Annotated in this window: 115 protein-coding genes, 17 tRNA genes and 2 riboswitches (2 of these 134 only partly in view); of the genes, 98 read left to right on the forward strand and 34 right to left on the reverse strand. The window is 46.3% G+C overall.

Features of this window, described 5'->3' with window-relative positions; translation table 11 throughout:
* The 16 genes from M1D67_RS04755 to M1D67_RS04830 all read left to right on the forward strand — a co-directional run.
* A tRNA-Asn gene (locus tag M1D67_RS04755) sits at positions 1 to 45 on the forward strand; it begins 30 nt to the left of the window's first position.
* A 6-nt stretch (positions 46 to 51) separates the two neighbouring features.
* Positions 52 to 143: transfer RNA gene (locus tag M1D67_RS04760), tRNA-Ser, on the forward strand.
* Positions 144 to 157: 14 nt separating this feature from the next.
* Positions 158 to 232 (forward strand) — tRNA-Glu (locus M1D67_RS04765).
* Positions 233 to 349: 117 nt separating this feature from the next.
* Positions 350 to 425: transfer RNA gene (locus M1D67_RS04770), tRNA-Val, on the forward strand.
* 21 nt (positions 426 to 446) lie between these two features.
* Positions 447 to 523, forward strand: a tRNA-Met gene (locus M1D67_RS04775).
* Between the two features lie 44 nt (positions 524 to 567).
* A tRNA-Asp gene (locus M1D67_RS04780) sits at positions 568 to 644 on the forward strand.
* A 10-nt stretch (positions 645 to 654) separates the two neighbouring features.
* Positions 655 to 730, forward strand: a tRNA-Phe gene (locus M1D67_RS04785).
* A 3-nt stretch (positions 731 to 733) separates the two neighbouring features.
* Positions 734 to 806 (forward strand) — tRNA-Thr (locus M1D67_RS04790).
* A gap of 7 nt (positions 807 to 813) precedes the next feature.
* Positions 814 to 898 (forward strand) — tRNA-Tyr (locus M1D67_RS04795).
* Between the two features lie 7 nt (positions 899 to 905).
* Positions 906 to 979: transfer RNA gene (locus tag M1D67_RS04800), tRNA-Trp, on the forward strand.
* A gap of 20 nt (positions 980 to 999) precedes the next feature.
* Positions 1,000 to 1,072, forward strand: a tRNA-His gene (locus M1D67_RS04805).
* A gap of 8 nt (positions 1,073 to 1,080) precedes the next feature.
* Positions 1,081 to 1,152 (forward strand) — tRNA-Gln (locus tag M1D67_RS04810).
* 53 nt (positions 1,153 to 1,205) lie between these two features.
* Positions 1,206 to 1,280, forward strand: a tRNA-Gly gene (locus M1D67_RS04815).
* A gap of 14 nt (positions 1,281 to 1,294) precedes the next feature.
* A tRNA-Cys gene (locus tag M1D67_RS04820) sits at positions 1,295 to 1,365 on the forward strand.
* Between the two features lie 12 nt (positions 1,366 to 1,377).
* Positions 1,378 to 1,466 (forward strand) — tRNA-Leu (locus tag M1D67_RS04825).
* 15 nt (positions 1,467 to 1,481) lie between these two features.
* Positions 1,482 to 1,563: transfer RNA gene (locus M1D67_RS04830), tRNA-Leu, on the forward strand.
* Between the two features lie 711 nt (positions 1,564 to 2,274).
* Here M1D67_RS04830 and M1D67_RS04835 read toward each other — a convergent pair.
* Entirely contained in the window at positions 2,275 to 2,937 is a 663-nt protein-coding gene (locus M1D67_RS04835; RefSeq protein WP_105979146.1) for a hypothetical protein, read from the reverse strand.
* Positions 2,938 to 3,748: 811 nt separating this feature from the next.
* Here M1D67_RS04835 and M1D67_RS04840 point away from each other — a divergent pair.
* Together M1D67_RS04840 and M1D67_RS04845 are read left to right on the forward strand one after the other, a co-directional pair.
* Positions 3,749 to 5,074 (forward strand): TGS domain-containing protein, encoded by a 1,326-nt coding sequence (locus M1D67_RS04840; RefSeq protein WP_025811885.1) that lies wholly within the window; start codon positions 3,749 to 3,751, stop codon positions 5,072 to 5,074.
* A gap of 222 nt (positions 5,075 to 5,296) precedes the next feature.
* Positions 5,297 to 8,104 (forward strand): M14 family metallopeptidase, encoded by a 2,808-nt coding sequence (locus M1D67_RS04845; protein ID WP_479831637.1) that lies wholly within the window; start codon positions 5,297 to 5,299, stop codon positions 8,102 to 8,104.
* A gap of 224 nt (positions 8,105 to 8,328) precedes the next feature.
* Here M1D67_RS04845 and M1D67_RS04850 read toward each other — a convergent pair whose 3' ends face one another.
* The gene (locus M1D67_RS04850; RefSeq protein WP_271725600.1) at positions 8,329 to 8,844 is read right to left on the reverse strand and encodes an HXXEE domain-containing protein; all 516 of its coding nucleotides are present in this window, start codon (positions 8,842 to 8,844) and stop codon (positions 8,329 to 8,331) included.
* A 109-nt stretch (positions 8,845 to 8,953) separates the two neighbouring features.
* Between M1D67_RS04850 and M1D67_RS04855 the strand changes: the two genes are divergently transcribed.
* From M1D67_RS04855 to ssuD, 7 genes are all read left to right on the forward strand, one after another.
* On the forward strand, positions 8,954 to 9,523 hold the full coding sequence (locus M1D67_RS04855; RefSeq protein WP_035339157.1) for a TetR/AcrR family transcriptional regulator: 570 nt from the start codon (positions 8,954 to 8,956) through the stop codon (positions 9,521 to 9,523).
* Between the two features lie 126 nt (positions 9,524 to 9,649).
* Positions 9,650 to 10,414 carry a type I 3-dehydroquinate dehydratase gene (aroD, locus tag M1D67_RS04860; protein ID WP_031305076.1) on the forward strand — a complete coding sequence of 255 codons (765 nt, stop codon included), beginning with the start codon at positions 9,650 to 9,652 and terminating at the stop codon, positions 10,412 to 10,414.
* 106 nt (positions 10,415 to 10,520) lie between these two features.
* Positions 10,521 to 10,629, forward strand: a riboswitch (TPP riboswitch).
* 148 nt (positions 10,630 to 10,777) lie between these two features.
* Complete coding sequence (gene thiC, locus M1D67_RS04865) at positions 10,778 to 12,553, forward strand: phosphomethylpyrimidine synthase ThiC (protein WP_429726145.1); 1,776 nt, start codon at positions 10,778 to 10,780, stop codon at positions 12,551 to 12,553.
* 201 nt (positions 12,554 to 12,754) lie between these two features.
* Positions 12,755 to 13,522: an ABC transporter ATP-binding protein gene (locus tag M1D67_RS04870; protein WP_020450655.1), complete on the forward strand. Its 768-nt coding sequence runs from the start codon at positions 12,755 to 12,757 to the stop codon at positions 13,520 to 13,522.
* Positions 13,523 to 13,563: 41 nt separating this feature from the next.
* Complete coding sequence (locus tag M1D67_RS04875; protein WP_199792127.1) at positions 13,564 to 14,532, forward strand: aliphatic sulfonate ABC transporter substrate-binding protein; 969 nt, start codon at positions 13,564 to 13,566, stop codon at positions 14,530 to 14,532.
* Complete coding sequence (locus M1D67_RS04880) at positions 14,529 to 15,365, forward strand: ABC transporter permease (RefSeq protein ID WP_020450657.1); 837 nt, start codon at positions 14,529 to 14,531, stop codon at positions 15,363 to 15,365. The genes M1D67_RS04875 and M1D67_RS04880 overlap by 4 nt, the downstream gene beginning before the upstream one ends.
* A 13-nt stretch (positions 15,366 to 15,378) precedes the next feature.
* Positions 15,379 to 16,509 (forward strand): FMNH2-dependent alkanesulfonate monooxygenase, encoded by a 1,131-nt coding sequence (gene ssuD, locus M1D67_RS04885; RefSeq protein WP_479831638.1) that lies wholly within the window; start codon positions 15,379 to 15,381, stop codon positions 16,507 to 16,509.
* 30 nt (positions 16,510 to 16,539) lie between these two features.
* Here ssuD and M1D67_RS04890 read toward each other — a convergent pair whose 3' ends face one another.
* Both M1D67_RS04890 and M1D67_RS04895 read right to left on the reverse strand, forming a co-directional pair.
* Complete coding sequence (locus M1D67_RS04890) at positions 16,540 to 16,998, reverse strand: hypothetical protein (RefSeq protein WP_025811868.1); 459 nt, start codon at positions 16,996 to 16,998, stop codon at positions 16,540 to 16,542.
* Positions 16,995 to 17,201, reverse strand: a complete 207-nt coding sequence (locus M1D67_RS04895) for a helix-turn-helix transcriptional regulator (protein ID WP_020450660.1) — start codon at positions 17,199 to 17,201, stop codon at positions 16,995 to 16,997. The genes M1D67_RS04890 and M1D67_RS04895 overlap by 4 nt, the downstream gene beginning before the upstream one ends.
* 549 nt (positions 17,202 to 17,750) lie before the next feature.
* Here M1D67_RS04895 and M1D67_RS04900 point away from each other — a divergent pair.
* From M1D67_RS04900 to M1D67_RS04930, 7 genes are all read left to right on the forward strand, one after another.
* Positions 17,751 to 17,963, forward strand: a complete 213-nt coding sequence (locus M1D67_RS04900) for a hypothetical protein (protein ID WP_020450662.1) — start codon at positions 17,751 to 17,753, stop codon at positions 17,961 to 17,963.
* 106 nt (positions 17,964 to 18,069) lie between these two features.
* Entirely contained in the window at positions 18,070 to 18,816 is a 747-nt protein-coding gene (locus tag M1D67_RS04905) for an ABC transporter ATP-binding protein (RefSeq protein ID WP_020450663.1), read from the forward strand.
* On the forward strand, positions 18,782 to 20,251 hold the full coding sequence (locus tag M1D67_RS04910; protein WP_031305077.1) for a hypothetical protein: 1,470 nt from the start codon (positions 18,782 to 18,784) through the stop codon (positions 20,249 to 20,251). Before M1D67_RS04905 ends, M1D67_RS04910 begins: the two co-directional genes overlap by 35 nt.
* Complete coding sequence (locus M1D67_RS04915; protein WP_020450665.1) at positions 20,241 to 21,149, forward strand: PqqD family protein; 909 nt, start codon at positions 20,241 to 20,243, stop codon at positions 21,147 to 21,149. Before M1D67_RS04910 ends, M1D67_RS04915 begins: the two co-directional genes overlap by 11 nt.
* Positions 21,146 to 21,430 (forward strand): hypothetical protein, encoded by a 285-nt coding sequence (locus M1D67_RS04920; protein ID WP_011197680.1) that lies wholly within the window; start codon positions 21,146 to 21,148, stop codon positions 21,428 to 21,430. Before M1D67_RS04915 ends, M1D67_RS04920 begins: the two co-directional genes overlap by 4 nt.
* Before the next feature lie 106 nt (positions 21,431 to 21,536).
* Entirely contained in the window at positions 21,537 to 21,806 is a 270-nt protein-coding gene (gene rpsN / locus M1D67_RS04925; protein ID WP_023856470.1) for a 30S ribosomal protein S14, read from the forward strand.
* Positions 21,807 to 21,949: 143 nt separating this feature from the next.
* Positions 21,950 to 22,023, forward strand: a tRNA-Gly gene (locus M1D67_RS04930).
* 108 nt (positions 22,024 to 22,131) lie between these two features.
* Here the strand turns inward: M1D67_RS04930 and M1D67_RS04935 are convergent.
* On the reverse strand, positions 22,132 to 22,761 hold the full coding sequence (locus M1D67_RS04935) for a hypothetical protein (RefSeq protein WP_023856471.1): 630 nt from the start codon (positions 22,759 to 22,761) through the stop codon (positions 22,132 to 22,134).
* Positions 22,762 to 22,841: 80 nt separating this feature from the next.
* Here M1D67_RS04935 and queG point away from each other — a divergent pair, with 80 nt between their 5' ends.
* The 17 genes from queG to M1D67_RS05020 all read left to right on the forward strand — a co-directional run bounded on the left by queG (position 22,842) and on the right by M1D67_RS05020 (position 38,574).
* Complete coding sequence (queG, locus tag M1D67_RS04940; RefSeq protein WP_026580012.1) at positions 22,842 to 23,990, forward strand: tRNA epoxyqueuosine(34) reductase QueG; 1,149 nt, start codon at positions 22,842 to 22,844, stop codon at positions 23,988 to 23,990.
* A gap of 63 nt (positions 23,991 to 24,053) precedes the next feature.
* Positions 24,054 to 24,956: an amidase domain-containing protein gene (locus M1D67_RS04945; RefSeq protein WP_023856472.1), complete on the forward strand. Its 903-nt coding sequence runs from the start codon at positions 24,054 to 24,056 to the stop codon at positions 24,954 to 24,956.
* 37 nt (positions 24,957 to 24,993) lie between these two features.
* Positions 24,994 to 25,476 (forward strand): tRNA (uridine(34)/cytosine(34)/5-carboxymethylaminomethyluridine(34)-2'-O)-methyltransferase TrmL, encoded by a 483-nt coding sequence (gene trmL, locus M1D67_RS04950; RefSeq protein WP_101560627.1) that lies wholly within the window; start codon positions 24,994 to 24,996, stop codon positions 25,474 to 25,476.
* A gap of 98 nt (positions 25,477 to 25,574) precedes the next feature.
* Positions 25,575 to 26,189, forward strand: a complete 615-nt coding sequence (locus M1D67_RS04955) for a YhbD family protein (RefSeq protein ID WP_326455385.1) — start codon at positions 25,575 to 25,577, stop codon at positions 26,187 to 26,189.
* A gap of 15 nt (positions 26,190 to 26,204) precedes the next feature.
* Positions 26,205 to 26,915, forward strand: a complete 711-nt coding sequence (locus M1D67_RS04960; protein ID WP_025811860.1) for a polymer-forming cytoskeletal protein — start codon at positions 26,205 to 26,207, stop codon at positions 26,913 to 26,915.
* Between the two features lie 14 nt (positions 26,916 to 26,929).
* Entirely contained in the window at positions 26,930 to 27,631 is a 702-nt protein-coding gene (locus M1D67_RS04965; protein WP_149169339.1) for a hypothetical protein, read from the forward strand.
* Positions 27,632 to 28,027: 396 nt separating this feature from the next.
* Positions 28,028 to 29,923 carry a serine/threonine protein kinase PrkA gene (prkA, locus tag M1D67_RS04970; protein ID WP_020450674.1) on the forward strand — a complete coding sequence of 632 codons (1,896 nt, stop codon included), beginning with the start codon at positions 28,028 to 28,030 and terminating at the stop codon, positions 29,921 to 29,923.
* Positions 29,924 to 30,089: 166 nt separating this feature from the next.
* Complete coding sequence (gene yhbH, locus M1D67_RS04975) at positions 30,090 to 31,256, forward strand: sporulation protein YhbH (RefSeq protein ID WP_020450675.1); 1,167 nt, start codon at positions 30,090 to 30,092, stop codon at positions 31,254 to 31,256.
* Positions 31,257 to 31,563: 307 nt separating this feature from the next.
* Positions 31,564 to 32,196, forward strand: a complete 633-nt coding sequence (locus tag M1D67_RS04980) for an HlyD family secretion protein (protein ID WP_020450676.1) — start codon at positions 31,564 to 31,566, stop codon at positions 32,194 to 32,196.
* Between the two features lie 63 nt (positions 32,197 to 32,259).
* The gene (locus M1D67_RS04985; RefSeq protein ID WP_217626294.1) at positions 32,260 to 33,825 is read left to right on the forward strand and encodes a DHA2 family efflux MFS transporter permease subunit; all 1,566 of its coding nucleotides are present in this window, start codon (positions 32,260 to 32,262) and stop codon (positions 33,823 to 33,825) included.
* A gap of 17 nt (positions 33,826 to 33,842) precedes the next feature.
* Entirely contained in the window at positions 33,843 to 34,373 is a 531-nt protein-coding gene (locus M1D67_RS04990; protein WP_020450678.1) for an NAD(P)H-dependent oxidoreductase, read from the forward strand.
* Between the two features lie 13 nt (positions 34,374 to 34,386).
* Entirely contained in the window at positions 34,387 to 34,719 is a 333-nt protein-coding gene (locus M1D67_RS04995; RefSeq protein WP_479831639.1) for a hypothetical protein, read from the forward strand.
* Positions 34,720 to 34,852: 133 nt separating this feature from the next.
* Positions 34,853 to 35,620 (forward strand): hypothetical protein, encoded by a 768-nt coding sequence (locus M1D67_RS05000; RefSeq protein WP_051303785.1) that lies wholly within the window; start codon positions 34,853 to 34,855, stop codon positions 35,618 to 35,620.
* Between the two features lie 4 nt (positions 35,621 to 35,624).
* The gene (locus tag M1D67_RS05005; protein WP_039072545.1) at positions 35,625 to 35,999 is read left to right on the forward strand and encodes a GntR family transcriptional regulator; all 375 of its coding nucleotides are present in this window, start codon (positions 35,625 to 35,627) and stop codon (positions 35,997 to 35,999) included.
* The gene (locus tag M1D67_RS05010) at positions 35,996 to 36,697 is read left to right on the forward strand and encodes an ABC transporter ATP-binding protein (RefSeq protein WP_023856480.1); all 702 of its coding nucleotides are present in this window, start codon (positions 35,996 to 35,998) and stop codon (positions 36,695 to 36,697) included. Before M1D67_RS05005 ends, M1D67_RS05010 begins: the two co-directional genes overlap by 4 nt.
* Positions 36,698 to 36,716: 19 nt before the next feature.
* A complete protein-coding gene (locus tag M1D67_RS05015) occupies positions 36,717 to 37,640 on the forward strand; it encodes an ABC transporter ATP-binding protein (RefSeq protein ID WP_479831640.1) in 924 nt (307 codons plus the stop codon).
* Positions 37,633 to 38,574, forward strand: a complete 942-nt coding sequence (locus M1D67_RS05020) for an ABC transporter permease (RefSeq protein WP_025811847.1) — start codon at positions 37,633 to 37,635, stop codon at positions 38,572 to 38,574. The genes M1D67_RS05015 and M1D67_RS05020 overlap by 8 nt, the downstream gene beginning before the upstream one ends.
* Before the next feature lie 116 nt (positions 38,575 to 38,690).
* On the opposite strand, the gene cspB is transcribed toward M1D67_RS05020, so the two are convergent.
* On the reverse strand, positions 38,691 to 38,891 hold the full coding sequence (gene cspB, locus M1D67_RS05025) for a cold shock-like protein CspB (protein ID WP_003155376.1): 201 nt from the start codon (positions 38,889 to 38,891) through the stop codon (positions 38,691 to 38,693).
* Positions 38,892 to 39,194: 303 nt separating this feature from the next.
* A riboswitch (SAM riboswitch) is annotated at positions 39,195 to 39,308 on the forward strand.
* A gap of 99 nt (positions 39,309 to 39,407) precedes the next feature.
* Between cspB and M1D67_RS05030 the strand changes: the two genes are divergently transcribed.
* From M1D67_RS05030 to M1D67_RS05045, 4 genes are all read left to right on the forward strand, one after another.
* Complete coding sequence (locus tag M1D67_RS05030) at positions 39,408 to 40,409, forward strand: methionine ABC transporter ATP-binding protein (protein ID WP_023856483.1); 1,002 nt, start codon at positions 39,408 to 39,410, stop codon at positions 40,407 to 40,409.
* 2 nt (positions 40,410 to 40,411) lie between these two features.
* On the forward strand, positions 40,412 to 41,062 hold the full coding sequence (locus M1D67_RS05035; RefSeq protein ID WP_020450685.1) for a methionine ABC transporter permease: 651 nt from the start codon (positions 40,412 to 40,414) through the stop codon (positions 41,060 to 41,062).
* 21 nt (positions 41,063 to 41,083) lie between these two features.
* Complete coding sequence (locus M1D67_RS05040; protein ID WP_101560630.1) at positions 41,084 to 41,902, forward strand: MetQ/NlpA family ABC transporter substrate-binding protein; 819 nt, start codon at positions 41,084 to 41,086, stop codon at positions 41,900 to 41,902.
* 126 nt (positions 41,903 to 42,028) lie between these two features.
* Entirely contained in the window at positions 42,029 to 43,414 is a 1,386-nt protein-coding gene (locus tag M1D67_RS05045; protein ID WP_020450687.1) for an L-cystine transporter, read from the forward strand.
* A 45-nt stretch (positions 43,415 to 43,459) separates the two neighbouring features.
* Here the strand turns inward: M1D67_RS05045 and M1D67_RS05050 are convergent, their stop codons facing one another.
* From M1D67_RS05050 to M1D67_RS05065, 4 genes are all read right to left on the reverse strand, one after another.
* Positions 43,460 to 43,801: a hypothetical protein gene (locus M1D67_RS05050; protein WP_020450688.1), complete on the reverse strand. Its 342-nt coding sequence runs from the start codon at positions 43,799 to 43,801 to the stop codon at positions 43,460 to 43,462.
* Positions 43,802 to 43,848: 47 nt separating this feature from the next.
* Positions 43,849 to 44,517: an alpha/beta hydrolase family protein gene (locus tag M1D67_RS05055; RefSeq protein ID WP_230368360.1), complete on the reverse strand. Its 669-nt coding sequence runs from the start codon at positions 44,515 to 44,517 to the stop codon at positions 43,849 to 43,851.
* Positions 44,444 to 45,103: an alpha/beta hydrolase family protein gene (locus M1D67_RS05060; RefSeq protein ID WP_230368362.1), complete on the reverse strand. Its 660-nt coding sequence runs from the start codon at positions 45,101 to 45,103 to the stop codon at positions 44,444 to 44,446. The genes M1D67_RS05055 and M1D67_RS05060 overlap by 74 nt, the downstream gene beginning before the upstream one ends.
* 378 nt (positions 45,104 to 45,481) lie before the next feature.
* Positions 45,482 to 45,646 carry a hypothetical protein gene (locus tag M1D67_RS05065; protein ID WP_479831641.1) on the reverse strand — a complete coding sequence of 55 codons (165 nt, stop codon included), beginning with the start codon at positions 45,644 to 45,646 and terminating at the stop codon, positions 45,482 to 45,484.
* A gap of 144 nt (positions 45,647 to 45,790) precedes the next feature.
* Between M1D67_RS05065 and M1D67_RS05070 the strand changes: the two genes are divergently transcribed.
* Positions 45,791 to 46,351: a YhcN/YlaJ family sporulation lipoprotein gene (locus M1D67_RS05070; protein WP_025811842.1), complete on the forward strand. Its 561-nt coding sequence runs from the start codon at positions 45,791 to 45,793 to the stop codon at positions 46,349 to 46,351.
* A gap of 116 nt (positions 46,352 to 46,467) precedes the next feature.
* Positions 46,468 to 47,361, forward strand: coding sequence for a hypothetical protein (locus M1D67_RS05075; RefSeq protein WP_479831642.1), 894 nt, complete (start codon positions 46,468 to 46,470; stop codon positions 47,359 to 47,361).
* On the opposite strand, the gene M1D67_RS05080 is transcribed toward M1D67_RS05075, so the two are convergent.
* Positions 47,355 to 48,002, reverse strand: coding sequence for a spore coat protein (locus M1D67_RS05080; protein ID WP_020450692.1), 648 nt, complete (start codon positions 48,000 to 48,002; stop codon positions 47,355 to 47,357). The genes M1D67_RS05075 and M1D67_RS05080 overlap by 7 nt on opposite strands.
* Positions 48,003 to 48,693: 691 nt before the next feature.
* Here M1D67_RS05080 and M1D67_RS05085 point away from each other — a divergent pair.
* From M1D67_RS05085 to M1D67_RS05095, 3 genes are all read left to right on the forward strand, one after another.
* The gene (locus M1D67_RS05085) at positions 48,694 to 50,715 is read left to right on the forward strand and encodes an ATP-binding protein (protein ID WP_026580003.1); all 2,022 of its coding nucleotides are present in this window, start codon (positions 48,694 to 48,696) and stop codon (positions 50,713 to 50,715) included.
* Between the two features lie 112 nt (positions 50,716 to 50,827).
* Positions 50,828 to 54,391, forward strand: coding sequence for a 5'-nucleotidase C-terminal domain-containing protein (locus M1D67_RS05090; protein ID WP_479831643.1), 3,564 nt, complete (start codon positions 50,828 to 50,830; stop codon positions 54,389 to 54,391).
* Entirely contained in the window at positions 54,388 to 54,972 is a 585-nt protein-coding gene (locus tag M1D67_RS05095) for a class D sortase (protein WP_023856493.1), read from the forward strand. The genes M1D67_RS05090 and M1D67_RS05095 overlap by 4 nt, the downstream gene beginning before the upstream one ends.
* 31 nt (positions 54,973 to 55,003) lie before the next feature.
* Here the strand turns inward: M1D67_RS05095 and M1D67_RS05100 are convergent, their stop codons facing one another.
* Complete coding sequence (locus M1D67_RS05100) at positions 55,004 to 55,921, reverse strand: RluA family pseudouridine synthase (protein ID WP_457983379.1); 918 nt, start codon at positions 55,919 to 55,921, stop codon at positions 55,004 to 55,006.
* 112 nt (positions 55,922 to 56,033) lie between these two features.
* Between M1D67_RS05100 and M1D67_RS05105 the strand changes: the two genes are divergently transcribed.
* From M1D67_RS05105 to M1D67_RS05140, 8 genes are all read left to right on the forward strand, one after another.
* Positions 56,034 to 56,402, forward strand: coding sequence for a DUF5365 family protein (locus tag M1D67_RS05105; RefSeq protein ID WP_026579999.1), 369 nt, complete (start codon positions 56,034 to 56,036; stop codon positions 56,400 to 56,402).
* Positions 56,403 to 56,592: 190 nt separating this feature from the next.
* Positions 56,593 to 56,997: a CBS domain-containing protein gene (locus tag M1D67_RS05110; protein ID WP_373367315.1), complete on the forward strand. Its 405-nt coding sequence runs from the start codon at positions 56,593 to 56,595 to the stop codon at positions 56,995 to 56,997.
* A 138-nt stretch (positions 56,998 to 57,135) separates the two neighbouring features.
* Positions 57,136 to 57,798 carry an HAD family hydrolase gene (locus tag M1D67_RS05115; RefSeq protein ID WP_105980838.1) on the forward strand — a complete coding sequence of 221 codons (663 nt, stop codon included), beginning with the start codon at positions 57,136 to 57,138 and terminating at the stop codon, positions 57,796 to 57,798.
* A 23-nt stretch (positions 57,799 to 57,821) separates the two neighbouring features.
* On the forward strand, positions 57,822 to 59,360 hold the full coding sequence (locus M1D67_RS05120; RefSeq protein ID WP_020450701.1) for a bifunctional GNAT family N-acetyltransferase/carbon-nitrogen hydrolase family protein: 1,539 nt from the start codon (positions 57,822 to 57,824) through the stop codon (positions 59,358 to 59,360).
* 335 nt (positions 59,361 to 59,695) lie between these two features.
* On the forward strand, positions 59,696 to 61,324 hold the full coding sequence (gene abc-f / locus M1D67_RS05125) for a ribosomal protection-like ABC-F family protein (protein ID WP_216920907.1): 1,629 nt from the start codon (positions 59,696 to 59,698) through the stop codon (positions 61,322 to 61,324).
* Positions 61,325 to 61,568: 244 nt separating this feature from the next.
* Positions 61,569 to 62,369: a formate/nitrite transporter family protein gene (locus M1D67_RS05130; RefSeq protein ID WP_105979130.1), complete on the forward strand. Its 801-nt coding sequence runs from the start codon at positions 61,569 to 61,571 to the stop codon at positions 62,367 to 62,369.
* 513 nt (positions 62,370 to 62,882) lie between these two features.
* Entirely contained in the window at positions 62,883 to 63,062 is a 180-nt protein-coding gene (locus M1D67_RS05135) for a hypothetical protein (protein WP_026579997.1), read from the forward strand.
* A 14-nt stretch (positions 63,063 to 63,076) separates the two neighbouring features.
* Complete coding sequence (locus M1D67_RS05140) at positions 63,077 to 63,988, forward strand: AEC family transporter (RefSeq protein ID WP_020450706.1); 912 nt, start codon at positions 63,077 to 63,079, stop codon at positions 63,986 to 63,988.
* A gap of 65 nt (positions 63,989 to 64,053) precedes the next feature.
* Here the strand turns inward: M1D67_RS05140 and M1D67_RS05145 are convergent, their stop codons facing one another.
* Positions 64,054 to 65,046: a quinone oxidoreductase family protein gene (locus M1D67_RS05145; protein WP_479831644.1), complete on the reverse strand. Its 993-nt coding sequence runs from the start codon at positions 65,044 to 65,046 to the stop codon at positions 64,054 to 64,056.
* A 172-nt stretch (positions 65,047 to 65,218) separates the two neighbouring features.
* On the opposite strand from M1D67_RS05145, the gene M1D67_RS05150 reads away from it, so the two are divergent.
* The 10 genes from M1D67_RS05150 (at position 65,219) to M1D67_RS05195 (ending at position 75,335) form a co-directional block, all read left to right on the forward strand.
* The gene (locus tag M1D67_RS05150; RefSeq protein WP_026579996.1) at positions 65,219 to 65,776 is read left to right on the forward strand and encodes a glycerol-3-phosphate responsive antiterminator; all 558 of its coding nucleotides are present in this window, start codon (positions 65,219 to 65,221) and stop codon (positions 65,774 to 65,776) included.
* A 227-nt stretch (positions 65,777 to 66,003) separates the two neighbouring features.
* Complete coding sequence (locus M1D67_RS05155; protein ID WP_224145871.1) at positions 66,004 to 66,819, forward strand: MIP/aquaporin family protein; 816 nt, start codon at positions 66,004 to 66,006, stop codon at positions 66,817 to 66,819.
* Positions 66,820 to 66,864: 45 nt separating this feature from the next.
* A complete protein-coding gene (gene glpK, locus M1D67_RS05160; protein WP_025811824.1) occupies positions 66,865 to 68,355 on the forward strand; it encodes a glycerol kinase GlpK in 1,491 nt (496 codons plus the stop codon).
* 146 nt (positions 68,356 to 68,501) lie between these two features.
* On the forward strand, positions 68,502 to 70,169 hold the full coding sequence (glpD, locus tag M1D67_RS05165) for a glycerol-3-phosphate dehydrogenase (protein ID WP_479831645.1): 1,668 nt from the start codon (positions 68,502 to 68,504) through the stop codon (positions 70,167 to 70,169).
* Between the two features lie 184 nt (positions 70,170 to 70,353).
* Positions 70,354 to 72,099, forward strand: a complete 1,746-nt coding sequence (locus M1D67_RS05170) for a phospho-sugar mutase (protein WP_059230663.1) — start codon at positions 70,354 to 70,356, stop codon at positions 72,097 to 72,099.
* 130 nt (positions 72,100 to 72,229) lie between these two features.
* Positions 72,230 to 72,688: a DUF6773 family protein gene (locus M1D67_RS05175; RefSeq protein ID WP_025811820.1), complete on the forward strand. Its 459-nt coding sequence runs from the start codon at positions 72,230 to 72,232 to the stop codon at positions 72,686 to 72,688.
* 21 nt (positions 72,689 to 72,709) lie between these two features.
* Positions 72,710 to 72,907 (forward strand): helix-turn-helix transcriptional regulator, encoded by a 198-nt coding sequence (locus M1D67_RS05180; RefSeq protein ID WP_026579993.1) that lies wholly within the window; start codon positions 72,710 to 72,712, stop codon positions 72,905 to 72,907.
* A 118-nt stretch (positions 72,908 to 73,025) separates the two neighbouring features.
* Positions 73,026 to 74,174 (forward strand): GAF domain-containing sensor histidine kinase, encoded by a 1,149-nt coding sequence (locus M1D67_RS05185; protein ID WP_411202428.1) that lies wholly within the window; start codon positions 73,026 to 73,028, stop codon positions 74,172 to 74,174.
* Entirely contained in the window at positions 74,162 to 74,812 is a 651-nt protein-coding gene (locus M1D67_RS05190) for a response regulator (RefSeq protein WP_033155147.1), read from the forward strand. Before M1D67_RS05185 ends, M1D67_RS05190 begins: the two co-directional genes overlap by 13 nt.
* A gap of 4 nt (positions 74,813 to 74,816) precedes the next feature.
* Positions 74,817 to 75,335, forward strand: coding sequence for an NADPH-dependent FMN reductase (locus M1D67_RS05195; protein ID WP_059230658.1), 519 nt, complete (start codon positions 74,817 to 74,819; stop codon positions 75,333 to 75,335).
* Positions 75,336 to 75,365: 30 nt separating this feature from the next.
* Here M1D67_RS05195 and M1D67_RS05200 read toward each other — a convergent pair whose 3' ends face one another.
* Positions 75,366 to 75,614, reverse strand: a complete 249-nt coding sequence (locus tag M1D67_RS05200) for a YhdB family protein (RefSeq protein WP_023856510.1) — start codon at positions 75,612 to 75,614, stop codon at positions 75,366 to 75,368.
* 198 nt (positions 75,615 to 75,812) lie between these two features.
* On the opposite strand from M1D67_RS05200, the gene M1D67_RS05205 reads away from it, so the two are divergent.
* The gene (locus M1D67_RS05205; RefSeq protein WP_306453675.1) at positions 75,813 to 76,139 is read left to right on the forward strand and encodes a YqzG/YhdC family protein; all 327 of its coding nucleotides are present in this window, start codon (positions 75,813 to 75,815) and stop codon (positions 76,137 to 76,139) included.
* Between the two features lie 31 nt (positions 76,140 to 76,170).
* On the opposite strand, the gene nsrR is transcribed toward M1D67_RS05205, so the two are convergent.
* Positions 76,171 to 76,602 carry a nitric oxide-sensing transcriptional repressor NsrR gene (gene nsrR / locus M1D67_RS05210; protein ID WP_023856512.1) on the reverse strand — a complete coding sequence of 144 codons (432 nt, stop codon included), beginning with the start codon at positions 76,600 to 76,602 and terminating at the stop codon, positions 76,171 to 76,173.
* Between the two features lie 258 nt (positions 76,603 to 76,860).
* Here nsrR and hmpA point away from each other — a divergent pair, with 258 nt between their 5' ends.
* The 3 genes from hmpA (at position 76,861) to M1D67_RS05225 (ending at position 80,802) form a co-directional block, all read left to right on the forward strand.
* Entirely contained in the window at positions 76,861 to 78,075 is a 1,215-nt protein-coding gene (hmpA, locus tag M1D67_RS05215; RefSeq protein WP_025811809.1) for an NO-inducible flavohemoprotein, read from the forward strand.
* A gap of 95 nt (positions 78,076 to 78,170) precedes the next feature.
* Complete coding sequence (locus tag M1D67_RS05220) at positions 78,171 to 79,580, forward strand: SpoVR family protein (protein WP_025811808.1); 1,410 nt, start codon at positions 78,171 to 78,173, stop codon at positions 79,578 to 79,580.
* 385 nt (positions 79,581 to 79,965) lie between these two features.
* Entirely contained in the window at positions 79,966 to 80,802 is an 837-nt protein-coding gene (locus M1D67_RS05225; RefSeq protein WP_105979124.1) for a C40 family peptidase, read from the forward strand.
* A 47-nt stretch (positions 80,803 to 80,849) separates the two neighbouring features.
* Here M1D67_RS05225 and M1D67_RS05230 read toward each other — a convergent pair whose 3' ends face one another.
* A complete protein-coding gene (locus M1D67_RS05230) occupies positions 80,850 to 81,728 on the reverse strand; it encodes a LysR family transcriptional regulator (protein ID WP_025811806.1) in 879 nt (292 codons plus the stop codon).
* Between the two features lie 110 nt (positions 81,729 to 81,838).
* Here M1D67_RS05230 and M1D67_RS05235 point away from each other — a divergent pair, with 110 nt between their 5' ends.
* The 5 genes from M1D67_RS05235 (at position 81,839) to M1D67_RS05255 (ending at position 88,215) form a co-directional block, all read left to right on the forward strand.
* Positions 81,839 to 82,930: a citrate synthase/methylcitrate synthase gene (locus tag M1D67_RS05235; protein WP_105979123.1), complete on the forward strand. Its 1,092-nt coding sequence runs from the start codon at positions 81,839 to 81,841 to the stop codon at positions 82,928 to 82,930.
* A 121-nt stretch (positions 82,931 to 83,051) separates the two neighbouring features.
* The gene (locus M1D67_RS05240; RefSeq protein WP_479831646.1) at positions 83,052 to 84,116 is read left to right on the forward strand and encodes a PQQ-dependent sugar dehydrogenase; all 1,065 of its coding nucleotides are present in this window, start codon (positions 83,052 to 83,054) and stop codon (positions 84,114 to 84,116) included.
* An 82-nt stretch (positions 84,117 to 84,198) separates the two neighbouring features.
* Entirely contained in the window at positions 84,199 to 85,068 is an 870-nt protein-coding gene (locus M1D67_RS05245; protein ID WP_145929881.1) for an SDR family oxidoreductase, read from the forward strand.
* Positions 85,069 to 85,206: 138 nt separating this feature from the next.
* The gene (locus M1D67_RS05250; RefSeq protein WP_039072556.1) at positions 85,207 to 86,565 is read left to right on the forward strand and encodes a sodium-dependent transporter; all 1,359 of its coding nucleotides are present in this window, start codon (positions 85,207 to 85,209) and stop codon (positions 86,563 to 86,565) included.
* Positions 86,566 to 86,586: 21 nt separating this feature from the next.
* Positions 86,587 to 88,215 (forward strand): pyridoxal phosphate-dependent decarboxylase family protein, encoded by a 1,629-nt coding sequence (locus M1D67_RS05255; RefSeq protein ID WP_095289888.1) that lies wholly within the window; start codon positions 86,587 to 86,589, stop codon positions 88,213 to 88,215.
* A gap of 36 nt (positions 88,216 to 88,251) precedes the next feature.
* Here the strand turns inward: M1D67_RS05255 and M1D67_RS05260 are convergent, their stop codons facing one another.
* Both M1D67_RS05260 and pdxR read right to left on the reverse strand, forming a co-directional pair.
* A complete protein-coding gene (locus M1D67_RS05260) occupies positions 88,252 to 89,139 on the reverse strand; it encodes an AraC family transcriptional regulator (protein ID WP_479831647.1) in 888 nt (295 codons plus the stop codon).
* A 77-nt stretch (positions 89,140 to 89,216) separates the two neighbouring features.
* Positions 89,217 to 90,629: a MocR-like pyridoxine biosynthesis transcription factor PdxR gene (gene pdxR, locus M1D67_RS05265; protein ID WP_411202430.1), complete on the reverse strand. Its 1,413-nt coding sequence runs from the start codon at positions 90,627 to 90,629 to the stop codon at positions 89,217 to 89,219.
* Between the two features lie 112 nt (positions 90,630 to 90,741).
* On the opposite strand from pdxR, the gene M1D67_RS05270 reads away from it, so the two are divergent.
* Entirely contained in the window at positions 90,742 to 91,176 is a 435-nt protein-coding gene (locus M1D67_RS05270) for a GNAT family N-acetyltransferase (RefSeq protein ID WP_025808232.1), read from the forward strand.
* Positions 91,177 to 91,204: 28 nt separating this feature from the next.
* Here the strand turns inward: M1D67_RS05270 and M1D67_RS05275 are convergent, their stop codons facing one another.
* The 4 genes from M1D67_RS05275 to M1D67_RS05290 all read right to left on the reverse strand — a co-directional run bounded on the left by M1D67_RS05275 (position 91,205) and on the right by M1D67_RS05290 (position 93,868).
* Positions 91,205 to 91,495: a hypothetical protein gene (locus M1D67_RS05275; RefSeq protein WP_003180123.1), complete on the reverse strand. Its 291-nt coding sequence runs from the start codon at positions 91,493 to 91,495 to the stop codon at positions 91,205 to 91,207.
* Positions 91,483 to 92,553 (reverse strand): anti-sigma factor, encoded by a 1,071-nt coding sequence (locus M1D67_RS05280; RefSeq protein ID WP_011197691.1) that lies wholly within the window; start codon positions 92,551 to 92,553, stop codon positions 91,483 to 91,485. Before M1D67_RS05280 ends, M1D67_RS05275 begins: the two co-directional genes overlap by 13 nt.
* A complete protein-coding gene (gene sigM, locus M1D67_RS05285) occupies positions 92,546 to 93,037 on the reverse strand; it encodes an RNA polymerase sigma factor SigM (protein WP_011197692.1) in 492 nt (163 codons plus the stop codon). The genes M1D67_RS05280 and sigM overlap by 8 nt, the downstream gene beginning before the upstream one ends.
* Before the next feature lie 288 nt (positions 93,038 to 93,325).
* Positions 93,326 to 93,868, reverse strand: a complete 543-nt coding sequence (locus tag M1D67_RS05290; RefSeq protein WP_026579984.1) for a cupin domain-containing protein — start codon at positions 93,866 to 93,868, stop codon at positions 93,326 to 93,328.
* 155 nt (positions 93,869 to 94,023) lie between these two features.
* On the opposite strand from M1D67_RS05290, the gene M1D67_RS05295 reads away from it, so the two are divergent.
* The 3 genes from M1D67_RS05295 to M1D67_RS05305 all read left to right on the forward strand — a co-directional run bounded on the left by M1D67_RS05295 (position 94,024) and on the right by M1D67_RS05305 (position 96,212).
* Positions 94,024 to 95,019 (forward strand): aldo/keto reductase, encoded by a 996-nt coding sequence (locus M1D67_RS05295; RefSeq protein WP_479831648.1) that lies wholly within the window; start codon positions 94,024 to 94,026, stop codon positions 95,017 to 95,019.
* Between the two features lie 125 nt (positions 95,020 to 95,144).
* On the forward strand, positions 95,145 to 95,744 hold the full coding sequence (locus M1D67_RS05300; protein WP_026579982.1) for a lysophospholipid acyltransferase family protein: 600 nt from the start codon (positions 95,145 to 95,147) through the stop codon (positions 95,742 to 95,744).
* Positions 95,745 to 95,846: 102 nt separating this feature from the next.
* Positions 95,847 to 96,212, forward strand: coding sequence for a DUF805 domain-containing protein (locus M1D67_RS05305; protein WP_020450741.1), 366 nt, complete (start codon positions 95,847 to 95,849; stop codon positions 96,210 to 96,212).
* 29 nt (positions 96,213 to 96,241) lie between these two features.
* On the opposite strand, the gene M1D67_RS05310 is transcribed toward M1D67_RS05305, so the two are convergent.
* The 4 genes from M1D67_RS05310 to M1D67_RS05325 form a co-directional block, all read right to left on the reverse strand.
* On the reverse strand, positions 96,242 to 97,519 hold the full coding sequence (locus M1D67_RS05310) for an acyl-CoA thioesterase/bile acid-CoA:amino acid N-acyltransferase family protein (protein WP_095289900.1): 1,278 nt from the start codon (positions 97,517 to 97,519) through the stop codon (positions 96,242 to 96,244).
* Positions 97,516 to 98,112: a TetR/AcrR family transcriptional regulator gene (locus M1D67_RS05315; protein ID WP_458117856.1), complete on the reverse strand. Its 597-nt coding sequence runs from the start codon at positions 98,110 to 98,112 to the stop codon at positions 97,516 to 97,518. Before M1D67_RS05315 ends, M1D67_RS05310 begins: the two co-directional genes overlap by 4 nt.
* Before the next feature lie 131 nt (positions 98,113 to 98,243).
* On the reverse strand, positions 98,244 to 99,566 hold the full coding sequence (locus M1D67_RS05320) for a hemolysin family protein (protein WP_020450744.1): 1,323 nt from the start codon (positions 99,564 to 99,566) through the stop codon (positions 98,244 to 98,246).
* Between the two features lie 60 nt (positions 99,567 to 99,626).
* A complete protein-coding gene (locus tag M1D67_RS05325; protein WP_020450745.1) occupies positions 99,627 to 100,052 on the reverse strand; it encodes a MerR family transcriptional regulator in 426 nt (141 codons plus the stop codon).
* 314 nt (positions 100,053 to 100,366) lie between these two features.
* Here M1D67_RS05325 and M1D67_RS05330 point away from each other — a divergent pair, with 314 nt between their 5' ends.
* The 4 genes from M1D67_RS05330 (at position 100,367) to M1D67_RS05345 (ending at position 103,375) form a co-directional block, all read left to right on the forward strand.
* Positions 100,367 to 101,740 (forward strand): hemolysin family protein, encoded by a 1,374-nt coding sequence (locus M1D67_RS05330; RefSeq protein WP_003180145.1) that lies wholly within the window; start codon positions 100,367 to 100,369, stop codon positions 101,738 to 101,740.
* Between the two features lie 97 nt (positions 101,741 to 101,837).
* On the forward strand, positions 101,838 to 102,239 hold the full coding sequence (locus M1D67_RS05335) for a hypothetical protein (protein WP_003180147.1): 402 nt from the start codon (positions 101,838 to 101,840) through the stop codon (positions 102,237 to 102,239).
* A 208-nt stretch (positions 102,240 to 102,447) separates the two neighbouring features.
* Positions 102,448 to 102,735, forward strand: coding sequence for a hypothetical protein (locus M1D67_RS05340; RefSeq protein WP_003180149.1), 288 nt, complete (start codon positions 102,448 to 102,450; stop codon positions 102,733 to 102,735).
* Entirely contained in the window at positions 102,698 to 103,375 is a 678-nt protein-coding gene (locus M1D67_RS05345) for an N-acetylmuramoyl-L-alanine amidase family protein (protein ID WP_009328972.1), read from the forward strand. Before M1D67_RS05340 ends, M1D67_RS05345 begins: the two co-directional genes overlap by 38 nt.
* Before the next feature lie 206 nt (positions 103,376 to 103,581).
* On the opposite strand, the gene crcB is transcribed toward M1D67_RS05345, so the two are convergent.
* From crcB to M1D67_RS05360, 3 genes are read right to left on the reverse strand one after another with little or no spacing between them, the layout of a single operon-like run.
* The gene (gene crcB, locus M1D67_RS05350; protein ID WP_039072566.1) at positions 103,582 to 103,938 is read right to left on the reverse strand and encodes a fluoride efflux transporter CrcB; all 357 of its coding nucleotides are present in this window, start codon (positions 103,936 to 103,938) and stop codon (positions 103,582 to 103,584) included.
* Positions 103,935 to 104,336, reverse strand: a complete 402-nt coding sequence (locus M1D67_RS05355; RefSeq protein WP_023856526.1) for a fluoride efflux transporter FluC — start codon at positions 104,334 to 104,336, stop codon at positions 103,935 to 103,937. Before M1D67_RS05355 ends, crcB begins: the two co-directional genes overlap by 4 nt.
* A 15-nt stretch (positions 104,337 to 104,351) precedes the next feature.
* Positions 104,352 to 105,056: a glycerophosphodiester phosphodiesterase gene (locus tag M1D67_RS05360; protein WP_326251201.1), complete on the reverse strand. Its 705-nt coding sequence runs from the start codon at positions 105,054 to 105,056 to the stop codon at positions 104,352 to 104,354.
* Between the two features lie 191 nt (positions 105,057 to 105,247).
* Here M1D67_RS05360 and M1D67_RS05365 point away from each other — a divergent pair, with 191 nt between their 5' ends.
* The 3 genes from M1D67_RS05365 (at position 105,248) to M1D67_RS05375 (ending at position 107,393) form a co-directional block, all read left to right on the forward strand.
* The gene (locus M1D67_RS05365; protein ID WP_003180159.1) at positions 105,248 to 105,355 is read left to right on the forward strand and encodes a YhdX family protein; all 108 of its coding nucleotides are present in this window, start codon (positions 105,248 to 105,250) and stop codon (positions 105,353 to 105,355) included.
* Positions 105,356 to 105,537: 182 nt separating this feature from the next.
* Positions 105,538 to 106,614 (forward strand): mechanosensitive ion channel family protein, encoded by a 1,077-nt coding sequence (locus M1D67_RS05370; protein WP_106070786.1) that lies wholly within the window; start codon positions 105,538 to 105,540, stop codon positions 106,612 to 106,614.
* A 29-nt stretch (positions 106,615 to 106,643) separates the two neighbouring features.
* Entirely contained in the window at positions 106,644 to 107,393 is a 750-nt protein-coding gene (locus tag M1D67_RS05375) for an NAD-dependent protein deacylase (RefSeq protein WP_025811794.1), read from the forward strand.
* 39 nt (positions 107,394 to 107,432) lie between these two features.
* Here the strand turns inward: M1D67_RS05375 and M1D67_RS05380 are convergent, their stop codons facing one another.
* Together M1D67_RS05380 and M1D67_RS05385 are read right to left on the reverse strand one after the other, a co-directional pair.
* Positions 107,433 to 107,927 carry a GNAT family N-acetyltransferase gene (locus tag M1D67_RS05380; protein ID WP_025811792.1) on the reverse strand — a complete coding sequence of 165 codons (495 nt, stop codon included), beginning with the start codon at positions 107,925 to 107,927 and terminating at the stop codon, positions 107,433 to 107,435.
* A gap of 135 nt (positions 107,928 to 108,062) precedes the next feature.
* Positions 108,063 to 108,974 carry a polysaccharide deacetylase family protein gene (locus M1D67_RS05385; RefSeq protein ID WP_023856532.1) on the reverse strand — a complete coding sequence of 304 codons (912 nt, stop codon included), beginning with the start codon at positions 108,972 to 108,974 and terminating at the stop codon, positions 108,063 to 108,065.
* Positions 108,975 to 109,267: 293 nt separating this feature from the next.
* Here M1D67_RS05385 and dat point away from each other — a divergent pair, with 293 nt between their 5' ends.
* A complete protein-coding gene (gene dat / locus M1D67_RS05390) occupies positions 109,268 to 110,119 on the forward strand; it encodes a D-amino-acid transaminase (protein ID WP_095290007.1) in 852 nt (283 codons plus the stop codon).
* Positions 110,120 to 110,159: 40 nt separating this feature from the next.
* Here the strand turns inward: dat and nhaC are convergent, their stop codons facing one another.
* On the reverse strand, positions 110,160 to 111,518 hold the full coding sequence (gene nhaC, locus M1D67_RS05395) for a Na+/H+ antiporter NhaC (protein ID WP_035339086.1): 1,359 nt from the start codon (positions 111,516 to 111,518) through the stop codon (positions 110,160 to 110,162).
* A 237-nt stretch (positions 111,519 to 111,755) separates the two neighbouring features.
* Between nhaC and M1D67_RS05400 the strand changes: the two genes are divergently transcribed.
* Complete coding sequence (locus M1D67_RS05400) at positions 111,756 to 112,736, forward strand: aldose 1-epimerase (RefSeq protein WP_023856535.1); 981 nt, start codon at positions 111,756 to 111,758, stop codon at positions 112,734 to 112,736.
* A 15-nt stretch (positions 112,737 to 112,751) separates the two neighbouring features.
* Here M1D67_RS05400 and M1D67_RS05405 read toward each other — a convergent pair whose 3' ends face one another.
* Complete coding sequence (locus M1D67_RS05405; protein ID WP_463315655.1) at positions 112,752 to 113,228, reverse strand: DUF4944 domain-containing protein; 477 nt, start codon at positions 113,226 to 113,228, stop codon at positions 112,752 to 112,754.
* A gap of 77 nt (positions 113,229 to 113,305) precedes the next feature.
* On the reverse strand, positions 113,306 to 113,717 hold the 3' end of the coding sequence (locus M1D67_RS05410; RefSeq protein ID WP_105980847.1) for a TOMM precursor leader peptide-binding protein. It continues 1,523 nt past the right edge of the window; the window shows 412 of its 1,935 coding nt (coding positions 1,524-1,935); its start codon lies beyond the right edge, outside the window — the gene reads right to left on this strand; the stop codon is at positions 113,306 to 113,308.

Here is a 113,717-nt window from a genome sequence, read left to right on the forward strand (position 1 = left end):
CTGTTAACCGATCGGTCGCAGGTTCGAATCCTGCCTGCGGAGCCATTTATTGGAGAGCTGTCCGAGTGGTCGAAGGAGCACGATTGGAAATCGTGTAGGCGGCCAACGCCGTCTCAAGGGTTCGAATCCCTTGCTCTCCGCCACTTTAAATACATCTGGCCCGTTGGTCAAGTGGTTAAGACACCGCCCTTTCACGGCGGTAACACGGGTTCGAATCCCGTACGGGTCACCATTCTTTTTTGGACAGCACGTTAAAAAGCAAAAGGCGAATGCCAGAGCTTTTTAAAGGAAGGTATGCTAAGATCGCAACATCCTGTTGCAACGCATACACTTGTACGTCCTGTACTGCGGAGGATTAGCTCAGCTGGGAGAGCATCTGCCTTACAAGCAGAGGGTCGGCGGTTCGATCCCGTCATCCTCCACCATTTCTATGAAAATCATATTATCGCGGGGTGGAGCAGTTCGGTAGCTCGTCGGGCTCATAACCCGAAGGTCGCAGGTTCAAATCCTGCCCCCGCAACCAAATTACTCATTAAATGAGGAGTACCCGAAGGGTGCAACCAAAATGGTCCGGTAGTTCAGTTGGTTAGAATGCCTGCCTGTCACGCAGGAGGTCGCGGGTTCGAGTCCCGTCCGGACCGCCATTTAAATAAAGGCTCGGTAGCTCAGTTGGTAGAGCAACGGACTGAAAATCCGTGTGTCGGCGGTTCGATTCCGTCCCGAGCCACCATTTGCCGGTCTAGCTCAATTGGTAGAGCAACTGACTTGTAATCAGTAGGTTGGGGGTTCAAGTCCTCTGGCCGGCACTGTTTTGGAGGGGTAGCGAAGTGGCTAAACGCGGCGGACTGTAAATCCGCTCCCTCAGGGTTCGGCGGTTCGAATCCGTCCCCCTCCACCATGTTTTTAGGGGCATAGTTTAACGGTAGAACAGAGGTCTCCAAAACCTCCGGTGTGGGTTCGATTCCTACTGCCCCTGCCAATTTTAATTCACAATTTATGGCGGTTGTGGCGAAGTGGTTAACGCACCAGATTGTGGCTCTGGCACTCGTGGGTTCGATTCCCATCAATCGCCCTTCATATTGGGCTATAGCCAAGCGGTAAGGCAACGGACTTTGACTCCGTCATGCGCTGGTTCGAATCCAGCTAGCCCAGTTTTCATCTTTCTTTATCATCCTGCATATGATAAGATGAATATTAGTTAAAATGCGGAAGTAGTTCAGTGGTAGAACACCACCTTGCCAAGGTGGGGGTCGCGGGTTCGAATCCCGTCTTCCGCTCCAATTCTTAAAATGATGGCGGCATAGCCAAGTGGTAAGGCAGAGGTCTGCAAAACCTTTATCCCCGGTTCGAATCCGGGTGTCGCCTTATTTGCCTCGTGCCGGGGTGGTGGAATTGGCAGACACACAGGACTTAAAATCCTGCGGTAGGTGACTACCGTGCCGGTTCAAGTCCGGCCCTCGGCACCATTGAATCACACACATGCCGGTGTGGCGGAATTGGCAGACGCGCACGACTCAAAATCGTGTTCCTTCGGGAGTGTCGGTTCGACCCCGACCACCGGTATCACTAAACATCGTATTGCCAAACGATGAAAGAGCGTTCCTTACAAAGGAACGCTCTTTTTATTTATTCTTTATCTTGGAACAAGTCCGTAAGAATTTTTTTTAAAGGACTGCGAGCTCCGGAAGCTGCGCTGCTGGCGGCTGTCTACTATGATCTCGGCTTTTTAAAAATTCAAAAGGATAAACACGAAGAAGCACTCGAGTATTTCGGCCTCTCATTTAAAACGGATGATATCGAAAAAATGCGCCTATTATGTACATGCAATGCATATACGAGTCAGCTAGGTCAACTTATAAGATAGGTGAGGTTGATAAGGCGCTTAAGTGGGTTCATTTTGTTTTTGAGTTTGCTCAGAAAACGAATAATATCAACTTTTCGCTCAAATTCTCGATTCTAAATATATGCTATAGCGCTCCTTTTCGCTGGTTAAAACGAGTCCAAGCGATGTAGTAAGGAAAGCAGTTACAATAAGTTTATTAAGAAGCCGTAGATGAACGAAAAAGGGCGCCGTAATTGGCGCCTTCTCATTTTATTGTTGTTTTCGGTTTAAAAGATTCATAATGACTATACACATCAAAATGAGGCCAATAAATGTTCCGCTACTATCTGGTTCTATGTTAAAAAAAGTTGGAAAAGCGAAATAGTTTATGACGAAAATTAGGATCGCCATTTTTAATAAAACTCTATATAACACTTAATTTTCCTCCCGCTCTATTGTCGCCAAGGCACACCGATGCCCTCGATAACCTCTCCGGTGAATGGATTCCTCGCGAAGTGGAAACCTATTCCATATTTTCCGTCCCCGGAAATCGCCCTAAAACCAGCACCTACTGCCCAAAGCGCTCCGGAAATCGCGCTTACGTAAGGTACAAATTTAGCGACTTTGATCAAGACTGCTCCAATTCCTGCTATAGCGGATGTTGCATCTTTAGTTTCGTTTATTACATTAACTATTTTTTTGGTTATACAAGAGCTGAGATAAAGGCTGTACCTAGTGCCAGCCCAACTCACTTTAGACCCCGTTACACCATGACAGCCAGCCAGCGCATTCGCACTGCTCTCTTTGTGAGCAGAAGCGGTTGAGCTTTCTAAAAGTGTTTTCTTTCCGTCCTTAGATACAGAATATTTCTTTGCCCGGACCTTCATATCCTTAGTATTTGCATTTAAGGTTTCTACTACGTATTCGTATATTTTACCGCCTTCTTCTATTCTGAATGATGATGCGTTTTCGGATATTTTGGTGAATTTAATCCCTTCTAAAGGATTCGGATCTTCAAATGTTTCTTTAGCGAAAACATTTGATGGAAAAGTGGCGACTAGTAAGATAATCGAACAAAGAGCCATAGTGAATAAAAATAATTTCCTTTTTAGCATGCTTATTCCTCCCTTGGTTTACAATTCTACCAGAGGGAGGATATTCAGTTAATGACTAGTTTTAATTTGGTGAATTTATCCTAGAGAGGGGGTGAAAAACGCCCAGTCTCTGACTAATTAGAATACGTTAATTGTCCGGTGTTTAAATGGAAGAACGAAGACGCCGTGGCTGGCGTCATTGAAACAGTTTGCCCAGGCTTTTCCGGTCTGCTTTCCGGCTGTTCCTTTCTTAATCGCGTTCACATCGCCAAGCAGTCGAGATAGTCCGTAGAGAAAGCTGCGTATTTTATCTTGGACGACCTGTACAGAACGATTGTGTTGATACTCATTTTTCTTCGCCTATGCAGCTGTACGTATTATTAGCAATTTAAAATTTTTGCGCCAAATTTTGTACAAAGGCAGACAAAAACCTTGATATATCAATGGTTCTCTGGATATATTCACCCTGACCACCGATATCGCTGAAAACCGTATTGCCAAACGACGAAAGAGCGTTCCATATAAAAGGAACGCTCTTTTTGTTTATTCCTCATCAAAAAGGAGAGCCGCCAACATAAACGCAATGACCAACTGTTGTCCGCACTCTTCATTTATCGCACCGTGAAATAAGGCACCTTGTCATCAGCAAGGTGCTTTTCTTTATGCAATGATATGTTCTGATCCTCCGATCCACCTTTTTACGTTTTGTTTACAAGTTGATCAAACTTTAGCGACATCTGCCCGCTATATTGAATACAGCCAGATCTCATCTAGATATAGACAAAGGAACAATGGAACACGTAAAGGATTAATTTTTTGAGGAGGAATACAGTTGTCAATTCGCATTAAATTGCCTGACGGGTCCGTCAGAGAATTTGAGGAGGAAGCAAGCATTGAAGATGTCGCTGCTTCTATTAGCTGTGGCCTGGAAAATGCGGTTGCAGGTAAATTAAACGGAAAGCTTGTAGATTTATCAACTCCGCTTCAGGACGGTGCGCTCGTTGAAATTGTCACCCGGGACTCGGCTGAAGGTCAGAAGTTCAAGCGTGAAAAAGCGCGGGGGACAGGGCGTATTGTGGCACTTGATGCAGCTCGGGGGCTGGCGGTCATCGGGATGTATTTGCAGCACTTCGCCTTGAACGAAACGAACGGTTCAATCGTTTCCGGGAATACGACGCTTCTATTTGTGCTTTGCGGCGGCATCTCCTATTCGATCATGGCCGGGCGCATGTTGGATCGAGGAATGGAGCCGGCCGCATTTCGGACGCGGATGCTTGCCCGCGCGGTATTTATCGATATTATAGGATACCTTCTCATCATGCTGAATACTCCGTTCGGGGTGATTTTGCCAGCTTATGCGGCACTGTTTGTGCTGGCGTTGGTGCTGATTCGTCGTTCGACACGTGTGTTAGTTACAACAGCAGCTGTTTTGCTTGCAGTGAGCCCGCCGCTGATGATTCTCGGAGGCAGCGTCCTGTCGAAAGCATACTTACTTGGTGATATGGCAGGCGGCCCGATGTCGGCGCTCGCACTTGCACCCGCTTTTGTCGCCGGTATGGCAATCGGGCGCTTCGATTTGACCAGGATGCGGACCGCACTCTCGCTAGTGGGCAGCGGCACAATCATGGTTATCGTCTCTAAAGTTTTGGGCACTTTCGTTCTTCCGGGGCTGAGCCGTTCATTCGAAGAGTGGCTCGTAAGTGTTCAAGGCACCGCCGGCGCTGAGCCGGATCAGTATGCAATCTGGCCGCACAACGTGGCACCGCCGTTGTGGCACAATCTTCTTTCGATCGCTCCGCACAGTGCGTCAACTTTCCAGACGATGCTGGGGCTTGGGGTTGCCTTTCTGGTGCTTGGATTGGTATGTCTCGTGCCGCAGAAAAACTCTGCCGTGTTAAAGCCGTTCGCGGGAGTCGGACGTGTGGCGTTGACGATGTATGCAGCTCAGTTTGTTGTTATATGGACTCTTGAAATCTCGGGGGCCAAGTATGATATCGGGGCCATTCCATTCAGTGATCTGTTCGTCGCGGCCATGGTGACGGTGACAGGGTGGCTGATTGCACGGCTTCCTGCCGGTCCGCTTGAGACAGCGATGCGCCGCTTTGACCGGGCCTTCAGCACCTTGGGACCCGTCACGGGAACGACAACATCCAGGTAGGCGGTCTTTTAACATTTTACCTGAAGAAACCGTCTAAGGAGGCAGTTCCTTCAGGCTGTTAGCCTGTCGGGAGCTCCGGAAGATATTGGAGGAGGAGGGCATGCTGAATCAGAGTGTGAGGCAGGCAAATGAAATGCAGCCAGAACTCCTCACTCTTGTAATGGTTTTCTCTTATCAAGTTTGCAATTTGAAAATATCACGAAATGGGGATGGCATTTTTCTATGTTTAAGAATTCGTTCACAAAGTGTTATCTGATCTTGGTTTTGTCGCTTATGATGCTGCTTGGAGCGATAACCCCCGGTGTTGCTATGGCGCAGACTGGCAAGGGGACGGCGTCCGGTCAGCAGACAAAAGTAAAGACTAAAAAATCTCAGAAGCTAAAACTGGACAACAATGTTGCTTCGATGACAGAGAAACGAACGCTTCATGCTGCGTTTAAGCTTCCGCAAGGTGTTGATGTGAAGAGCTTAAGCTGGACGTATGACGGCAAACCGCTGTCTCAATGGAAAAAATATAAGGTCCGTGATTACAGCGGTGCACCTTTCATTACTGTTAGCCATGTAAAAGTGACCAACGGCAAGGTTCATGCTAACATCAATTTCGATCTTCCATACGATACAGACAACCTGTCAGAGCCGCGATTGCAACGTCCGCTATACGCATCGCTGATGGGCACATATGATTTGGCGGCAACAGTGAACGGACGAGTGGTTGCCCATGCTCCCGTAAAATTGACGCCATATGACAGCTTCCGCACTTACGATGAGCTGAAACCGGAGATCGATGCCGTTACAGCAAAAGCTGCGCAAAAAAACAACAGATATATCAAAACGACTTCTATTGGAAAATCGGTCGAAGGCCGTGATATCTATTTGACAGTGCTTGCCAAAGATAAAGCCGCTGTCGATAAGTATCAGAAGGTGACTCACCCTGCCATGCTCAATGACCCGAAGAAATTGCAGGCCGACATTAAATCCGGCGCATTTGGCGACTATCAGGTGCCGATCTGGTTGAACAATATTCATCCGAATGAAGCGCCTGGCGTCGATGCGATCATGAATTACTTTAAGTCAATGGCATTGGATAAGAGCATGACGTACGATACAGTTCTGCCGAATGGCAAGAAAAGCAAGACAACGTTGAATATAGACGATGCATTGGAACATGTTTTTTTCCTGTTCGTTTATACGGACAACCCGGATGGCCGGGTTCATACAACACGTTCCAATGCTGAGGATTTCGATTTGAACCGGGATAATTCTTATCAAACCCAGCCTGAAACGCGCAGCGTAACGGAACAAATCGCGAAGTGGTCGCCGCTGTCTTTTCTGGATATGCACGGGTTCGATGCCAATTTCCTGATTGAGCCTTCTACTCCGCCTCATAACCCGAATGTTGAGTATGACCTTTTGATTGACCACATGGTGGAACAGGCAAAGGCTATGGGTGAGGCCGGGATTGCTAATACGAAGTATGACTACTATCACATCCCTTATGAAGAACATCGGAAAACTGCGAAAGATCCAAATTATGTGTCAAAAGGCACGGCTTCGGGATGGGATGATGCATCTGCAGCATATACCGCTGCATTCGCCATGTATCACGGTGCGATGGGTCACACGCTGGAAACGCCCGAGTCGAATGAAGAGTCTACCAAAGCTCTGTATTACAGTTCTGCGGCAGCCACAAAATATGTAGCGGGAAAAAAAGAAGAGCTGTTCCTGAACCAATTAAAAATATTCGAGCGCGGCGTGGACAATATCGATGATCGTGCTGTCGATCATTACTTGGTCAACGCCAAAAACGAAGAGATCGGCCGTCCGCGGCAGGGCAATCAAAACTTCTTCCCGGAATATTACGTACTGCCGGTCGATAAAAATATTCAAAAGAATGTGTTGGAAACCTATAAGATGGTTGAGTACTTCCTTCGCAACGGCGTAAAGATTGAACGATCAACAAAAGCGGTAACCGTTAATGGAAAAACATATCCGGCAGGATCATTTATTGTAAACATGCACCAGGCAAACCGCGGCCTCGCGAACTTGGTCTTGTATGATGGAATAGATGTATCTGATTATGAAATGATAGCCGGTGAGATGATTCAAAATTTCCATGATATGCGAGGTTTTGACCGTTATGTAATTCGAGATGCCGGGGTGTTCAAAGGCAAGACTTCTGCCATCACCTCCGTGTCGTTTCCGGGGACTAAAATGCCAAAACGCTCAGCTTATGTGCTAATCCAGAACACAAACAATGATGCGATAAAGGCAGTCAACGAGTTACTGGCAGCCGGCAAGACCGTTACAATGCTCACCAAGAGCGGATCAGGCTATCAAGCGGGCGACTTCGCGGTTGCCTACAAGGACCTGGCCCCATTGGCTTCCAAGTACTATCTTGACGTGAGCGCATCCGGCCATAAGAAACCAAGCGGCAAAGTCCTCAAGGCTTCTACTGTAGGAGCACTGGGTGAAGCGGCATATGTACTGAAAAATCTGGGCTTTAACGTCACCTCAGAACAGGCGGGCGCAGATGTGCTTGTCAATACGTTCGACTCTTCTAAATATGTTAATAAAGGAAAGCCTTACATTGCATTTGGAAACATGGGGATGACGAATGTTCAGAAGTGGATACCCGGATTTTCTTTTAAAGGACCTGAATGGGAGAGATACGAAGGCGTCTTCTTGGCAAATGTCATGCAAGATCATGCTATTACAGCTCCTTACAATAAACAGGAATACTTCTACACAGTCACTGGTTCTTATATTACCGCTGTTCCTAAAACGGCAAAAGTGCTTGCGGTGATTGCTGATGAAGATCACTTCTTCAAGGCAGGCTGGTGGCCTGGACATGATGCTGCCAAAGGAAAGATTATGGCTTTCACGTATAAAGATAACAACAAGAACTTAACTGTTTTCGCTAACGATCTAACCAATGACGATCATCCGCAGCATCAATATCGGTTGCTGGCGAATTCGATTTTCAATGCCGGTCCCGGAAAAACCGAAAATGCTCCATCATCAAAACGATGAGAGGCTGGACAGCTGAAGTGCAAGCGGCTCCCGCAGTGGAGGTGTCTCGTCTAAACAGCTGGATAGACAAGCTTTGGAACGAACATTGAACCATCGTTAGCAGTGCCATGATTTTAGATCATGCTGCCTTTCTTTTGAAGGGCAGTTTTTTCGTGTCTGACGGGTCTTCATCGTTTGCTTTGCTTCTAGTCAAAGGGCCGGAAGCTTCCGTAAGTGCCTGCTTTTCATATGCGGCCATATGCTTCCAGCCTTTCTTGAATCCTCCCCATTTTTTTATGCAGAAACTTAAGGTTAAAAAAGACGATAAGTGTTCCGGATAGGGCTGATAAGATCATTGCAGGAAAACTGAATTTTTCTATCTCTGCGGCAGCGGTCAGCAGATAGCAACAAAATGGCAGCATAAAGATCGACGTTAATATGCCGGGTACATAATGTTTAAATGTGAACCATAGGACGATATGAACAAGGAAATGAACAGTAAAAGCAAAAAAGAAACCAAACCAGATAATATATTGATTAAAATAAATACTGAGAACAGTTACACCAACAGCTAGTATAAATTCTTCGAGCACAGCGCAAACAAAAGAAGCGGTTTTGGCATGTCCAAATGGAGCTTTTTTCAGTTGTTTCAGTTTGCTTCGATATCTTTTGCCCCATGCCTCGACCATCACCATCTCTTCAAAATCATGCAGTATAAATAATATCGGCAGCATCCAAGCTATAAATTGCATGTTTTCCATTTACATTCCCCCTCTTATGTGCCACAATTGTGACATTTCATAGAGAACAAAGTCAATGAGCCAACGAAAAGTGCTACATTGCCATAAAAAGTGCGACAGGAGAGAGAATATGAAGCAAATGCCCTCAAAAACAGCTCAGCAATCTAAAAGCTGGCTGACGCTATCATTGTTGGAGCTTATGAAGGAAAAAAGCTTTTCAGACATCACCATTACAGAGATAGCGGAAAAAGCGCAGCTTGACAGAAGAACATTTTATCGGCATTTCCATTCAAAAAAAGATATATTAGACCGCTATTTTGAGCAGCTTTGCAGTGAGTATTCCAATTACATTGTTCAGGAAAAACATATTGACTTATCCAGTCTTGGACATGCATACTTCAACTTTTGGAGCCGACATGCCGATTTTTTACAAGCCCTTCATCAGAACCATTTGTTTTATTTGATTGTTGAGAAATATAATGAACTTCTACCGGATCTTCATAAAAAATTTAAAGAAGAAACCTTTCATTTTAAAAGCAAAATCGACTTGGAGTACGGGCTTTCATTCAGCGCAGGGGGCTTTTGGAACATCCTTTCAAAATGGTTTGAGAGAGGCCGGAAGGAAACTCCTGAAGAAATGAGTCATATTCTGCAAGGAATAGTAGATTCATTTTTAAACAAGCAAGCTATCGAAAGGTGATCTCTGTTGGTATATGAGTGCTTTAAGCGTTTAGCCTTCTTTCTTAATTTCTGCTTGTGCTTACGGCCAATCTTCGGTACCGTTAATGCAAAGACCCTTGTAATATAGAGAACAGGAGTGAGGCCGTTGTTGAATACGGTGAAGATCAGAGGGGTGGCTATCGGAGAAGGAGCCCCGAAAATTTGCGTGCCGCTCATCGGAAAAACGCATGAACAATTGAAAGAAGAAGCTGCTTTTCTTCTATCGATTAATCCGGATCTTGCCGAATGGCGGGCGGATTTTTTTGAGGATGTCGAAGACGTTGACAAAGTGAAAAAGGTATTGGCTGACATCCGGGAGATCTTAAAGGATATCCCGTTGATATTTACATTTCGTAGCGCGGAGGAAGGCGGCGAAAAAGAAGTCAGTAAGGAATTTTACTTTTCCTTGAATCATGCCGTAGTCAAAACAGGGCTGGCAGATGTGATTGATGTCGAGCTGTTCAATGAAGAGCATCATGTGGAAAAACTGGTTCAAGCGGCTCATATGCAGCATGTCTTTGTCATTATATCCAACCACGATTTCGGGAAGACGCCGAGAGCGGAAGAGATCGTTTCCCGTCTCCGAAAAGCCCAGGATCTTGGCGCCGATTTCCCTAAGATCGCGGTGATGCCTGAAACACCGGCAGATGTGCTGGTGTTGCTTGAGGCGACTCATATGATGCATGAGCGGTATGCGAAGCGGCCGATTATCACGATGTCGATGGCCGGAAAAGGCTTGATCAGCCGGCTCGCCGGAGAGGTATTTGGCTCGGCCGTGACGTTCGGCGCAGCGAAAAAAGCATCCGCACCTGGCCAAATTGAGGCGACGGATTTGAAACATATACTTGATGTGCTTCATCGCAATTTATAATCATTGGGTGCGCCGCTCTGATCCCTTTTATAGTGAAAAAGATTCATATATTTTTCCATCCTTTTCACTTGCCAAATCGGTGTGTTACGATAAAAAATGAATTGAATAGCTTTACTAGGGGTGCCCGACTGCGGGCTGAGAGAGAAACATGTGTTTCTTAACCCTTTGGACCTGATCTGGTTCGTACCAGCGTGGGGAAGTAAAAAGGATTCGGGAGAAGATGGGGAATGGGTATGGTCCGTCTGTCTTCCAGTGATTTTACTGACTGTAAAACCAGGTTCATCATATGAGCCTGGTTTTTTTGTGCTGGTGCTGTTCCGGAGTTTCGTCCTGATCAATTTTTTAGAGGGGAAGGATTTTTACATGAAACAGGAGTCAGTACAGCAAAAAAACATCTCGATTATGTCAAGTTTTTCAGGGAGCCGCAAAGTGTATGTCGAAGGGGCGCGACCTGACATTCAAGTGCCGATGAGAGAAATTTCGCTAAGTCCGACGACGGGTTCATTTGGCGCCGAAGAAAATCAGCCTGTCCGCGTCTACGACACGAGCGGTCCCTATACGGACGCGAATGCAGAGGTTGATATTCTTAAGGGGCTGAAACCTTTGCGGGCGACCTGGATCAGGGAGCGCGGCGATACCGAAGAATATGAAGGCAGAGAAATCAGACCGGAGGATAACGGCTATAAAAGCAAAGAGAAAGCGAGCAACAGCTATCCAGGGTTGAAACGAAAACCGCTGCGCGCGAAAAAAAGTCAAAATGTCACCCAGCTGCATTACGCAAGAAAGGGGATCATTACGCCCGAGATGGAATTTATCGCGATCCGAGAGCATGTATCTCCCGAATTTGTTCGTGATGAAGTGGCAAGCGGACGGGCGATTATTCCGTCAAATATCAACCATCCGGAAAGCGAACCGATGATTATCGGCCGCAACTTCCACGTGAAAATCAATGCCAACATCGGCAATTCCGCTGTCACCTCTTCGATTGAAGAAGAAGTAGAAAAAATGACATGGGCCATCCGCTGGGGCGCTGATACGATGATGGACTTGTCCACAGGTAAAGATATTCATACAACGAGGGAGTGGATCATCCGCAATTGTCCAGTTCCTGTAGGGACTGTGCCAATTTATCAGGCGCTTGAAAAAGTAAACGGCGTCGCGGAAGATCTCACTTGGGAGATTTACCGCGATACATTAATCGAGCAGGCTGAGCAAGGCGTTGATTATTTTACGATTCATGCCGGCGTCCTTCTTCGGTATGTGCCGCTGACGGCAAAGCGCGTCACTGGAATCGTATCCCGCGGCGGGGCAATTATGGCGCAATGGTGTTTGGCTCATCATGAGGAAAGCTTTCTGTACACGCATTTTGAAGAGATTTGCGAGATTATGAAAACATACGATATCGCATTTTCGCTCGGGGACGGCCTTCGGCCCGGCTCGATTGCGGATGCGAATGATGAGGCCCAATTTGCCGAATTGGAGACGCTCGGCGAGCTGACGGAAATCGCCTGGAAGCATGATGTTCAAGTGATGATCGAAGGACCGGGACACGTGCCGATGCATAAAATTAAAGAGAATGTCGACAAGCAGATGGAAATTTGCAAAGAGGCGCCGTTTTACACGCTCGGCCCGCTGACGACCGATATTGCACCGGGCTACGATCATATTACATCGGCAATCGGAGCGGCGATGATCGGCTGGTACGGCACGGCCATGCTTTGCTATGTGACGCCGAAGGAGCATTTGGGACTGCCGAACAAAGACGATGTCCGCGAAGGCGTCATAACATACAAAATCGCGGCCCATGCGGCTGACCTTGCCAAAGGGCACCCCGGCGCGCAAATCCGCGATGACGCGCTTTCCAAGGCGCGCTTTGAATTCCGCTGGCGGGACCAGTTCAATTTGTCGCTCGATCCGGAAAGAGCGCTTGAATACCATGATGAAACCCTTCCGGCGGAAGGCGCCAAAACGGCACACTTTTGTTCAATGTGCGGGCCTAAATTTTGCAGTATGAGAATTTCCCAGGATATTCGCGACTATGCCAAGGAAAACGGCCTTGATGAACAAAAGGCTATTCAAAAAGGATTGGAAGAGAAGGCGAAGGAATTTAAAAAAGCAGGCGGCAGCATTTACAGTTAAAAACGGGCAATACTGCAGATGAAAGGGGAACCTTTCATCTGTTTTTTTATAATATGGGGTTGACAGGTCGGAATAATATGAATTAGTATGTTGTTTAATATTTCGGAAAATTCCATCAGCGCTGATCGGTCAACCGAAGGCTCTTATCTCAATTGGGATAAGAGTTTTTTATTTTCAGTTTAGAAAAGAAAGGGGAACAAGATGTCTTTATCAATTCGTGTAAATGAAAAAGCATTTGGAAACGGCAGCCTTAAAACAAGCGTGCTTCAAGACGTGAAACTGACGGTCGAAAACGGCGAATTTCTGACTGTCATCGGTCCAAGCGGATGCGGGAAAAGCACGCTCTTAAAAATCGCTGCCGGTCTTGACGGGAATTATGAAGGGCGAATCAGCATGAACGGAAGAGAAATCAAGGGCCCGGGGATTCAGCAAGGTTTCATCTTTCAGGAGCATCGGCTTTTTCCATGGCTGACGGTCGAGCAAAATATCGCCGCTGATTTAAGCCTGAAAGAACCGGCGGTGCGAAAAAAAGTCGATGAATTGATTGAAACGGTGCGGCTGAAAGGCGCGGAGAAACAGTATCCACGCGAGCTGTCCGGAGGTATGTCGCAGCGGGTCGCGATTGCCAGGGCTTTGCTCAGGGAGCCTGAGATTTTGCTGCTTGATGAACCCTTCGGCGCCTTGGACGCCTTTACGAGAAAGCATCTCCAGGATGTTCTGACAGACATTTGGCGAGAAAAGAAGATGACGATGATCCTCGTGACGCACGATATTGACGAATCGGTTTATTTAGCCAACCGGGTCGCGATTCTTACCGCAAAGCCGGGGAGAATCCACAAGCTGATTCCGGTCGATCTGCCATTTCCGCGCAGCAGAACATCGCCCGTTTTTCAATCAATCAGACAAAAAGTGCTGAAAGAATTCGAGACAACGGAAACATTCAGCTTTCAGGAAGGTTCAGGGATTTGAGCAGAAAGGAGCGGAAAAACGTGAAAAAGTGGCCGTTGTATATGCTGGGCTGCCTGATGCTTCTTGCGGGCTGTTCAGCAGCCCAATCAAGCGGAGGGGGCGGAGATTTAAAAGAGATCAACATCGGAGTGCAGCAAAGCTTAAGCCCGTTGCTCCTTGCGAAAGAAAAAGGCTGGTTTGAAAAAGAGTTCGCAAAAGAAGGGATTCAAGTGAAATGGACAGAGTTTCAAAGCGGTCCGCCGCAGTTTGAAGGTCTTGCCGCAGGTAAACTTGATTTTTCCCAGGTCGGAAATTCACCGGTGATCGCAGGGCAGGCGGCTGGCATTGATTTTAAAGAAATCGGTCTTTCGCAAGACGGTTTAAAGGCGAACGGCATTCTTGTGAAAAAAGGGAGCGGCATCGATGACATAAAAGATTTGAAAGGAAAGAAGGTGGCGGTGGCAAAAGGCAGCAGCGGGTTCGATTTTCTGTATAAAGTGATCGATAAAGCAGGTCTGGAGCCAACAGACGTCAACATCATTCAGCTTCAGCCTGACGAAGCCATGCCGGCATTTGACAGCGGCGCGATTGATGCATGGTCGATTTGGGAGCCGTTTTTGTCCCTTAAAACGATCAAAAGTGACGCGGCAATATTGGTTGACGGGGAACAAATCGACAAGTATTCCCCTGGTTTTACGCTTGTACGAAGCGAATTTGCCGAGAAGTATCCTGATGAGGTGATCCGTTTTCTGAAGGTGTATGACAAGGCCGTGAAATGGCATAAAAACCATAAGAAAGAAGCGGTTGAAGCGTATGCGAAAATTAAAAATCTCGACAAAAAGGTCGTTGAAAACGTGCTGAATAACACCGAACCGTTAAATGAGCCGATCACAGACCGCATTATTGAAACGCAGCAGGAGACTGCCGATTTTCAATTCAAATTAAAAGCGATTAACAAAGAGATTGATGTAAAAGAAGTGGTTGACAATTCATTTATTAAAAAAGCGCTGAAAGGAGGAGATGACAAATGAGGGCTGTTTCATCAAGCACCCCCTCGATCCAGCCGAAAGCAGGCGCAAAACTGAGACCGGCCGCTTTTCGGCTGGCATGGGGGAAGGGAATTGTATTACCTGTGATATTGATTTTATTATGGCAGCTTGTCGGGTCATTTGAGCTCATATCAAAAACCGTGCTTCCGGCTCCTTTAGATATATTGCTTACATTTCGGGATCTCATCGTATCAGGAGAGCTTTTCACTCATTTAGGCATCAGCATTCAGCGCGCCGCGCTCGGCTTTTTCCTGGGAGCCGGACTCGGGCTCCTGCTGGGGCTTGTAATCGGCTTTTCAAAAATCGCCGAGGATTATCTCGATCCCTCTCTGCAAATGCTGAGAACCGTTCCGCATCTCGCCGTCACGCCGCTGTTTATCTTATGGTTCGGTTTCGACGAACTGTCAAAGGTGCTCTTGATCGCGCTCGGCGCCTTCTTCCCGGTATATATCAACACATTTTCAGGAATCAGGGGTGTCGATTCGAAACTGTTCGATGTGGCGAGAGTATTGGAGTTCCATTGGCTGAAGCAGGTGACTAAGCTGATTCTTCCCGCATCGCTTCCGAACATCCTCTTAGGCATCCGCCTGTCGCTCGGTGTTTCGTGGCTGGGCCTTGTTGTTGCCGAACTGATGGGATCAAGCGCGGGAGTCGGCTATATGATTATGGATGCCAGACAGTTTTCACAAACCGATAAGGTGTTTGTCGGAATTTTGATTTTCGCAGCCGTCGGCAAGCTGACGGATTCATTCGTCAGAATTCTGGAGAAAAAGTGCCTTGGCTGGAGAAACAGCTATCAAGGTAATCAAAAGTAAAGGGGAGATCTTTTTGGACATTTTATGGTTTATTCCTACTCATGGGGACGGACGTTATCTCGGCACAGACACGGGAGGCAGAGCCGCAGATCACACCTATTTTCAGCAGGTAGCGCAAGCGGCTGACCGGCTTGGGTATACAGGGGTTCTTTTGCCGACGGGAAGATCGTGCGAAGATCCGTGGATTACCGCCGCCGCTCTGGCGTCAGTCACGAAAAATCTGAAGTTTTTAGTCGCTGTAAGACCCGGTTTGATGCAGCCGTCGGTTGCGGCGCGGATGGCTTCCACATTCGACCGGCTTGCAGAGGGCAGACTCCTCATCAATGTGGTCGCCGGCGGGGATCCGTATGAATTAGCCGGCGACGGCCTGTTTATCAGCCATGATGAACGGTATGAAGCGACAAATGAGTTTCTCGACATATGGCGGTCGCTTTTAAAAGGCGAGACTGTCAGCTATTCGGGGAAACACTTGAAGACCGAAAACGGCCGCTTACTCTTTCCGCCCGCCCAACACCCTCATCCGCCGATCTATTTTGGTGGCTCGTCAAAGGCCGGGCAGGAGACTGCCGCCAAACACGCGGATGTCTATTTAACATGGGGAGAGCCGCCCCATCTCGTTAAAGAAAAAATCCAATCTGTCAAAAGACAGGCTGAAAAAGAAGGGAGGAACGTCCGTTTTGGAATTAGACTGCACGTACTCGTCAGAGAAACGGAACAAGAGGCGTGGCAGGCGGCAAATAGACTGATCAGCCACTTGGATGATGAAACGATTGCCGCAGCCCAAAACGCGATGAAACGGACGGATTCATCAGGGCAAAAGAGGATGGTTCAGCTTCATCAGGGAAACAGAACCAATCTTGAGATCAGCCCGAATCTTTGGGCGGGCATCGGACTGGTCAGAGGCGGAGCGGGGACAGCGCTCGTCGGTGATCCGGAAACGGTTGCCTGCCGGATAAAAGAATATGCTGATCTCGGCATCGAATCCTTTATCTTCTCAGGTTATCCTCATCTTGAAGAAGCGTACCATTTTGCCGAAAAGGTCTTTCCGCTCCTTCCGTTTCGCCCGAAACTTCAAAGAAAAGCGTCTGGCGAAGTCATCGGAAATGACCATTTTCCGACGAGGCAAAAGGAAAAAACGATTTAAATAAAAAAACTCCAGACATTCTGGAGTTTTTTATCTGTTTTTATAAAATGAAAACATATACGAAAGATGCTGAATAATGATCAGCACAAAGATGACGATGATCGGGAAATACGGGATCCTGGCTTGGAAAAACGGGTAAAAGATCAATAGAAGCGCTGCGACTGGCATCGCCACATACAGCACGATATAAGATGTTCTGCATGCTTTTGCGGTAATCATCTGTTCTCTTTCATCCTGTTCTTTAAATTCGTCAGGGACGAGCATAAAGCGCTGCTTGCGTGAACCGCTTTTTTTCTCCAAGTATGTGTAAATCGAAAGCGCGAGCCCAAAGAGAAGGATGGGAATCAGGTTAAAAACAAAATGGAGCTCTGAAGCGTTTGTTTTCAAGCTTTTGGCGATTTGTTCCGATGTGTGAAAAAAGGTTATAAACGTCCAGCATGCGAGTCCGAACAGAAGGATGTGAAAGAAAGTCCGTGTGATCATATTCATTCGTGTTTGCCTCCCTCTAACCAAAATACGTCTTCCATTTTTAATTGAAATTCCTCGCAAATTTTCAAAGCCAAAAGAAGCGACGGGATGTAATTGCCTTTTTCAATGGCCGCAACTGTCTGCCTTGTAACTCCGATCGCGTTTGCAAGGGCTTCCTGTGAATACCCGTACCTTGCTCTCAATTCTCTAACCCTGTTGTTCATCCTACCACCTGCAATTCTTCGTTTATATAGTATATTTGACATATTGTTAAATGGGTTTGACATAATGTTAACTTGATTTTACAATGTAATCAACATCTTTTGATCTAGGATCGGCAGGTTATTAACTGTAACATTTAAATTTATACATAAAATTAACAGAAATGGAATAGAGAAAATAGAATTATCTCACTTTTTGAAAAAAGGGACTTTGAGGGTATTTTGGGGTTCGGATTTCAGGAGAAGGAGGGTCTTATTAGCTGGTTCTTTTTCCTTAACATCCTTGAAAGACACGAGATTTATAAAAAGAAAAAATGAGAGAGAAAGAAGGAGGAGAAATAAGACAAAAAGATTATAAAGACATCATAAAGTGGAAACGGGGCTTTCATCTTCTCTTCCAAGCCGAAAAGCGTGGGCCATTAGATTGAAAAACCGCGAGATCCTTAAATAAATAGTTGGAACGTAGTGTTTATGAAATAGGAAATTTCATAGATTTCAGTATGATTTTGGATATGTTACTCTTTGGTTACTTGATAGAAAGGAGGGGGAAAAATGACATACGCAGCACCTCAGGTTGACTATTCTGTCAATCCGTCGATCGAAGATCAGGCTTGGTTCTTGGTGTTTGTTGCAGTGCTTTTGGCACTTGGCGCAACTGTTGTTCTTGGCGCCGCTGTATGGTGTGTAGTTAACGGAAACGGCAGCTTCACAGGATCCGTCCAATGGGTCAGCGGTTTGAAAGTCAACATTGAATGTAGGAAATAGCCATACTTAAAGTATCTGTTCACAACAAGAGACATATTTGATGAGGCTTAACCGTCTGTGGGGGGCGGTTAAGTCTTCCTGATATTAATCATACCCTGGAGGCATTATGTTTATTATAGATAACCTATCTAAAACATATAAAAACAATGTGACTGCCGTTAGCGGGTTTCATATAAAGATTGAAAAAAACCAGATTGTCGCGATAGCGGGTCCAAACGGTTCAGGAAAGACGTCGATTATTAATTCCATTTTAGGAATCATTACGCCTAGTGAAGGAACCATTCTTTTGGATGACCTGCAGAACACGACGGCGGAATTCAAGCAAAAGCTGGCGTATGTTCCCGATGAACTGCTTTTGCCGGATGCCCTTTCAGCTGCCGAATATTTGGATTTTGTTTCTTCTATGTATAATTGTACATCAAATGAAAAGCGGAGACAATTAATTGAGCTTTTCGATATGAAAGAGGCTTTGCAGGAGCCGATTGAAACGTACTCACACGGAATGAAAAAAAAGACGCAGCTGATCGCTGCTTTTATGCTGGAGAGCGAATTTGTCATCATGGATGAGCCGTTTCGCGGGCTTGATATTGAAGCGGTCATCAATACGAAAAAGCTGATGAAGCGCTATGCGGCCACACAAGGGTCGATACTGCTTGCGACTCATGACATGCTTTCTGCGGAAGAATTGTGCGATAAGATTGCGATTATTTCCAAAGGCGTCAAGATGGATGAAGGAAAAGTCAAAGAATTAAAGGTTAAATACAGCTGTAATTCGCTTGAAGAAGTGTTCTTGAAAGCTTCGATGCTGAGTGATAGGGGTGCGCATTTTGATCAAATCATTCGAAATTTCTAAAATGATGCTGAAAATGTGGCAGAAGGAAATGGGCAAGCTCTTAAATACCGGCACCAAAAAAATGATCGCCGCCCTTTTTTTAATTTTGGCGGTTGCGATGGGGAGCATCATTGGCTACAGCTTTACGGGGATGTTTTTAAGCGCTTTTCTGAATGGAGAAATTCGCTCACTCGGGTTGTTCGTGATTTCAATGTTCATGAACGTCTCGATTTTTACGTTTGTTTTCTTCATTTTATTTAAAGTAAGGACGCCTGAACAGAACAGCTTCTCCATGCAGCTGAGCTGGTTCCCGCTGACGGCTTTCGAGAGGAGTCTCGGATATTTTATTCCGTTTGCCGGCGCGGTTTCATTCCTTGTCCTGTTTATCATGTCTATTCTGCTGATTCCGAATTTTGTCGCCAGCGGTGTAGGCTTTTGGTTCGCTTTTACGTTTTTTGCCCTGCTTTTTGTGCAGATCATTTTTTTCTTTTCGCTTCTCAACCTTGTTTATAACCTGGTGTATATGGTGATCTTGAAATTCGGTTTTCCGCTGCAAAAATTTTTTTCAATGTTTGTTCTTGTCGTATTAGCTGTTATTTACGGATTCACCTCTTTTGATCTGGGGAAGATTCAGAACGCTTATTCAACCTTTGATTATAATCTGACATATTTTGCAGCGCCGCTGTTTCTCGTGCTGAACGGTCAGTCGGCAGGCGCCGGAATCATACTGGTGGTGCTGATCTTGGCAGCCGCAGTAACTGCTTCGTTTATGTCGCTGAATGTTGTGCCGATCCTCACTGAAAAAAAATCATCCAAACTGTTTTCATTTATTAAAATCCCGTCGTCAAAACCGCTGTCTTTGGCGGTGAAAGAAATAAAATCACAGGCCAGAAATGAAGAAAATATTTTAAACTTCATTTTTTTACTTTTGGCTCTATGCTTTTTAAAATACAAATTTCAGTTCGGATTTACCGGGGAGAGCTATTTGGTGCTTGGAGGCGTGACGGGCATCATCGCCTTCAATTCATATGGGAATGATCTGCGGATGATGCAGGTGTACAAGGCGATGCACTTGAAAATAACAACGGTTTTGTGGTCAAAGTATCTCGGGCTGTGTGTGCTTGGCCTCATTCAACTCTGCTTGTTTTCCGTGTTGACGTGGACTTTTCCTGAGAGCTTTGCGGTCTTTGTAAAGACGATTGCCGTGCTGTTAAACGCAATTGCGATGTTCTATTTAGCGGGCATTATTTTTCCGCTTGACCGCAACAACCCTTATATGGGGATCTTCTCTTTCGGAATGCTCCTCATCTTTATGATTCCGCTGTTTTTCATCGTGAATTATGCGGTCGATAAAGTCACGGGCGAAGCGCTGCTGTTTCTCATACCGTGTCTCGAATTACTGCTGATCCTGCTGTTATACGGAGGGTTTAAATGGAGGTACCATTATGATCATTAGGATGTTGAAAGCATTGGTCGGAATCAAAAAAATTCCCTATTTTCCAGAGCATGTGAAGCTGGATCGGAAGCATATTTCAGATCGTGATCTCGATGCGGATTTTCCCATCAACCCGACAGCCTATCAAATGCTGAAAGAAGTCGACGGAAAAAAAGACGAACTGGAGATAGCCGGGGATCTGGCCGGCGTCTTTCGCGTCAGTGAAGAGGTGTTGCTAAAGGATTTGCACCAATTGCTGACAGGGCTCAACCGCAACTATTTAATCAATTGGAAGTACGGTGAACGCCCGTCTTTCCTCGGTTTTCTCTATCAGTTTTTCGGCCAGTACCATATTCGCTACAAGGAAAGGTTTTCAAGCGATTCTGATTCATTTCTGTTTTTGTACATGAAATTTCTTCATGTGATTTCTAAGAAAATTATTGTTTTCTGGCTCGTCTTTTTGATGCTGTCGCTTTCGGCTTACATTTTCGTTCCGGACGGTTCAATCATCAGCATTGCCGCTTATTTTTCCGTCATCTATTTCGGGTTGATCACCGGCACAGCACTTCATGAAGTGGTGCACGGCATCGCGCACCGGAAATTTGTCGGAAAAAACGGGCCTCAAGGGTTTTTAGCGGCTGATATGATGTCCGTCAAATTTATCAGGCCTGTCATATCGCCGTATGATAAAAAGTCGATTTGGATTACGGCGTTGGGGCCGCTTATACCAGGGGCGCTCGGAATAGCCGGCGTGCTGTTTACGATCTTTTTTCTTCAGGAAAACGCGGTCTCGGTCGGCATGCTTCTGTTCTTTTCCACTTATGCTCTGCATATGATGTATCTGCTTCCGTTTATGGGTGACGGAAAGTCGATTATGAAACAGCTGATGATCAGAGGAATTGGAGGTAAATCATCATGAATACAAACTCTTTAAAGCAGGGACTAATCTTTGCCAGTTTCTCAAGCTTTCTCGCATTTCCGATGCTTGCGGCTGCGCTTTTGTTTTATCATCTTTTTTCAAATCAAACGAGCAACGATATCCTGTTTAACAGTTTGTCGTTTGTCATGGAGAGCGAATCGGCTTTTTCATTCCAGGTGAAGCCCAACTTTTTCTTCATTATGATCGGGCTGTTTATCGGCATTTTTATTATAACGGCCGCGATTTCATCAATTTATCAGAAAAAAAAGGGTGAATCTTAAAAGAGCTTGCTACTTGAGGCAGGCTTTTTTTATTTGCATCGGAAGACGGGTTGTGATAAATTTAAATCGTAATCATTACGCTTTATTGAGAAGGAGGATACTCAGAGTGGCCAAGAAATCAAAAATTGCTAAAGAAAAAAAGCGCCAAAAGCTTGTTGAACAATATGCGGAACTCAGAAAAGAACTAAAAGAAAAAGGCGATTACAGAGCTTTGAGCAAGCTTCCGCGCGACTCGGCGCCATCAAGGCTGCATAACCGCTGCGAAGTGACCGGAAGGCCGAGAGGATATATGAGAAAGTTTAAAATGTCGCGGATCGCGTTCAGAGAGTTAGCATATAAAGGCCAGGTACCAGGTGTGAAGAAATCCAGCTGGTAATCTGTCAATGTCCGGAAAAAAGCTGCCGATGTTCATATCGGCGGCTTTTTTTCGACAAATTTTTAATATACCCTTGACGAAATTTTAATAAACGTGTAACATAATAAAAGTCAAAACGATGATGTTGTTTTTAGAGATCATATGCGGGTGTAGTTTAGTGGTAAAACCTCAGCCTTCCAAGCTGATGTCGTGGGTTCGATTCCCATCACCCGCTCCATACATACTGTTTATAACGCAGTGTTTCGTTTCTCAGATTAAACGAAGCATTGCGTTTTTTCATGTATGAAATCATCGTAAAAAACCTGCTCTCTTTAAGAACAGGTTTTTAAGGAAAGACGGTTGAGATATGTTCGCCGCCGTGAATTTGTTCGAACATTTTTGTTAAAGACTCGAGCAGGCGGCGGGATTCTTCTATAGATAATGAGGGCCTGAAAAAGACGAGCTGCAAGGCATCTTTTGTATCCGTTCCTGCATGATGAAGGCTGAGGTTTCCGGTGATCGTGCCGAATGCTCCAGCATCATCGGAGAACGTGATGATCTCGCCGGGACTGCCGGGTTCGATTTTGATCGGACCGTTTAATTTCCGGGCATCATATATATGAACCGGTATCAAATATTTGAGGGAGAAAAAACGGCTCAGATCAATCGCTGAATTTTCCGGCTCAACAAAGCGTTGTTCTTTGATATCTTTCAGCATCCGTTCGAGTCCGCTTTCCCGTCCTGAATAAGACGGGTTCAGCTCACGGAAGGCATCATGCCATTCTTTAACGGCCGATTCATCTTCGGGACTGCGATCGGCATAGTCAAAAAACAGCGATTCCTGAAAAAGGCGGAGCCGGCCTTTGAGCATTTGCGGGGAGCCGGTGATCTCAATATCTTGATATAACACAGCGCCAACCTTAAATGAAGGAATGCGGTTTAAAATAGCAGGCGCGATTTGCAAACGAAGTTCCAATTTAAATTCATCTCCCGTGTCATGGTACACTCTATTATACAGAGAGCGAAAACGAAAACAAAGAAAGGAGGCTCTGCACGATGGATGTGAAAAAACTGAAACAGGATGTCATCGAATTCGCACAGGAAATCGGCATCGATAAAATCCGATTCGCCAGTGCAGATACTTTTGAAACATTAAAAGAACGATTGATTGAGAACCGGACCCTCGGCTATGAATCAGGCTTTGAAGAACCCGATCTTGAAAAGCGGACGAACCCGGATCTGCTTTTGCCGAAGGCGAAATCGATTATCGCCATCGCCCTTGCTTACCCTTCAAAAATGAAAGATGCGCCGAGAAGCAAGAAAGGCGAACGGAGGGGCATCTTTTGCAGAGCTTCCTGGGGAAAGGATTATCATCATGTTCTGCGGGAAAAGCTTGATCAGTTGGAAGAATTTTTGAAAGCGCAGCGCAGCGATGTCAGAACGAAATCGATGGTTGACACCGGTGAGCTGTCGGACAGAGCTGTCGCAGAGCGCGCGGGCATCGGCTGGAGCGGAAAGAACTGCATGATCATTACGCCTGAATTCGGGTCTTACGTTTACTTGGCGGAAATGATTACGAATATTCCGTTCGAGCCTGATGAGAGAATCGAAGATCAATGCGGCTCATGCAATAAATGTATCGAGGCATGCCCGACCGGTGCGCTCGTCAACCCCGGGCAGCTCAACTCCCAGCGCTGCATCGCTTTTCAGACGCAGACAAAAGGTTTTCTGCCCGACGAGTTCCGTACGAAAATCGGGAACAGGATCTACGGCTGTGATACGTGCCAGATGGTATGCCCGAAAAATAAAGGGGTCGATTTTCATCTGCATCCTGAAATGGAGCCGGACCCTGAGATTGCCAAGCCGCTTTTAAAACCGCTTCTGACAATGTCGAATCGCGAATTTAAAGAAAAGTTCGGCCACGTGGCCGGCTCATGGAGAGGCAAAAAGCCGATTCAGAGAAATGCGATTATCGCACTTGCCCATTTTAAAGAAACGGACGCTCTCCCTGAACTGATTGAGCTGATGCACAAAGATCCGCGGCCGGTCATCAGGGGAACCGCCGCATGGGCGGTCGGAAAGATCGGCGGAGCGGATGTGATGGGTGAATTGGAGCGCGCGCTCGCGCACGAGCAGGATGAAGAAGCAAAAGTTGAAATCCAAAAAGGCATCGGCCTTTTAAAAGAAACGAGTGCGACTAATTGAGGGCTGTCCTGACATATGTTTAATGATGAGAAATGAATTAACAAACATATGGTGGTGTAGCCCTTGAAACAGATCATCGAGCAGCTCCTGAAAGCCAGACTTCATTACTTAATCAACGGCAATGATGAAACAAACTGGCAGGATGCCGGGGGTTTTGAAGTCATTGAACGGAAGCGGAGGCTTTTTCAAAACCGCGGCGTGCAGATCGTGAAGGCCAATATGAAAGCAGCTGTAAAAGAGCACTGGCTTGATGAAGACGGCGCGTCGCATGTGAACTATCAAACCCATACCGCATACTTGTGCAAAGACGGGGATGATATGTATATGGAAGAACATATTGAAGACAGAAGCGCCATTTTGTATGATCAGATGGTCATCAAAGACTCCAAGGCCCCGCGTCCGGCCGCACAGTCTTATCCTGACCCTGAAAGCGGCGATGATGAGATGCGCGAATTGCTGGGAAGGGCGTTCCGCTATGACCGGCTGGCCGCGGTGCGCTATGCGGAAACGTATTGGAATAAACGAAATCCCGCTTACAAAAACTTTGAAGACAATTGCACAAACTTTATTTCCCAGTGCATAAGGGCCGGAGATGCGCCGATGCGCGGCTATCCGAACAGAGGCAAAGGCTGGTGGATGCAAAACCATTCCTGGAGTTACAGCTGGACTGTCGCTCATTCGCTCAGAACCTTTTTGAAGCAGTCAAAAGCCGGCCTCCGAGCGGTTCAAAAGCGGGCCGCGAAAGAGCTGATCGAAGGCGATGTCATTTGCTATGATTTTAACGGAGACGGAAGATTTGACCACGTGGCTCTTGTGACGGCAAAGGATAAAAGCAATATGCCGCTGGTGAACGCGCAAACGCACGACTGCCGGATGAGGTACTGGTCTTACGAGGATTCGCCTGCTTATACTTCATCGATTCGATATGCGTTTTTTCATATATCAGATGATACGACAAAATCGTAATGAGTGGTATAATAAACAGCGGATCAGAAAAACAGAGGTGAATACTTTGGCATTGCATGTCGTACTATATCAACCAGAAATTCCTGCAAACACAGGAAATATCGCACGGACTTGTGCAGCAACAGATACAACGCTTCATTTAATCAGACCGCTCGGCTTTTCAACCGACGATAAAATGCTCAAGCGGGCAGGTCTTGATTATTGGGAATTCGTCAATGTCGTCTACCACGACTCATTGGACGAATTGTTTAATGCCCATCCTGACGGCCGTTTTTTCTTCATTACAAAATTCGGTCAAAAACCGCACACTTCATTTGATTATTCAGATCAAAACGAAGATCACTTCTTTGTCTTCGGACGAGAGACGAACGGCTTGCCGAAAGAGCTGATCGAACAAAACATGGATCGCTGTCTGCGCCTGCCGATGACAGAGCATGTCAGATCACTGAACTTATCAAATACTGCAGCAATCCTCGTGTACGAGGCGCTTCGCCAGCAGAATTACAGAGATTTGACTTAAGCTTTATCAGGAAAAGAGCCCTTTTAAACAGAGGGTCTTTTTTTCACTTTCTAATGTAACAGTGTTATGTTACAATGTGTGTAAAGGAGCTGAAACAGATGGTTCAGGATGATTTAATTTCAAAAAAAGAGCTGCTGGATTTGACTTCGATCTCATACGGGCAGCTCTATAGATGGAAACGGAAAAATTTAATACCGGAAGAGTGGTTTATCCGGAAATCGACGTTCACCGGACAAGAAACGTTTTTTCCGAAGGAAGACATTTTAAAAAGAATCGAAACCATTCAAAGCATGAAAGAAAATCTTTCCCTTGATGAAATGGCGGAAATGTTCTCGCCCGGTCTGAACGAACTAAACGCGAGCCGCGGGGAACTGCTTGAAAAAGGCATCGTTTCACAAGCGGTCATGACGTTTTTTGAAGAATGCACCGGAAAGCGCGATGATCCATTTCATCTGACAGAAGCGCTTGCGGCTTATGTGCTGGAAGGCCTGCTCCAATCCGGCGACATCAGCCTGGATGAAGGAAAAATGGTGCTGGATGTCATCATGTCACACGAGGCGGAGAACAAAGGGAGGCTGATTGTGCTTCGGAAGCTCGGCATTGCAACATGTCTGATCACCGAGGGCAGCATCGTGTTGGAAAAAGGAGTCAAGGTCGCCGCTGACATCAATCTGGCAGCGAGCAGCGAAGAATTGAAAACAAAATTCATGTAAATGGAGGATCAAAAGATGGAGAATTTATTGATAAACGGATTTGGCAGTTCAGGTGGAGGCACGTATCAAACGGTTGAATTAAACGGCAAAGGAACGATTAACGGCGATATTGACTGCGAAAGGTTCAGCTGCAGCGGCACCGGGACTGTAAACGGAGACGTGAAAGCGGGGGAGCTGAGAATCAGCGGCCACGCCAAACTAAACGGCGCAATCGCAGCTTCCAAGGTCAGAATCGACGGTTCTGCAAAGGTGGATGGCGATGTCGAAGCAGAACAGCTTAAAGTCTTAGGCTATGCCGGCATTAGCGGACATGTGAAAGGCGACGAAGCAATCGTTCGCGGAAAAACGTCAATCGGCAAAGACTGCGAAGTGGAACATTTTACTGCGGAAGGCTATTTTACAATCGACGGGCTTTTAAACGCGGAACAAATTGAGATTAAGGTTCACGGCGGTGAAAGTAAAGTGAAAGAAATCGGGTGCCGGCGGATCGTCTGCACTGCACATCAATCGAAGCTGTTCTCGTTTTTAACGCCGCTTATTTCTCCTCCGAGACTGTCTGCCGAGCTGATTGAAGGGGATCAAATTGAACTCGCCAATACGGCCGCGAAAGTTGTCCGGGGCAATTCGGTTATCATCGGCGAAAATTGCGACATCGACCTGATTGAGTATAAGGAAGATATCCGGGTGGCGGAAACGGCAAAAGTCGGAGAGAAGAGGAAAATATAGCGGAGGGATAGGACATGAAGAAACACGACTTGAAAATACACGGCTCCGGAAATGCCGGAGGCGGATCATTCCATCATGTTCTCATCAGAGGTGAAGGAACGATCACAGGAAACATTGAATGTGAAAAATTCAGTACACACGGCACAAGCGAATTGTCAGGCGATGCGACAATCAAAAACTTTAGTGTACACGGGGAAACAGAGATCCGGGGGAGGCTGAAAGCTGACAAAGCCAGAGTGTACGGGACGGCGGATGTTTCTGAGGACGCCGACATCAGCGATGCAGCCGTAAAAGGCATTATCAATATCGGGGGTAATATGGCGGCTGAAACGTGCGATGTCAAAGGCGCACTGAACGTAAGAGGCGATTGTGAGGCAGAGGATTTTACACTGACGGGCAGCTTGGACGTAAAGGGTCTGCTGAACGCCGGCGCGATTGACATCGGCTTAAAGTTCGGAAACAGTTCGATTGGCGATATCGGCGGCACGCATATTAAGATTGTCAAAAAACGCGGGCTCTTGTTTAATAGAAACGGAGGTTTTCTCTCAGCAGGGACAATCGAAGGAGATGATATTTACCTGGAAAACACGGAGGCCCGCATGGTCAGGGGAAACCGCGTGCATATAGGGCCCGGATGCAAGATTGAGAAAGTTGAATACAAAAGCAGCTGCCGGGTATCTCCTAAGTCTGAAGTGAATGAAGATCAACAGGAATAAAACAGTGTTATGTTACGAAAAAAGGATGGCTTCAAAAGTGAGCCATCCTTTTTCCTTTGAATTTTATTTGCCGGGTTTACTTTCGTATCCGGCAGTAAAAATGGATACGAGGAACGCGAGGATGACCCCCATCATGATCAACGTTCTCATTAAAATCCCTCCTCATCCTTATTCCCTTGTTGTCATCTGCACCGATGCCGTCAGCCGTACCGCAGGAGCACTTGCGGACGGAACTTTTCTGCTCTTATTATGAATGGTTTGCTCCATCCTTGTCAATTCGAGGAAAGTACATTTCATTTTTTATATGAAAAGCATCTAAAGGGACATCTCCGCATAGATTGAATGTAACAGTGATTCACTTGGCACCTTGCATTTATCATCATATAGGAGGTTCTTATGGATATATTAAAAAAGATTGAACAGTATAGAGAGGAAGAGCAGCGTCTGAAATGGGAAGGAACCTTCGCTGAATATTTAGAAATCGTAAAGGAAAATCCGACTGTCGCGCAATCTGCTCATTCCCGCGTTTACAATATGATTAAAGACAGCGGCATTGAAGAGAAAGACGGGAAAAAAGTATACAGCTTCTTTGATAAAGAGCTGTTTGGTCTTGAAGAGCCTTTGGAACGCCTAGTTGAAGAATACTTTCATCCGGCCGCGAAGCGCCTTGATGTCAGAAAAAGAATCCTGCTTTTGATGGGGCCTGTCAGCGGGGGAAAGTCGACTTTGGTCACCATGCTGAAAAGGGGGCTTGAAGCATACTCTCTTACAGATGAAGGGGCTGTCTACGCGATTCAGGGCTGTCCAATGCACGAAGATCCGCTTCATCTAATTCCTCAGCATCTGCGGGACGATTTTTACAATGAATACGGCATCCGCATTCAAGGCAACCTGTCCCCGTTGAACATGATGAGGCTGGAACAGGAATACGGCGGAAGAATAGAAGACGTGAAGGTTGAAAGAATCTTTTTTTCAGAGGATAAACGGACGGGGATCGGCACGTTCAGTCCGTCGGACCCTAAATCGCAGGATATCGCTGATCTGACGGGAAGCATTGATTTTTCGACGATTGCCGAATACGGATCGGAATCCGATCCGCGCGCATACCGGTTCGACGGAGAATTAAACAAAGCGAACAGAGGAATGATGGAATTTCAGGAGATGCTGAAATGCGATGAAAAATTCCTCTGGCATCTTTTATCGCTTACACAGGAAGGGAATTTCAAAGCGGGCCGGTTCGCGCTCATCTCAGCGGATGAATTGATCGTAGCCCACACGAATGAAACCGAATACCGTTCATTTATATCCAATAAGAAAAACGAAGCGCTCCATTCGCGGATTATCGTCATGCCGATTCCATATAATTTAAAAGTATCAGAAGAAGAAAGAATTTATGAAAAAATGATCGCTGAAAGCGATGTGTCTGATGTTCATATTGCGCCGCACACGCTAAAAGTGGCTGCGATGTTTTCGATTTTGACGAGACTGAAAGAGCCGAAGCGGTCAGACATTGATCTTGTCAAAAAAATGAGGCTGTATGACGGAGAGAGTGTTGAAGGCTACAATTCTGTCGATGTCGAGGATTTGAAAAAAGAATACACTGACGAAGGAATGAGCGGAATCGATCCGCGCTATGTCATCAACCGGATCTCATCGACGATCATCCGCAAAAACATGGAATCGATCAATGCGCTTGATGTCCTCCGTTCTTTAAAAGAAGGGCTTAGCCAGCATCCATCGATTTCGGCAGAAGACCGCGAGCGTTATTTGAACTTTATTTCCGCCGCCAGAAAAGAATACGACGAAATGGCGAAGAAAGAAGTCCAAAAAGCGTTTGTGTACTCTTATGAGGAATCTGCGAAAACGCTGATGGACAATTATCTTGATAATGTCGAAGCGTACTGCAATAAAATTAAGCTTCGCGATCCGCTGACGGGAGAAGAAATGAATCCTGATGAAAAGCTGATGAGGTCAATAGAAGAACAAATCGGCATTTCCGAAAATGCGAAAAAGGCATTCCGCGAAGAAATTCTCATTCGCATTTCTGCCTATGCAAGAAAAGGGAAACGGTTTGACTATAATTCGCATGAGCGGCTCAGAGAAGCCATTCAGAAAAAGCTGTTCGCAGACTTGAAAGATGTCGTCAAAATCACGACATCGACAAAAACGCCGGACGAACAGCAGCTCAAGAAAATCAACGAGGTCGTCGCCCGTCTCATTGATGAGCACGGCTACAACTCGACTAGCGCAAACGAACTCTTAAAATATGTAGGAAGCTTATTAAACCGGTAACTTGAAGACCCGTCCGGAGAAGGGCGGGTCCTTTTGTCCCATTTTCAAAATTGTTTGTCAAAAGTTATTTGCACCTGCATAAGATAACAATAAACATTTTAGACTTGCATCCGCAGGGCTATAAACCGAAGCCATTTAAGGGGATTATCAATAAGGAGGGGAATTCATGTCCCATAAAGACAATGGCCATTTTATTATTTCTCAGGAAGACTGGTCCCTCCACCGAAAAGGGTATGATGACCAACAGCGTCACCAGAAAAAGGTGCAGGACGCGATCAAAAACAATCTGCCTGACCTGATTACAGAAGAAAGCATTATTATGTCCAACGGCAAAGATGTTGTCAAAATTCCGATTCGATCGTTAGATGAGTATAAAATCCGCTATAACTATGATAAAAATAAACATGCCGGCCAAGGAGACGGCGACAGCGAGGTAGGAGATATCGTCGCAAGGGACGGTTCGGATAAACGGGGCGCCGGCAAAGGCCAGGGAGCGGGCGATCAGGCCGGTGAAGATTATTATGAAGCTGAAGTTTCGTTAATCGATTTGGAAGAGGCGCTCTTCAGCGAAATGGAACTGCCGAATTTAGAACAAAAAGAACGGGATGATATCGTTGTCGAAGATATTGAGTTCAACGATATCCGCAAAACGGGTTTGACCGGTAATATCGATAAGAAAAGAACGATGCTCAGCGCTTTTAAGCGAAATGCAATGACGGGAAAACCTTCATTTTATCCGATCTACCCCGAAGACTTAAAATTTAAAACGTGGAATGACTCCGTAAAGCCGGAATCAAAAGCCGTTGTGCTCGCAATGATGGATACGAGCGGATCGATGGGCGTTTGGGAAAAATATATGGCGCGAAGCTTTTTCTTTTGGATGACACGTTTTTTACGGACAAAGTATGAAACGGTCGATATTGAGTTTATCGCCCATCACACTGAAGCCAAAGTGGTATCAGAAGAAGATTTCTTTTCGAAAGGGGAAAGCGGGGGCACGATTTGTTCATCTGTATACCGCAAATCCCTCGAACTGATTGAAGACAAATACCATCCGACACGCTATAACATTTATCCGTTTCATTTTTCGGACGGCGATAATTTGACATCCGACAATGCGCGTTGCGTTAAGCTTGTCGGAGAGATTATGGAGAAAGCGAATATCTTTTGCTATGGCGAAGTCAACCAGTACAACAGACATTCAACGTTAATGTCAGCCTACAAAAATATTAAAAACGAAAAATTCAAGTATTATGTGCTGAAACAGAAAGCCGATGTTTTTCAGGCTCTGAAGAGCTTCTTCAGCAATGAAGAACGGCATCAATATACATGAAAAAACGCGATTGAAACCTCCGGCAGCGGAGGTTTTTTGTTTGGAAAATATTTAAATCAAAATTTTAAGTGCAAGGTTATTGACATTCTTTATTACTTTAACTAATATTTAATCTTGTTAACTATTTATTTTGTTGTGCAGAGGTAAAAACAAATTTACCGCTTCCGATCTTTCTTGCTCAGTTTTGAACAACTTTTTCAGTACACGTCCCGCAAGTTGCTGGGCAGGAAATAGGAAAACGCAAAACCGCGGAAGCCGATCAAACCGGCTTCATCCAAAATATAAGGATATGAAAGGAGAAATAAACATGAGCAAAGGACGTTTAATTGCGACGAACATTATCGGACTCATCATCGTGCTTGCCATCTTAGCAGGAGGTGCGTATTTCTATTATGACAGCATCAGCTATGTGAAAACCGACGAAGCACACGTGACAGGCGAGATGGCCGACATTACGGCGCCTGCATCAGGGAAGCTCTCAGATTGGGATTTGAAAGAAGGATCAAAAGTTTCAAAAGACGAAAAAGCAGCGAAAATCAAAGGGGAACAAACGGTTGACGTGAAGTCGATCATGGACGGAACGATTGTCAAAAACGAAGCGAAAGAAGGCCAGATCGTACAAGCCGGTCAAACGCTTGCGAAAACCATCGACATGGATCATCTGTACATTACAGCTAACATTGAAGAAAACGACCTGAAAGACATCGAAAAAGGGGACAAAGTCGATATCGTCGTTGACGGTGATTCAGGCACTACATTTGAAGGAAATGTCGAAGAAATCGGCTATGCGACAAACTCAACATTTGACTTGCTTTCTCAAAGCAATTCAAGCGGAAACTACACGAAAGTGACGCAGAAAGTACCTGTGAAAATTTCAATTAAAAACCCGTCTGACAAAGTGCTGCCGGGAATGAACGCATCCGTGAAAATTTCAAAATAACCGGGGGAAATAAAAACGAGCGAAAGGAGGATGTCATAAGTGGCTTCTCAGAAAAAAGGAAATATGTCACTGCTCATCATTTTAATGGGCGGCTTGTTTCTGGCCATTTTAAACCAAACGCTACTGAATGTGGCGATGCCTCATCTCATGACAGAGTTCAATGTGAGCGCCACAACGATTCAATGGCTGACAACCGGATATATGCTTGTCAACGGCGTTTTGATTCCTTTATCAGCCTTCCTGATTATGCGGTTCGGCGGACGGAGCTTGTTTTTAACGGCGATGTTGCTGTTTACGGTCGGAACGCTGATATGCGGAATTGCGCCTAACTTCTCGACGATGTTAACCGGACGCCTCATTCAGGCAGTCGGCGGAGGCATACTTCAGCCTTTGGTCATGACCACGATTCTCTTTATCTTTCCTCCGGAAAGCCGCGGGAAAGGAATGGGAATCTTCGGGCTTGCGATGATGTTTGCTCCTGCTGTCGGTCCGACGCTATCCGGCTGGGTCATTGAAAACTACAGCTGGCGGATCATGTTTTACGGCCTTGTGCCGGTTGGTTTGATCGTCATCATTTTCGGTTTTTTCCTATTTAAAAATATGACGGAACCTAAAAAAATCAAATTGGACACAGCAGGCGCGATTCTTTCAATTGTCGGATTTGCGGCGTTGCTGTATGGTGTGAGCGAAGCCGGCTCAGACGGCTGGGATGATCCGCTCGTACTTTCCACAGTTGTGATCGGTGTGATCGGCATTGCCGCTTTTATCATCCAGCAGTTGAAATCGAAAGAGCCGATGCTTGACTTCAGAGTGTTCAAATACGATATGTTTTCACTGTCAAGCGTGATCAACGCCATCATTACAGTTGCTTTGTATGCAGGAATGTTCCTGATTCCGATTTATTTGCAAAACCTGGTCGGCTTTACAGCGCTTCAGTCGGGGCTTCTGATGCTGCCGGGCGCACTCGTCATGCTTGTGATGTCGCCGATCTCAGGAATTTTATTTGATAAAGTCGGCCCAAGGCCGCTAGCGATTGTCGGATTATTGATCACTGTTGTGACGACCTACGAATTTACGACGCTTACGATCGATACACCGTATATGCACATCGTGTTGATCTATGCGATTCGGGCGTTTGGGATGTCCATGTTGATGATGCCGATCATGACTGCCGGCATGAACCAGCTTCCGCAGCATTTAAACAGCCACGGAACGGCGATGTCGAATACGCTTCGCCAAATCAGCGGTTCGATCGGAACGAGCTTGATCACGACGATTTATACAAATCGCACGACATTCCACTATGCATCAATGGCCGATCAGACAAATACGGCTGATCCGTCATTTATGAGCACATTGCAGTCAACCATTCAGTCAACAGCGCAATCGATGCATATATCTCTTGAACAAGCACAACAATATGTCGTGAAATATTTGACCGGACAGGCTCAGCTCAACTCGAATGTCATGGGCATCAATGACGCATTTATGTGGGCGGCCGGGTTCTGTGTCATCGGCCTCGTTCTCAGCCTGTTTTTGAGGGATGTCAGAAAAGACAAGCTGCGCAGGAAGAACAAGGCGGAGGAGCTGACATTGCTTCCGGCTCCTAAAGAAGCGAAAGAATCTTAAAATGAGGAGGTTCTGACATGAAAATTTATGTTGTTTACGACAGTGAAGGCGAGCATACGAAAAAGCTGGCTGAAGCCATTGCGGAAGGCGCAGGGGAACATGAGGCTGCAGACGTGCTGATCGATCATGTCAGCCAGGCGGATATTAGAAAGCTCGAAGAAATGGATGCTATCATCTGGGGCTGCCCAGGTCATTTCGGTACAATCAGCTCCGGATTAAAAACTTGGATCGACAGGCTGGGCTACCTTTGGGCGGAAGGGAAGCTGATCAATAAGATCGGCGCAGTCTTCTGCACAACAGCGACAACTCACGGCGGTCTTGAGGCGACAATGCTCAACTTAATAACACCGATGCTTCATCAAGGCATGATGGTCGTCGGCTTGCCTGGAAATGTACCTGAAAATGCTTTATACGGGTCTTATTACGGTGCAGGCATCACGTGTCCTGTCGACAGTGACGAACTGATCGGCGAAGAAGGCCTGGAGCTGGGCCGGGCTTTAGGCAGACGCGTCGCCCAAGTGACAGACCGCTTTACAGCAGGACAGTGAGGAGCGATTTGACATGACCATTATATTGACCATCATCGCTGCTGTCCTCGTCATTATCGGTCTGGTGGTATTTAATGTGCGGTCGGCGTCTTCACAGGATAAACTCGAACATGAGGATCACGCGGCAGCTGAAGCTGGCATTCCTCATGTTCAGGAAGAAGAAGCGCCTGAGCAAGTTGAAGCCGATCAGCAAGATCCGTTCGAAATGAATGATCAAACCTATCGGGCGATTCTGCAAAAACTTCAACATCCAAAAGAGGAAAAAAACCATTCCGAGAAAACGGAAATGGACGATATGGATTACCGAAAAGCATTAAAATCCATGAAAAAGCGGGAACAGGATTAAAGGCAAATTCGCTGGGAACCAGCGGGTTTGCTTTTTTTTTTTGCATTTTTTTGTAATATTTGATTGCGATTTTTACTGTATCGGTGTACTATTGATGTAGTACACCGATACAGTGACTAGAGGAGGATATGTTTTGCGGTCTTTCAGCGGTTTATTTAAAAAAGATTTTCTCATGGCAAGGTTTTGGTTTTTGGTTTGGATGCTGTGCATGATTTGTGCGATTATTGCAAGCTTTTGGTTTGCTCATTATACAGGCGAATCAATGGCTCTTTTTGGGGCGCTAGTGACCATTTTATTATTTCATAGTCTGTTTTGTCCTTTAATGATCCTAGCTCAGCTCCGTCTGGAAGGGAAGACGCAGCTTTGGTTATATAATCCGAACAACAGTGCGTTATTGCTGGTGTCAAAGCTTGCTTCAGCTGCCGTATACCAATTGATTTCCCACGCTGTTTTATTCATTTTCGGGCTGGTTGTCAGAAGCGTTCTGCTCTCCAGCAGCGCCGGTCTGTTTTCCGTGTCAGATTTGCTTCTCGTCAATATCGCTGTCTTTTTAGGCTCCATCAGTTTTTCCACATGGGTGATGTTTCTGTGGACGGTATATGAAGCGCTCAGAAAATATCCGGCTATCAAAAAAATCCGCTGGATCATTCCCTTGCTAATCTACAGTGCTTACGGATTAATCGAGGCGCTGTTCATCGAGAGCGGCTTATTCCAGGAATTGCAGAAATTGTGGAGCATTTCTTTAAAGGCTGAATTCAAACTTCATTACGAACATTCAGGATGGACTGTTACATTTTCTCAAGTTGATTTGCCGGGTGTTCTCCTGGTGTATTACACAGTCTTAGGCGTCTGTCTCTTCTATCTCTCCTGCAAATTACTGAACAGAAGAGTTGAGGTGTAAAAGAATGGCAAATGAATTTTCTGCTTCAAAGCCGATCTATAGGCAAATAGCCGAACAGCTCTTTAAAAAAATGATTCGCGGAGAGATCAAGCCGGGAGAAAAATTGCCTTCGGTCCGTGAGCTGGCTGTTCAGACACAGGTAAATCCGAATACAATCCAAAGAACCTACAATGAAATGGAAAGGATGGGCGTGGTGGAGACCAGAAGGGGACAGGGCACCTTTGTTGTTGAACATACGGAAGTCATCGATGATTTAAAGCGGGAGATGAGGACGGAAGTTATCGGGCAATTTGTCCAGAGCATGGAAGAGCTTGGCTTGTCTAAACAAGACATGTTGTTGGAACTTGACCGTTTTCTTCAGAAAGGAGATCCCAAATGAAGATTGAGCTGAAAAATGTCACGAAGAAGTTTGGCAAAGAGTATGCGCTCAAAGAGGCCGATCTGTCACTTTCTCCCGGGAAAATTTACGGGTTGACAGGACCGAACGGCAGCGGCAAATCTACGATCTTGAAGCTGATCACAGGGCTCTCGTTTCCGGATTCGGGCTCGGTGCTGATCGGAGGGCGGCCGGCAGCCAGAAAGGAGACGAAGAACATCGCCTATTTAACAGAGCTCGATATGTTCTACGATCCATTTCGGGTCAAGGATATGATTCACTTTTATGAAACCCAGTTTTCCGATTTCCGTATAAATAAAGCGTGGGATCTGTTAAAGGACATGAAAATCGACGGGGATAAAAAAATCGGCAAGCTTTCCAAAGGCAACCGGGGCAGGCTGAAGCTCGCGCTCACATTGGCGCGCGATGCAGCAGTCGTGCTGCTTGATGAGCCGTTTTCCGGTCTTGATCCGATGGTGAGAGAATCGATCGTCAAAAGCCTTCTTACATATTTGGAGCTTGATAAGCAGACAATCGTCATCGCCACCCATGAGATTCATGAAATTGAACAAATTTTGGATGAGGTCGTTGTCGTCTTAAATGGCCGAATTGAAGAAAAAAAGGATGTCGAACAGCTGCGCGAGGAATCCGGAATGTCGCTTTTGGAATGGCTGAAACGGTTTATTGAAGAAAAAAATTGAAAAGGCTGGAGGAGAAACAGTGGAAACACTTTTGGAATTAAAAAATGTATCAAAAACGATCAGGGGGAAAAAGATTATCGACGGCTTGAGCTTTGACGTGCGGGCAGGCGAAATATTCGGCTTCCTGGGTCCGAACGGCGCCGGAAAAACGACGACGATCCGGATGATTGTCGGGCATATGAACATCACCGCCGGTGAAATCGCCGTGTGCGGCGTCAGCGTAAAAGAAAATTTTGAAAAGGCCGCGCGGCATATCGGAGCGATCGTTGAAAATCCGGAACTGTATAAATTTTTAACGGGCTATCAAAACCTTCAGCAATACGCGCGCATGACGAAAGGCGTGACGAAACAGAAAATTGACGAAATCGTCGAGCTTGTCGGATTGAAAAACAGGATCAATGATAAGGTCAAAACGTATTCTTTAGGAATGAGACAAAGGCTTGGCCTGGCCCAAAGCCTTTTGCACGATCCGAAGCTCTTGATTCTCGATGAGCCGACGAACGGGCTTGATCCGGCCGGTATCCGGGAAATTCGCGATCATTTAAGAAAGCTGACGAGAGAAAGAGGTATGGCGGTCATCGTTTCAAGCCACCTGCTTTCAGAAATGGAGCTGATGTGCGACAGGATCGCCATTATCCAGAACGGAAAGCTCCGGGATATTCAGCATGTGCACGGACCCGCTCAGGATGAAAAGAAGCGCTATTATATTCAAGCGGATGACAATCAGGCTCTGATGCGGGAAGCGGCTGCCTTCAAAAAGATGAAGGTTGACGAAGCGGATGGCGGGATAGAGCTCAGCCTTCAAAAGGATGAAGTGCCTGATTTGATCAAACACTTGTCAGACAACGGTGTCCGCCTATATGAAGTGAAGGCTGTGAACAAATCGCTGGAAGACCGGTTCCTGGAAATCACCGCAGAGAAGGAGGAAGCTCAGCATGTTTAATCTCATCGTAAATGAATGGATCAAAATTTTTAATCGAAAAGGCACATATGTCATGATTGCGATTTTGCTGTTATCTGCCATCGGGCTGGGCGTTCTCACAAAGACGATCGGAGAGACAGACCAAAACCCGGACTGGAAAAAAGAATTGATGCAGGAAAATAAAGATATGAAAGAACAACTTAAAGGGGTCAATAATCCGGCACTTGAAAAAAGCTATGAACGGTTGACCGCCATTAATGAGTATCGAATCAAGCACGATTTGCCGGAAGACGGGGACTATTCGGCCCTGTCGTTCATCAGCGACGCGAGCAGCACCATTCCTCTCCTCGGTCTGTTTGTGATCACGGTGGCTGCGGGAATCGTTGCGAATGAATTCAACTGGGGAACGGTGAAGCTGCTTGTCATCAGGCCGATCAGCCGCTTTAAAATTTTGCTGGCAAAATATTTTACAGTTCTGCTTTTTGCATTGGCTTTGCTTTTCATTCTGTTCGCAAGCGCGGGTATCACAGGCATTGCTTTATTCGGGGCAGGCGACGGCAGCCAGGTTCACTTGGCGTACGCCGATGGAACAGTTGAAGAAAAAAGCCTGCTGCTGCACTTGGCCGGCAGCTATTTGCTGAATTCAATCTCGCTTTTGATGATGGCGACAATGGCCTTTATGATTTCAGCTGTTTTCAGAAACAGCTCGCTTGCCGTAGGTATTTCAATTTTCCTTTTGGCAATGGGCGGAACGGTGACAAACTTGCTCGCAACGAAATTTGATTGGGTGAAATACATCTTATTTGCCAACACTGATCTCACTCAATACTTTGACGGATCTCCGCTTGTTTCAGACATGACGCTGGGATTCTCGATTGTGGTGCTGGCTGTCTATTTTATCGTTTTTCATGTGCTCGCCTTTGGTGCATTCACAAAAAGAGACATCGCTTCATAAGCGGTTTTCGCAAAAAAAGCCTGACGCCGGTTTTCCGGGCGTCAGGCTTTTTTTAAATATAAAAAGACTGCTGACATTCGGTCAGCAGTCCTGTATGAAGATCAGCGGTTCACAGCTTACGCTTTTGTTACGTTAGCAGCTTGTGGTCCGCGGTTTCCTTCAACGATTTCGAAAGATACAGATTGGCCTTCTTCCAAAGTTTTGAAGCCTTCGCCTTGAATAGCAGAGAAATGAACGAATACATCGTCTTGTCCTTCAACTTCGATGAATCCGAAACCTTTTTCAGAGTTAAACCATTTTACTTTACCTTCTAGCATGAAATTTCCTCCTAAAGCGATAACGCTTAAATTCACTATTCTTGCTCTAAAACAAACTTCCAAGACGAAAACTCTTACAAAACTTTCTTCTTAAAGATAGTTCGAACAAAAATAATTACCTTTACTTTACCAGTGTTTAAGCGAAATTACAACTGCTAAACACAATTTTTTTAAAAAAAGTGAAATTTAATAATCAGGGCGAAAAATAAAGCATTAAAAAGCGGGTTTTTGAAATTTTCACAATTCTGATTGACAACATTTCAAAGAAGCTGTAAAGTTAGGTAAAACTTCATGCATCAACACTTCTTATTCAGAGAGGCGGAGGGAATTGGCCCTATGAAGCCTCGGCAGCGGGTTCTGCATACAGCAGAATACTGTGCCACATCCAACAAGCCGTACGGGCTTGGAAGATAAGAAGAGAGCGGACCACTCTATTTACTTCGTGTCGTCTAAGGCTTCTTCTTATTTTTTAAGAGGGAGCCTTTTTTGTTAGCCAAAAAGAGGAGGAAGATCATCATGATTACATTTGAAGGCGTTGAAAAGGTCTATGAAAGCGGCGGACAGAAGGTTCATGCGCTCAATGGAATCGACCTTCATGTAGATAAAGGGGAAATATACGGCGTCATCGGATTCAGCGGCGCAGGGAAAAGCACGCTGATCCGCTGTGTGAACTTCCTTGAAAAACCGACGGCCGGAAAGGTATTCGTCGGCGGAAGAGACTTGATGTCTCTGTCGAAAGCTGAGATTCGAGCTGTTAAAAGGAAGATCGGCATGGTATTTCAGCATTTTAACCTGTTAAATTCAAAGACGATTTTCGCTAATGTCGCTGAGCCGCTCGCGCTTGTCAAAACACCGAAAGCCGAAATCAAGCAAAAAGTGACGGAACTGCTCCATTTTGTCGGACTTGAGGATAAAGCCCGCGATTATCCGGATCAGCTGTCGGGCGGCCAAAAGCAGCGCGTCGGCATTGCCCGGGCGCTGGCGACAAATCCGGAGGTTCTGCTCTGTGATGAAGCGACATCCGCGCTTGACCCGCAGACGACCGGCGATATTTTGAAGCTGCTGAAGCGCGTCAACGAACAATATAACATCACGATTTTGTTGATCACTCATGAAATGAATGTGGCAAAAGAAATCTGCGACAAAGTCGCGGTCATTGAAAAAGGAAGGATCATTGAATCAGGCAGCGTGTTTGACGTGTTTTCCGCGCCGGAAACCGAAACGGCCAAAAGCTTTGTCAAATCAGCCATCGACCACGAGATACCTGAATCGATTCAAAAATTAAATGTGAAGCATCTCTACCAGCTTCAATTTGTCGGCGAATCTTCCGGGAAGCCATTTCTTTCGCAAGTGGCAAAGCGGTTTGACGTAGAAGTCAACATTCTGCACGGAACGATTACAGAGCTTCAGGGAATTCCGTTTGGCAGTATGACGGTTGAACTGCAGGGGGAAGACGGTGAAATCGGGCGGGCGCTCGAATATATCCGCAGAGAAAACATTCGCATCAGGGAGGTATAAGCATGCTTGTTACATATGACCAAATCATTGACGCACTGGTTCAGACGATTCAAATGACGGTTTTCTCGCTTTTATTTTCAAGCGTGATCGGCATTCCGCTCGGCATTTTGCTGGTTGTCACAAGGAAGGGGCATCTGCTTGAAAATCCGGCAGTTTTTACGGTTGTCAATATGATCATTAACATTTTCCGTTCCGTTCCGTTTATCATCTTGATGGTTGCTTTAATTCCGGTGACAAGGCTGATTGTGGGGACGTCCATCGGCACATCGGCAGCGATTGTTCCCCTGACTTTTTATGCGGGGCCTTACATCGCAAGGCTCGTCGAGAACTCTCTGCTTGAAGTCGATCCGGGAGTCATTGAAGCCGCTGAAGCAATGGGAGCGACTCCGCGGCAGATCATCTTCCGGTTTCTGATTCCGGAAGCGCTCGGTTCGCTTGTGCTGAGTTTTACGGTGGCAACGGTCGGATTGGTCGGAGCGTCGGCGATGGCTGGTGCGATAGGCGCCGGCGGTCTTGGGGATTTGGCGATCACATACGGCTACCAAAGGTTTGACACGCTGACGATGATCATCACGGTTGCAATTCTCGTCATCGTTGTGCAGGGATTGCAGACATCCGGAAACGTTCTGTCCAAAAAATTGAGAAGAAGATAAACAGAGAGGGAGACAGCTATGATGAAAAAGTTCACATTTGTTATCATTTTACTGCTGCTTGCGGGAGTGATCGCGGGGTGTGCGGCAGACTCTGATGCGAAAACCATTAAAATCGGCATCAGCGGAACGGATACAAGAATCTGGGACTTTGTGAAGAAAAAAGCCGAGAAAGAAGGCTTAAAGCTTGAAATCGTCAAATATTCTGATTATGTTCAGCCGAACCAGGCTTTGGCGGGCGGTGACATTGACGCCAATGCATTTCAGACGATATCTTACTTTAATGCATTCAAAAAGGAACGCAATCTTGAACTATCGCCGATCGGCACAACGATCATCGCTCCGATGGGCATTTATTCCGAGAAGTATGATTCGCCTGACGATATACCAAACGGCGCGGAAATCGCTGTTCCGAGCGAAGCGACGAACATGGGCAGAGCCTTGCTCCTGTTGGAGTCCGCCGGCCTGCTTCAATTAAAGGACGGATTTGACGGAAACGGAACGCTTGATGCGATTAAAGAAAATCCTAAAAAACTCAAAATCACAACGGTGGCCGCAGAGCAAACGCCGCGCGTGCTTCCCGACGTCGCTGCATCTGTTATCAACAACGGCATAGCGGTTGACGCCGGCTTCCATCCTGTCAAAGATTCGATTAAACTGGAAGACGAAACAGCGACACCGTACATCAACATTATTGCGGCCAGAACAGAAGACCGGGACCGTGAAGATTTGAAAAAGATCGTTGAGCTGTACCAATCAGACGATACCGCTGAATTGATCAAAAAAGAGTTTGACGGTGCACAGCTGCCGACTTTTGTTCCACTGAAAGACATCGGCGAATAAAATGTCAGTCGCGCAATTGATTCCCGGGTCATATATTGAAATACATCGATAATTCCTACTTGACCAATCAGGTTTGTTGTACTATAGTTTTTAAATGTAAAAAATTCTGGGGGTGCTTTTGTTACCATGACATTATTTGTTGTTATTAATATTATCGTCATGCTCGGCCTGATGGCGCTCCTTTATATGATGCAAAAAAAACATGTTTCGTTTTCTAAGCGGGTATTTACCGCTCTGGGAATCGGCATTGTTTTTGGATTCGCTTTGCATTTTATATATGGTTCGTCTTCAGAAACGATTACGCAGACATCTGATTGGTTTAATATTGCAGGCGGCGGCTATGTGAAGCTTTTGCAGATGATCGTTATGCCGCTTGTATTCATCTCGATTTTGGGTGCTTTTACAAAGCTTAAACTGACGCACAATATCGGAAAAATCAGCGGATTGATCATCGGCCTCTTGATCGCGACGACAGCTGTCGCTGCTGCGGTGGGAATCGCGTCCGCACTTGCTTTCGACCTGCAGGCTGTCCATGTGGATCAAGGCCAGGCAGAGTCAATGAGAGGGGCGGAACTCGAACAGAAATCGCAGGACATGGAAGCCAAAACACTTCCACAGCAAATTGTCGAGCTTCTTCCGGGGAATCCGTTTTTAGATTTTACGGGAGCAAGACCGACATCAACGATCGCCGTTGTTATTTTTGCGGCTTTCCTTGGAATCGCGTATCTCGGGGTCAATCGAAAACAGCCTGAACAAGCTGAGCTTTTCAAAAAGATGGTTGATGCCGTGTATGCGATCATTATGCGTGTAGTGACGTTGATTCTGAGGCTGACGCCTTACGGTGTATTGGCGATCATGACAAAAACGATTGCAACGAGCGATCTCGACAGCATTGCCAAGCTCGGCAAATTTGTCATCGCTTCATATGTGGCGCTGATCGTCATGTTCATCATTCACCTGCTGCTCATTACATTCAGCGGTTTAAATCCTGTCACATATTTGAAAAAGGCGTTTCCGGTCCTTGTATTTGCGTTTACATCTAGATCAAGCGCAGGCGCTTTGCCGCTGAACATTAAAACGCAGCGCAGCCTCGGTGTTCCCGAAGGCATTGCAAACTTTGCCGGTTCCTTCGGACTGTCCATCGGACAAAACGGATGTGCCGGAATTTACCCTGCAATGCTCGCGATCATGATTGCGCCGACGGTCGGACAAAATCCGCTTGAGCCGTCATTTTTGTTCACGGTTATCGCTGTTGTTGCGATCAGCTCTTTCGGAGTGGCAGGCGTCGGCGGAGGTGCGACATTTGCAGCGCTTCTCGTCCTTTCGGCGTTAAATATGCCCGTAGCGCTTGCTGGACTGCTGATTTCGGTTGAGCCGCTCATCGACATGGGGCGTACGGCTCTTAATGTCAGCGGCAGCATGACGTCAGGACTTGTCACAAGCAAAGCAACAAATGAACTTGAAAAAGACACGTACCAAGACCGTACTAATATCATTGAAGCAGAAGTGTAAAAGAAGAACGGCCCGCACAGCTTGATTGCTCGTGCGGGCCGTTTTTTATGAATAGTTTTGGTCGTTATCGAACATCGTCTGGTTTGCAGTCTGATCGTTCATGACATTAACCGGGGCAGTCATATGGCTTGATTGATGCTGGTCGTTTGCCGTATGGCCTGACTGGCGATGTTCCTGTGACTGTCCTCCGGAATTGAAAGCCTGTTTGATCATGTCAGCCGGATTCATCATCATCTGGTTTCGGCCGTTACCTTGCTGTCGACCTCCCATGCCCTTCGCGAACATGCCTGTCAATCTTTTGCGGATTTCGGGAGAAAAAGCCGCGGTCAATGCAGCTGATCCTAAAACCAATACAGCGGGATGGATGCCTGATCTTCTTCTAAACAAAGGGTCAACCTCCTTTTTACGTATACCATCCCCAGTCCTGATCGGTTTTATTCTTCAAGTTGTGCCGCGAGATATAAGCGGTTACTTTCGAAAAATTCGAAAATTTTATGGTAGGCTTTTATTTTATTTTCTGTTTTAGAAAAACCGTGCCCTTCATTTTCCAAAACAAGATACTCAATATTCCGCCCCCTTGCTTTTAACCGATCGACGACCTGATCGGACTCTTCCTTTACGACGCGGGGATCGTTTGCGCCTTGGATGATCAGCATCGGCTGAGTCATATTCTCCAGGTATGTAACAGGAGAATCGGCTTTCAGTTTTTCATAATCCCGCTCAGGCTTGCCGACCCATTTTTCCATCATCGGCTGCCAGAAATCCGGTACGGATTCGACAAACGAAAACAGATTGCTGACTCCGCATATATCGACGACGGCGCGGAAATACTCTGGATGCCTTCCGTGAAGCAATAGCGACATATACCCTCCGTAGCTGCCCCCCATTAAAAAAAGTTTTTCGCGGTCCGCAAGCTTTTGATCGATAAGCCAGTCGATGCCTGCAGTCATATCGAGGCGCGGTCCGTCTCCCCAATCTTGTTCAACCATTTTAAAGAAGGAATAGCCGTAATTCGCTGATCCCCTGAAATTAGGGGCGAATAAACTGGTAGCCCATTTTCGCAGCGAGTTGAAAGAGATCATAGAACATAAAGGTTTCTGCATCTTGCGGTCCGCCGTGCGGCCAAATAATCGTCCAGCCGTTCGCTTCTTCCGGGTCCGGCTTAAACAGCAGCCCTTCTATAGCGAGACCGTCAAAAGAAGGATATGTCACAACCTCCGGATATGACAGCTCCTGTTCGGAGAAACCCGGAACCGAATGTTTCGTTAATTGCCGCCATTTCGTCTGTCCTTTCGTTAATACATAGAGATTAGCCGGCCTGGTCGGCGTTGAGCCGAGAATGTACAGCGTGCCCGAAGAGGCGCAGTGTATTTTCGAAATGGATGTGCAAGGGCAGTCCACCTCCCGGCTTCCTCCTGTTGCTGTGTTGTACTCATACATCACCTCTTTGACGCCTTTTTTTCCAATCAGATAAAGGAAAGTTCCGCTCGGATCAGCGTGGATGGCTGTTAAATCAGTTTTGTCAATCGAAAGCACCGGCGCAAAAATACCGGATGAAACGTTGTACAAGGCAAGGTATGAAAACTCGGCTTCGTAGTTTGTCGTGACGAATAACCGATCATCAGATGCAAAGCGGGAAGAATAAACCATATGAGGCAGCGTCTCATCGGGGACGATTCCTGTCGTCACACCTTCAGCGGTATGGATCATGCAGACATTGTGGCTGTTGACATAGTAGACATGGATGCTGACGGCTTTCTCGCCCGGGCTTACATCAGCCAGTATTGAAGTTCCGTCTTTTCCTTCAAAAATAAGCTCTTCTTTTTCAGCGAGACAATCGTATCTGTATGTATTTAAAAATGTCGGATTGTCCTTTGTGGAGGAGTAGTAAACGGCGTTTTGGACAGGGATGGGCTCGAAGTGGCGGTCCGTTTGATTTCCGTTTAATGAATGGAACGACCCGTTTTTTGACGAAAGCTTGTACAGTCCGCTTTGTTCGTTTCCGTCATGGTCAAAACCGGCATACAGAATAGAGCCGTCGGGATTGTAGGCGATTCCTTTTGCATCCTAATTCAAGAATGACAGCTGGTACGGGTATGCATCGGGAAGATCCATCGCCCACAGGTTTGATGTTCCGTTGAGATTTGTATCAAAAACAAGCTGCGTCTCATTGGAATGTACCGCAAAGTCTTTAATTCGCAGCACATGCAAAATGCTTTTTGCTTTTTCCATTTTATATACATCTCCGGATTTATTTGGGTATTTTTACATTCAATAAGATCATAACAAAAGTCGCGTATAAAAAATATGCTTTAGACAAATAAATAACACGAAAAAGAAAAACCTATACGTCAATCATTAAAGGAGGCAATTTTAATGTTTAGTATGAAAAAAGGCGCGATTGTTGCTTTGCTCCTTCCGTTTTTGTTCACAGCCGGATGCGGCATGGCAAACCAGGGGGCGGATAACAACCGTCGCAACCAGGACAATGCGCTTCAAAATGTAACAAACAGAGATAACGACCGCACGAATGTCAATGACGGCAGAAACGTCAACGACCAAATGAATGTGACAGACAACCGCGATGCCAACCGGGATAATAATAATATGGAAGTGGCGGATAAAGCCGCAGACAAAGTGACGGAACTGAAAGAAGTCAGAAGTGCAAACGTCATTACGACAAACCGCAACGCTTATGTAGCGGTCGTTTTGAAAGGCAATCCGAAAGGCGACGTAACGAATGAGTTGAAAGGGAAAATCTCGAAAAAGGTTAAAGAAGCAGACAATAACATCAACAATGTATTCGTTTCGGCAAATCCTGATTTTGTTGACCGGATGAGAAATTATGGCGACAGAATCCAAAATGGCGAACCGATCGAGGGCATGTTTGAAGAATTCGGTGAAACGATCAACAGAATTTTCCCGAATCAAAGATAATGAAAAGCCGCAATGAGCGGCTTTTTTTGTTGGCTGCTTTTCATACAGGCCACTTCCTGAACCTTCCCGCATAGTGTGTAGTACAGTGAAGCACATTGCGGATGGAGGGATGACATGTGACGGGAGAGATGAAAGCAGCCTTTATTTTAATTATGGCGGGCACTCTATCCGCTCTGTTATTGGCTGTTTTTGTCGTGTTCAGCCAAGAGAGCCCAGAGGCGGCTGTTTTTTCGGGGAAAAAAGAAAAACTGAAAGAATCGCTGGAAATGGTTAAATATGAAAGTGTCAGCATTTATTACGCTGAAGAAGATAGGACGATTCTGGAGCTGACAAAGGAGACGCTTCAGGAAGCAGCTGACATGAATCGAGAACTGTTTGCGAGTCCTCTTCAAGACAGCGTTGATTTGATCTTTTTTTCAAACCGCGATGATATGGAGTCATTTTCAAAATTAAAGGATATCACCGGATTTTACTCAAATGATATGCGGATGATCGGGCTGTTGCTCGAGGAGAAAAAGCATCTGAATAGCGGCGAGGGATTCGCCGTCTTCCTGTACAAACGGGTGCTGATACATGAGTATACCCATTATGCTTTTCACGTCAAGCTGAGAGAACTGAATGCCGACCCGGCAGCTTATCCGCTTTGGTTTCACGAGGGAGTGGCGGAATGGGTTTCTGCGCATGACGCCGTAGAAATCCGGACTTTGCCGTCAGCCGTTCCTTTAAGCAAGCTGAAGACCGACCGGCAGTGGCAAAAAGCACGCATTGGATATGAAACCGATATTTATTTGCAAAGTTATTATTTGATCGAAGAGCTCGCGGAGAAAAAAGGAAGGGGTATCATCCTCGACATGATAGAGGAAACGGCTGCTCGGGGAAGTTTTGAAGACGGATTTAAGGCCGCCGTCGGTCAGTCTTTACCGGGCTTTGAAAAAGAATTCAAACGGAAATATGAAGCGAAAAAAACGGCATGGAACGTTTCTCTTCCGTGCCGTTTTCATTATCAATGAATAGGTCTCTGCTGCCCGTTCGGAGGCATTTGCGGCTGACCTTGCACCGGAGCGAATGCTGAAGTCATCTTCTGCATGTCTTGCGGTGCAAGCTGAGGAACTTGATAGTACCCGTGTTTGTTCTGATAAAGGAAAATTTCATAAGCCATTTCGATATAGTGAGGAATCTGGTCTGCGAGAACCCTTCTGCAGACAGGGTTTGTCACTTCGGGAGCCGCCATGGCCAATGCCGAACAATTGGTTTTCATCAAGCCGAGCATAAAGCTGCTGATACAGGCGTCATCAATCGCCTGCACGGATTGCTTCGGCTGTTTTGGCTGGGCATCTTTTAACCCGTAGACAAATTGGCGATCCTCTTTCATCATATATGTTGCCGTTTCCTGGCTCGGCTTTTGCCCCGTTCTGAAACATTCTGTTGTGATGTTGTACTGAGACGAAATAAACCGGTGCTGCCTGTCCAAAATATCGAGCAGCTCCGGATCTTTGACATGCTCTCTGAACATCATATATTGCTCAAGAACGCCGATCATACCGGACAACACTTCATGCATGTCAAACACTTCGTGGCCCCCGTGATTCATATGCTGCATTCCTTCATTGCCTTGATTGATTTGCATTTGCGGCTGGTTTTGCTGTTCCACTCTAACGTATCCTCCTTAAATGTAATTCAACTATTATATTTCGTTTTTGCCGTCATGTTTATTCAAAAAAGGAATAATCGATAAACTGGATTTAAAGGGATTTTATTCTAACCGTCGAATAGTTTAGTTCAGAGAAAATATTATGGGGGTCTTGTGTTCAAAGACAATATATCATCTCATTGGTCGAAAGTGGAAATGAGGTCATTTTGGCGTCAAACTGAAAAAAACTGAGGATCAGGAGAGGAAATTCTGGCCGGTTTTGAGATCCCTCGTACCTTTGTAAACGGAGCACATATCTGCCGGGCGATGATGAAATGTTCATGCATGCTTCCGGCAGTTAAAGGAATTCGGTGAGTGGATGGATGTCTGATATCCAAAAAAACAAATAAGCCAAAACAGGTCGGATTCAAATAAAGGCTGCCGGAAGAAGAATAAAAGACGGATGTCGGTCTTGTGTTCATGCACTTTTGTTTAAATATGGACTGAAAAACAATCGATTTGCAATGCCCGGGTGGATATCGGCATGAAGAACTTTGGCATTTAAAGAAGGTGCCTGCAAACTTTTTATTGCCCCTGCGCGATCTGTAAAGGATTCTCCCTCCGTAAATGATTTCAGCTGCCAATCATCATGAAAATGCAAAAAAGGTGTTTTCCTTTTTGATTTTGCACTTAGAAAAGGAGGAGTTTTGTAATGCTGGGCTCAAGTGAGACGGTTGGAAAAATGTCAGGTTTATTTGGTAATGATTCTGTGTATCCGAAGGTGCAAACAGAAGTATATAAAAAAATCAATGAACTGAGTGGTTTTCATAGGCTGGATGATATTTATCTTTCCTTGATCGACCAGTATATGTTTCCTTGTCTGATCCTGAATGACCGGGGAGAAATTGTCGCGTCCTCAGAAAGTGCCGATCAATATTTGAAAAGTTCAAAAGGCAACATTCATCAAGCTTTTCCCGCGAGCTTATCCGTGCAGGTCAATGCCGCTTTACAACGGGCAAAAAAAGAGAAAAAAGTGTCGTTTAAAAACGTTCCGATTTATTTAAGCGGAGAACTATCCTTTGTTCATTTGACATTAAAAAGTTTCTTCCGCCAGTATCACAAGCTTTATGTACTGTTTATCGAAAAAGCAAAAGAAGAGGCTGCCCGCGCGCCGGTATCCGGCGGAGAGGACGGCCAGCTTCATCTCCAACATCTGTACCGGACGGTAAAAGAGCTCGAAGCGTCCAACGACGCTTTGGTGTCCGCCAATCAAAAGCTTCAGGAAGAAAACAAAAAATTAACAGCGCTAAACAGGGCGTTTGAAAAGAAAGTGAATGAGCTGAACACCCTTAAAAATGATCTGAACAATCTGCTGACGAGCACGAACATCGCCGCCGTTTTTTTGGATCAGGAATTGAAATTGAAATTATTTACGCCAGAAGCCGCCAATATGTTCGACCTGAAAAAGGATGACCTTTCAAGGCCTGCCGATAAGCTGACAGAGAGGTTCAACTATGAGGAGTATGCCGATGACTTAAAGCGGACGCTTTATGAAAACAAGACGGTCGTAAAAGAGTTCGAAATGCCAAACGGCGGCTGGTATGCCGTGAAAATGATGCCTTATTATGCGTCGGGGAAAAAGATTGAAGGCATTGTTGTCACGTTCACGAATGTCACTGAACTGAAAAAGACAAACGAGGCCCTGCACATCAGCTCACAGGCTATTGATCAAAGTCCGGCCAACATATTGCTCACTTCGGTCGACGGTTCGGTTACTTATGCAAACAAACGCTTCTGCCGGATGCTCAGAAAACAACAAGATGACATCATCGGCAGGGATGTATTTGACATTTACCGCAAGCATTTTCACTGTGATGATCTCCATCGCTACTGGAAGCACGTCCTTGATAAGAAACCATGGTCAGGGGATCTTCATTACCAGGATGGGGAGCGGCAGGACAGGTGGGAGCAAACCTCCCTTGTTCCTGTGGAGGACAGCGCAGGGAACGTGCATCAGGTGATGCTGATATCCGAGGACATTACAAACCAAAAGCGGTCTGAAAAAATGCTTATGAAATCGGAAATGCTGTCAGCGGTCGGGCAGCTCGCTGCCGGGATCGCTCATGAAATACGGAATCCCCTCACATCTCTGAAAGGGTTCCTCCAGCTGATGATCCAGTCTAAAAAATATCAAAAAGACTATGCGGAAGTGATGATGTCCGAATTCATCAGGCTTGAAGCGATTATCAACGAATTTCTCGTATTGGCCAAAACAAAATCGACTACATTTGATCCGGTTCAGGTCAACTCGATTGTTGAAGATGTCTGCATGGTATTGGAGTCGCAGGCCGTGCTGAACAATGTGCGGATCGAGAAACAGCTGAGCGGAGATCTCCCTGAGATTCTTGCTGTATCAAATGAACTGAAACAGGTTTTCCTCAACATATTAAAAAATGCGATCGAGGCGATGGAGGATGTTGAAGGCTTTATCACAATACGTTCCTACTTTGAAAAAGACAGCGTATTCATCACCTTTGAAGATCAGGGAAAGGGCATCTCAAAAGATGTGCTTGAAAAGCTTGGGGAGCCATTTTATACAACGAAGGAAAAAGGAACCGGGCTCGGATTAATGGTTACATTTAAAATTATTGAAAATCACGGCGGAAGCATTCATTTTGAAAGCGAGGAAGGAAAAGGAACGACCGTAAAATTGAAGCTTCCGATTAAAGAATGAGAATGCGGTCATCCCTGTTCTCATTCTTTTTTGAAAATTTTACAAAAAAATTATATGTTCTTTATCATCATCAGATAAACTTGACAGGAAGCAAAAAACGGGAGGCGAATATATGGTCAATGTTCTAAAGTGTCGTTTTTTAGCTGGTTTGACGATCACCCTTATGATGATTGCGTCTTTTTTAGCGCCGTTTGCGGACGTATCGCGCGCTTCAGAAACGATTACCGTAGAAGAAGCGATTAAGCACAACGAAGGGCATGCAGCCGTTGAAGGGTATGTCGTCGGGCATACTGTGTCGAGCGGCCATTATCGTTTCAGCGGAAATTTCGCCAACGATTATAACATCGCAATCGCAGATAAAAAAGAGGAAACATCACCTGAGAACATACTCCCCGTGCAGATACCCGCATCTTTCAGAGACCAGTTCGGTTTAAAGACAAACCCTCATCTCATCGGAAAAAAACTCATCATTGAAGGCGAACGCTCTACATATTTTAATTCCCCCGGTTTGAAATCCGTTCAATCCATCACATTTTCCGGAGGCGATGCGCCGCCAGTCCAGCCGGAGATCAAAACGATAGCCGAGGCGCGCAAGCTTTTAAATGAAACGGTCAAAATCAAAGGAATCGTCACTGCGGATCAAGCAGCTGTCGGAGGAGGAAAACTGTCCACATTTATTCAGGACGACACGGCGGGAATCAATATTTATTCCGCTGTACAAGGCGATTTTCCGGAGCTGAAAGAGGGGATGTCTGTCTCGGTCACAGGGAAGATCACGACATTCAAAGGTTTGACAGAAATTGTTCCTGTACCGTCAGGCATTGAAGTAACCGGAGAAGGAGCGGCACTGCCTGACCCTGTTCCGTTGACCATTAAAGATGTGCTCGATCACGGAACGGCAGCTGAATACGAAGGCCGGCTTGTGAAGATGAAAGGCTTTATTGAAACAAAGCCGGATGCGCCGGCAGGCGGCGGCTATAATATCACGATGATCGATGAAAACTATCATCCGCTCACACTAAGGGTGATGGAACAAACGAACGCCGCCGAATCGATAGAACAAGGACAATGGTACGAAATTACCGGCGTGTTAAGCCGTTATGATACGGTGCAGCTTCTGCCGAGAAAGCAGGACGACCTTCAGATATTAGACGGCGTCGCGCATCCTCCCCCCGCTGCTGAAGGGGAATACGAAAGTGTTGTCGAACGAGTTGTTGACGGGGATACGATCCACTTAAAAGAGCCGGTTCTCGGATCTACAAAAGTCCGCTATGTCAACATAGATACAGCCGAAACTTATCATACGCCGAAAAATGAATTAGATGAAAACCAGCTGAAACATGGAAACAAGGCGAAGGAATATTTGCAGTCTATATTGGCTCCGGGAGACAAAGTCACTGTGAAGGTGGGCAAAGAAGCAAAAGACAGCTACGGCCGCCTGCTTGCCCAAGTCATCACTGAAGACGGCGTCAATACGAATTTGCAGCTTGTCCAAAAGGGGATGGCTGTCACCTATTTCATTTGGCCGATTGGAAGCGATGAAGACTATCAATTGTTTCAAAGCGCCGTCAAAAAGGCGAAAGACGAGAAAATCGGCATTTGGAATCCCGCTGATCCCCTCCTCGAAATGCCGTTTGAATTTCGTGCCAGGGAGCAAGGCAAAGGGCTGACGCGGCACGTCGGAGACTCTGCGGAAAAAACGTATGTCGTGCCTGAAAAGTGGCGAGAGATTCCGGTGGAAAGACGAATTTTCTTTGCGACGGCTGAAGAAGCGGAAGCTGCAGGCTATTCGAAAAAAGAGCAAAGCGGCAATATTCCGCTGCGTCTGTTAAGCATGAATGATCTGCACGGAAAGATCGATCAGCAATATGAGCTCGATCTAAACGGCGATGGCCGGACGGATGGAACATTCGGCAGGATGGATTATGCAGCAGCATTAATCAAAGAAAAAAAATCCGAACGTGAAAATACGCTGATCGTCCATGCAGGCGATATGATCGGAGGAAGCTCGCCGGTTTCTTCCCTGCTTCAAGACGAACCGACAGTTGAAGTCATGGAGGAAATCGGATTTGACATTGGAACCGTCGGGAACCACGAGTTTGATGAAGGGACCGAAGAGCTGCTGCGCATGTTGAACGGCGGCGAACACCCTGAAGGGAAAGGGACAAAAGGTTATGACGGACAGAATTTCCCGCTTGTCTGCGCCAATTGCAAGTTGAAAACAAGCGGGGACAGCTTTCTTCCTCCATATGAAATCATTGAAGTTGAAGGAGTGCCTGTCGCTTTTATCGGCGTCGTGACACAGGCGGCTGCCAATATGGTCATGCCCGAAGGGATTCGCTCAATTGAATTTACAGATGAAACAAAGGCCGTCAACCAGGCTGCAAAAGAATTGAAAGCGAAAGGGGTCCGGGCGATAGCGGTGCTCGCCCATATGACAGCTTCCCAGGACGGCGGAGTTGTGACCGGTGAATCAGCCGAACTTGCCAAAAAAGCAGATCCCGAGATCGATGTTATCTTTGCCGGCCACAATCATGAAGTGGTCAACGGCCAAGTCAATGATATTTTAATCGTTCAAGCATACGAATACGGGAAGGCAATCGGTGTTGTCGATCTTGAAATCGATCGGGAATCGAAAGACATTGTTCAAAAGAAAGCGGAAATCGAATATGTGAATCAGGAAAAGCTCAAGCCTGATCCGGCGGTCGGTCAGATACTGGATAAATATGAGCAGATGGTTGCGCCGATCATCGGTGAGAAAGTCGGTGAAGCAGCGCACGACATGGCCGGCGGCTATTCAAATGACGGAGACACCCCTCTTGGGAATCTGATTGCTGACGGCATGCGGCACGCGATGAATTCAGATTTCGCATTGATGAACGGGGGCGGGATCCGCCAAGATTTAAAAAAAGGAACGATTACATGGGGAGACTTATTCAATATCCAGCCTTTCGGCAATGTACTCGTCAGGCTTGAAATTAAAGGCAGGGATTTATACGATATTATAGACGCACAAATATCCCCATCATATGGCCCGGATTACTCGATCAGCGGCTTTACCTACACATGGGACCCGAAAACAAATAAAACCGCGGATATCTTTCTTGAGGACGGAACGCCAATTGATTTAGACCGGACATATACGCTGACCGTAAACAACTTTATGGCATCTGCTTCGGGCAGCAAGTATTCGCCGATTTCCCGGCTTGGAAAAAATTCGGTCACAGGGCCGGAGGATATCGAAGCCACAGTAGAATTTGTCAAAAGCTTTAAAGAACCGATCGCTTATGCTGCCGAAGGACGAATCAAAAAATTAGCAGAAGATGATTCGCGTCCGGGAGAAGAGCCAGCTGATCCTGATGACGAAGAAAAACCGGCTGGAGATAAGGGCGATGGAGAAAAGCCCGGCAATGACAGCGGAGAAAAGCCGGTTCATGGCGATACGTCAAAGAGCGGAGCTGCTCCTGTTGCAGGCGTGACGATCGGTGAAGGGGCAGATGCGCCGGAGGAGAAGATGGACGGTCTGTCAAATGATGCGTTTCTGTCAGATTCGCGTGAAGAGCACAAGCTGCCCGATACGGCGGCCTTTTACGGCGGTTTCCTTTTGTACGGCTTCCTGACATTTATGTTTGGAGCGATTCTTTATATGCGGAAAAGGGGTATTGCAAAACTATGAAAGTCAAGATGTTATCGTTTCTGCTTATGACGGCGGGGCTTGCCATTTTTGCATACGGCGGCTGGAAAATATTCGATATGAACAGACAGACCGATATTTCTTTAACTGCAGCAAAAGAAGCCATTGCATCGAGTCAATCCGTCCGTTCAGCAAAGCATCCCTCAGCGCCCGCATCGTTTAAACCCGACAACGGCGAAGCGGCAGGCATCCTCCATATTCCCAGACTGGACGCTGAGCTTCCCATCGTTGAAGGAACCAGTCCCGATGATTTGAAAAAAGGTGTCGGTCATTATAAAGACAGCTATTATCCAAAACAAAACGGGCAAATTGTTCTTTCGGGGCACAGGGATACGGTTTTTCGCAGAACAGGAGAGCTTGAAATCGGAGATAAGCTGAAAATCGAGCTTCCATACGGAAGCTTCGAATATGAAATCACACACACGAAAATTGTTGATCAAGATGATACATCCATCATCACGCTGCAGCACGAAAAAGAAGAACTGCTGTTAACGACATGCTATCCGTTTTCTTATGTCGGAAATGCGCCTGAGCGCTATATTATGTATGCAAAACCGCTTTAAGGCTGTCCTTAATGGACAGCCTTTTTTATGTTTAATCAATCGTGCCGAACAGTCGTCCGATTTCGTCTTTCAAGTCATCCGGCAGTGGTGCTGTGACAGTGACGGGTTCTTTTGTGATCGGATGGGTCACATTGATTTCGATCGCGTGAAGAGCCTGCCTCGGAAAAAGCCCCTCTGAACCGCCGTATAAATTGTCGCCTGACAAAGGATGGCCGATGCTTGCAAGGTGAACACGTATTTGGTGGGTTCGGCCTGTCTCCAGCTGCAGCCTGCATAGTGTAACATCGTGCCGGCTGTCATACTCTTTCGATTCAAAATGGGTCACGGCGGGCTGTCCGGAATCGGACACCCTTCTTCTGACGGGGTGGTACCTGTCTCTGCCGATCGGCGCCGAAATGGTTCCTGTTCTTTTTCTGAATTTCCCTTCCGCTACAGCTAGATATGTACGCGACAGTTCTTTTCTTTGCAGCTGTTCGTCTAAAAGGGCGTGGGCGAGGCGGTGCTTTGCAAAAACGACAGCGCCGCTCGTATCCTTATCAAGACGGTGGACGTGCCGGACTTTCCGCTCCTCGCCGTTCATTTGAAAATAAAACGCCACAAGATTGCTCAGCGTGCCGGTCTGGCCAGCTTCATTCGGATGTGTCGCCATTCCCGCCGGCTTATTGACAATGAGCATATGATCATCTTCAAACAGAACGGGAAGTTCCCCGTATTCAGGGACGATTCCGCTTTCTTCCTCCTCCCTGAGATCGATCATCACGCTGTCTCCGCTCTCCAGCCGAACGTTATGATCTACGGGTTTATGATTCACTTTAATTTTCTCGTTTGCGACCCAGTATTGAATGACAGGCTTCGATGCTTTCGCTTCTCTTTTTAGAAATGCAAATAAATGTTCGCCGTCATGCCGGCTGCCTGCACTAAAGATTAAGCCGTGGTTTTTTTGGTTCATTTTTACTGCTCCTTTCTGTAAAAAGCGTTCAGCCATTAGGAAACACTTACCTTCACAGCCCATTGTTTATGTATGATATTCTGATTGAAGAGATTTGAACAAGGGATGAAGGGTGATCAATTTGCGAATTGTAAAGGCAGCAACTGAAGAACAAGAAATTTATATAGAAGAGCTTGTATCAGAGCTGTATCAAATATTTCCATTGTACTTGAATAAACAAAAAATAAAAGAACTTAAAAAGCAGGGCATGCTTGAATTGAAAGAGGATGAATACAAAGGAACGCTCGATGAGGCGTTTCAGATTATGACAAGCCTGCAATTGATCCATGCCTTATTAACTAAGGCGAAGCGCCGGTGGATGCTGAAAGACCGTGATTTGTTCGATAAAAACTGCCGCAAGCTGAATGACTGCGGTTTGTACTTCCCTCTGACATCCGCCGACTTTCATATCGTGAATACCGAGAATAAAATGCTGATGTAAAATCGGCTTTTGCCTGAATTGAAAGAGCTTGTTCCGTTTTCGGAAAAGCTCTTCTTTTTATGAAAAGATGATATAAGAAATAAGCGGAAAACACAATGAAATGGTGCCAACTTCCTTTTTAGCATGTGCGCGACCTGTACATACTAACAATCGAAAGGGGTGCAGTCTATTGACGACAATCAGCAATGCAATGTCTAAGCAAGTGGCGACAATTTCTTCCAATCAAACGGTTCAAGAAGCGGCTGAGTTGATGAGCCGTCATAATATAGGGGCGATCCCGGTCGTAGATCAAGGCGTGTTAAAAGGAATGATCACAGACCGTGATATCACACTCAGAACGACAGCGGAAGGCCAGGATGGACAGACACCTGTTTCAAACGTGATGACAACCAATGTTGTTTCAGGGAATCCGAACATGAGCCTTGAAGAAGCATCACAGCTGATGGCTCAAAGTCAAATCCGCCGTCTGCCGATCGTCGATAACAACCATTTAGTCGGGATTTTGGCGCTCGGGGATCTGGCGGTAAACGAAATGTCCAACGAATCTGCCGGACAGGCGCTTACGAACATCTCCACTCCGGCACGGACTCAGTAAGAACGGAAGAGCTTGCCTCTTACAGCAGGCTCTTCTTCATTTATACATACCGGTTTTTAGTGTCTTCTCTTTTCAAGGGGCGGTAAGAAGGATACAATGAATGGTGCAAACAGTCAAAAGGAGTTGGGCTAAAGCGCGATGATTAAAGCAGTGATTTTTGATTTTGACGGTCTTATTTTAGATACAGAAACGCATGAATATGAAGTGCTCCAGGAAATTTTTGAAGAACACGGCTCAGAGCTGCCTATGTCGGTTTGGGGAAATGTCATCGGCACGGCCGCCGGATTCCAGCCGTTTTCTTATCTGGAGGAACAGCTGCAAAAAAAGCTGGACCATGAGCAATTGACGAAATTGAGGCAAGAGCGTTTTACGAAAAGAATGGAAAGCGAAAAAGCGCGTCCCGGTGTGGAAGCTTATTTGTCCGCAGCGAAAGAGCTCGGTTTAAAAATCGGCTTGGCGTCAAGCTCGGATTATAAATGGGTGTCTCAGCATTTGAAACAAATCGGCCTGTACGATGATTTCGAGTGCATCAGAACGGCCGATGATGTTGAGGAAGTCAAACCGAACCCGGAACTCTATTTAAAAGCGGCGGAATGTCTCGGTGTGAAGCCTGAGGAGTGCATTGCATTCGAAGATTCTGTCAACGGATCAATCGCCGCGAAAAGAGCCGGAATGAAATGTGTGATTGTACCGAATAAAGTAACGAAAAGCCTGCTGTTCGAGCATTATGACCACCGTTTGGAATCAATGGCGGAAATGGAGCTTGAGCAGCTGATCGAAATAATTTCCAATCCATCATAAAGAAGGCAGAGGAGGAATGGGACGTGTCTGAAAAACTGGATCTTTCCCGCTTTGAAAAAAAGATTGTCATCCGCAATATTGAAGAAAAAGATATCGACAGCATCATCGGGCTTCAAGAGCTATGTTTTCCGGGAATGATCCCATGGAAACGGGAACATCTGGAAAGCCATTTGGAACACTTCCCGGAAGGCCAGTTTTGCGCAGAGCTTGACGGAGAAGTCATCGGTTCCTGTTCAAGCCTGTTGATCAACTTTGATGAATATGATGACAGACACACATGGCAAGATATTACAGACGACGGGTATATTACGAATCACAATCCCGACGGTTTAAACATGTACGGGATCGAGGTCATGGTTCATCCTGAATACAGACGGATGAAGATCGGCCACCGTCTCTATGAAGCGCGTAAAGATCTGGCAAGGCGCTTGAATTTAAAGAGCATTATCATCGGCGGCAGGATTCCGAACTATCATAAGTACGCTTCCGAGATGACGCCGAGGGAGTATGTCGAACAAGTCATCCACCACCAGATCTATGATCCGGTTCTTTCGTTTCAACTGTTGAACGGATTTACGATGATGAGGATCAATCCGAACTATCTCCCGGATGACAGAGCATCAAGCAAATATGCGACATTGATGGAGTGGAATAATGTCGACTACTTGCCGCAGACGAAGCGCTATTACAAATCAGCTTTTCCGGTGAGAATCTGTGTGATTCAATATGAGATGAAGCAGATTCATTCCTTCGAGGAGTTTGCCAACCAAGTCGAATACTATGCAGACGTGGCTTCAGACGCGGGAGCGGATTTTGCCGTCTATCCCGAAATCTTTACGACGCAGCTGATGTCGTTTCTTGAAGAGCGTTCACCGAGCCTGGCTGTTCAGCGGATCACCGAATATACAGAAGACTATATCAGCCTGTTCACAGATCTTGCCGTTAAATACAATGTCAACATTATCGGCGGTTCCCACTTCGTTGAAGAAGAAGGGAAGATCTACAATATCGCTTACTTGTTCAGAAGGGACGGAACTATCGAAAAGCAATATAAGCTTCATATTACCCCGAATGAACGAAAATGGTGGGGCATCAGCAGGGGGGACGAGGTGCGCGTCTTTGACACAGACTGCGGCAAAATCGCGATCCAGATCTGCTATGACATCGAGTTCCCGGAGCTCGGCAGAATCGCAACCGAAAAAGGGGCCAAGATTATTTTCACCCCTTTCTGCACGGAAGACCGCCAAGGCTATTTGCGAGTCAGATACTGTGCTCAAGCAAGAGCGGTTGAAAATCAGGTGTACACGGTTATTTCCGGTACGGTCGGCAATCTGCCGCAAACCGAAAATATGGATATCCAATATGCACAATCCGCGATTTTTGCTCCTTCAGATTTTGAATTCGCAAGGGATGGAATCGTCGGAGAATGCAATCCGAACATTGAAATGGTGGTCATCGGCGATGTCGACCTGGAAATTCTCAGAAGGCAGCGGCAGGACGGAACCGTCCGGCAGCTCAAGGACAGACGCCATGACATCTACCGGATTCATTATCAAAAATAGCAGATTCGTGTGCCGGCCGTTTTAGGCCGGCTTTTTCATGTTGACTTTTATCTTTATTTTTCATATATTGTAACTATTAAAAGGAGGTGGAAAAGATGAATCAAACTGGTAAGCGTATGACGGATATGCAAGCTCATCTGTATATTTGTCGCGCGATTTTTTCCGGGGAATGCGTATTACGGGATCAGTCTGCCCTTTTTTACACATTCAATTGGAAAAAATACCAGTGAGAGACATCTGCCCACAATCGGATTTTTGATGCTGACGGCGGGGTGTAAGCTCTGCCGTCTTTTTTTATGCTCGGTGTCTCTTTACGGAGTGCGGAGGAAAAATAGATGATGATATGCAGTTTGCAACATGTCGGGCAAACATACGGAGGACATACGATTTTCAGCGGGCTGTCATGGGACCTGCACCAAGGGGAGCGAATCGGTCTGATCGGACGAAATGGGGAAGGGAAAACGACGTTGTTGAAGCTGATCGGCGGCCAAACGAAACCTGATGAAGGCCTTGTGACTTGGAAAAAAGGATTATCAACGGGGCTCTTGGAGCAGAATCCCGCATGGGACGGCAGCCAAACGGTAAAAGAGCTGCTGTATGATGTTTTTTCGTCATTATGGGACACACAGCAGAAGCTTTCCCGGATTGAACGGCAATTGGCCGTTGAAAAGGACGAGGAAAAACTCAGTCTTCTTTTGGAAAAGTACGGGGCTTTACAAGATGAATTTCAACGGAAAGGCGGCTACGGCATCAGTGCGCAAATCGAACGGGTAGCGCACGGCTTAAATATCGAGCGGCTACTCGATGCCGAGTGGCGGGAGTTAAGCGGAGGAGAACGGACGAAAGCGGGTCTTGCCAGGCTTCTCTTGGCAGCTCCGGATCTGCTTTTGCTGGATGAACCGACAAACCATTTGGATTTGACAGCGATCGAATGGCTGACGTCTTTTTTAAAGCAGTACAAAGGCACAGCAGTCATTGTATCGCATGATCGCTATTTCCTGGATGAAGCGGTCACCTCAATTCTTGAAATCGACCAGGGAGAGCTTCACTTTTCCAAAGGCAGCTATACACATTATGCCGATGAACGGGAAGAGCGCCTCATGAGAGAATTTCATGACTATCAGGATCAGCAGAAGAAAATCAAAAAAATGAAGGAAACGATCAAGCGGCTGAAGGAATGGGCGAATCGCGCCAATCCTCCGAATGATGGCCTGCACCGGCGAGCCAAAAGCATGGAAAAAGCTTTGGAGCGCATGGAGAAGGTGAAGAAACCCGTACTGGAACGCAAAAAGATCGATTTAGCTTTCAGCATGGATGAACGAAGCGGAAAAGATGTCGTCAGGCTTGAGGATGTCTGCAAAAGCTTCGGTGAGCGGTTGCTTTTTGACAATCTCAGTATGCATGTCCGTTTTCAGGAGCGCGCCGCCATCGTCGGAGAGAACGGCAGCGGCAAAACGACGCTGCTCAACATCATTAGCGGAAAGGAAACACCGGACAGCGGTGACGTGCAGCTTGGCAGCAATTTATCGGCCGCATATCTGACGCAGCATGTCGGCGAAATGGAGGAAGAGCGCACGGTTTTAGCCGAATTCCGTGAACATGTTTCTGCATCAGAAGGCGAAGCCAGAATGTTGCTTGCAAAGTTTTTGTTTTTCGGCCAATCCGTCTTTCAAAAAGTGAAAAATTTAAGCGGAGGCGAACGGATGCGGCTTCGCTTGGCCCAGCTCGTTCACCAAAACCATAATGTGCTGATCCTCGATGAGCCGACAAACCATTTGGACATCGAATCGAAGGAGATGCTTGAAGAAGCATTAAGCCAATTTCAAGGGACGATTATCGCAGTTTCGCACGACAGATACTTTCTTGACCGGCTTTTCAATGTCACCTGGTGGCTTGACGGCAGAAAACTCGTCAAGTATGAAGGGAACTATACATTCGCAAGAGAGAAGCGGCGGCAGGGTTGACACATTTTTATCACATTTGATAGGATATTGCTACAGTTATAGAAGGCAAAAGCAATGGAATGTATGCACGGACTGTATATATTCTCTTTCGATATCTTAATTCTGCTTGATTTTGTTGTATGGGTATGCATACAAGTTAGGCAGCATTCAAACGCCTGGTTGACACAGGTTATTTGAGTGCTGCCTTTTTTTATTGTCTTTCTGCCATAACTGTGAGAAAAGAAGAAATAATGGAGGTTTTAGTATGGCTTTTCGAAAACCGGATGAAATAGCGGATGCGGCAATTGAAGCAGGAATGAAAAAAATACAGCTCTCGCTGCCGTCTCTGCTTGTATTGGGGTTTTTAGGCGGCGCATTTATCGCGCTTGGGTACTTGCTTGATATCAGGGTAATCGGCGACCTGCCGAAAGAATGGGGAAGCCTGTCCAGCCTGATCGGAGCTGCCGTATTTCCTGTCGGTCTGATCCTTGTGGTGCTCGCTGGCGCTGAATTGATCACAGGGAATATGATGTCCGTTGCGATGGCTTTATTTTCAAGAAAAATATCACTGAAACAATTGGCGGTTAACTGGGGAATCGTTACGATTATGAACTTAATCGGGGCACTGTTTGTTGCTTACTTTTTCGGACATTTGGTTGGATTGACTGAAACAGGTCCTTATTTAGAAAAAACGATCGCCGTTGCACAAGGGAAACTCGATATGAGCTTCGGCAAGGTTCTCATTTCCGGCATCGGCTGTAACTGGCTTGTATGTCTTGCTGTATGGCTTTCTTTTGGCGCACAAGACGGAGCAGGGAAGATCCTTGGCATCTGGTTCCCAATTATGGCTTTTGTCGCAATCGGATTTCAGCACGTTGTCGCCAACATGTTTGTGATTCCCGCAGCCATTTTTGCAGGCTCGTTCACATGGGGGCAGTTTATCGGAAACATCATTCCGGCTTTTATCGGCAATGTCATTGGCGGATCCGTGTTCGTCGGTCTCATTTATTTTATTGGATACTACAAGAAAGACCGCTCCAGAAAAGAAATGAAGCGGGTATCATAAACAAAGGGCAAACATACAAATGCCGTCCGTTTTTGGAAAAAGATGATGATGAAATGGGATTAGGCGGGTGTACTTCAAAGTAAGAAAAAAGCAACGGAGGCTGAACAGCATGACAATGAGACAGCAGAATGTGATACACAAGGAAAAGCTCATGGCTCATTCAGCCTGTGGAAGAATTCGTGTCCTTCCTTAACCAATGCTTATCGCACCTATTAAAATCGGAATAGACGGACATCCGCAACTCCCCGCAGGCAGTAGAGACAATGTATGTCTTCTTTTGTCTGCGGTTTTTATTTGCCCGCGGCAGAAAAAATGATGCCCTTTGAAAGGACAGTGAAAAAGACAGTTGCATTCGCCTAAACCAGCAAGACCGAAAGGCTGCCGGTCATATAAAAATCCTGAAACATGCCCATTGCTTGAGCACTGCCAAGATCAAAGAACCGCCAGAAAGTCATCATCCGACATGTACGGGAGGCCCGCAAAATCGTTTGTCTGTTTCAGGGGAAACGGAATGTGAGTGAACAAATTCTCCTTACAGCCGCATCCCAGTACATGAAGAAGATTGCCGCATACCTAGCCAAGCAGGGCCGGGTATGCGGGATCTCTTTTACTGCAAACGGGCTGGAAACACCGTTGAAAACAAACGGAATTTTCTATATGATTGATAGTATTAATGAGAACGGTTATACATAAAAAGAAGGTGCATCATGGAGTTTGTGCTTGTTTTACTGCCGGTTTTCGGGATATTTGCGATCGGGTTCATCGGACAAAAGCTGCTTCATTTTGATATTCAGAACCTATCTAAAATGTCCCTGTATTTAATGTCTCCGTTTTTAGCGTTTGATACGTTTTATGAGAACAAGCTGACGATGGATTATATCTATATGTCTGTCTATTGTCTCGGCCTCTGTTTCATTTTGATTCTATTTGTCTACCTCATTTCATATGTTCACGGGTATTCCAATCAGGAGCGATGCGCTCTCGTTTTATCATCCGCTTTCATGAATAACGGAAACTACGGCACTCCCGTCGTCCTGCTTGTCTACGGCACGGCCGGGCTTGATATCGCCGTTGTGCTGATGGTGCTTCAGCAGCTTGTCATGAGCACGATCGGCATATATTATGCAGCGAAAGGAAGCCCTGAAGCGGGCGGATTTAAAATTGTGATGACAAGGGTTATCCGGATGCCGGTCGCATACGGTGCGCTGCTCGGCATATGCTTTCAGCTGGGGCATATTTCGATTCCCGAACAGTTAATGACGGGAATTAAATTGGTGGGGGACGCCGCGATTCCGACGATTATGATTATTCTCGGCATGCAGCTTGCGGTGATTTCCTTTCAACATATCGAATATCGGAAAATTTCTTACTCGCTTTTGCTGAAACTATTCGTGTCTCCGCTCATTGCCTTGGGGTTTGCGCTGATTCTCCCCGTCGACGGGCTGGTTAAACAGATCATGGTGTTGGCGGCGGCCATGCCGACAGCGGCGAATACGACTTTGATGGCGGTTCAGTTTGAAACAAAGCCGGAAATCGTTTCAAGCGCGACTTTTATCAGTACAATGCTCAGCATCGTCACCCTTCCGGTCGTGCTGTGGCTGCTTTCATTATGGGGCTGACCTCTTTTTTCGGTCAAAACCAAAAAACGGCGGCTGATGACTGGCAAGCCGCCGTTCCCCAGAGGTTACCCGCCTATTTGCAAAGCGATATTTCCAAACTGCTCCCCGTCTTTCATCCGTTTAAAGGCTGCAACCGCTTCTGATAAAGGAAACACTTGATCAAGCACCGGCTTAAGGGAATGGCGTTCGATAAAATCAATCATTTGCCGAAATTCTTCGAGGCTGCCCATCGAAGTGCCGATGATGCTGATCTGCGGGAAAAAGAGCGAGCGCAGCGGAAGCTGGATGCTGTCTCCCGAGCTGGCGCCGAAATTGATGATCCTTCCGTTCGGCTTGATGACATCGAAATAATTCGCAAAAGTTGCCGGACCGATGCTGTCGAGGATTAAATCAACCCGTTCCCCGCCCAAGCTTTCTTTCCACAGACCGCGGCTTTCAATTGCGAGATCCGCCCCATAGCGGAGCGCTTCTTTTCTTTTTTCTTCGCTTCGGGAGGTTACAGTCACCCGTGCGCCTGCTGCCTTTGCCATGAGCACTGCGTTTGTGGCGACGCCTCCGCCGACTCCCGGTATTAAGATGTGTTCGCCTTTTTTTAAATGTCCTTTCGTAAATAAAGCCCTGTAAGCGGTCAGAGCGGATAAAGGCAAGACGCCTGCTTCCTCCCAGGAAAGGTGCGCCGGTTTTTTCAACACGTGCTTCGCCGGGACGATGACATGGTCTGCGAAGGTTCCGTCAGATGGGCCGCCGAGAATGTCGGGTACTTGCGGAACAGAATCCGTATATTCCCAGCCGATGCTCGGATTGATGATCACCTCTGTATGAAAGGCGAGGCCCTGAACGCCTTCGCCTGTCTCTTCGATCGTGCCAGCTCCGTCGGAGCCGGGTATAAATGGGGCATCACCCGCCTCCCTGGATTGAAAGAGGAACAAGTCACGGTGGTTCAGCCCGGCCGCTTTCAGTCTGATTTTGACTTCACCCGGACCGGGCGTTTTGTCGGAAACGTCTGTATATTTCAGTCCTGAAAGGCCCTTGATTCCTTCATGGATGATCGCTTTCATAAAAAATTCCCCCATTCGAGTTGGTTGTGTTAAATTATGGACATGACTGAAGGTAAATGTAAAATGATTTGCCCGGGGACCGTGAGAGGCTTCTGTTTATAAAGGATTGCAATGAGGCGGAAATTCCATTAGTGTAATACAGAAGCAAGATAGCAAGTGAAGGAGATGGAACATGAGTTTTCACGATCAACAAATTTTACCTGCGGTACGTAATATGAAGCAGTTTGATACATTCCTGGACAGCCCGTTTTCATACGGGGTCCTGCTTGACATCCACCTTGGACAGCTGGGAGGCGTCATCAGCGCGGCCAGATCCCATGGGAAAAAAATGTTTGTGCACGTCGATCTGATCCAAGGAATTAAGCATGATGAATACGGTGCGGAATTCATTTGCCAGGAAATGAAGCCGGCGGGCATTCTCTCTACAAGATCAAGCGTTATCGCAAAAGCAAAGCAGAAGAAAGTGTATGCGATCCAGCGCATGTTTTTAATAGACACAAGCGCCATGAAGAAGAGTATTGAATTGGTGAAAAAGCACAGACCCGACTATATAGAAGTGCTTCCCGGAGTGGTGCCGGAACTGATCAAGGAAGTCAAAGAAATAACCGGCATTCCGATCTTTGCGGGCGGGTTTATCCGTACCGAAAAAGACGTCGAGCAGGCGCTTGCAGCAGGGGCGTCCGCAGTCACCACCTCAGACACTGATTTATGGAAAAAATACTGGAAGTAAAAATTTAAAATGTGAAAAATTATTGACAACGCTTTCACTATACGATACGATCTTACTAAGTTAATACATTGTGACGGAGACCCGGAGACCACAGCAGTTCTTTACTCAGTATGATGTAAAGAAAGTTTGCTGTGTTTTTTTATGGTCTTTTAGACACAGTGAAGAAGGTGAACCCATGGTGTTCATCTTAGAATAACACTTCATAATAGATTTTAGGAGGGATAGCCTTGACAGCATTTTGGGGGGAAGTTATCGGAACGATGCTGCTCATCGTCTTTGGAGCTGGAGTTTGTGCAGGAGTTAATTTGAAAAAATCGCTGTCCCATCAATCCGGATGGATTGTGATCGTCTTCGGCTGGGGGCTTGGCGTGGCCATGGCGGTATATGCCGTCGGCGGCATCAGCGGAGCGCATTTAAATCCGGCCGTGACATTGGGGCTGGCATTTGTCGGAGATTTTCCTTGGGAAGAAGTGCCTTCCTATATTTTAGGACAGATGATCGGCGCATTTTTAGGAGCGGTGCTCGTTTTTCTTCACTACTTGCCGCACTGGAAAGAAACCGAAGATCAAGGCGCGAAGCTGGGAGTATTTTCGACAGGGCCGGCGATTCCAAATACATTTGCAAACCTGTTCAGTGAAACATTGGGGACTTTTGTTCTCGTTCTCGGACTTTTAGCGATCGGTGCAAACAAGTTTACTGACGGACTGAATCCGCTCGTTGTCGGATTTCTGATCGTGGCGATCGGGCTTTCGCTCGGCGGAACAACAGGCTATGCGATTAACCCTGCCCGCGATTTGGGGCCGAGAATCGCCCACTTTGTCCTTCCGATTGCAGGAAAAGGAAGTTCAAATTGGAAGTACGCGTGGATTCCTGTTTTAGGACCGGCGCTCGGCGGTTCATTTGCAGGCGTTTTTTACAACGCCGCATTCAAAGGGCACATCACCAACACATTTTGGATTGTAAGCGCTATACTAGTTGTGATATTGTTAGGTTTCTATATTCATATGAAAAAACAATCGGTTGATCAATCGGTCAACATTTAAAAAAAACGCAAATCTTAACAGACATATAAGGGGGAGTTTCCAAAAATGGAAAAATACATTTTGTCTCTTGATCAAGGCACCACAAGCACAAGGGCGATTGTTTTCAACAAAGCAGGCGAAATCGTCCATATTGCGCAAAAAGAATTTCAGCAATATTTTCCAAACCCCGGCTGGGTTGAACACAATGCAAATGAAATCTGGGGCTCCGTTCTGTCGGTGATCGCTTCTGCGCTTTCAGAATCGGGAATCGAAGCCGCGCAAATTGCCGGAATCGGGATCACCAACCAGCGGGAAACGACCGTTGTTTGGGATAAACATACCGGTAAACCGGTCTACAATGCGATTGTGTGGCAGTCCCGCCAATCGGCGGAAATATGTCAGGAATTGAGAGAACAAGGCTATGAAGAAACGATCAGAGAAAAAACAGGCCTTTTAATCGATCCTTATTTTTCAGGCACGAAGGTGAAATGGATTTTGGATCATGTGGAAGGGGCACGGGAGAAAGCGGAAAACGGCGACCTTCTCTTCGGTACGATCGATTCTTGGCTGATCTGGAAAATGTCCGGCGGAAAAGCGCATGTGACAGATTATTCAAACGCCTCAAGAACACTGATGTTCAACATCTATGACCTCAAATGGGATGATGAACTTCTCGATATTCTCGGCGTACCGAAATCGATGCTTCCTGAAGTCAAGCCTTCATCGCATGTATACGCTGAAACGGTCGATTATCATTTCTTCGGCAAAAACATTCCGATTGCAGGTGCAGCCGGCGACCAGCAGGCAGCATTGTTCGGGCAGGCTTGCTTTGAAGAGGGAATGGTTAAGAACACGTATGGAACAGGCTGCTTTATGCTGATGAACACCGGCGAGAAAGCGATCAAATCAGAGCACGGCCTGCTGACGACAATCGCTTGGGGCATCGACGGAAAGGTGGAATATGCGCTGGAAGGCAGCGTCTTCGTCGCTGGTTCCGCTATTCAATGGCTCCGTGATGGGCTGAGAATGTTTAAGGACGCCAAAGAAAGTGAAAAATACGCTGTAAGAGCAGAATCTGCCGATGGTGTTTATGTGGTTCCTGCATTTGTAGGTTTAGGCACGCCTTATTGGGACAGCGATGTCCGCGGCGCTGTATTCGGACTGACCAGGGGTACGACGAAAGAGCATTTTGTTAGAGCAACGCTTGAAGCGCTTGCCTATCAAACGAAAGATGTTCTTGACGCAATGATGGAAGACTCCGGGATCTCGGTGAAAACGCTGAGAGTCGACGGCGGAGCTGTCAAAAACAACTTCCTGATGGATTTTCAGGGCGACATTTTGGATGTCCCTGTAGAACGTCCTGAAATCAATGAAACAACCGCGCTCGGTTCAGCCTATTTAGCGGGTCTTGCTGTCGGCTTCTGGAGTGATCGTTCCGAGATCAAAGACCAGTGGCAGCTTGACAAACGTTTTGAACCGAAAATGGAAGAAAAAGAGCGTGAGAGTCTGTACAGCGGGTGGAAGAAAGCTGTAAATGCAGCTAGGGCTTTTAAATAAGCCGCATGTATGTTACAATCTAATTAAGTTAATAGAAACGGTTGGAGAAGAGGAGAGACCGCAGGCACCAAAGCAGTATTAGCGCTTTGGATGTTTGTGGTCTCTTTTTCTATTTTTTTACCGTGACAACAAGGGAGGACATGAACATGGAATCATTATTTTCAAGCCGCAAACGGGACGATATTTTACAGAATATGACGAAGCAGAAGTATGACGTGTTTATTATCGGCGGAGGTATTACAGGCGCAGGGACGGCATTGGACGCCGCATCGCGCGGAATGAAAACGGCGCTTTGCGAAATGCAGGACTTTGCGGCCGGAACGTCAAGCCGCTCCACGAAACTCGTACACGGCGGACTTCGTTATTTAAAGCAATTTGAAGTGAAAATGGTAGCCGAGGTCGGCAAAGAGCGGGCGATCGTCTATGAAAACGGTCCGCACGTGACAACGCCTGAATGGATGCTGCTTCCGATGCATAAGGGAGGCACTTTCGGCAAATTCAGCACTTCAATCGGACTGCGAGTGTACGACTTTTTAGCAGGTGTCAAAAAAGCTGAGCGGAGGAGCATGCTGAATGCCGAGGAAACGCTTCAAAAAGAGCCGCTTGTGAAAAAGAACGGCCTGAAAGGCGGCGGCTATTATGTCGAATACCGGACGGATGACGCCAGGTTGACGATCGAAGTCATGAAAGAAGCAGTTAAATTCGGAGCCGAGGCCGTCAATTATGCGAAAGTAAGCGATTTTATTTATGAAAACGGCAAGGTCACCGGCGTGGTCATTGAAGACGTCTTCACGAAAAAAACGTACCGCGTCCACGCGAAAAAAATCGTGAATGCCGCGGGTCCGTGGGTTGACCGTCTACGGGAAAAAGACCATTCAAAAGAAGGCAAACACCTTCAGCATACAAAAGGCGTGCATCTTGTTTTTGATCAATCGGTCTTTCCTTTAAAACAAGCCGTTTATTTTGATACGCCCGACGGCCGCATGGTGTTCGCGATTCCGAGAGACGGAAAGGCATATGTCGGCACAACGGACACCGTCTACAACGAGGATCTGGAACATCCTCGAATGACGACTGCAGACAGGGATTATGTCATTAATGCAATCAACTATATGTTCCCTGAACTGGGAATCAAGGCTGAAGATGTCGAATCAAGCTGGGCGGGGCTCAGACCGCTGATTCATGAAGAAGGAAAAGACCCGTCCGAGATTTCCCGGAAAGATGAGATCTGGACTTCTGAATCCGGACTGATCACGATTGCCGGCGGAAAGCTGACCGGCTACAGAAAAATGGCTGAGCATATCGTCGATCTTGTCAGAGACCGATTAAAAGAAGAGGGCGGCAGAGACTTCGGTCCTTGCAGAACAAAAACGATGCCGATCTCAGGCGGCCATATCGGCGGTTCCAAAAATCTGGAGGATTTTATTCAAGTGAAAGCAGCCGAAGGGATCAAAGCTGGACTGTCCGAAGAGACGGCAAAACAGATCGCCGCACGATACGGTTCAAACGCAGACCGCCTGTTTGATCGTGTCCCATCCCTGAAAGATGAAGCAGCAGACCGCCGCATTCCTGTCCATGTACTGGCAGAAATGGATTACGGGATCGAGGAAGAAATGGCTGCCGTCCCGGCAGACTTCTTCGTCCGCAGAACGGGTGCGCTGTTCTTTGATATCAATTGGGTCCGCACTTACAAAGACAGCCTTGCCGACTACATGAGCGAGAAGCTGAACTGGGATGGCGAAACGAAGGCCCGGCATGTCCAAGCATTGGAAGGACTTCTTCACGACGCTGTTGTCCCGCTGGAAAGCAGATGATGTATCGGGTCAAATGCCCTTGATGGAATTTCGTTAAAAATCAACCGAATGGCCTAACGTGAGGCTGTCTTGATCAGGCAGCCTCATTTTTTTCGTTCGGCATGCTAAATTTGGACAAAGCGGCTGTTTGTCGATATGATAAAAGAAAAGCTGCAATTACTTAGCTAGAACATTGGAGGTAATCATGAGCTGGAGAACGAGCTATGAACGCTGGAAAAACAAAGAAAACTTAGATTCCGAATTAAAATCGCTTCTTTTGGAAGCTGAAGGAAATGAAAAAGAACTAGAGGATTGCTTTTATAAAAAACTTGAGTTTGGTACAGCCGGCATGCGCGGAGAGATCGGACCCGGTCCGAATCGCATGAACGTTTATACGGTTCGCAAAGCATCGGCGGGCCTTGCCGCATACATAGGAGCGAACGGCAAAGAAGCAAAAAAGCGCGGCGTTGTGATCGCGTACGATTCCCGCCACAAGTCGCCTGAATTTGCAATGGAAGCTGCTAAAACGCTCGCGGAAAACGGCGTTCAAACGTACGTGTTTGACGAACTGCGCCCGACACCTGAACTTTCCTTTGCGGTAAGAGAACTGAATGCGTTTGCAGGTATTGTCATCACGGCGAGCCATAACCCGCCTGAATACAACGGCTATAAAGTCTACGGAGAGGACGGCGCGCAGCTTCCGCCTGCTGATGCCGACAAACTCATCGGCTATGTCAATGCGATTGAAAATGAATTGGAAATCGAAGCAGGCGATGAAGCTGCCTTAACCGAAAAAGGGTTGATCCAAATAATCGGCGAGGAAATCGATCAAGCGTATCTCGATAAACTGACATCGATTTCTGTCAATCCTGATCTGGCAAAGGAAACTGAAGTCAAAGTCATTTTCACCCCGCTGCACGGCACGGCAAATAAATCCGTGAGACGCGGCTTGAAAGCTCTCGGGTATGAGCATGTCACAGTCGTTCCGGAACAGGAGCTGCCTGATCCTGACTTTTCGACCGTGTCTTCTCCTAATCCGGAAGAGCACGCCGCTTTTGAATATGCGATCAGGCTCGGAGAAGAAAAAGGAGCCGATATTCTGATCGGAACCGATCCCGACGCGGACCGCCTCGGCGTTGCTGTAAAGGATCAAGAAGGCCGTTACGCGGTGCTGACAGGAAATCAAACCGGCGCGCTGCTTTTGCATTATCTGCTATCGCAAAAACAGCAGAAAGGCACGCTGCCTGATAACGGAGTCGTTCTAAAAACGATTGTGACGAGCGAAATGGGGCGCGACATTGCCGCTTCTTTCGGACTTGACACGATCGACACGCTGACCGGCTTTAAATTCATCGGAGAAAAAATCAAACAATTTGAAGCATCGGGCGAATATGCTTTCCAATTCGGTTATGAGGAGAGCTACGGTTACTTGATCGGCGATTTCGCAAGAGACAAGGATGCCGTCCAGGCAGCACTGCTTGCGGTTGAGGTATGCGCCTTCTATAAAAAGCAGGGAAAATCGCTGTATGATGGGCTCCTCGAATTGTATCAAACGTTCGGCTTCTATAGAGAAGGCTTGAAGTCCCTGACCTTAAAAGGAAAAGAGGGAGCGGAGCAAATCGCAGCCATCCTCAGCACATTCAGAGAACAGCCGCCTCTTTCCATCGCCGGAAAAGACGTTGTATCCGCAGAAGACTATTTGACAGGGAAGCGGACGCTGCTGAAGGAAAACAAAACAGAAACGATCGATCTTCCGACATCCAATGTTTTGAAATATTTCCTTGAAGACGGCTCATGGTTCTGCCTCCGTCCATCTGGCACAGAGCCTAAAGTGAAATTTTATTTCGCGGTCAAAGGCCCAACCAATGAAGACAGTGAAGCGCTTCTCCATCAATTGACAGATGAAGTGATGAAAAAAATCGATGATATTGTAAAAGCGACTTCAAATTGATAATCGCTGAAAACCCGCCTTGCTACACGGCGGGTTTTCAATTTTTATTGATAAGCGGCCATAAATGATGTAATATATATTTAACAATAAGTTAGATATAAATTGCATATGAAAGGGGAAAATGGCTGACATGAAATGGATCAAAACCGGGGATGAATACGTAGAAAAGAAAATGACGCAATTTTTTAGCGAAGCCGGTACGATTGTCGCTGCTATCTTATTTTTGGATATGATCATCCGGGGCCTCATTTTAGGGCGACCGGCATCCGAATACATCGTCAGTGCCATCGGTTTTGCAGTCTATGCAGGCTGGATATTGTTCCGCTATCTTTTGTCGGGGTTTGAATATCCGGAGATTGCAGGTCAAGCGGCGTACAGGAAAAAAAGAAAAGAGATCACGGCTCTCAGCCTCGCTTCCGGCATCATATTTGCCATTTTAGTGCTTATTTTTACCGGCATACCAAAACACCCCGGCAGTTGGTTTGACTTTATTATGATGGTGATGTTGTTTGTATTTTTTCATTTTCTGATCAACTTTATCTCGTTGCGCAAATCCTTTCGGAAAAATCAAGATCTATTAGATGATTAAATGAAAATGGCGGGTGAGCATATGGTTAACCGGGTCAAACTCGCCCGGGTCGAAAAGTCTTTGACACAAGCCCAGCTTGCCGAGCGGGTCAATGTGACAAGACAGACGATCGGGCTGATCGAAAAAAATAAATACAATCCGACATTGCACCTTTGCCTCGCGATCGCAAAGGCGCTGGACAAAACGCTTGACGATTTGTTTTGGGAGGAAGAAGCTTAACGATTCGCTTTGTCCCTTCTCGGTCAAAAGTCTTAGAAAAGTTCATCTCATGAGGTGGCCTTTTTTTTATCAAATATCGATATAATAAAAGAAACTCCGGGTTAAGGGGATGAATTTTTTGCGGGAAGACACGCAGTTTGAAAAATTGAAAACGCTCAAAGAAATAGCGGAAGCTTTAAACGAAGGGAACCATCTAAAAGAAACGCTACATGCTGTTTTAAAAAAGCTGCTCAGCTTAACGGGACTCAAAACGGCGTGGCTTTTTCTGATCGATGAAAAGGGGCGCTTTGAACTGGCCGCTTCGGTCTGCCTGCCTCAGGCGCTTTCTTACCGGCACAACCGTTTATTATGCGAAGGAAGCTGCTACTGTCTTGAACAATATAGGGACGGAAAGCTGGACAGGGCGAAAAATATCATTCATTGCCGGCGAATTACGACGGCAATGAGACAGAAGACCGGAGATCCGGAAGGCATCACACATCATGCAACCGTCCCTCTCAGCGATCAGAAGAAACGGTTCGGTTTGCTGAACGTTGCGGCTCCGGACAAAATTCATTTCAGCCGCGGGGAACTGGCGCTCCTCGAAGCTGTTGCTTTGCAAATCGGGATGGCGATCAAACGGATGCGGCTTGCTGAACAACAGCAAAAACACATGCTGCTGACCGAAAGAAACAGATTGGCTCAGGACTTGCATGATTCCGTCAATCAAATGCTTTTTTCGCTCAGCTTGACCGCTAAAGCGGCGGGGGAAATGACAGACCAGCCTGAGATCAGGGAAATGCTCGAGTTTATGCAACATCTTTCTCATGAAGCACTGCTTGAGATGCGGGCGTTAATATGGCAGCTGAGGCCCCAAGGCCTTGAAGAAGGGTTGGCGGCGGCTCTTGAAAAATATGCGGAAGTGCTCGGCCTTCAGGTGATCTTCACGCTCAGCGGTGTGCTCCGGCTGCCGCCTGCTGCTGAGGAATTGATGTGGCGGCTGAGCCAGGAAGCTCTCAACAATTGCAAAAAGCATGCCGATGCTAGCCGCATACAAGTGAAAATCGATGTATTCCAATCGTCTGCCGTCTTGGAGATCGAAGATGACGGCAAAGGGTTTCAGTACGATCCTGACGCGGGGCTTCCGACGCTTGGGCTGAAAGGAATGAAGGAGCGGACGGAAAAAGCGGGCGGCACGTTTTTGATCGACTCCGCAATCGGTAAGGGGACGAAAATCCGGGCGGTTTTGCCTTTGAAGGAGAAGGGGGAGGCAGGATGGAAAAGGTGAAAATCATCATTGCCGATGATCATCATATTGTCAGAAAAGGCCTCTTGTTTTTTTTCAAAACAAAAAGCGATTTTGACGTTGTCGGAGAGGCATCAACAGGAATTGAGGCGCTCGATGTCTTGCGAAGACGGGAGGCAGACATCGTATTAATGGATTTATCAATGCCTGAAATGGACGGAATTGAGGCGACAAAGCGAATAAAAAAGGAATATCCGTCTGTCAAAATCATAGCGCTGACAAGCTATGCGGATGAAAGCTATGTGATTCCCGCCATCCAGGCTGGAGCCTCTGCCTATCAGCTCAAAGACGCCGAACCTGATGAACTTGTCGAGACGATACGTGCTGTTTATGGAGGGAGATATTCCTTGGATCCAAGCATCATGTCCCACGTCTTTCACCATATGTCACAGGCTGATGAGAAAGAAAAAATACATCAATTGACAAAAAGAGAAAAAGATGTTTTATTGGAAATTACAAAAGGGAAAAGCAACAAGGAAATCGCCGCTTCTTTATTTATCAGCGAAAAAACAGTGAAAACTCATGTATCCAATCTGCTGTCAAAGCTTGGCTTATCCGATCGCACGCAAGCCGCGCTCTTTGCAGTTAAACACGGACTACAACAAAATGACGGGAGATGATCAAATGAAAATAACCGTAGTCAGCGGAACCGCAAGAAAACAGGGCAGAACGCGGATCGCCGCTTCCTATATCGCCCGCACGTATCAGGCCGAGCTTATCGATCTAAGCGAGTTCATCCTACCGATTTTCAACGGAGAAGAAGAGCAGAGCTCGCTGGAGAATGTTCAAAAACTGAAAACTTCGGTCAAAGAAGCAGACGCTGTCGTTTTATTATCTCCCGAATACCACAGCGGTATGAGCGGCGCTTTGAAAAATGCGCTCGATTTTTTAAGCAATGAACAGTTCTCGGGCAAACCGGTGGCGCTTTTTGCTTGTGCAGGAGGCGGCAAAGGCGGGATGAACGCGCTCGCCAATATGCGTATTGTCGCGCGCGGAGTTTATGCGAACGTCATCACAAAGCAGCTTGTGCTCGATCCGATTCATATTGATGAGGAACACCATACGGTTACTGAAGCAGCCAAAGCCAATATCAAAAATGTAATGGAAGAGCTTCTGCTCTTTGCCGAATTTCAAAAAGCCTGACGCCGATTAGAGCGCCAGGCTTATTTTATTTTACGTAAAAACGAGCACGCCGTTTTCGTGTTCTTGTCCCGAAAATGAGGCGTGATCAATGTATTGCAGCAGATCATAAAGCCTTTTTTCGACAATGGCGTCATCTCTTTCAAAATTGTAGGCGTGCAAAAAATGCTCGATCCGCTTTGATAATAAATCGTCTTCTGTCCGCACCATCAGGATCAGCAGGTTGTCCCACTGCGAGCGGTGCGTATAATACAAAGCTTTGTCATAGTCAGCGTAATTCAATTTCGCCACTCTCCCTTCTTTCTGAGGAGTCATGATTATTTTATGTGGCGGGGTGTTTTTTTCTCCGGGCAAAACTTGGTCTCCCTTGTTTGACGGCCTAGAAATATGAGGATGGTATACGCTATACCGCGAAAAAATGTCTGCATGACATTCTCCGTTTCCGGTCAAGCTAACGTATGTACAATACATGCGGAGCGAATGGAAATGAAAAAACGATATTGCACGTACTTTTTTTGCATATTAACGCTTTTGTCATTCCCGGCGAAAAGCCACTTTCAAGCAGGTGTTTCCGATGCGCCAGAACGGTGGGAGAGAATCGCCTGGAGCGCCCTTGAAGAAAAATACGAAGGCGCAAAGCTTGAGGATTATGAATATTTAGGGCGCACTCAAGTCAATGATGAAGAGACAAAAGATGTCTTCAGGGTAACCGTCAATCAGGAAGGCAAATCATTTTCGGCGCACGCCGAGGTGTATTTTCACCCGGTGACCAATGCGATCATCAACGTGAATATTTTTACTCTATAACAAAAAAAAACGAAGGAAGCAGCTTCCTTCGTTAACTCAATAATTTACGTATATGGTCCTGATTAACGATAATATCCTGCAGAGTGTATTGATCCAATACGTCCAAATAGGCGGAAAGGGCTTTGTTTAAAACATGCTTTAATCCGCAGATCGGAGAAAGTATACAATGGTTTTTTTCTCCGTTAAAACACTCGACAAGGTTAAAATCATCTTCTGTATTTCTTATGACTTCACCGATATTAATCAGTTCAGGCGCTTTTCCGAGACGAATCCCGCCGTTGCGGCCCCGAATCGTTTCAACGTAGCCAAGCTTGCCAAGCTCGTAAATCACCTTCATAAGGTGGTTTTTTGAAATGGAATAAGATTCGGCGATGTCTTTTATATTGACAAGCTCGTTTGAGTTTTTGGTTGCTAGAAAAATCAGTACTCTCAATGAGTAATCCGTATAATTTGTTAATTTCATCGCATTACCTCAATCAAACAAGTTTCCATTATCTTATCACATTTGCCTTCGGTTATGAGGGTGAAGCGGAAATTGTTACAAAAATATAAAACATTCATTGAAAATATTGCTTTAATTCCATTAAAAGTCTAGTATAAAGATGTATTCAAAATACATCTTTAATCAAAAGTAACAGTCCCATTTAAAAAAAGATCTTATTGCACCTTTAAAGATGTATTTGAAATACATCTTTAAAGTGACTGGAGAGGAGAAAGCGTTATGCTATCTGAAAAAACCATGCAAATTGTCAAATCGACCGCCCCTGTTTTAAAAGAAAAGGGAACAGAGATCACCACTTGTTTTTACAAGCGGATGTTTAATGCGCACCCTGAATTGAAAAATATCTTCAACATGTCCCGCCAGCAAACCGGCGGACAGCCGAAAGCTTTGGCTTTTACTGTTTTGCAGGCGGCTGAGAACATCGACCGGCTCGGAGACCTGCTGCCGGTTGTCAAACAAATCGGACATAAACACAAAAGTTTGCATGTGAAACCAGAGCACTATCCTATTGTCGGTCAGCACCTTTTGGAAGCCATTGAAATCGTGCTCGGCGAAGCTGCGACAGAGGACATTCTCCAGGCATGGGCAGAAGCCTATGAAGAGATCGCCCGCGTATTTATTGAAGTCGAAAAACAAATGTATGAAGAAGACAAAAAGCAGGATGGAAACTGGGAAGGATTTAAACCGTTTGTCATCATGGATAAGCGGGTCGAATCCGCTACGATTACTTCCTTTTACTTGAAGCCTGCCGATGGAACGGATTTGCCCGCTTTCAGTCCCGGACAGTACGTATCTGTCCGCATTAAAATTCCCGGCGAACCATATTTCTTAACAAGGCAGTACAGCTTGTCAGATGCCTGGAATAAAGACTACTACCGCATTTCAGTCAAACTGGAAGCGGAGGAAGGGCAACCGGTCGGAAGGGTATCAAGCTATCTGCATGAGAACATGGAGATCGGGGGCAGCTTGGAAGTGAGCGCTCCGGCCGGAGATTTTACCCTTTCCGAAGGAACGGATCGTCCGGTTTACTTCATCAGCGCCGGATCAGGCATCACGCCTGTCATGAGCATGGTGCAAACATTGGCTCAAAAAGAAAGCAGCCGCGAGATCACATTCGTGCACGCTGCGAAATCTGAACAGCACCACGCTTTCAAGGAAGAAACGGAGAAGCTGCTCGGCGCCAATCCGGCGAACCGTCTCCTGTTTGTCTACAGCAGGGGTGCTGAAGCGACGGAAGATCATATTGTAAAAGGCCGGGTGAATGAAGAGCTTTTGAAATCGATCGTGAAAGATCCAAATGGCGAATTTTATGTATGCGGTCCGCTTTCATTTATGAAAAGCGTGATTGAAGGATTGCAAAATCTTGGCGTTCAGATGGAAAACATCCGCTATGAGAGCTTTGCTTCATCCCTTGACATGCAAATAGCGAACTAACCAAAGAGGCAGCTGTCAAACCGACAGCTGCCTTTCATCTTTTCAAATCCCGGCTCATACAATAAAGATAAGTCCAACCGGGGGGGATTTGAGTATTGAGCATACGGGAGCAAAAAGAGCTGCAGCGGGCGATAGCAGAAATTACGGAGATCGCGGAAGGATTCGGCCTGGATTTTTATCCGATGAGATATGAAATTTGTCCGGCTGAAATCATTTATACATTCGGCGCATACGGGATGCCGACAAGATACAGCCATTGGAGTTTCGGCAAGCAATTTCACAAAATGAAGCTTCACTATGACTTTGGCTTGAGCAAAATATATGAGCTTGTCATTAATTCAAATCCGTGTTACGCGTTTTTGCTGGACAGCAATTCATTGATTCAAAATAAGCTGATTGTCGCACACGTTCTGGCTCATTGTGATTTCTTTAAAAATAACTGCCGTTTTCAAAATACGAAGCGCGATATGGTTGAAAGCATGTCGGCGACAGCAGAGCGGATTAAACATTATGAGACGGTCCACGGCTCAAAAGAAGTCGAGGCATTTCTCGATGCGGTGCTGGCGATTGAAGAACACATTGACCCTTCGCTCGTGAGGCCGAAGCTGTCGTGGAGCATAGATGACGAAGAGGAAGAAGAAACAGACGCGTCGCCCACTCCTTATGACGACCTCTGGGAACTGGATCACAAAGGATCGAAAGAGAAGAAGAAAAGGACGAAAAAAAAGTTTCCGCCGAAGCCGGAAAAAGACATTCTGCTGTTCATTGAAGAACATTCGCGGGAGCTGGAGCCTTGGCAGCGCGACATCTTAACGATGATGAGAGAGGAAATGCTGTATTTCTGGCCGCAGCTTGAAACGAAAATCATGAATGAAGGATGGGCGTCCTATTGGCATCAGCGAATCATCCGCGAGCTTGATCTGACATCAAGTGAAGCGATCGAATTCGCCAAGCTCAACGCGGGAGTGGTTCAGCCGTCCAAAACGGGCATCAATCCTTATTATCTCGGATTGAAAATATTTGAGGACATAGAGGAGCGCTACAACAACCCGACAGAAGATATGAAGAAGATGGGTGTAAAGCCGGACTCGGGGAGAGAAAAAATATTTGAAGTCAGGGAGATCGAATCAGACATTTCATTTATCAGAAACTATTTAACGAAAGATCTCGTGATGAGGGAAGATCTCTACTTGTTTCAAAAACAGGGAAGGGATTATAAAATCATCGACAAGGATTGGAAGGCTGTGCGCGATCAGCTTGTCAGCATGAGAGTCAACGGAGGATTTCCTTATTTGACAGTTGAGGATGGAGATTACTTAAAGAACAATGAATTATACATTAAGCATTGGTATGAAGGGATCGAACTCGATTTAAAGTATCTTGAAAAAGTTCTACCTTACCTTCACCAGCTATGGGGAAGAAGCGTGCATGTCGAAACCGTGCTCGAAGATAAGCCCGTCATGTTTTCCTATGATGGAAAGGCTGTCCATCGCAGATATTTATAAAAAGTTTCAGGCTGCATTCGGGCAGCCTTTTTTTATTTTAAAGCGCAGCGACGTCCGTCACTATGCAGTTTTACGAGTTAATAATAAAAATGTAAAATAAAGTATTTAACACTCTTTCTAAAATTGTAATTTTCGCTGCAGGAAAGTGCGAAAATGTAGTATTTAAGTTACCTTTGAAATGTAAATGAAATATTATCGACCCTTAAAAACTTTTTTTAAAAACGAATAATTAAGGAATTTGACTTAGTAAGTCAAGACTATACCTGATGGAAACCCCTCCTTATAATAGAAGCAGAGGAAGGCTGAAGCAGCCGTTCTCAAAAATCATGAAACTGCTAATTTTTGTCTTTGAAAATATAAAGAATTCTGCTAGTGGGAGGACAACATGAAAAAACAAGTAATAACAGCAGCATCAGCGGTTGTTTTAGGATCGACTTTATTTGCGGGAGCGGCTTCCGCGCAAACCATAACGGTGAAAAAAGGCGATACGTTATGGGGATTTTCGAAGAAGTACGGTACAAGTATCAGCAAGATTAAACAGGAAAACAAGCTGAAATCCGATATCATTTACATAGGGCAGAGGTTGTCGATCAATGGAAGCAGCTCATCGTCTGCAAAAGTGTCGCAAGCTTCATCAGCTACGCATAAAGTGGTCAAAGGAGACAGCCTTTGGAAAATTTCTCGGACATACGGCATGACCGTCAATGAACTGAAGTCTCTGAATGGTTTAAAAACAGATTTAATCCGGATCGGACAAGTATTAAAAGTTAAAGGGACGAAAAGCGTAAAAGCTGCATCAACGACAAAGCCTTCTTCTTCAAGCGGGACAAGCAAAACAAGTAAGGCACCTGCGCAAACCTCTTCAGCGCTGAATACGTCAAAGCTTGTTTCAGATGCAAAAGCCCTTATCGGAACGCCTTATAAATGGGGCGGAACATCTACATCAGGATTTGACTGCAGCGGATTTGTCTGGTACATCCTCAATAAACAGACAAATGTGGCGAGAACGAACACAGCCGGTTACTGGAATTCGATGAAGAGCGTATCAAGCCCTGCAGTAGGTGATTTCGTATTCTTCACGACATATCAGCCGGGACCTTCGCATATGGGGGTTTACATCGGAAACAATCAATTCGTTCATGCCGGTTCTGACGGCGTAACGATCAGCGATATGACAAACAGCTATTGGAAGCCCCGCTATCTTGGAGCAAAACGCTTCTAATGTTGCAGGGACAAGCCCGTTCATCATGATGAACGGGTTTTTTTCGTTTAGAAACGGAACTCGGCTAAAAACGCTAAAAAGTGTTCGACCTTCTCATTATCTTTCAGACTAATTGCATATCCCCCTGCAACAGGAAGCTTCATGAAATCGCACGGCACCTCTATTAATCTTCCTTCCATCAGCTCGCGGCGCACAGTCGACAGCGGCAAAAATGATATACCGAGTCCTTCTGAAATAAATCGTTTCGTAATATGCGTCTGGCTTACGAGCATTGTTCTGACAAACGGAAATTTGATCCTCAGCTGCCTGACGAGGTCGTCCCAGTATTCGGGGTGATTATGGGTCAACAGCAAATATTCTTCAAGCAAATCTTCGACATCGAGCGGCGGCGCTTGTTCTGAATCGCGGCCGTCATGAGGGGCAACCAAAATCACGGGATCGCTGTACATGGAATAGCAGTTCAGGTTTGACGATTGCACGTTTAAGCAGCTTAATCCGATATCTGCATGGCCGGCTGAAATCAGGGGAGCGATTTCAGCTGATTCGGCGATCTTTACTTTGATCTCCGAATTCGGATGCAGCGCTGTGTATTTTTTTAATACAAATGGGAGAATCGTATCGGCGATAAGCGGTGAAACCGCTAGATTCAATGTCTGCGAATAGCCCTGTCTGATTCTGTGAAGCTCTGCCATGCTCGATTCATAGTCTTCCAGCAGGCGAAGGGCGAAAGGAAGGTAAGCGCGGCCTTCTTTCGTTAAATGAATGCTTCTTCCTTTGCGGGTGAACAGCTGGCACCCGAGTTCTTCCTCAAGCAGTTTAATTTGAACGGTGACGGTCGGCTGAGAAATAAATAAGGTTTCCGCCGTCTTTCTGAAATTTTCGTATTTTGCGGCAGTAACAAAGGTATGAAGCCATTTAAAATCCATTGCAGTCCTCCTGATTAATTTTGTTAATCAAAGACATCAATATAATTCAATATTTTTTAAATATTATATCAACTATAATGATATTTACAAAGGAAAAAGGAGGAATTGATATGGTTTATCATGGATTAAAAGGGATTACTTGTGTTGAAACAGCCATCAGCCGCATTGACGGTGAAGAGGGAAAGCTGATCTACAGAGGGTACAATGCTGATGAACTGGCGCTTACATCCACATTTGAAGAAGTCGCTTATCTGATACTCAACGGGTCATTTCCGACGGAAGTGGAACTCAGCCAATTCAATGAGATGCTCGCTTCATTCCGTGTGCTGCCAGAAGCATGCGAGCGATTGATCCGCAGCCTTCCTGCCGAATTAGACGATATGGCGGTTCTTCGCACGGCCGTTTCTTCATTCGGGGATAAATCGTTTGCGTTCAAGCCGACAATGGAGCAGGCTCTCAGACTGATAGCAGCCGCCCCGTCGATTATCGCCTTCAGAAAAAGGCTGACTGATGGCAAAGAGCCTGTTCAGCCGCTGGATGAGCTTGGCTTTGTGGAACATTATTTTTACATGCTGAAAGGAAAGCGCCCGACAGAAGCTCAGAAAAAAGCGCTCGAAACGTACATGATTCTTGCGATGGAACACGGCATGAACGCTTCAACCTTTTCGGCAAGGGTTACGGTGTCTACGGAATCCGATCTTGTTTCTGCCGTCACATCTGCACTTGGCACAATGAAAGGACCTTTGCACGGCGGAGCGCCGTCAGCGGTTACCGATATGCTGGAAGGCATCGGGGAAAAACAGCACGCAGAAAGCTATATAAGAGAGAAGCTTGAAAAAGGCGAGAGACTGATGGGATTTGGACACCGCGTCTATAAAACGCATGATCCGAGAGCGAAGGCTTTAAGGGTGAAAGCTGAGGAAATTGCCGGGGGCGACCGGGATATCGACCTTGCTCTTCATGTTGAAAATACGGCGATCCGCCTTTTGGAAGAATACAAACCGGGGCGCAAGCTTTATACGAATGTCGAATTTTACGCAGCGGCTGTCATGAAGGCGATCGATTTTGATGCCGCATTGTTTACCCCTACTTTTTCGGCAGCGAGAATGGTCGGCTGGTGCGCCCATGTGCTGGAGCAGGCTGATAACAACATGATTTTCAGGCCGTCGGCTAAATATATCGGGGAATTGGTTTCTCAGTAATGCGGACACACGCCTTCTCAGCGAAGGGCGTGTTTTTTAATAGATTTTTGTATGTTTAAGTAGGGAATTATGCCGGTGTTCTTGAATGTATTCATCAAGAAAATCCTTTAAGGGGGAGACGATGAAAAAAGGATTCCTGATGTTGATCATGCTGTTTTTTCTGAGTGCATGCTCGGAAGGCCGGGATTTTGATGCTGAAAATGAAGCGGCGGCGACAAAAGAAGGCGGAAGCGGCACCGAGGTCATCGCAGAGCGCTTGGATGTACCTTGGACGATCGGTCACACTGGCGGGATTTTTTTCATTACCGAAAGAAACGGGGGAATCGTATCCATTGCCGAAGGCAAAAAGGAGCGCATGCAGCTTCAGCTGAAAAAGCCCGTTCATCAAGAAGGGGAAGGCGGGCTGCTCGGATTTGTGCTCCATCCTGATTTTAAAAACAATCAGGAGGCATACGTTTACCATACATACAAAGACGGGAGCCATCTGAAAAACCGGATCGTAAAATTGACGCTTGACCGTCTTACTTGGACGGAAACGGAGGAGCTGCTTGCCGATTTGCCAGGAGGCGTGATTCATAACGGCGGCCGGATGGCGATCGGGCCCGATCAAAAGCTGTACATCACGACAGGTGATGCGGGGGAAAGGGAATGGGCCCAGCAGCCTGAAAAGCTGCGGGGGGTGATTTTAAGGATGGAGCTTGATGGTGCGGTCCCTGCTGATCAGCCTTTTCGCTCGTCTTATGTATACAGCTTTGGACACCGGAATCCGCAAGGCCTCGCATGGATCGGCCGGCAGCTTTACAGCTCCGAACACGGGCAGTCTGGACATGATGAAGTGAACAAAATTGAACCCGGAGCCAATTATGGCTGGCCGGTGATTGAGGGAAGCGATGAGAAGCGGGGAATGAAAGCGCCGCTCATCCATTCGGGAGAAAAAACGTGGGCCCCATCCGGTTTAGCGCAGAAAGGGGATGTCCTCTATATGGCCGGGCTGCGGGGAGAGGGGGTTTTCCGGGTCGATCCTGCGGAAGCCAAAGCGGTCAAGTGGCTTGGCGGATACGGCAGAATCAGAGATGTAAAAGTAATCGGAGATGATCTGTATTTCATTACGAACAATGGCGACGGAAGAGGCGAAAAAAAACAGACAGATGACCGGCTCATCCGCGTGCCTCTGTCTGACCAGTAAACATGTCTCGCTGAGTTCTTGCGTTTAAGGATGCCGGAATCGTGGTAACTGTGCACTAAACAATGGTGAAGAGGTGAGACGAATGAATCCGGCAAACAGACAGACGGATGGACAGAAAGCGCAAAAACAAGAAAAACAACCCGGGGCTGAGCACAAGATGGTGCCCCTTCCGCTCTCGGAAGATCGCGACTACAAAGGAAGCGGCAAATTAAAAGGAAAAACCGCCATTATTACCGGAGGAGACAGCGGAATCGGCAGAGCGGCCGCCATTGCATACGCCAAAGAAGGTGCCGACATTGCCGTCATGTACTTGGACGAACACAAGGATGCCGAGGAAACGAAAGAACGAATCGAACAGGAAGGCGCAAAATGCCTGTTGATTCCCGGAGATGTCGGGGATGAAGCACATTGCAAAACATCTGTCGAAAAAGCGGTGAATCACTTTGGCGGACTCGACATTCTTGTCAACAACGCTGCCGAACAGCATCCGCAAAAAGGGATCGAAGATATTTCGACCGAACAGCTTGAACAAACGTTCAGAACGAATATTTTCTCCATGTTTCACATGACAAAAGCCGCGCTCCCGCATTTAGGGGAAGGAAGCGCGATTATCAATACCGCATCGATCACAGCTTATGAGGGCAGTCCGGCGCTGATTGACTATTCGAGCACAAAGGGTGCGATTGTCGCGTTTACCCGTTCGATGGCTGCATCCCTTGTCAAAAAAGGAGTACGCGTCAACGCGGTAGCGCCGGGGCCCATTTGGACGCCGCTCATTCCGGCTACTTTTTCGCCGGAAAAAACGGAAAAACACGGTACAAATACGCCGATGGGAAGGCCCGGACAGCCTTCTGAACACGCTGCGGTGTATGTTCTGCTCGCTTCAGACGATTCTTCTTATATGACAGGACAGACGATCCACATCAACGGCGGAAGATATGTGACGACATAACCTTTCAACCGGCTGCTATTGTAAGGCAGTCGGTTTTTTCTGTTTATTTTTTCGGAAAAATAAGAATTTGAAAGATCACTTTCAAAAGAGCTGCCCCGTAAGAGATAATAGAAACAGAAAGAGAAAGGATGTGTATGAATGAGCGATCGCAGAATGACAGCAAAATGGGCATCCAAACTTGGTTTTGTTCTCGCTGCAGGGGGATCCGCCATCGGCCTGGGGGCGATTTGGAAGTTTCCCTATGTGGCTGGAACGAGCGGAGGAGGCGCATTTTTCCTTGTATTTGTCCTATTTACGATCCTGCTGGGATACCCCTTGCTTTTGGGGGAATTTATATTAGGCCGAAAAAGCCAATCGGATGCTATCGGCACCTATCAAAAAATAGCGCCGGGGACGCCTTGGGTGATCACAGGCTGGATCGGAATCGCCGCCTGCTTCCTTGTTCTGTCGTTTTACAGTGTGATCGGCGGCTGGATTTTGCTTTATATCATCAAAGCAGTAACCGGTTCATTGTCGGGTCTCACGCAGGCCGGATACGGGGAGCTCTTCGGTTCGATCATTCAAGATCCGCTGCAGACACTGGCAGCGCAGCTTGCGTTTATCATCATGACGATCCTCGTCGTGGCGAAGGGTGTGCAAAAAGGAATCGAGCGCGTCAGTTCGATTATGATGCCGCTATTATTTATTTTATTTATTGCGCTCGTTTTAAGGGCTCTGACGCTTGAGCATGCGATCGACGGCGTGCGTTTTCTGCTTGTGCCCGATTTTGGCAGCCTGACGCCGCAGGCGATTCTTTTTGCGCTCGGACAAGCTTTCTTTACGTTGACGCTTGGCGTATCTGTGATGGTAACGTACAGCTCCTATTTGTCAAAGTCACAAAACCTTCCGAAGTCGGCGGTCTCGATCGTGATCATGAACCTTGCCGTCACGCTGCTTGCCGGTTTGGCGATTTTTCCGGCCGTCTTTTCATTTGGGCTTCAGCCCGATCAGGGTCCGACTTTATTATTTACGGTTCTGCCGGCAGTTTTTGACCGGCTTCCATTCGGGATGCTGTTTTTTATCGGATTTTTGACGGCCTTTTTATTTGCTGCGCTGACTTCGGCTTTTTCGATGATTGAGATCATTGTTGCCGCTATTACAAAAGGCGATCAAACAAAAAGGGGAAAATGGACGTGGGCGATCGGCCTTTTGATTTTTGCCGTCGGCATTCCTTCCTGCTTGTCTTACGGAGTGCTCGATGAGCCGTTCATTTTTAAGAAGACGTTTTTTGATGCGGCGGATTATGTCGTCAGCAATATTTTGCTGCCGCTTGGCGCGCTTTTTATTTCGATTTTTATTCCGCTGAAATTGTCCAAACACGATCTATATGAAGAAATGAAGAGCGGATCAAAAGCGGGGAAAGGCTTTTTTATCGTGTGGTTTTATCTTCTCCGTTTCCTTGTGCCGCTTGCAATTGTACTTGTCTTTTTAAATTTAATCGGAGTGTTTTCATTTTAAAAGATCAGGAGATGGGTGAATATGGTGTTAGACTTTCAACAGATGTTTCCGAGCGAGGATGGCAATCACGAGGCGCGGTATCAGCTGCTGGCATTGCTTGAAGCGGTATTGGCCGGAATGGACAGGCTGAAGGATCCCGCCCGGATGACGCTTGGCCGCGAGTCTGAAGTTTCCTCTGACTACTATCAAAGCGTCATTGAAGAGGCCGCCTTGCCGGAAAAAGGCTTCGGGGCGGAAAAAAGCGTTGAAGAGCTATTGAAATTGCTTGACGGCCACCGTTTTTTAAACAGGCATTATGTGGCCAACGCGACACCTTTGCCGAACACCGCCAGCATCGCCGGGAATCTTTTAATGGTTCTTTTAAACGGAAACAATTTATGGGATGTAGACGGCACGGCTGCAGCAAGGACGGAAGTGCAGATCACGGCGATGCTTTCGGACATTGTCGGCTATGACAGGCACAAGAGCGGCGGTTTTACCACATGGGGCGGGCAGGGAGCTGTTTTTCAGTCGCTCAGGCTGGCGATCGCAAGCGCGTATCCTGAAGCGAATCAGCAAGGAACGCCGCATCACCTGTACGCGTTCTGTTCAGAGCTTTCGCATTTCAGTCTTTACAAATCGATGGAAGCTTCCGGAATCGGGACGGACCATTTGATCAAGGTCAAGACGAATCGCGATCATTCGATGGATCTGGCCGATTTGCGGGAAAAAATGCAAGCCGTGATTGAAAAAGGCGGACATCCGATCTATGTATTGGCAACGCTTGGCACAACCGACTCATTTGGCATCGATGATTTGGCCGGTATCAAAAAAGTGACTGAGGAAATAGAGGCCGCCTACGGTTTGCCTCCTGTCTATATTCATGCCGATACGGCGATGGGCGGGATGTACGGTTTTTTTAACGGATACGATTTCATCGGAAACCCGCTTCATCTTGAAGATGAGGTGCTTGAGACGCTTGCCCGCTACAAAAAACATTTTCAGCATTTGCACCTGGCGGACAGCTTGGTCTTTGATTTTCATAAACTTGGACAAACGCCGTATATCACAAGCCTTTTCTTGGTGAAAAACCGTGAGGCACTGAAAGTCGTTGATTTGGATCCGGATGAGACGCCTTATGTCGGTAACAGAGGGTTTGGCAGCTATCATACGAGCTATACGCTAGAGTGTTCGCGAATGGGAAGCAGCATACCGATTTATGCTTCTCTGCTCGCATTCGGAATCGAAGGCTACCAGGAGATCTTGGCCAATTACATCAGAGTTAACCTGGCATTTCGAAAAAAACTCCTGCAGGCTTTTCCGAATGCAGCCGTCACCAATGATGTATCACCTGTAACGACATTCCGCTTCTATCCGGGAAATGTCCACTATCACGAAGAAATCAGCGGCGCCATCACGGAGGAAGAAGTGCGGAATATTAACAAATTCAATGAAAAAATCGCCGAAACATTGGGAAGGCACCGCAGTCACACCTATTTTGGCAGCACGAAAAAGCAAACATACGTTTATCCTGCTGACAGCCGTTTGCCCGTGCCGCTTTATGTCCAGAAATTCTACAGTGTCTCGCCTTACACGACGGTTGATACAATTGACCATTATATCGCCTTTTTAAAAGCGCATGTTGAACCGTCCGATGTAGCAGCCGGATAAAATTTAAACGGGAGGGTTAAACCTCCCGTTCTTTCTTTAGTCTTTATATGCCGTTCTTTTTTGGACAGGTATCCATATTTCGCTTTTAAACGTTGGGGAGCTGATATCTTGATCCTGATTCCAAAGGATTTCCGGCCCTTTCGTTTGCTCGTAATGTGAAGACGGGAACCATTCAGCATAAATGCGTCCCCAGACATTTTGAAGGGTGTCCGGAAACGGACCGGCCGATTCAAAGACAGCCCATGTCGAGGCGGGAACTTCAAGCTGTTCATATCGGTCCGGGCATTCCTTCGTTGTCGCTGCACCGATATAATGGTCAAGTTCTCCCTGCTCTTCCATCCGGCCTTCGGAGAAGTTCGCTGATGCTTGAATCAGTCCAAGCGGCTCGACATTTGACAGCTCTTTTAATTCAGCGATGTTTTCACTGCTTAAAGCTTTCCACATCGAGGCGATTTCCGGATTGATTCCGTGAAAGACGACAGGGACCCTTTTTTTGATTCCGACGATCCGAAATGCCTTCTTTTCTACAATACGGTAGTTCATTTCGTTTCCTCCTCTAATTGTTAACTGGAAGGTCATCGGAGGATATGCTTTCAGTGTGCTGATATCGTGCCTTGCCTCTGTCGGCGTGATGCCGTGCAGCTTTTGAAATGCGCGCGTAAAAGCATCCGGCGAGTGATAGCCGTATTTCACAGCGATATCAATTACTTTTTGATTTGTGTTTTTCAATTCAAACGCTGCAAGGGTAAGCCGCCTGCGGCGAATGTATTCGGACAGCGAAATCCCTGCAAGAAAAGAAAACATCCTTTTAAAATGATATTCAGAGCAGTAAGAAAGCTTCGCAAGCGTTTGAAAGTCGATTCTGTCCGTCAGGTGTTCTTCAATATACGCCATGGCTTGATTCATGTTCTTCAGCACATCCATTTGATGACCTCCTCTGTTTACAAAAATATCAGAATCAGAATCCCGGGATCCGACTTTCCATGCCCGATTGTGCAGGATCATTCCCGAGACTGTCCGCCGCTCAACCATGCTGTCTTCAGCTTTTTGATGCCGTCTGCGATGCTTTTTTCAGAAAGTCCGCCAAACCCGAGGAGCACCGCGTGGGTTTCAGGAGGAGTCACATACGAGACAGAGGCTGGATATACTTTGACCCCTTTTTCCAGCGCTTTTTGGGTCAGCCACTCTTCACTCGGAGCGCTTTTCACCTCAAGGATGATGTGAAGACCGGCGTTCTCTCCTCTGACTGCGGCATGAGCGCCAAATTCACGCTTGATGGCATCAAGGAGCGTTTTTCGCTTTTTTCGGTAGAGTGTTCTCATTCGGTTCAAGTGTTTTTGATAATCCCCGTTTTTCATAAAAAGAGCAATGGCTTGCTGCACATGGCGGGAAACCGTTTGTTTAAATAAGGATGCCATGTTGAGCCCTTCTTTGACGAGCGAAAAGGGGAGAACCATATAGCTGATCCTGAGGGAGGGAATCAGCGATTTTGAAAAGGTCCCTAAATAGATGACCCGGTGGTTCCGGTCAAGTCCCTGAAGGGAAGGAATCGGCTGTCCTGCATAGCGGAATTCCCCGTCATAATCGTCTTCGATGATATAAGCTCCGGTCGATGCTGCCCAGTCAAGCAATTGCAGCCTGCGGCCGACCGGCATGATCATTCCGAGCGGAAACTGATGGGACGGGGTGGTGTATGCGAGCTGCGGCTGATTTTGCTCAAGATCTTGCACGGAAATCCCGCTCTCGTCGATTGCTATAGGCATCACATTGAAGCCGCCGGTTTTCAGGACCGTTTTCGAGCGATGAAATCCGGGATCTTCAAAACCGACGGTTGTGCCTTTAGGAAACAGATGGCACAGCAACTGCAGCAAAACCGGTGTGCCGGCTCCGATGATGATTTGCTCGGGTGAACAGACCACGCCGCGAGACTCTCTGAGATAAACCGCAATCATTTTCCGCAGTGGAATGTCTCCGGCCGGCGGGCCGCTTTGAAAAAGGTCGTACCCTGATTCACCAACGGTTTTGGCGAGCGTTTTTTTCCATTGGGAAACAGGAAATGACGCGAGGTCTACGTGGCCGTGGTGAAAATCGATCATGTTAGCCGCCGTCTCATGTTCTTCCAGTTCTTTTTCGGCAGGGGGAGGAGGCGCAGTCTGTGCAAAGTCTCCTTCCACTTCAGCCGCAAACCAGCCTTTTCTAGGCTTGCTGAGCAAATATCCTTCTGCAGCCAGCTGTTCATACGCGTGTTCTACAGTTGTCAGGCTGACATTTAAGTGTTTGGAAAGCATTCGTTTGGAGGGAAGCTTTGTTCCAGGCTTTATGTGTCCCGAATGAATGCTGCGTTTGAAAAACGTGTACAGCTGCTGATAAAGCGGCTCGCTGCCGCTGCGGTTTAAAAAAGGGGTTATATCCATTCGATCAGCCCTTTCAATTCATCTGGTATGTTTTATTTTATCAAAACTGGTCATTTTAAAAAGGCCAGTTTTCGGGTTAAAGTAGTTTCATAACCAACAGAAGGGAATGATGATGTTGCTTGATTATAGGGAATTGCATTGTGAAACAGAGCTCAAGGAAGTCTATCCGATCATGAAACAGCTCCGGCCCCATTTGGATGAAACGTCTTTTTTGGAGCTCGTCAAAGAAGCTCGGGAGGCTGAAAGCTACACATTATTTGCGCTGTACGACGGTGATATTCCGGTGGCTTTGGCCGGCTTTTTGCCGAGGGTTTCTTTGAACCAAGGCCGTCATGTTTGGGTAGCGGACCTGGTGACGTGTGAAAAACACCGTTCAAAAGGCTATGGAAAGAAGCTTTTAGGCGCTGTTGAAGAGTGGGCCAAAGGGAACGGATTGGCTTCAATCGCTTTATCATCAGGCTTGCAGCGGGCAGACGCTCACCGTTTTTACGAAGAGAAAATGGGGTATGAAAAAGCGAGCTACCTATTTCGCAAGGCTCTGAAATGAAAAACTCCCCGGTATAACCGGGGAGTTATTAAAAGCCGAGCTGCAGATTCGTATCGATGGAGACGATGGTCCATACGCAAACGAGAATGAAAATGTTCAGGACGACGCCGAGAAATCCGAGACCGGTCCGTCCTTTTTTTATGAACAGCTCGATAATTCCGAGCGGAACGGCGGCCATCGCAAAAGGAAGCATCTTATACGAATATGCGATCGTGTCGCTTAAAATGGCCAAGTTTAAGACGAACAGGGACAGAATGGCCGTGCCGACAGACACCCATCCAAATACGTTGTGCTCCTTAAAGATTCTTACCAGTTCCATAATTCCACCTCACCTACTTTAGCTGCTTTGACAGGCCCTTTTTTGATCAGCCGTTCAACCTCTTTTGACGGTCCGGTAATGACGGCTCCATACACGTTCACACCATTCTGTTCCACATAGTCAAGCCGTTTGGAAAGCTTCAGGTCTTTCCTGCCTGAAATGGTTTCAGCCCATTTCTTGTTCTTGATCATGTAGGAAAGCGCCGCTTTAAACTGCTCGTCATCGTTTTCGGCAGGTTGCTGAATTTCAAAAATCCGGTTTGAATCTTTTCCGGGAAATCCGATCGGCTCTGCGTATGGATGATCTTTTAAATCGCCCTCTGTTTCAATCGCATTCCACAGAACGCGAACATCATAGCCTTTTAATTTTTCATACAGCTCCTTTGTCGGGTATGCTTTTTCAAAGGAAAGGAAAGCTTCGGTTACGGTTCCGTCAGGCAGCTGTTTTAAAATCGACTCGGCTTTGGACACTGATTTTTCTTTGATGCCGTCAGGGTAGACAAAATGACGTTCTTCTTTTGAAAGCTCCTGATTGTATTGATGAATCTGCGGAGACTTCAGCTGATCGAAGAACATTTCCACTTCTTCATTTCCAACTACTTTTGTGACGTTTCCGATTTGCTTCTTTAACGGGAACTGTGTTTCGATTCCAAAGAGTTTTACTTTGTTGACAAGGGCTTCAGTATCGACTTGAATATTCGGGTTTGTGACGGCAACTGTCATTGAAGCGGTTTGCACCAGTTCATTCCCTTTGCTTTCATGCCCGCCCAACCCGTAGTATAGATAGCTGCCGAGTGTGCAGATCGGCAGAATAATAAGCGTAGAAATAACAGCAAGGGTGGAAATCCGCATATATGATTTATTTTTTCCGTATCTTAAAATCGCTTTTTGCTTTTCAGGACTGATCGCCAAATCCCAGTCTTCGTCTTTCATTTCCTGTTCCAGCATGTCCTGGTATTCTTCAAGCTGTTCAAGCTCTTCTTCGACCCGGAGCATTTCCGATTCGGAAAGTTCGCCGTTTTTATATTTTTCCCAACGTTTTTTAAAATCTTCATTCATCGTTAACACCTCTGTTGTAAAGTGCTTTCAGCCGCTGTCTGGCACGAAATAAAACACTTTTAAAATTAGCCTCTGAGATATTCATCAAGCTTGACGCTTCCTTGTAGTTCAATTCTTTTAAATAGTACAGCGTAAGCGCTTCCCGGTAGTTATCGGGGAGCTGGTTCATATATAAGGTTAACACTTCCTTGATTTCGACCTGGTGAGCAGGGCTTTGCACCGCGTTTTGAAACAGGTTTCCGATCATGTCGTCAGAAATCGTCACTTCCTTTTTATGCTTTCTGACATAGTCGATAAACGCATTGCGTGCCACTTGAAAAAGCCATGGCTTCACTTTGCTGTGGTCGTAAGAATGGATGTGTATGTAAGCTCTCATAAAGGTTTCCTGAAGCAAATCCTCTGCTAGATGTTTATCTTTCGTCATGGAGAGCAGGAACCTGTAAACATCATTCATATACATTTGGTAAATTTCGTCGATAGTCACTGCCTTTTCTCCCCTCTATGTTATAAACGCATAAGAAAGGTTTGAAGTTGCACTAAATATGCCCACGGCTCATTTTTCCTCCAATTTCTTACCTTTAAAATCATCTACCCTATATAATAACTGAACACGTTCAAAAAAACTAATCTTCATGGCGATTTTAACGACTGAACGGCCGAAATATAAAGCACAGCAGCAAAATAAGCCTTTAAGCATATCAGATCTTTATTATATGCTAAAAGGCTATTTGATTAGAGGATATCCTTCATTATCAGCTGTTTTTATCGTCTGTCAAAAATATTGGCCGTGACCGCGGCGGCCTTCTGCGGCCAGCGCATCGGCTTTCGTTCGATGGACGGTGCCGAATGGGTGGTTGGGCGGAGCATAGATTGAATAGAGTTTCAGCGGAGTATTGCCTGTATTGGTGAGATTGTGCCATGTTCCGGCAGGGACGACGATAGCGGTGTCATCGTAAACATTTCTTTTAAATTGCAAATGATGTTTGCTCGGCCCCATTTGAACGATTCCCCTGCCTTGTTCAACACGAAGGAACTGGTCAACGTGAGGGTGCATTTCCAATCCGATGTCTTCGCCGGGGTTGAGGCTCATCAGGGTAACTTGCAAATGCCTTCCTGTCCATAAAGCGGTCCGAAACGTTTTGTTCTGTTTGGCCGCTTCGTTGATGTTAGCGGCAAACGGCTTTTGTCCATAATCTCTTAATACGATGCGTTCTTCGCTGCCGGGTGTTCGAAAAGCGCCTGCATAGTCTGATTCGTGAAACCAAACCGGGTTATAAGAAAAAGGAATATAATATGGGTATTGATTTGGATGCATTTGTTCTAGGTCCCTTCATTAGCTTTATTGGGATCATCGTATGCAATAGGCATATGAAGTGTCCCGCTGTAAGATGGTTTTTAGTCAAAACACGTTTTTTTAAAAAAGCTTCCGGGAAAATATGATATCAGACTCACAACAGGAGGGAGAGGAGCATGGAATACATCAACATATCCGGTACATCGATCGAATCGTCGCGCATCGGTCTCGGAACATGGGCCATCGGAGGTTTTATGTGGGGCGGAAGCGATGAAAAAGAAGCGATTCAGACGATTCATACTGCGCTTGATGAAGGAATCAACCTGATTGATACCGCTCCGGCATACGGTTTCGGGCAGTCGGAAGAAATCGTCGGTAAAGCCGTACAGCAATACGGAGAGCGCGACCGAGTCATTCTCGCGACAAAATCAGGACTTGATTGGAAGCAGGAACAGCTGTATCGCGACGGATCGAGGGAGCGGATCATCAAGGAAGTTGACGATTCGCTGAAAAGGCTCAATACGGATTACATCGACCTGTATCAAGTGCATTGGCCCGATCCACTCGTCTTGATCGAAGAAACGGCGGAAGCGATGAAAGACTTGTATGATGCGGGGAAAATCAGAGCGGTCGGCGTCAGCAATTTTTCCCCGGAGCAGATGGACACATTCAGAGCTGCGGCGCCGCTTCATACCGTACAGCCGCCGTACAACATGTTTGAAAGGGAAATCGAGCAAGACATTCTTCCGTATGCGCAAGATCAAGGGCTGACAACGCTATTATACGGAAGCTTGTGCAGGGGGCTCCTGTCAGGAAAAATGAATGAGGACCACACGTTCAAAGGGGACGACCTTCGAAAGCGGGACCCTAAGTTTCAAAAGCCGCGCTTTAAAGAATATTTTGAGGCCGTCAGGAAACTTGATGAGTTTGCAAACGAGCGGTTCGGCAAATCGGTTCTCCATCTGGCAGCAAGATGGGTGCTTGATCAGCCTGGCGCAAGCATTGCTTTATGGGGGGCAAGACGCCCTGATCAAATCCGTCCCGTCAGCGAAATCACCGGCTGGAGTTTAACGGAAAGTGATCAAAAAGCAATTGACGACATATTGGACAATACGATTTCAGAACAGATCGGGCCTGAATTCATGGCGCCGCCGACAAAAGAAAAAGTCTGAAAACCGGGGAGAAAATTCCCCGGTTTTTTTTGTGAAAAATCATTTTTTAGTACCAGGTAATAAAAAAAATTGTTATAATAATAAAGGGAAACCTCATACGACTACATCAATAAAGGAAGTGCCATATGTATAAATTTACTGGTTATGCTGCAAAAGCGATTCTTTCTTTGCGCGGCGGAATTAAAGTATACAATAAAGAAAATCTTCCTAAAGACACAGGTTTCGTTATTGCGTGCACACATGCAGGATGGGTGGATGTCGTCGCACTGGGTGTCGGCATTTTGCCTATGGAAATTCATTACATGGCGAAAAAAGAGCTTTTTGAAAATAAATTAAGCGGTTCTTTTCTTTCAAGCATCAACGCATTTCCCGTCGACAGGGAAAATCCCGGGCCAAGCAGCATCAAAACTCCGATCAAGCTGTTGAAAGAAGGAAAAATCGTCGGCATTTTTCCAAGCGGAACGAGATCATCTGAAGATGTTCCATTGAAAAGAGGGGCTGTCACGATCGCCCAGATGGGAAAAGCGCCGCTTGTGCCCGCCGCATACAGCGGTCCTTCCAACGAAAAAGAGCTTTTCAAGAGAGGCAAAATGAAACTGGTCATCGGCGAACCGCTCAATCAGGAAGATTTCGCTCAATATTCGTCAAAAGAAAAGCTGGTCAAGATGACGGAGGCTTTGAATGACAGTATTAAAGCTTTAGAGAAAAAGCTGGAGCAGCTATAATTCAAACATACGCAAGGAAAAACAGCTTCTCACGCACAGAAGCTGTTTTTTAATTTTTTGGGCAGTATTTTAGAACGATATTTATTGGTGAGGAGCTTATATATGAAATGGTATTTGAAAGCAATAAAAAACTATGCAGGATTTACAGGAAGGGCGAGACGAAAGGAATTTTGGCTGTTTTGCTTTTTCTCATACATGATTTTGGTCCTCTACGGTTTTTTTAAAGCCATTCTGCATCTTCCGGAATATGAAATAGAGACATTTTTAGGGATGGTTTATTTGCTTGCCATTCTTGTGCCGGGCTTGGCTGTCACGATCCGCAGATTGCATGATACGGGTAAAAGCGGCTGCTGGATCTGCATCGGTCTGATCCCTCTCATTGGGCAATTTATTTTGCTGATCATGCTTTGTCAAAACAGTGTAAAAGAGGAAAATCAATACGGGCCGAACCCGAAGGGAGCTATCTAAGCGAAAACCGCCTGTCCCCAGGCGGTTTTTTAGTTGTTTGTGGCAGTTGATTTTTCTAAAAACAAAAGCAGTTCCCGCCAAAATGTTTGAGCTGCAATGGCATCGGCTTCAGTTTTTCCCCCATAGGCTATTTTTCGGCTTTTCCGCCCGGATGTCGGAAAGTATGGAGGCCTGATATTATGGCCGGCATCTTCGAAATATAGATGTTTAACAGAATAGGGAAATCTCTTCTTTTTCAGCCGTTCAACGATTTTCTCGTTCATAGAGGCGGAGGGCCATACCAAATCATCCGTACCTGAAGTTAACAGAATAGGCCCATTAATATGTTCCGCTTTTATAATTGCTGGATGATCCTCTTTCACTTTCCGTAAAGCTTTTTTGTAAAGATCAGTAAAAGCATGAGGCTGTCTTGTAAGCTTATGTGTCACCATATTCCACAGCTGAGAAAGCGAAAACAATGGCAGCGGGGCAAAGGCGAGCGGTGCGCCGTCCAGACTCCAGGAAGATGTCTGCCGAAATTTTTTTAATCCAACGCCTTGAAAGACGACCCCGCCGCCTACATGAGAAACCGCAAAACGGATTTCAGGAAAATGGGAACCTATCAGCAGCGCCAGTTCGCCGCCTTTTGACCTTCCGCATATTCCGATCTGACGATGATGAAGTCCTTCTTGGCGTCCGAGCCAATCGATCGCTTTCCGGAAATATTCAAGCGGGATTTCAACCAGTTTTTTAGGAAGCTGTTTGTATTGAAAATAAGGGATTGCAAATGTTGCATATCCGTAATTTGCTAACATGCCTGCCATTGTTTCATCAAGACCGCCGTCAGATCCCCCTAATACGATGACTGCGGGAGGCCGGTTGACAGCAAGCGGACGAAAAAATGTGCCGGACAACCCATTTTCGCTTACTTCCTGTCTCTCTACTGTTTCAGAAAGCAGCACTCGTTTTATTTCTTTACTCAGGATCGTGCGTTCTTTTTGCTTCACCTCAATCCTGTAAACGGAGGAATTAACCGATTTTTTATGGAACGAGCAGGAGGATTCAACCGCCTGCATTGACCAAAAAAGCCCCATTTGATCTTTAGACTGGTAGGTTCCTTTTATTGGGGCTGCTGCTGCAGGGTCGACTTCTCCCAATCGATTCGCTTGAAAAACAGCATGTGATCTCCACTCTGCGTCAGCTTCATCTTTCACAGTCAAGATGATTTCAATGATGTCAAACGGTCGGAGTCCGCTTATCTTCAGGTTTATTTTTTCATCCCATTTGGAAACTGCAGGTATGTGCAAAACCGGTTGCAGAGTAATCAAGACGGCACTTCCTTTTCAAGTTTTGTATAAAATAAATCGACGCACTCCTCAACATAGTCATCAATACGATCATCGAACGACTCCTTGAATGCGGGCAAATGTTGAAACATAATGTATTGATTCAGCAAACCGAAAAACATTTGGCTTAAAATTTGAAAATTGCCGCCTGAAATTTTTTTTTCGGCATAGAGGTTCGCAAAATAAGTCTCTAAAAAGCGATTGAGACGGCGGGGAATATCCATGATTAATTCGCAAACTTCCTTATCCTGTACTGCATCATTAAAGTAAAGTAAAAAAACAGTACCTTTTTCCAGGTTTTCTTTTAGATATGCTTTCGCAATGAATGAGAGGTCTTGTCGTAAATCGCCGCTCAGTATTCCTTCAAGTTCTCCAATAAAATCTCCCGATGACACATGTTGAATAACACTTTCCCGAAATAAATTCTGTTTATTTCCGAAGTGTCTAAAAAGGGTCAAATGATTGACGCCTGCTTTTTGGGCAATTTCCCTGGTGGATGCGGCTTGATATCCTTTTTCTTTGAAAAGGGCAAGCGCCGCTTCGATTAATCGATCCTTTGTAGATTGTGCTGACATAAGTCCCTCCTGAAATGTAATCACTTGATTACATGATAATTGAATTTTGCTCTGTAATCAAGTGGTTACATATTTTGAACGCAAAAAAAAGAGGATACAAATTCATTGTATCCCCCGGTTTGTTCACAATGTTATTCCGCTTCTTCAAGCAGCGGCGTTTCCGCAGCTTTTTTCACCTCAACGTATGAAACGTGGTGGCCGTCGATTTCGTTGATCGTGAATTCAAATCCCTGATCTGTGATCATGTCGCCTTTTTGTACGTCATATTTTTGCGTCAGGAACCATCCGCCGATCGTGTCAATTTCCTCATTGTCGAGCTGAATGCCGAGCAGATCGTTGACTTGGTTGACGAGCACTTTACCGTCGAGAATGTAATGGTTTTCGCCAATCTTGCGGATTTCATTAATTTCATCGATATCGAATTCGTCACGGATTTCGCCGACGATTTCTTCAATGATGTCTTCGACCGTCACGAGTCCGGCCGTTCCGCCGTATTCATCAGAAAGGATCGCCATATGAACGCGTTCTTTCTGCATTTTCAGAAGCAGATCGTGGATCGGAACAGTCTCGATCACATGAATGATCGGATTGATAAACTGTTCAATCGTGTCTTCTTTGGAGCATTCTCCGCTGATGCAGGCCGTTAGTATTTCCTTGACATTGATGACGCCGACGATGTTGTCCTTATCTCCGTCTTCGACGGGATAGCGGGTATAGCCTTCGACCTTCGTGATGTCGATCATCTCGGCGATTTTCATATCATTTGGAAAGCTGACGACTTCTGTTCTCGGGATCATGATTTCCTTGGCAAGACGGTCATCGAATTCAAAAATTTTGTTGACATATTTGAACTCAGATTGATTGATTTCGCCGCTTTTGTAGCTTTCTGACAGAATAATTCGCAGCTCTTCCTCTGAGTGCGCCATTTCATTTTCAGAAACCGCTTCAAGGCCAAACGCTTTCGTCAGCAGCCTTGCCGATCCGTTCAGCGCCCAGATGAATGGGAACATGATGCGGTAGAACCAGATCAACGGTTTTGCAAAAAGGAAGGAAACGGCTTCCGCTTTTTGGATCGCAAGCGTCTTCGGAGCGAGCTCGCCGACAACCACATGCAAAAACGTAATCAAGCTGAAGGCGATCACGACTGAAACGATGTGTGATACAGAGCTCGGAATGTTCCACTTCACAAATAGCGGTTCAAGCAGCCGGGCAACTGTCGGCTCCCCGAGCCAACCGAGACCGAGAGCCGTCAAAGTGATGCCGAGCTGACAGGCCGATAAATATTCGTCTAAATGCGTAATGACTTTTTTCACCGAAACCGCTGTTTTGTTTCCTTCAGCAATCAATTGATCAACCCGCGAGCTTCTGATTCTGATAATCGCAAACTCAGACGCTACGAAAAATGCTGTTAAAGCAATTAATACAGCAACAAAAACCAAATTAACTATTTCCAATTAGGACCTTCACTCTAGCGTGAGAATGAAGGTAACACCTCCTGTTTAGTAAAAGATTAACTAAAGCAGCAGTAAAAAGGACTGGATGACCGTCATTTTTTCAGGAGAAAGCCGGCTTTTCAGAATCTTCCGTTCATCGGGATTCAACCGTTTCAATCTGTTTATGAGCACGGAAATATTGTCATTGACATGATCAATTTCCGTTGTCAGGCTTCCAATTTCATCATCATTCACAGTTGAAGAGGGAAACTGGTTTTCCAGCCTTACTTTAATGTCGGACAGGGCCAATCTCTGCTGCTTGCAGTCCATAATAAACTTCAGCCGTTTGAGAGCGGCTTCATCGTAATAACGGTAGTTTGAACATGATCTGTCAGGCGTTAACAGCCCGAGATTCGTATAATAATCGACAGTCCGTTTTGTTACGCCTGCAGCAGCTGCTAATTCGCCAATGCGATATTTCTCTGCCCCATCTGCATCCCTCCTCAACCATCACGTTATAGTTATAAAACATTTTAATATATTAGAAGCTGTTTATACAAGTTAATTGATCAAAAAAAGGCGTAAAATTGATGCGAAAACCTTTATTTATCTAAATATTCGAGAAAATATTGTTAGATTTAAAGTTTAGACATTTGACTGACTCTTTTTTAATAAAGTAAGATAATAGTATATATTTGGCTTGGAGGTGGTTAGATGGGGCCCTCTGCATAGTCATTTTTACAGAACGCACATCAGCCTTATTAAGGGAATTTGAATTCATCAGGAGGTGACTCCTTGTCCTTTGTGAAGGATAAGGTTAAATGGACGATATTGTTAGTCTGATAATCATCGGGATTCTGATTGCATTAACCGCTTTTTTCGTGGCATCGGAATTTGCGATTGTCAGAGTCAGAAGCTCCCGCATTGATCAGCTGATTGCTGAAGGAAACAAAAAGGCGGTTCGCGCAAAACAAGTGGTGTCGGATTTGGATGAATACCTTTCAGCTTGCCAGCTCGGCATTACGATTACAGCACTCGGACTCGGCTGGATGGGGGAGCCTACGGTTAAAAAGGTGCTGCATCCGGTCTTTGAAAGCTTGCATGTTTCTGGCGCTGTATCGCACGCTCTTTCAGTTGCCATTGCATTTTTAGTGATTACATTCCTGAACGTCGTGGTTGGAGAACTTGCCCCAAAAACCATCGCGATTCAAAAAGCCGAACAGATGACACTGTGGCTGGCGGGACCTCTGCACTTTTTCAATGTTGTGATGTTCCCGTTCATTTGGACGCTGAATGCCTCAGCCAGAGTGCTGACCGGGTTATTCGGTTTGAAGCCTGCTTCGGAAAAGGATGAATCCCATTCGGAGGAAGAGCTGCGAATCCTGTTATCAGAAAGCTACAAAAGCGGAGAAATCAATCCGTCTGAATATAGATACGTTAATAAAATCTTTGAATTCGACAATCGGATCGCCAAAGAAATTATGGTGCCGCGCACTGAAATCGCCTCCGTCCCGGTGGATATGCCGATCGATGAGGCCATTTCGGTCATGCTGCAGGAAAAGTATACGCGCTGGCCTGTCTATAAAGGCGATAAGGATCATGTCATCGGCATGATCAATACGAAACAGCTGTTTACGGATATGCTCATGATGTCAGAGGCTGAGAAAAAGCGATTGTCCCTTGAAGCCTATGTCCGTCCGGTTATTGAAGTCATTGAAACCGTGCCTGTTCAAAAGCTGCTGATCAAAATGCAGCGGGAGCGGATTCACATGGCGATCTTAACGGATGAGTACGGCGGGACATCTGGTCTTGTGACGGCCGAGGATATTCTTGAAGAAATCGTCGGGGAAATCAGGGACGAATTCGATGAAGACGAAAAACCGCTTATCGAAAAAGTCTCCGATCATGAATACATCATGGACGGCAAAGTGAGAATCGATCAGGTCAATGAGCTGTTTGAAGACGATCTCGAGGAAGAGGAAGTCGAAACAGTCGGCGGACTTGTGCTGAAAGAAAACATAGATATCGCGGAAGGCCAGGCGGTGCATATCGGCTCTTACACGATAACGGTTCTCGAAATGGAAGGGCGTCTGATTAAGCACGTCGAAGTTAAGCGGGAACAAACAACAGAACATGTAGAGCTGGCACCGGCAAATCCGGTCGTCGTTAACGAAGTCACCTTGAGCGAAAAATAGCTCAAGGTGATTTTTGATTTTAAGAAAAAAGTCATTTGAACAGGAACTTTTGTTCGTATATAATGGGAACAAACGTTCTGTTTGAGAGGTGATTGATTTGCTGTGGTACGAAATCATTTCGGAGGAAGAGAGGAAAACGTATATTAAGCGGATCGAATTTCATTTGCGGAATTGGAAAAATTACAAAGCCGCCGTGCTCAATTTAGAAAGGAGGATGGAGAAGGAGCAAAAGAACGGGCTCACCGTCAAAGAAAGAAACGCTGAATATCAGATCGACGCGGAAAAAAGGCTCTATCAATTTTTGCTTGATTCGATGGAAACGGCTGTCTCAGAATTGGATGAGCTCGAGCGGAAGTTGGTGGAATGCCGGTATATTCATAATTGGAGCATGGGAAAATGCGCGATGGAAATCGGCTACAGCGAAAAAACGCTGTTTTTAATGAAGAAATCGCTGCTGGACAAGCTGCTTGTCAGCTTGGCGGCGATCACGAATATTTAACGGATGCGAGGGCTTGTCTCAAACAAGCCCTTCTTTTCTGGCCGCTTCAGTTTTTTTTCAGGTTCTTGACGCGATGATGACACGGGAGAGGGCAGCTTTTCTTTTATGATAAAGACAAGCTTTAAACAGCGGGGAGGTTTGACACATGTAATGAAACAAATGCCGGTCATTTTTTGAGACAAACGCTTCAGGAAAGGAGAGGAAGAACATGGATTTTTCTGAAATTGCGCTCGTTCCGCTGATTACGGGATTGGTGCATACGGTAAAGCTTGTCGGCATTCAGAAACGATTTCTCCCCATCTGTGCAATTGTCTTCGGCATCTCGATTTCTCTCTTGTTTACCGCAGGGGACTGGAAGGAAGATATGATGATCGGAACTTGGCTTGGCTTGTCATCAGTTGGATTTTACTCCGGCTCAAAAAACGTCTTGAAACCATTATCAAAGGAGGAGATTGAACATGAAGATTTATTTGGATCCGGGACACGGCGGAAGTGATCCGGGAGCATCGGGAAACGGTTTGCAGGAAAAGGACGTGACGCTTGCGATTGCTCTCAAAATGAATGACATTCTATTAAAAGAGTATGATAACGCAGAGACGAGGCTGAGCAGAACAACAGACAAAACGGTCACGCTTCAGGAGCGCACAGATGATGCCAATTCGTGGGGGGCCGATTTATTTGTCTCCATTCATACAAACGCTTTTGACGGTACGGCGTACGGGTATGAAGATTATATCTACAGCGGCTTGACCGATGAGTCGGTTACTGCTCTTTATCAACGGATCATTCACGGCGAAGTGATCAAGCAGAACGGACTCAGGGACAGGGGAATGAAGAAGGCGAACTTTCATGTTCTTCGGGAAACAGCGATGCACGCCATATTGACGGAGAACGGCTTTATCGATCATCCCGAAGATTCGGCAAAAATGAAAAGCGCCGCCTGGATCGAACAGACGGCGCGGGGACATGCAGCCGGCATCGCACTCTGCCTCGGTCTGACACACAATGAGTTTCCCCTGTATAAAGTGACGATGGACGGGGGACAAATTGGAGCTTACCAAGAAAAAGACGATGTTTTGAACGTTATTTCTGCGAATTGGGACAGCTTTCAAACAGCGGCCATTGAAAAAGGATAAAAAGGGAAGAATCCATTTTGAAGCATTCAAAATGGATTCTTTAATGTGTTTGTATCTTTTTTAGTTGTCCGTGGTGTTCCTTTCTGAACAATGCCATTCAAATCAGGGCACAGCTTTTGCGACGGCGGGCGCAAGAAAAATGACAACCGGAAGTACATGTGCAAGCGCCTGTTCATAGCCGAACGAGCATCATTGTTTCATCATCTTTACAAAATCAGCATGCTGCCGGCCCAGAACCCCCCGAGTGAGCATGCCATTGTAAGCAGCATGTAAACCGCTGAATCCTTTACACGTTTTGCAGCCAAAAGCTGAACCGCTTCGACGCTGAATGTGGAAAATGTTGTGAAGCCTCCGAAAAATCCAGTTCCGACCAAGATAGAGACCGTTTGATTGTCAATGCCGAGGCTGACGAATATGCCGAGGGCGAATGAGCCGACAATATTGACCACCATCACGCTGACAGGAATGCGCGGGCGCGGAAACATCGCCATGAGCATATTGCCGAGCCAAAATCTTAAAACGGAGCCGAATCCTCCGGCGATCATAAATCCAACTGCCATCATGATTGATACCGCTCCTTTTCTTTCCCTGACGCTCCGCTCATCCTTTTGCCGATCATGATGCCCAAAAATGCGGAGCACACCCCGCAGGCAAGCGACACGATCAAGTACAGAACCCCGATGTGCGGAGCGGCCGATTGCAGCAAAAATACGGTCTCTTTAGAAAAAGCGGACATTGTCGTATATCCTCCGCAAAACCCCGTTCCTAAACATAACTGGACGAGCGGCTTTTTTGCCCGAGCCGCAAAAAAACCTGTCAAAAGGCCGAGGAGAAGGCTTCCAGACGCATTTTCAATAAAAGTCGGCCAAGGAAAACCGGCGGTGCCGCCATGCAGATTGACGAAGTAGCGCAGCAGCGAGCCGAGGGCTCCTCCGATAAAAACGGCAACAGATGATTTCATACTCTTCCTTCTTTCTCAAAAATAATCCGGGTAGTCGGTAATGATCCCGTCGATTTTCCAGCTTTTCAGGCGGCGTCCCGTTTTCTTCCCGTTGACCGTCCAGGCCAGCGCCTTCAAATCACAGCTGTGAATCGATTTGATCAGAAAAGGGCTGACCATCGTAGCTTTCAGGCTGACGTACCGGGCAAACTCCGCGATTTGCCGCAGCCGGGCGCGCGGCAGCATTCCGAATCGCGGCCTGATCAAAACGGCGGTCGGAATCGAAGGATACATGTGATGAAGCGCCCTCATGGCGCCTGCGTCAAACGACTGGACAATCGTGTTCATCGAATGGCCGAACCGGCTGATCAGTTGTCCGGCCGCTTTTTCGATTCCGGGCTGGGTTTTGGACGACTTGATTTCGATGAGAAGGCCCGTCTTGTTGTGATATTTCCCTAGAACAGCTTCAAGTGAAGGGATTTTTTCGTCCTGAAATTCCGGGCTGAACCAGCTTCCCGCATCAAGCTTTTCGAGCTCATTCATCGTATACTCGCGAACGAACCCGGTACCGTTTGTCGTTCTGTCAACTTTGTCATCGTGGATGACGGCAAGTCTGCCGTCTTTTGTCAGCTGTACATCGAGTTCGATAAAATCAGCCCCGAGCTCCACCGCTTTTTCAAAAGCGGCAAACGTATTTTCAGGGGCGTAAGCCGAGGCTCCGCGATGTGCGATAATATGCAAGCATGTCAGCTCCTCTTGATAAAATCTTTCCATCACAAGGATACCCGATTTTGACGATGCAAGTAAATCATTTGACTGAAGCGGACAAAGGGCAGGGAGAAGAGACAAGCGACAAATTTCGGCAAAATGGTACAAAAGGATCATTTACTAAAGATTCTGATATTTTATAATGGACAAAAGGAGGCGAGATGATGGGTAAAGGGAGAATTAAAGTGGAAGAACGGATTAAGATCGAAACCGATGCTGAAATGTTTAAAGCGACTCTCCTTGATCAAACACAGTCTCAGAAGAAGAAATAGCGGTGTTGGCCCGAATCACGTTGTCTCTGGAACAATAAAATATGATGATCATCAGGCTGCCGAAGTGTTCGGCAGCCTTTTATGTGTGTCGACGGTTATTTTTGGTGCACAATAAAATGAGAAATTTTTTTCTCGTTTTAGTATAATTAAAGCTTGATGAGTGAAATAAGGGAGAGAAAGCAATGTTCGAAAAGTATATGACAATGGATTTCGCTGTCGATATCGGAATCAGCATCGGTATCCTTCTTTTATTTTTCGCGTTTCGAAAAATATTTACGAAGTACTTGTTCAACTTAATACTGAAATTGACGAATAAGACGAAAACAGACTTTTTTAATCAGGTGGCGCTGGCGTTTGAAAAGCCGGCCCGGTGGTTTTTTGCGATACTCGGTATTTATCTGGCCATCATTTATTCCCCGTTTTTTGATGGGCATATGGCGATCGTTCATAAACTGTACAGAGTGTCCGTGATTTTGGTTATTGTAAGCGGCCTATACAACTTAACGGCGGCTTCGTCGGTTTTATTCGATAAAATCAACAAGCGGCTTGAGCTTGATATGGATGATATTCTTGCGCCGTTTTTGTCCAAGATTCTCCGCTTTATTATTGTAGCGCTCGGAATCAGCGTCATCGCCGGAGAGTTCAATTATGATGTCAACGGATTTGTTGCCGGACTCGGGCTCGGCGGCTTCGCTTTTGCTCTTGCGGCAAAAGACACTGTCGGCAACTTTTTCGGCGGAATTGTCATTATTATGGAGAAGCCCTTTACAATCGGCGATTGGATTGAAACAAATATCGTCACCGGATCTGTTGAAGATATATCGTTCAGAAGCACGAAAGTCCGCACGGCCGGAGAAGCTCTCGTGACCGTCCCCAACTCGGTGCTGGCTAACGAAGCGATCATGAACTGGACGAAAATGCGAAAGCGTCAGGTCACCTTTACGCTCGAAATCGATCCATCCACCCCGCGCGAGAAAGTCGAACGATGTGTGGAGCGTTTCAAAGAAATGCTCAAGTCGCACGAAGGGGTCAACCCGGATGTCATTATGGTCAATTTCGACGTCCTGAAGGATACGCATTTAAGCATCTTCTTCAACTACTATACCAATACGACGGTCTGGGCCGAAAACTTGGACGTCAGACAGGATGTCAACTACCGAATTCTTGATATTATGAAAGAGGAGCAGGTTGATTTTGTTTCTCCGGGTCACAGCCTCTTTGAGTTGAAGAAAATGAAAGATCAGCAAGGAGAAGCTTAGGTAACGCTTTTGGAAGGGAGACAAGCCAAATGGAGGAAAAAGCCCTGAGATTTGTGGAGATGATCGAAAATGCCGAGCGCATTACCGTTTTGACAGGCGCCGGTATGAGCACGGAATCAGGTATTCCCGATTTTCGTTCAGCCGGCGGCATATGGACGGAAGATCTGTCGAGAATGGAAGCGATGAGTCGTGATTATTATGAACGATATCCAAAATTGTTTTGGCCGAAGTTTAAAGAGCTTTTTCAAATGAAAATGACCGGAACTTATCAGCCGAATGACGGGCACCTTTATTTAGCCGATCTCGAGAAAAGCGGTAAGGATGTCAAGGTGTTCACGCAAAATATCGACGGACTGCATCTTAAAGCGGGAAGCCGCCATGTTTATGAACTGCACGGTTCGATCCAAACTGCCACATGCCCAAAATGCGGGGTGCGCTATGGTCTTGACCACATTCTTCAAGAAGAAGTGCCAAGATGCCATCGCGTCAATGGCAAGGGGAGAGAATGCGGATTCATATTAAAAACGGATGTCGTGCTGTTCGGCGATGCCGTTCAGCATTTTGACACGCTTTTTGAAGTCCTCAACGAATCCGACCTGCTTTTGGTGATCGGCACTTCACTCGAAGTGGCGCCTGTCAGGTTTGTTCCTGAAGAAGCGCACTTGATCCCAGGCTTGAAGAAAGCGATGATCAATCTCGATAAGACACCTTACGATCATTTATTTGATATTGTCATCCATCAAAAAATCGCCGAGTTTGTTCGGAAGCTTAACTGTTAAAAAGGCGCTCCAGACCGGAGCGCCTTTTTCTGAGCTTCATCACAATTTTTTATAATAAAAAACGGATGTATCGAAGCTGCCGTCTGCAGATTCCGCGTATGCGGGAATGCGGCCGGCTTCGGCAAAGCCGAGCGAAGCGTAAAGAAGGTTGGACGGGTCTTTTTCCCTTGTATCTAGCACGAGAAGAGATCTGCCTTCCTGTTTCGCCCTGTCGATCGCTTTTTCCATTAATGATCTGGCGACGCCCTGCCGCCTGAAGGCGGGATCTGTCATTAACTTGCAGATTTCCGCTCTGTGGCGGCCGTTTTGTTTTGTGCATAAGTGCAATTGAACACTTCCTGCGATCCGGCCGTTTTGTTTGGCAATCCATAACACCGAATCCGGTGTGACGGCTGTTTTCCAATAAGCCTCCGCCAGCTGCTCATCAAGCGGGGGCAGAAAGCCGATCGATGCCCCGTCATCGACGACCCGGATGAGAAGCTCGGCCAATTGATTGGTATATTCGGCAGTCGAATGCAGCTCTTCAATTTTCATTTATTCACCCCATGATATAAAGATAACTGCATCATAATCAGAAAACGGTTTGTTTGGCAACAAGTGTGTCAGATAATCACACTTGCGGGAGGAAATAAAAAAAATCCCCTTCAGCAGGGGATCAGGTATGGGGTGTTATTCATGAACGGGTGTCATCGATTCATCAAGCGTTGCAAATGAATACCCCATGTTTTTTAAATTTGTCAGCAATAACGGCAACGATTGAACCGTTGAAGGAATATCGTGCATCAGGATCACGATCGGCTGTTTTGTCTGCCGCTTTTCCAGCGTATTCAGCTGGTTCATGACTTCCGGAACGAATTTTTGGCTTCTGTATTTCCAGTCCATGCTGTCAATATTCCAGTCCCAATAAACAAATCCGTTCTTTTTCAGCACTTTTTTCTGCGCTTCGGTCAGCGAAGGTTTGCTCCCGTAAGGCGTTCTGATTAAATGGGTTTCAACCCCGGTGATAGACTTCAGCGTTTTTTGAGCCTGCTTCATTTCCAGCTGAGGAGAATTGGCGCCTTTATAAAATTGCTTTTGGTCATGGGTCACTCCGTGAAGTCCAAGTGCATGGCCCTGCTGCTTCATATTGAGAACGGCTTTTTTGTGAAGCTTCATGTTCGGTTCGAGCATGAAGAACGTCGCTTTAGCGTCATGTTCGGATAAAATTTGCAGCAGCCTTTGGCTTACGGCTGAAGGCCCATCGTCAAACGTCAAATAAACCGTTTTTTCCTTCAATTTTTCTTGCTTTTTTTCCGCGGCAGCTTTTTGCTTCTCTTTTTCCTGCTTGCGCTTTTCGATCTGCTGTTTTGTGCTCAAGTGATCGAGAAGTTCGCCTTGCGTTGCTTTTTTGAGCGGAACGCTGTCTCCTTCATGCCTCATTTGGCTGTTTTCCGACACCGTAAGCTCTTTTTTCTCAGCGGCGGCAGAGGACTGTGAAAGGTCCCACACGTACAGGAGAATCAGACACAAAACAAAAAAGCACGCTGCTTTCGTCAACAGATAAGCTACAGATGGGGCAGTTTTTTTTGATACTTGGCGCATGTCACTCTCTCCGTATCATTTTTCTCGTTCCAATGCCATTATAGAATGCTAGTCTCATAAAATAATGGATCACAATGTTTAAGTATACAGGATTGGAAAGAAGATGAATACAGGATGAAGGGAAAAATATATCAAATTTTAATAGAAAATGCTGAACGATGGGGAATGCTGTTTTTTTGATCATGAAGGCGGAGAAAAGTTTTTGGAAATATTGCACTATTTTGAAGGGCAGGGTCGTGTTAGAATGGAATGGAGAAAATTCAGAAGTCAACAAAAAACAAGGGGATGGAGAAATGAAAGTTCTTTTTAACGGCCGGCTGATGGAACGGAGCGAGTGTGCGGTTGATATTGAAGACAGAGGCTACCAATTTGGAGACGGCGTCTATGAAGTCATCCGCATTTACAATGGAATCTTGTTCACGCTTGATGAACACATTGCCCGCTTATATAAAAGCGCAGCCGAAATCGGAATCGACTTGTCTATTTCAGAAGCCGAGCTGAAAAGCCAGCTGAAAGAGCTCGTCGACATCAATCAAATGCGGGACGGCGGGCTGTATCTTCAAGTGACAAGGGGAAAAGCCCCGAGAAAGCACCAATACGGAGCAGGGCTTACGCCTCAGGTGACGGCTTATACATTTCCTATTCAAAAGCCTGAAAAAGAACAGCAAAACGGCGTTTCAGCTATTACTGCGGACGACATGCGCTGGCTGAGATGCGACATTAAGAGTTTAAATCTGTTGTACAATGTAATGATCAAGCAAAAAGCGCATGAAGCTTCTTCATTCGAAGCGATCTTAATTCGCGACGGGTTGGTGACGGAAGGGACGTCCTCAAATGTTTACGTCGTCAAGCAAAACGTTATCTACACCCATCCTGTGACAACGCTCATCTTAAACGGCATCACGCGGATGAAAGTGCTTCAGCTGTGTGAGCAACACGGCTTGAACTATGAAGAAAAAGCGGTGACAAAGGCTGAATTGCTGAATGCAGATGAGGTGTTCATCACGTCAACGACAGCCGAAGTCATTCCGGTCACATCGATTGATGGGCAAACTATCGGCTCCGGAGCGCCCGGACCGCTCACCAAAAATGTGCAGACCGCATTGCAAAACAGCATTTTGTCAGAGACAGCCAAACCGGTTTAACAAAAGAAAAACGCCGCTTCCAAGGGGAAACGGCGTTTTTTTACTTGCGGAAACCGAACAAAATTGAAAAGAGCGGCGATAAATATAGGAAAAACACAAACGGCAAATATTCAATAACGGGAACGCCGAGCGCGCTGGACATGAACGCGCCGCTGACTCCCCAAGGAATCATCGGATTGATTAATGTCCCTCCGTCTTCAAGCGATCTCGACAAATGTTTCCGGTCGATTCCGAGCTTGTCATACAGCTTTTTAAAGGACTGTCCGGGAATCAAGATCGATAAATACTGTTCGCCTGTCGCCAGGTTCATGCCGATGCTTGATGAAACGGTTGAGAACACAAGCCGGCCTTTCGTATGAATGCCCTTGATCACACCTTCAAGCAGGCTTGTAATCAGGCCTATCTTTTCCATGAGACCGCCGAGCGCGAATGCGATGATAATCAGGGAAACAGAGCCCATCATCGATTGAAGGCCGCCGCGGTTTAAAATTTTCTCAACGGCTTCAGTGTCGGCTGAGAAAACAGGACCATTCTGCATCGCTGACAAAAACGATGAAATGCTGGCGTCAGGCTGTATCAACGCGGCAAGAATTCCGGCGGAAACGATCCCCGCTGCAAGCGACGGAATGACGGGCGTTCGTCTGACAGCAAGTACAATCACAAGAAGAGGCGACAGAAGCGCCCAGACGCTGATGTTGACTGTACCTTCTATTCCGTTTATGATCGCTTGAATGTTTTCGGTAGAAGCCGGTGCCGCCGTTAAAGAACGGCCCATGAAAAAGAAAAGCAAAATCGTGATCAAAAGAGCGGGGATCGTCGTTCCCGCCATATGTCTAATATGCTTGAAAATGGGAAGCTCTCCGACTCCTGCGGCAAAATTGGTCGTGTCAGACATCGGAGACATTTTGTCGCCGAAACAGGCGCCGCAAATCACAGCTCCCGCCGCCCATGTCAGTGGAACGCCGGCCGCTGCGGCCACGCCGATGAGGGCGACGCCGATCGTGCTGACCGTCGTAAAGCTGGAGCCGACCAATGAACTGATCACAAGACAGCTGAAAAGTGCGGTGAGCAGCAGGTGCTGCGGTTCAATCAGATTCAACGCGTAAACCGTTACCGTCGGAATCGCGCCGCTGTACTCCCAGACTCCGATTAAGATGCCGATTAAACAAAGGACGATAATCGGCTGAACGCCATTCCGGATGCCTGAGACAATGCCGCTTTCAAGGTCTTTCCAGGAATGGCCTTTCACCGCGCCGACCGCAGCTAAAAAACCAACGCAAATCAACAGCGGTATGTGCGCTTCTGCTTTAAATATGAATAAGCAGGTGAAAATAATGAACAATATGGCTAAAAACAATAGAGCCGATATGGAAAACGATAGACGTTTTTCGTTTGACAAGTCACACACCTCATTAGAAGAAATATCTCTCTTTAATACTTTGATGCTTTTGTGCATAAACGTATTATAACAGAAAAATAGATTATATACTTAAATTAAAATATTTCAAACATTTTTCAAAGGTTCGCCCATTCTATTTTGAAAGCGCTGACTTTTTTAAGATATAATAGATTGGAGATAGGCATGTACTTGATACACGTTTCACTGATCCTTTAGCCAAAATAGGGGGAAATGCGAATGTCTTACACTGTTCAGAAAAGCCGGTTTTTAGATGAGGAAGCGATCTGGTTGGAAAATGATGATTTAGAGGCTGTACTTGTGCCCGGGTGGGGAAGCAATTTAATTTCACTGAAGTGGAAGCCGAGCGGTTTGAAATTGTTGAAAACGCCTGAAACAAAGGAAGAATATAACGCGAATCCGTTTTTATTCGGAATTCCTGTTCTTTTTCCTCCCAACCGGATCGATCACGGAAGATTTACATATGCGGGAAGAACGTACGAGCTGCCGATCAATGAAAAGCCGCTCGAAAACCACCTGCACGGATTTCTTTACGATAAAAAATGGACGGTCGAAAAAGTGGAGGCAACAGAAGAGATGATCATCGTGCAGACGAAGCTGGACTCTGATGATCATCCCGATATTAAAGCGATCTTTCCGCACTCGTTTTCCATCACCATCACTTACACGTTAGAAGGACAGCATCTGAAAATCGATGCATCGGCTGTCAATCGCGGTCAAGACCCGATGCCGATCGGATTGGGGTACCACACATCTTTCCGCTATCCTTTAAACGAAGCAGGAGATAAAGAAAGGTGTCTGTTTACTCTTCCTGCCTCAAAGCGATGGACGCTGACAGACCGCATGCTGCCGACAGGCGAGTATCGGGTGACAGAGGAGTTCAAAGCGGGAAAAATGGCAGCGGGAGAAAGGCTTGACGATATATTGGCAGCTGAACAAGACCAGGAAGGAAACAGCGCGGCCGTCATTGCGGACAGCCTCGCCGGCATTCGCGTCCGCTACCAATGCGACGGTCATTTTAAGCACTGGGTTGTGTTTAACGGTACATCTGATCAGGATGACCTGCTTTGTATAGAGCCATATACTTGGATGACGAATGCACCGAACCTCAACCTTCCGAAGGATGTGACCGGATTTCGGGATTTGGGGACTCAGGAAGAGCTGACGATGCGAAGCAAAATTGAGGTGGGCGGAATATAATCGATATTCCGCCTTTTACCATGAGCTTTTATCAAGCGTAAATGCTGTATGGGACGCTTGTTTGCCCTCTCTCCAATCCAATTGAACCGTGATCTTGCGGCCGGCGAATTCGGCTTCTTCAAGCTCTTCCAAAAAAGAAACGGATTGTTCTTTTGACCCTCCGCCGGGGAATTCGCCTCCCGCGTAATCTTTCATCGGCGTCTCGACTTGGGAGTTCAAAACGATTTCATCACCAAACTTTACGACCAACTTTTCCAAATATATATCGTCCAGCTCCCCGCGGTCGCCTGTCCAATAGAGGTCTCCGCCAAATAGCGTGCGGCCGTCTATCTTTTTGATCACGGCCTCCCAATTTCCATCGGCGCTTTGTCCGTTCCATTTCGGGTATTCCGTCATATAGAAACCGATCAGTCTGCCGCCGAAATAAACGGTGCAAAAGGCCGTGAAAAGGGAAGCAATGAAAAGAAGCGGCCGCTTGTATTCCTGTTTCATATTATCCACCGCCTAAAAAGTTCTGCTTTATGATCATAAAGCAGAACAATCGGGAAAAAAAGTCATTCTCTTAAATTTTAAGGGAACGGGTGCGGGTGCAGGTTCAGCTGTTCTGGTGTTAACGGCTCTTCTGCAAAGCCGAGCTCCTTCGGCACCGTGAAAATTCTCTCAAGTCCTTCCAGGCGGATGAAGCGCTGTCCGAATGTCATCGGAATCAGGCCCGGGATAAGCACTTTCACACAGTAAAGTCCGTTCCGTTTGATAACAGGGGAAGTCTGGTCAACGACAATCACTTCAAGATTGAGACTCCGGAAAGCTTCAAGCAGGTCGCAGAGATCTTCGGTTAAATCAAGGTGTTTCTTTCTTTTTTTAAAGGCATCGTCGAATGTTTGTAGAGGCCGGCTTTGATTCAGCAAAAACCGGAGTCGCTCTTCAGCTTCAGGCAGTCCGTACATGAAGCTGTGATCCTCCATTTCCTGCACTAAAGCA

This window comes from Bacillus sp. PK6-025 (assembly GCF_056530265.1).

What these genes read in the sequence shown, in the direction of transcription:
- M1D67_RS04835 (WP_105979146.1), bottom strand. Translation starts at nt 2,937, where the DNA reads ATGCTAAAAAGGAAATTATTTTTATTCACTATGGCTCTTTGTTCGATT.
- M1D67_RS04845 (WP_479831637.1), top strand. Translation starts at nt 5,297, where the DNA reads ATGTTTAAGAATTCGTTCACAAAGTGTTATCTGATCTTGGTTTTGTCG.
- M1D67_RS04850 (WP_271725600.1), bottom strand. Translation starts at nt 8,844, where the DNA reads ATGGAAAACATGCAATTTATAGCTTGGATGCTGCCGATATTATTTATA.
- M1D67_RS04855 (WP_035339157.1), top strand. Translation starts at nt 8,954, where the DNA reads ATGAAGCAAATGCCCTCAAAAACAGCTCAGCAATCTAAAAGCTGGCTG.
- thiC (WP_429726145.1), top strand. Translation starts at nt 10,778, where the DNA reads ATGAAACAGGAGTCAGTACAGCAAAAAAACATCTCGATTATGTCAAGT.
- M1D67_RS04870 (WP_020450655.1), top strand. Translation starts at nt 12,755, where the DNA reads ATGTCTTTATCAATTCGTGTAAATGAAAAAGCATTTGGAAACGGCAGC.
- M1D67_RS04875 (WP_199792127.1), top strand. Translation starts at nt 13,564, where the DNA reads ATGCTGGGCTGCCTGATGCTTCTTGCGGGCTGTTCAGCAGCCCAATCA.
- M1D67_RS04880 (WP_020450657.1), top strand. Translation starts at nt 14,529, where the DNA reads ATGAGGGCTGTTTCATCAAGCACCCCCTCGATCCAGCCGAAAGCAGGC.
- M1D67_RS04890 (WP_025811868.1), bottom strand. Translation starts at nt 16,998, where the DNA reads ATGAATATGATCACACGGACTTTCTTTCACATCCTTCTGTTCGGACTC.
- M1D67_RS04895 (WP_020450660.1), bottom strand. Translation starts at nt 17,201, where the DNA reads ATGAACAACAGGGTTAGAGAATTGAGAGCAAGGTACGGGTATTCACAG.
- M1D67_RS04900 (WP_020450662.1), top strand. Translation starts at nt 17,751, where the DNA reads ATGACATACGCAGCACCTCAGGTTGACTATTCTGTCAATCCGTCGATC.
- M1D67_RS04905 (WP_020450663.1), top strand. Translation starts at nt 18,070, where the DNA reads ATGTTTATTATAGATAACCTATCTAAAACATATAAAAACAATGTGACT.
- M1D67_RS04915 (WP_020450665.1), top strand. Translation starts at nt 20,241, where the DNA reads ATGATCATTAGGATGTTGAAAGCATTGGTCGGAATCAAAAAAATTCCC.
- M1D67_RS04920 (WP_011197680.1), top strand. Translation starts at nt 21,146, where the DNA reads ATGAATACAAACTCTTTAAAGCAGGGACTAATCTTTGCCAGTTTCTCA.
- queG (WP_026580012.1), top strand. Translation starts at nt 22,842, where the DNA reads ATGGATGTGAAAAAACTGAAACAGGATGTCATCGAATTCGCACAGGAA.
- M1D67_RS04955 (WP_326455385.1), top strand. Translation starts at nt 25,575, where the DNA reads ATGGTTCAGGATGATTTAATTTCAAAAAAAGAGCTGCTGGATTTGACT.
- M1D67_RS04960 (WP_025811860.1), top strand. Translation starts at nt 26,205, where the DNA reads ATGGAGAATTTATTGATAAACGGATTTGGCAGTTCAGGTGGAGGCACG.
- M1D67_RS04965 (WP_149169339.1), top strand. Translation starts at nt 26,930, where the DNA reads ATGAAGAAACACGACTTGAAAATACACGGCTCCGGAAATGCCGGAGGC.
- prkA (WP_020450674.1), top strand. Translation starts at nt 28,028, where the DNA reads ATGGATATATTAAAAAAGATTGAACAGTATAGAGAGGAAGAGCAGCGT.
- yhbH (WP_020450675.1), top strand. Translation starts at nt 30,090, where the DNA reads ATGTCCCATAAAGACAATGGCCATTTTATTATTTCTCAGGAAGACTGG.
- M1D67_RS04980 (WP_020450676.1), top strand. Translation starts at nt 31,564, where the DNA reads ATGAGCAAAGGACGTTTAATTGCGACGAACATTATCGGACTCATCATC.
- M1D67_RS04985 (WP_217626294.1), top strand. Translation starts at nt 32,260, where the DNA reads ATGTCACTGCTCATCATTTTAATGGGCGGCTTGTTTCTGGCCATTTTA.
- M1D67_RS04990 (WP_020450678.1), top strand. Translation starts at nt 33,843, where the DNA reads ATGAAAATTTATGTTGTTTACGACAGTGAAGGCGAGCATACGAAAAAG.
- M1D67_RS04995 (WP_479831639.1), top strand. Translation starts at nt 34,387, where the DNA reads ATGACCATTATATTGACCATCATCGCTGCTGTCCTCGTCATTATCGGT.
- M1D67_RS05005 (WP_039072545.1), top strand. Translation starts at nt 35,625, where the DNA reads ATGGCAAATGAATTTTCTGCTTCAAAGCCGATCTATAGGCAAATAGCC.
- M1D67_RS05010 (WP_023856480.1), top strand. Translation starts at nt 35,996, where the DNA reads ATGAAGATTGAGCTGAAAAATGTCACGAAGAAGTTTGGCAAAGAGTAT.
- M1D67_RS05020 (WP_025811847.1), top strand. Translation starts at nt 37,633, where the DNA reads ATGTTTAATCTCATCGTAAATGAATGGATCAAAATTTTTAATCGAAAA.
- cspB (WP_003155376.1), bottom strand. Translation starts at nt 38,891, where the DNA reads ATGCTAGAAGGTAAAGTAAAATGGTTTAACTCTGAAAAAGGTTTCGGA.
- M1D67_RS05030 (WP_023856483.1), top strand. Translation starts at nt 39,408, where the DNA reads ATGATTACATTTGAAGGCGTTGAAAAGGTCTATGAAAGCGGCGGACAG.
- M1D67_RS05035 (WP_020450685.1), top strand. Translation starts at nt 40,412, where the DNA reads ATGCTTGTTACATATGACCAAATCATTGACGCACTGGTTCAGACGATT.
- M1D67_RS05040 (WP_101560630.1), top strand. Translation starts at nt 41,084, where the DNA reads ATGAAAAAGTTCACATTTGTTATCATTTTACTGCTGCTTGCGGGAGTG.
- M1D67_RS05045 (WP_020450687.1), top strand. Translation starts at nt 42,029, where the DNA reads ATGACATTATTTGTTGTTATTAATATTATCGTCATGCTCGGCCTGATG.
- M1D67_RS05055 (WP_230368360.1), bottom strand. Translation starts at nt 44,517, where the DNA reads ATGCAGAAACCTTTATGTTCTATGATCTCTTTCAACTCGCTGCGAAAA.
- M1D67_RS05065 (WP_479831641.1), bottom strand. Translation starts at nt 45,646, where the DNA reads ATGGAAAAAGCAAAAAGCATTTTGCATGTGCTGCGAATTAAAGACTTT.
- M1D67_RS05070 (WP_025811842.1), top strand. Translation starts at nt 45,791, where the DNA reads ATGTTTAGTATGAAAAAAGGCGCGATTGTTGCTTTGCTCCTTCCGTTT.
- M1D67_RS05085 (WP_026580003.1), top strand. Translation starts at nt 48,694, where the DNA reads ATGCTGGGCTCAAGTGAGACGGTTGGAAAAATGTCAGGTTTATTTGGT.
- M1D67_RS05090 (WP_479831643.1), top strand. Translation starts at nt 50,828, where the DNA reads ATGGTCAATGTTCTAAAGTGTCGTTTTTTAGCTGGTTTGACGATCACC.
- M1D67_RS05095 (WP_023856493.1), top strand. Translation starts at nt 54,388, where the DNA reads ATGAAAGTCAAGATGTTATCGTTTCTGCTTATGACGGCGGGGCTTGCC.
- M1D67_RS05100 (WP_457983379.1), bottom strand. Translation starts at nt 55,921, where the DNA reads ATGAACCAAAAAAACCACGGCTTAATCTTTAGTGCAGGCAGCCGGCAT.
- M1D67_RS05110 (WP_373367315.1), top strand. Translation starts at nt 56,593, where the DNA reads ATGTCTAAGCAAGTGGCGACAATTTCTTCCAATCAAACGGTTCAAGAA.
- M1D67_RS05115 (WP_105980838.1), top strand. Translation starts at nt 57,136, where the DNA reads ATGATTAAAGCAGTGATTTTTGATTTTGACGGTCTTATTTTAGATACA.
- abc-f (WP_216920907.1), top strand. Translation starts at nt 59,696, where the DNA reads ATGATGATATGCAGTTTGCAACATGTCGGGCAAACATACGGAGGACAT.
- M1D67_RS05130 (WP_105979130.1), top strand. Translation starts at nt 61,569, where the DNA reads ATGGCTTTTCGAAAACCGGATGAAATAGCGGATGCGGCAATTGAAGCA.
- M1D67_RS05140 (WP_020450706.1), top strand. Translation starts at nt 63,077, where the DNA reads ATGGAGTTTGTGCTTGTTTTACTGCCGGTTTTCGGGATATTTGCGATC.
- M1D67_RS05145 (WP_479831644.1), bottom strand. Translation starts at nt 65,046, where the DNA reads ATGAAAGCGATCATCCATGAAGGAATCAAGGGCCTTTCAGGACTGAAA.
- M1D67_RS05150 (WP_026579996.1), top strand. Translation starts at nt 65,219, where the DNA reads ATGAGTTTTCACGATCAACAAATTTTACCTGCGGTACGTAATATGAAG.
- glpK (WP_025811824.1), top strand. Translation starts at nt 66,865, where the DNA reads ATGGAAAAATACATTTTGTCTCTTGATCAAGGCACCACAAGCACAAGG.
- glpD (WP_479831645.1), top strand. Translation starts at nt 68,502, where the DNA reads ATGGAATCATTATTTTCAAGCCGCAAACGGGACGATATTTTACAGAAT.
- M1D67_RS05170 (WP_059230663.1), top strand. Translation starts at nt 70,354, where the DNA reads ATGAGCTGGAGAACGAGCTATGAACGCTGGAAAAACAAAGAAAACTTA.
- M1D67_RS05175 (WP_025811820.1), top strand. Translation starts at nt 72,230, where the DNA reads ATGAAATGGATCAAAACCGGGGATGAATACGTAGAAAAGAAAATGACG.
- M1D67_RS05180 (WP_026579993.1), top strand. Translation starts at nt 72,710, where the DNA reads ATGGTTAACCGGGTCAAACTCGCCCGGGTCGAAAAGTCTTTGACACAA.
- M1D67_RS05190 (WP_033155147.1), top strand. Translation starts at nt 74,162, where the DNA reads ATGGAAAAGGTGAAAATCATCATTGCCGATGATCATCATATTGTCAGA.
- M1D67_RS05195 (WP_059230658.1), top strand. Translation starts at nt 74,817, where the DNA reads ATGAAAATAACCGTAGTCAGCGGAACCGCAAGAAAACAGGGCAGAACG.
- M1D67_RS05205 (WP_306453675.1), top strand. Translation starts at nt 75,813, where the DNA reads ATGGAAATGAAAAAACGATATTGCACGTACTTTTTTTGCATATTAACG.
- nsrR (WP_023856512.1), bottom strand. Translation starts at nt 76,602, where the DNA reads ATGAAATTAACAAATTATACGGATTACTCATTGAGAGTACTGATTTTT.
- hmpA (WP_025811809.1), top strand. Translation starts at nt 76,861, where the DNA reads ATGCTATCTGAAAAAACCATGCAAATTGTCAAATCGACCGCCCCTGTT.
- M1D67_RS05225 (WP_105979124.1), top strand. Translation starts at nt 79,966, where the DNA reads ATGAAAAAACAAGTAATAACAGCAGCATCAGCGGTTGTTTTAGGATCG.
- M1D67_RS05230 (WP_025811806.1), bottom strand. Translation starts at nt 81,728, where the DNA reads ATGGATTTTAAATGGCTTCATACCTTTGTTACTGCCGCAAAATACGAA.
- M1D67_RS05235 (WP_105979123.1), top strand. Translation starts at nt 81,839, where the DNA reads ATGGTTTATCATGGATTAAAAGGGATTACTTGTGTTGAAACAGCCATC.
- M1D67_RS05240 (WP_479831646.1), top strand. Translation starts at nt 83,052, where the DNA reads ATGAAAAAAGGATTCCTGATGTTGATCATGCTGTTTTTTCTGAGTGCA.
- M1D67_RS05245 (WP_145929881.1), top strand. Translation starts at nt 84,199, where the DNA reads ATGAATCCGGCAAACAGACAGACGGATGGACAGAAAGCGCAAAAACAA.
- M1D67_RS05250 (WP_039072556.1), top strand. Translation starts at nt 85,207, where the DNA reads ATGAGCGATCGCAGAATGACAGCAAAATGGGCATCCAAACTTGGTTTT.
- M1D67_RS05255 (WP_095289888.1), top strand. Translation starts at nt 86,587, where the DNA reads ATGGTGTTAGACTTTCAACAGATGTTTCCGAGCGAGGATGGCAATCAC.
- M1D67_RS05260 (WP_479831647.1), bottom strand. Translation starts at nt 89,139, where the DNA reads ATGGATGTGCTGAAGAACATGAATCAAGCCATGGCGTATATTGAAGAA.
- pdxR (WP_411202430.1), bottom strand. Translation starts at nt 90,629, where the DNA reads ATGGATATAACCCCTTTTTTAAACCGCAGCGGCAGCGAGCCGCTTTAT.
- M1D67_RS05270 (WP_025808232.1), top strand. Translation starts at nt 90,742, where the DNA reads ATGTTGCTTGATTATAGGGAATTGCATTGTGAAACAGAGCTCAAGGAA.
- M1D67_RS05275 (WP_003180123.1), bottom strand. Translation starts at nt 91,495, where the DNA reads ATGGAACTGGTAAGAATCTTTAAGGAGCACAACGTATTTGGATGGGTG.
- M1D67_RS05280 (WP_011197691.1), bottom strand. Translation starts at nt 92,553, where the DNA reads ATGAATGAAGATTTTAAAAAACGTTGGGAAAAATATAAAAACGGCGAA.
- M1D67_RS05290 (WP_026579984.1), bottom strand. Translation starts at nt 93,868, where the DNA reads ATGCATCCAAATCAATACCCATATTATATTCCTTTTTCTTATAACCCG.
- M1D67_RS05295 (WP_479831648.1), top strand. Translation starts at nt 94,024, where the DNA reads ATGGAATACATCAACATATCCGGTACATCGATCGAATCGTCGCGCATC.
- M1D67_RS05300 (WP_026579982.1), top strand. Translation starts at nt 95,145, where the DNA reads ATGTATAAATTTACTGGTTATGCTGCAAAAGCGATTCTTTCTTTGCGC.
- M1D67_RS05305 (WP_020450741.1), top strand. Translation starts at nt 95,847, where the DNA reads ATGAAATGGTATTTGAAAGCAATAAAAAACTATGCAGGATTTACAGGA.
- M1D67_RS05315 (WP_458117856.1), bottom strand. Translation starts at nt 98,112, where the DNA reads ATGTCAGCACAATCTACAAAGGATCGATTAATCGAAGCGGCGCTTGCC.
- M1D67_RS05330 (WP_003180145.1), top strand. Translation starts at nt 100,367, where the DNA reads ATGGACGATATTGTTAGTCTGATAATCATCGGGATTCTGATTGCATTA.
- M1D67_RS05340 (WP_003180149.1), top strand. Translation starts at nt 102,448, where the DNA reads ATGGATTTTTCTGAAATTGCGCTCGTTCCGCTGATTACGGGATTGGTG.
- M1D67_RS05345 (WP_009328972.1), top strand. Translation starts at nt 102,698, where the DNA reads ATGAAGATTTATTTGGATCCGGGACACGGCGGAAGTGATCCGGGAGCA.
- crcB (WP_039072566.1), bottom strand. Translation starts at nt 103,938, where the DNA reads ATGATGGCAGTTGGATTTATGATCGCCGGAGGATTCGGCTCCGTTTTA.
- M1D67_RS05355 (WP_023856526.1), bottom strand. Translation starts at nt 104,336, where the DNA reads ATGAAATCATCTGTTGCCGTTTTTATCGGAGGAGCCCTCGGCTCGCTG.
- M1D67_RS05365 (WP_003180159.1), top strand. Translation starts at nt 105,248, where the DNA reads ATGGGTAAAGGGAGAATTAAAGTGGAAGAACGGATTAAGATCGAAACC.
- M1D67_RS05370 (WP_106070786.1), top strand. Translation starts at nt 105,538, where the DNA reads ATGTTCGAAAAGTATATGACAATGGATTTCGCTGTCGATATCGGAATC.
- M1D67_RS05375 (WP_025811794.1), top strand. Translation starts at nt 106,644, where the DNA reads ATGGAGGAAAAAGCCCTGAGATTTGTGGAGATGATCGAAAATGCCGAG.
- M1D67_RS05380 (WP_025811792.1), bottom strand. Translation starts at nt 107,927, where the DNA reads ATGAAAATTGAAGAGCTGCATTCGACTGCCGAATATACCAATCAATTG.
- M1D67_RS05385 (WP_023856532.1), bottom strand. Translation starts at nt 108,974, where the DNA reads ATGCGCCAAGTATCAAAAAAAACTGCCCCATCTGTAGCTTATCTGTTG.
- dat (WP_095290007.1), top strand. Translation starts at nt 109,268, where the DNA reads ATGAAAGTTCTTTTTAACGGCCGGCTGATGGAACGGAGCGAGTGTGCG.
- M1D67_RS05400 (WP_023856535.1), top strand. Translation starts at nt 111,756, where the DNA reads ATGTCTTACACTGTTCAGAAAAGCCGGTTTTTAGATGAGGAAGCGATC.
- M1D67_RS05405 (WP_463315655.1), bottom strand. Translation starts at nt 113,228, where the DNA reads ATGAAACAGGAATACAAGCGGCCGCTTCTTTTCATTGCTTCCCTTTTC.